The organism is Pseudomonas sp. 7P_10.2_Bac1, assembly GCF_025465935.1.
GTDB lineage: Bacteria > Pseudomonadota > Gammaproteobacteria > Pseudomonadales > Pseudomonadaceae > Aquipseudomonas.
Genome location: NZ_JANLNV010000088.1, coordinates 56,802 through 172,144, shown reverse-complemented (window position 1 = coordinate 172,144; position 115,343 = coordinate 56,802). Strand labels below are relative to the sequence as shown.

At 56.5% G+C, this 115,343-nt stretch carries 88 protein-coding genes and 2 pseudogenes (1 of these 90 only partly in view); 39 read left to right on the top strand and 51 right to left on the bottom strand.

The genetic code is table 11. The features are described 5' to 3' along the window. Positions 1-99: 99 nt before the first annotated feature. From NTD86_RS21145 to NTD86_RS21125, 5 genes are all read right to left on the bottom strand, one after another. The gene (locus tag NTD86_RS21145; protein ID WP_262205203.1) at positions 100-1,935 is read right to left on the bottom strand and encodes an ABC transporter ATP-binding protein; all 1,836 of its coding nucleotides are present in this window, start codon (positions 1,933-1,935) and stop codon (positions 100-102) included. After that, positions 1,928-3,451, bottom strand: a complete 1,524-nt coding sequence (argH, locus tag NTD86_RS21140; protein WP_262205202.1) for an argininosuccinate lyase — start codon at positions 3,449-3,451, stop codon at positions 1,928-1,930. Before argH ends, NTD86_RS21145 begins: the two co-directional genes overlap by 8 nt. Positions 3,452-3,456: 5 nt before the next feature. After that, a complete protein-coding gene (locus NTD86_RS21135) occupies positions 3,457-4,956 on the bottom strand; it encodes an ABC transporter substrate-binding protein (RefSeq protein WP_262205201.1) in 1,500 nt (499 codons plus the stop codon). Positions 4,957-5,099: 143 nt separating this feature from the next. Next, entirely contained in the window at positions 5,100-6,005 is a 906-nt protein-coding gene (locus tag NTD86_RS21130; protein WP_262205200.1) for an ABC transporter permease, read from the bottom strand. Next, a complete protein-coding gene (locus NTD86_RS21125) occupies positions 5,971-6,963 on the bottom strand; it encodes an ABC transporter permease (RefSeq protein ID WP_262205199.1) in 993 nt (330 codons plus the stop codon). Before NTD86_RS21125 ends, NTD86_RS21130 begins: the two co-directional genes overlap by 35 nt. A 125-nt stretch (positions 6,964-7,088) precedes the next feature. Between NTD86_RS21125 and NTD86_RS21120 the strand changes: the two genes are divergently transcribed. Then, positions 7,089-8,012 carry a LysR substrate-binding domain-containing protein gene (locus NTD86_RS21120; RefSeq protein WP_262205198.1) on the top strand — a complete coding sequence of 308 codons (924 nt, stop codon included), beginning with the start codon at positions 7,089-7,091 and terminating at the stop codon, positions 8,010-8,012. A gap of 52 nt (positions 8,013-8,064) precedes the next feature. Here the strand turns inward: NTD86_RS21120 and NTD86_RS21115 are convergent, their stop codons facing one another. From NTD86_RS21115 to NTD86_RS21005, 23 genes are all read right to left on the bottom strand, one after another. Beyond that, positions 8,065-9,492, bottom strand: a complete 1,428-nt coding sequence (locus tag NTD86_RS21115; protein WP_262205197.1) for an aldehyde dehydrogenase family protein — start codon at positions 9,490-9,492, stop codon at positions 8,065-8,067. Positions 9,493-9,574: 82 nt separating this feature from the next. Then, positions 9,575-11,074 (bottom strand): CoA-acylating methylmalonate-semialdehyde dehydrogenase, encoded by a 1,500-nt coding sequence (locus NTD86_RS21110; RefSeq protein WP_262205196.1) that lies wholly within the window; start codon positions 11,072-11,074, stop codon positions 9,575-9,577. Between the two features lie 81 nt (positions 11,075-11,155). After that, a complete protein-coding gene (locus NTD86_RS21105; RefSeq protein WP_048371995.1) occupies positions 11,156-11,515 on the bottom strand; it encodes a RidA family protein in 360 nt (119 codons plus the stop codon). 34 nt (positions 11,516-11,549) lie between these two features. Then, positions 11,550-12,584 carry a zinc-dependent alcohol dehydrogenase gene (locus NTD86_RS21100; RefSeq protein WP_262205195.1) on the bottom strand — a complete coding sequence of 345 codons (1,035 nt, stop codon included), beginning with the start codon at positions 12,582-12,584 and terminating at the stop codon, positions 11,550-11,552. 105 nt (positions 12,585-12,689) lie between these two features. After that, on the bottom strand, positions 12,690-13,481 hold the full coding sequence (locus NTD86_RS21095; RefSeq protein ID WP_262205194.1) for an IclR family transcriptional regulator: 792 nt from the start codon (positions 13,479-13,481) through the stop codon (positions 12,690-12,692). A gap of 92 nt (positions 13,482-13,573) precedes the next feature. Further along, positions 13,574-14,743, bottom strand: a complete 1,170-nt coding sequence (locus tag NTD86_RS21090) for an NAD(P)/FAD-dependent oxidoreductase (protein WP_262205192.1) — start codon at positions 14,741-14,743, stop codon at positions 13,574-13,576. Continuing rightward, complete coding sequence (locus tag NTD86_RS21085) at positions 14,740-16,221, bottom strand: 2Fe-2S iron-sulfur cluster-binding protein (RefSeq protein WP_262205190.1); 1,482 nt, start codon at positions 16,219-16,221, stop codon at positions 14,740-14,742. Before NTD86_RS21085 ends, NTD86_RS21090 begins: the two co-directional genes overlap by 4 nt. Next, a complete protein-coding gene (locus NTD86_RS21080; protein WP_262205188.1) occupies positions 16,218-17,033 on the bottom strand; it encodes an ABC transporter permease in 816 nt (271 codons plus the stop codon). Before NTD86_RS21080 ends, NTD86_RS21085 begins: the two co-directional genes overlap by 4 nt. Positions 17,034-17,037: 4 nt before the next feature. Beyond that, complete coding sequence (locus NTD86_RS21075) at positions 17,038-17,919, bottom strand: ABC transporter permease (RefSeq protein WP_262205186.1); 882 nt, start codon at positions 17,917-17,919, stop codon at positions 17,038-17,040. After that, positions 17,916-18,998, bottom strand: a complete 1,083-nt coding sequence (locus NTD86_RS21070; RefSeq protein ID WP_262205184.1) for an ABC transporter ATP-binding protein — start codon at positions 18,996-18,998, stop codon at positions 17,916-17,918. The genes NTD86_RS21075 and NTD86_RS21070 overlap by 4 nt, the downstream gene beginning before the upstream one ends. A 74-nt stretch (positions 18,999-19,072) precedes the next feature. Then, entirely contained in the window at positions 19,073-20,107 is a 1,035-nt protein-coding gene (locus NTD86_RS21065) for an ABC transporter substrate-binding protein (protein ID WP_262205182.1), read from the bottom strand. Positions 20,108-20,120: 13 nt separating this feature from the next. Then, the gene (locus NTD86_RS21060; protein ID WP_262205181.1) at positions 20,121-21,152 is read right to left on the bottom strand and encodes an ABC transporter substrate-binding protein; all 1,032 of its coding nucleotides are present in this window, start codon (positions 21,150-21,152) and stop codon (positions 20,121-20,123) included. Between the two features lie 186 nt (positions 21,153-21,338). Further along, on the bottom strand, positions 21,339-22,673 hold the full coding sequence (locus tag NTD86_RS21055) for an NAD(P)/FAD-dependent oxidoreductase (RefSeq protein WP_262205179.1): 1,335 nt from the start codon (positions 22,671-22,673) through the stop codon (positions 21,339-21,341). Positions 22,674-22,975: 302 nt separating this feature from the next. Continuing rightward, positions 22,976-25,618 carry a TonB-dependent receptor gene (locus tag NTD86_RS21050; RefSeq protein ID WP_262205178.1) on the bottom strand — a complete coding sequence of 881 codons (2,643 nt, stop codon included), beginning with the start codon at positions 25,616-25,618 and terminating at the stop codon, positions 22,976-22,978. Between the two features lie 114 nt (positions 25,619-25,732). After that, entirely contained in the window at positions 25,733-26,692 is a 960-nt protein-coding gene (locus NTD86_RS21045; protein ID WP_262205176.1) for a FecR domain-containing protein, read from the bottom strand. Between the two features lies 1 nt (position 26,693). Further along, positions 26,694-27,203 (bottom strand): sigma-70 family RNA polymerase sigma factor, encoded by a 510-nt coding sequence (locus NTD86_RS21040; RefSeq protein WP_262205174.1) that lies wholly within the window; start codon positions 27,201-27,203, stop codon positions 26,694-26,696. A 233-nt stretch (positions 27,204-27,436) separates the two neighbouring features. Then, a complete protein-coding gene (locus NTD86_RS21035; RefSeq protein ID WP_262205173.1) occupies positions 27,437-28,447 on the bottom strand; it encodes an NAD(P)/FAD-dependent oxidoreductase in 1,011 nt (336 codons plus the stop codon). Beyond that, positions 28,434-30,638 carry a hypothetical protein gene (locus NTD86_RS21030; protein WP_262205171.1) on the bottom strand — a complete coding sequence of 735 codons (2,205 nt, stop codon included), beginning with the start codon at positions 30,636-30,638 and terminating at the stop codon, positions 28,434-28,436. The genes NTD86_RS21035 and NTD86_RS21030 overlap by 14 nt, the downstream gene beginning before the upstream one ends. 596 nt (positions 30,639-31,234) lie before the next feature. After that, on the bottom strand, positions 31,235-32,011 hold the full coding sequence (locus tag NTD86_RS21025) for an ABC transporter ATP-binding protein (protein WP_262205169.1): 777 nt from the start codon (positions 32,009-32,011) through the stop codon (positions 31,235-31,237). Further along, positions 32,008-33,069, bottom strand: a complete 1,062-nt coding sequence (locus NTD86_RS21020) for a FecCD family ABC transporter permease (protein WP_262205167.1) — start codon at positions 33,067-33,069, stop codon at positions 32,008-32,010. Before NTD86_RS21020 ends, NTD86_RS21025 begins: the two co-directional genes overlap by 4 nt. Continuing rightward, positions 33,066-34,136 (bottom strand): ABC transporter substrate-binding protein, encoded by a 1,071-nt coding sequence (locus NTD86_RS21015; RefSeq protein WP_262205220.1) that lies wholly within the window; start codon positions 34,134-34,136, stop codon positions 33,066-33,068. Before NTD86_RS21015 ends, NTD86_RS21020 begins: the two co-directional genes overlap by 4 nt. A 71-nt stretch (positions 34,137-34,207) precedes the next feature. After that, positions 34,208-34,888 (bottom strand): Fe2+-dependent dioxygenase, encoded by a 681-nt coding sequence (locus NTD86_RS21010; protein ID WP_262205165.1) that lies wholly within the window; start codon positions 34,886-34,888, stop codon positions 34,208-34,210. Positions 34,889-34,912: 24 nt separating this feature from the next. After that, on the bottom strand, positions 34,913-37,291 hold the full coding sequence (locus NTD86_RS21005; protein ID WP_262205163.1) for a TonB-dependent receptor: 2,379 nt from the start codon (positions 37,289-37,291) through the stop codon (positions 34,913-34,915). Positions 37,292-37,481: 190 nt separating this feature from the next. Between NTD86_RS21005 and NTD86_RS21000 the strand changes: the two genes are divergently transcribed. Both NTD86_RS21000 and NTD86_RS20995 read left to right on the top strand, forming a co-directional pair. Next, positions 37,482-38,192, top strand: coding sequence for a response regulator (locus tag NTD86_RS21000; protein WP_262205161.1), 711 nt, complete (start codon positions 37,482-37,484; stop codon positions 38,190-38,192). Further along, a complete protein-coding gene (locus tag NTD86_RS20995; protein ID WP_262205159.1) occupies positions 38,189-39,571 on the top strand; it encodes an ATP-binding protein in 1,383 nt (460 codons plus the stop codon). Before NTD86_RS21000 ends, NTD86_RS20995 begins: the two co-directional genes overlap by 4 nt. Before the next feature lie 45 nt (positions 39,572-39,616). Here NTD86_RS20995 and mtlD read toward each other — a convergent pair whose 3' ends face one another. Together mtlD and NTD86_RS20985 are read right to left on the bottom strand one after the other, a co-directional pair. Continuing rightward, on the bottom strand, positions 39,617-41,734 hold the full coding sequence (mtlD, locus tag NTD86_RS20990) for a bifunctional mannitol-1-phosphate dehydrogenase/phosphatase (protein WP_262205157.1): 2,118 nt from the start codon (positions 41,732-41,734) through the stop codon (positions 39,617-39,619). A gap of 588 nt (positions 41,735-42,322) precedes the next feature. Next, positions 42,323-43,288 carry an alpha/beta fold hydrolase gene (locus NTD86_RS20985; RefSeq protein ID WP_262205219.1) on the bottom strand — a complete coding sequence of 322 codons (966 nt, stop codon included), beginning with the start codon at positions 43,286-43,288 and terminating at the stop codon, positions 42,323-42,325. 348 nt (positions 43,289-43,636) lie between these two features. Between NTD86_RS20985 and NTD86_RS20980 the strand changes: the two genes are divergently transcribed. The 7 genes from NTD86_RS20980 to NTD86_RS20950 all read left to right on the top strand — a co-directional run bounded on the left by NTD86_RS20980 (position 43,637) and on the right by NTD86_RS20950 (position 63,255). Further along, positions 43,637-46,552: a Tc toxin subunit A gene (locus tag NTD86_RS20980; protein WP_262205156.1), complete on the top strand. Its 2,916-nt coding sequence runs from the start codon at positions 43,637-43,639 to the stop codon at positions 46,550-46,552. A 33-nt stretch (positions 46,553-46,585) separates the two neighbouring features. Beyond that, the gene (locus NTD86_RS20975; RefSeq protein ID WP_262205154.1) at positions 46,586-51,388 is read left to right on the top strand and encodes a neuraminidase-like domain-containing protein; all 4,803 of its coding nucleotides are present in this window, start codon (positions 46,586-46,588) and stop codon (positions 51,386-51,388) included. Continuing rightward, positions 51,385-55,755, top strand: a complete 4,371-nt coding sequence (locus tag NTD86_RS20970) for a SpvB/TcaC N-terminal domain-containing protein (protein ID WP_262205153.1) — start codon at positions 51,385-51,387, stop codon at positions 55,753-55,755. Before NTD86_RS20975 ends, NTD86_RS20970 begins: the two co-directional genes overlap by 4 nt. 360 nt (positions 55,756-56,115) lie before the next feature. Further along, a complete protein-coding gene (gene mexE / locus NTD86_RS20965) occupies positions 56,116-57,360 on the top strand; it encodes a multidrug efflux RND transporter periplasmic adaptor subunit MexE (RefSeq protein ID WP_262205152.1) in 1,245 nt (414 codons plus the stop codon). A 15-nt stretch (positions 57,361-57,375) separates the two neighbouring features. Further along, positions 57,376-60,555: an efflux RND transporter permease subunit gene (locus NTD86_RS20960; RefSeq protein ID WP_262205151.1), complete on the top strand. Its 3,180-nt coding sequence runs from the start codon at positions 57,376-57,378 to the stop codon at positions 60,553-60,555. Beyond that, complete coding sequence (locus NTD86_RS20955) at positions 60,552-61,961, top strand: efflux transporter outer membrane subunit (RefSeq protein ID WP_262205149.1); 1,410 nt, start codon at positions 60,552-60,554, stop codon at positions 61,959-61,961. The genes NTD86_RS20960 and NTD86_RS20955 overlap by 4 nt, the downstream gene beginning before the upstream one ends. A gap of 235 nt (positions 61,962-62,196) precedes the next feature. Beyond that, positions 62,197-63,255, top strand: coding sequence for a tetratricopeptide repeat protein (locus tag NTD86_RS20950; protein WP_262205147.1), 1,059 nt, complete (start codon positions 62,197-62,199; stop codon positions 63,253-63,255). A 54-nt stretch (positions 63,256-63,309) separates the two neighbouring features. On the opposite strand, the gene NTD86_RS20945 is transcribed toward NTD86_RS20950, so the two are convergent. From NTD86_RS20945 to NTD86_RS20925, 5 genes are all read right to left on the bottom strand, one after another. After that, entirely contained in the window at positions 63,310-63,687 is a 378-nt protein-coding gene (locus NTD86_RS20945; protein WP_262205218.1) for a response regulator, read from the bottom strand. A gap of 65 nt (positions 63,688-63,752) precedes the next feature. Beyond that, positions 63,753-64,949 carry a hybrid sensor histidine kinase/response regulator gene (locus NTD86_RS20940; protein WP_262205145.1) on the bottom strand — a complete coding sequence of 399 codons (1,197 nt, stop codon included), beginning with the start codon at positions 64,947-64,949 and terminating at the stop codon, positions 63,753-63,755. Next, the gene (locus NTD86_RS20935; RefSeq protein WP_262205143.1) at positions 64,940-65,548 is read right to left on the bottom strand and encodes a chemotaxis protein CheB; all 609 of its coding nucleotides are present in this window, start codon (positions 65,546-65,548) and stop codon (positions 64,940-64,942) included. Before NTD86_RS20935 ends, NTD86_RS20940 begins: the two co-directional genes overlap by 10 nt. After that, complete coding sequence (locus NTD86_RS20930) at positions 65,545-66,360, bottom strand: CheR family methyltransferase (RefSeq protein ID WP_262205142.1); 816 nt, start codon at positions 66,358-66,360, stop codon at positions 65,545-65,547. Before NTD86_RS20930 ends, NTD86_RS20935 begins: the two co-directional genes overlap by 4 nt. Next, on the bottom strand, positions 66,361-69,840 hold the full coding sequence (locus NTD86_RS20925) for a response regulator (RefSeq protein WP_262205140.1): 3,480 nt from the start codon (positions 69,838-69,840) through the stop codon (positions 66,361-66,363). Between the two features lie 222 nt (positions 69,841-70,062). Between NTD86_RS20925 and NTD86_RS20920 the strand changes: the two genes are divergently transcribed. The 3 genes from NTD86_RS20920 to cobM all read left to right on the top strand — a co-directional run bounded on the left by NTD86_RS20920 (position 70,063) and on the right by cobM (position 71,797). Beyond that, positions 70,063-70,434 carry a response regulator gene (locus tag NTD86_RS20920; RefSeq protein WP_262205138.1) on the top strand — a complete coding sequence of 124 codons (372 nt, stop codon included), beginning with the start codon at positions 70,063-70,065 and terminating at the stop codon, positions 70,432-70,434. A gap of 106 nt (positions 70,435-70,540) precedes the next feature. Next, the gene (locus NTD86_RS20915; protein WP_262205137.1) at positions 70,541-70,966 is read left to right on the top strand and encodes a cobalamin biosynthesis protein; all 426 of its coding nucleotides are present in this window, start codon (positions 70,541-70,543) and stop codon (positions 70,964-70,966) included. Positions 70,967-71,029: 63 nt separating this feature from the next. Further along, positions 71,030-71,797, top strand: coding sequence for a precorrin-4 C(11)-methyltransferase (gene cobM, locus NTD86_RS20910; protein WP_262205136.1), 768 nt, complete (start codon positions 71,030-71,032; stop codon positions 71,795-71,797). A 75-nt stretch (positions 71,798-71,872) separates the two neighbouring features. Here cobM and nfuA read toward each other — a convergent pair whose 3' ends face one another. Together nfuA and NTD86_RS20900 are read right to left on the bottom strand one after the other, a co-directional pair. After that, positions 71,873-72,457: a Fe-S biogenesis protein NfuA gene (gene nfuA, locus NTD86_RS20905; protein ID WP_262205134.1), complete on the bottom strand. Its 585-nt coding sequence runs from the start codon at positions 72,455-72,457 to the stop codon at positions 71,873-71,875. 112 nt (positions 72,458-72,569) lie between these two features. Then, a complete protein-coding gene (locus NTD86_RS20900; RefSeq protein ID WP_262205132.1) occupies positions 72,570-74,867 on the bottom strand; it encodes a fatty acid cis/trans isomerase in 2,298 nt (765 codons plus the stop codon). A 151-nt stretch (positions 74,868-75,018) separates the two neighbouring features. Between NTD86_RS20900 and metH the strand changes: the two genes are divergently transcribed. Further along, positions 75,019-78,729: a methionine synthase gene (gene metH, locus NTD86_RS20895; protein ID WP_262205130.1), complete on the top strand. Its 3,711-nt coding sequence runs from the start codon at positions 75,019-75,021 to the stop codon at positions 78,727-78,729. Between the two features lie 85 nt (positions 78,730-78,814). Here the strand turns inward: metH and gorA are convergent, their stop codons facing one another. After that, the gene (gene gorA / locus NTD86_RS20890) at positions 78,815-80,173 is read right to left on the bottom strand and encodes a glutathione-disulfide reductase (RefSeq protein WP_262205128.1); all 1,359 of its coding nucleotides are present in this window, start codon (positions 80,171-80,173) and stop codon (positions 78,815-78,817) included. 133 nt (positions 80,174-80,306) lie between these two features. Next, positions 80,307-81,146, bottom strand: a complete 840-nt coding sequence (gene galU / locus NTD86_RS20885; protein WP_048373375.1) for a UTP--glucose-1-phosphate uridylyltransferase GalU — start codon at positions 81,144-81,146, stop codon at positions 80,307-80,309. Positions 81,147-81,640: 494 nt separating this feature from the next. On the opposite strand from galU, the gene NTD86_RS20875 reads away from it, so the two are divergent. Next, positions 81,641-81,922: a hypothetical protein gene (locus NTD86_RS20875; RefSeq protein ID WP_262205125.1), complete on the top strand. Its 282-nt coding sequence runs from the start codon at positions 81,641-81,643 to the stop codon at positions 81,920-81,922. Positions 81,923-81,965: 43 nt separating this feature from the next. Here the strand turns inward: NTD86_RS20875 and NTD86_RS20870 are convergent. Further along, positions 81,966-82,188 (bottom strand): annotated as a pseudogene (locus NTD86_RS20870) (c-type cytochrome); the annotation flags it as partial. A 206-nt stretch (positions 82,189-82,394) separates the two neighbouring features. Then, positions 82,395-82,748 (bottom strand): hypothetical protein, encoded by a 354-nt coding sequence (locus tag NTD86_RS20865; RefSeq protein WP_262205123.1) that lies wholly within the window; start codon positions 82,746-82,748, stop codon positions 82,395-82,397. A gap of 208 nt (positions 82,749-82,956) precedes the next feature. On the opposite strand from NTD86_RS20865, the gene NTD86_RS20860 reads away from it, so the two are divergent. From NTD86_RS20860 to modC, 6 genes are all read left to right on the top strand, one after another. Continuing rightward, positions 82,957-83,259: a DUF1883 domain-containing protein gene (locus NTD86_RS20860; protein WP_262205121.1), complete on the top strand. Its 303-nt coding sequence runs from the start codon at positions 82,957-82,959 to the stop codon at positions 83,257-83,259. Positions 83,260-83,290: 31 nt separating this feature from the next. After that, positions 83,291-83,455: a hypothetical protein gene (locus NTD86_RS20855; protein WP_262205119.1), complete on the top strand. Its 165-nt coding sequence runs from the start codon at positions 83,291-83,293 to the stop codon at positions 83,453-83,455. A gap of 5 nt (positions 83,456-83,460) precedes the next feature. Beyond that, positions 83,461-84,117 carry a DNA oxidative demethylase AlkB gene (gene alkB, locus NTD86_RS20850; RefSeq protein ID WP_262205117.1) on the top strand — a complete coding sequence of 219 codons (657 nt, stop codon included), beginning with the start codon at positions 83,461-83,463 and terminating at the stop codon, positions 84,115-84,117. 114 nt (positions 84,118-84,231) lie between these two features. After that, the gene (gene modA, locus NTD86_RS20845) at positions 84,232-84,999 is read left to right on the top strand and encodes a molybdate ABC transporter substrate-binding protein (RefSeq protein WP_262205115.1); all 768 of its coding nucleotides are present in this window, start codon (positions 84,232-84,234) and stop codon (positions 84,997-84,999) included. Then, positions 85,000-85,680: a molybdate ABC transporter permease subunit gene (gene modB / locus NTD86_RS20840; RefSeq protein WP_262205113.1), complete on the top strand. Its 681-nt coding sequence runs from the start codon at positions 85,000-85,002 to the stop codon at positions 85,678-85,680. A 2-nt stretch (positions 85,681-85,682) separates the two neighbouring features. Continuing rightward, positions 85,683-86,771 carry a molybdenum ABC transporter ATP-binding protein gene (gene modC, locus NTD86_RS20835; RefSeq protein WP_262205111.1) on the top strand — a complete coding sequence of 363 codons (1,089 nt, stop codon included), beginning with the start codon at positions 85,683-85,685 and terminating at the stop codon, positions 86,769-86,771. Here modC and NTD86_RS20830 read toward each other — a convergent pair. After that, a complete protein-coding gene (locus tag NTD86_RS20830; RefSeq protein WP_262205110.1) occupies positions 86,763-88,049 on the bottom strand; it encodes a Wzz/FepE/Etk N-terminal domain-containing protein in 1,287 nt (428 codons plus the stop codon). The two genes, modC and NTD86_RS20830, sit on opposite strands and share 9 nt — an antisense overlap. A 60-nt stretch (positions 88,050-88,109) precedes the next feature. On the opposite strand from NTD86_RS20830, the gene NTD86_RS20825 reads away from it, so the two are divergent. Both NTD86_RS20825 and NTD86_RS20820 read left to right on the top strand, forming a co-directional pair. Next, on the top strand, positions 88,110-88,313 hold the full coding sequence (locus NTD86_RS20825) for a hypothetical protein (protein ID WP_262205108.1): 204 nt from the start codon (positions 88,110-88,112) through the stop codon (positions 88,311-88,313). A gap of 96 nt (positions 88,314-88,409) precedes the next feature. Further along, positions 88,410-89,345, top strand: coding sequence for a LysR family transcriptional regulator (locus NTD86_RS20820; protein WP_262205106.1), 936 nt, complete (start codon positions 88,410-88,412; stop codon positions 89,343-89,345). A gap of 73 nt (positions 89,346-89,418) precedes the next feature. On the opposite strand, the gene hemB is transcribed toward NTD86_RS20820, so the two are convergent. Further along, complete coding sequence (gene hemB, locus NTD86_RS20815; protein ID WP_153372681.1) at positions 89,419-90,393, bottom strand: porphobilinogen synthase; 975 nt, start codon at positions 90,391-90,393, stop codon at positions 89,419-89,421. A 183-nt stretch (positions 90,394-90,576) separates the two neighbouring features. On the opposite strand from hemB, the gene NTD86_RS20810 reads away from it, so the two are divergent. From NTD86_RS20810 to NTD86_RS20800, 3 genes are all read left to right on the top strand, one after another. Further along, positions 90,577-90,873, top strand: coding sequence for an ArsR/SmtB family transcription factor (locus NTD86_RS20810; RefSeq protein ID WP_262205217.1), 297 nt, complete (start codon positions 90,577-90,579; stop codon positions 90,871-90,873). Between the two features lie 54 nt (positions 90,874-90,927). Next, positions 90,928-91,938, top strand: coding sequence for a zinc-dependent alcohol dehydrogenase family protein (locus NTD86_RS20805; RefSeq protein ID WP_262205103.1), 1,011 nt, complete (start codon positions 90,928-90,930; stop codon positions 91,936-91,938). Positions 91,939-92,018: 80 nt separating this feature from the next. After that, positions 92,019-92,501, top strand: coding sequence for a YbaK/EbsC family protein (locus tag NTD86_RS20800; protein ID WP_262205101.1), 483 nt, complete (start codon positions 92,019-92,021; stop codon positions 92,499-92,501). Positions 92,502-92,565: 64 nt separating this feature from the next. Here NTD86_RS20800 and pgm read toward each other — a convergent pair whose 3' ends face one another. Further along, positions 92,566-94,206 carry a phosphoglucomutase (alpha-D-glucose-1,6-bisphosphate-dependent) gene (gene pgm / locus NTD86_RS20795; RefSeq protein ID WP_262205100.1) on the bottom strand — a complete coding sequence of 547 codons (1,641 nt, stop codon included), beginning with the start codon at positions 94,204-94,206 and terminating at the stop codon, positions 92,566-92,568. Between the two features lie 233 nt (positions 94,207-94,439). Here pgm and eco point away from each other — a divergent pair, with 233 nt between their 5' ends. Next, a complete protein-coding gene (eco, locus tag NTD86_RS20790; RefSeq protein WP_262205099.1) occupies positions 94,440-94,922 on the top strand; it encodes a serine protease inhibitor ecotin in 483 nt (160 codons plus the stop codon). A 56-nt stretch (positions 94,923-94,978) separates the two neighbouring features. On the opposite strand, the gene NTD86_RS20785 is transcribed toward eco, so the two are convergent. The 5 genes from NTD86_RS20785 to NTD86_RS20765 form a co-directional block, all read right to left on the bottom strand. Continuing rightward, on the bottom strand, positions 94,979-96,127 hold the full coding sequence (locus tag NTD86_RS20785; protein WP_262205098.1) for a PQQ-dependent sugar dehydrogenase: 1,149 nt from the start codon (positions 96,125-96,127) through the stop codon (positions 94,979-94,981). 524 nt (positions 96,128-96,651) lie between these two features. Continuing rightward, positions 96,652-97,167 (bottom strand): hypothetical protein, encoded by a 516-nt coding sequence (locus NTD86_RS20780; protein ID WP_262205097.1) that lies wholly within the window; start codon positions 97,165-97,167, stop codon positions 96,652-96,654. Positions 97,168-97,360: 193 nt separating this feature from the next. Then, entirely contained in the window at positions 97,361-97,675 is a 315-nt protein-coding gene (hdeA, locus tag NTD86_RS20775) for an acid-activated periplasmic chaperone HdeA (RefSeq protein ID WP_262205096.1), read from the bottom strand. A 476-nt stretch (positions 97,676-98,151) separates the two neighbouring features. Further along, positions 98,152-98,505: a hypothetical protein gene (locus NTD86_RS20770; RefSeq protein ID WP_262205094.1), complete on the bottom strand. Its 354-nt coding sequence runs from the start codon at positions 98,503-98,505 to the stop codon at positions 98,152-98,154. A gap of 53 nt (positions 98,506-98,558) precedes the next feature. Then, the gene (locus NTD86_RS20765; RefSeq protein WP_262205092.1) at positions 98,559-99,200 is read right to left on the bottom strand and encodes a TetR/AcrR family transcriptional regulator; all 642 of its coding nucleotides are present in this window, start codon (positions 99,198-99,200) and stop codon (positions 98,559-98,561) included. Between the two features lie 21 nt (positions 99,201-99,221). Between NTD86_RS20765 and NTD86_RS20760 the strand changes: the two genes are divergently transcribed. Continuing rightward, positions 99,222-99,722, top strand: coding sequence for an HPP family protein (locus NTD86_RS20760; RefSeq protein ID WP_262205090.1), 501 nt, complete (start codon positions 99,222-99,224; stop codon positions 99,720-99,722). An 11-nt stretch (positions 99,723-99,733) separates the two neighbouring features. Here the strand turns inward: NTD86_RS20760 and NTD86_RS20755 are convergent, their stop codons facing one another. Continuing rightward, positions 99,734-100,009: a DUF2798 domain-containing protein gene (locus NTD86_RS20755; RefSeq protein WP_262205088.1), complete on the bottom strand. Its 276-nt coding sequence runs from the start codon at positions 100,007-100,009 to the stop codon at positions 99,734-99,736. Between the two features lie 129 nt (positions 100,010-100,138). Here NTD86_RS20755 and NTD86_RS20750 point away from each other — a divergent pair, with 129 nt between their 5' ends. The 8 genes and pseudogenes from NTD86_RS20750 to NTD86_RS20715 all read left to right on the top strand — a co-directional run bounded on the left by NTD86_RS20750 (position 100,139) and on the right by NTD86_RS20715 (position 110,220). After that, positions 100,139-101,083 (top strand): LysR family transcriptional regulator, encoded by a 945-nt coding sequence (locus NTD86_RS20750; RefSeq protein ID WP_262205216.1) that lies wholly within the window; start codon positions 100,139-100,141, stop codon positions 101,081-101,083. A gap of 1,296 nt (positions 101,084-102,379) precedes the next feature. Then, a complete protein-coding gene (locus NTD86_RS20745; protein ID WP_262205086.1) occupies positions 102,380-102,916 on the top strand; it encodes a fimbrial protein in 537 nt (178 codons plus the stop codon). Positions 102,917-103,031: 115 nt separating this feature from the next. Beyond that, positions 103,032-103,733 carry a molecular chaperone gene (locus tag NTD86_RS20740; protein ID WP_262205084.1) on the top strand — a complete coding sequence of 234 codons (702 nt, stop codon included), beginning with the start codon at positions 103,032-103,034 and terminating at the stop codon, positions 103,731-103,733. 22 nt (positions 103,734-103,755) lie between these two features. Beyond that, positions 103,756-106,302, top strand: a complete 2,547-nt coding sequence (locus NTD86_RS20735; protein ID WP_262205083.1) for a fimbria/pilus outer membrane usher protein — start codon at positions 103,756-103,758, stop codon at positions 106,300-106,302. Positions 106,303-106,311: 9 nt separating this feature from the next. Continuing rightward, positions 106,312-107,328, top strand: a complete 1,017-nt coding sequence (locus NTD86_RS20730) for a fimbrial protein (protein WP_262205081.1) — start codon at positions 106,312-106,314, stop codon at positions 107,326-107,328. Positions 107,329-107,553: 225 nt separating this feature from the next. Further along, positions 107,554-108,300, top strand: a complete 747-nt coding sequence (locus NTD86_RS20725; RefSeq protein ID WP_262205079.1) for a porin family protein — start codon at positions 107,554-107,556, stop codon at positions 108,298-108,300. A gap of 94 nt (positions 108,301-108,394) precedes the next feature. Further along, positions 108,395-108,628, top strand: a pseudogene (locus NTD86_RS20720) (integrase); the annotation flags it as partial. Between the two features lie 5 nt (positions 108,629-108,633). Further along, on the top strand, positions 108,634-110,220 hold the full coding sequence (locus tag NTD86_RS20715; RefSeq protein WP_262205077.1) for an ABC-F family ATPase: 1,587 nt from the start codon (positions 108,634-108,636) through the stop codon (positions 110,218-110,220). Positions 110,221-110,300: 80 nt separating this feature from the next. Here the strand turns inward: NTD86_RS20715 and NTD86_RS20710 are convergent, their stop codons facing one another. Beyond that, positions 110,301-111,248: a LysR substrate-binding domain-containing protein gene (locus tag NTD86_RS20710; protein WP_262205075.1), complete on the bottom strand. Its 948-nt coding sequence runs from the start codon at positions 111,246-111,248 to the stop codon at positions 110,301-110,303. Positions 111,249-111,414: 166 nt separating this feature from the next. Between NTD86_RS20710 and hutH the strand changes: the two genes are divergently transcribed. The 3 genes from hutH to NTD86_RS20695 form a co-directional block, all read left to right on the top strand. Then, on the top strand, positions 111,415-112,956 hold the full coding sequence (gene hutH / locus NTD86_RS20705) for a histidine ammonia-lyase (protein WP_262205073.1): 1,542 nt from the start codon (positions 111,415-111,417) through the stop codon (positions 112,954-112,956). 421 nt (positions 112,957-113,377) lie between these two features. Next, on the top strand, positions 113,378-115,063 hold the full coding sequence (gene hutU / locus NTD86_RS20700; RefSeq protein ID WP_262205072.1) for a urocanate hydratase: 1,686 nt from the start codon (positions 113,378-113,380) through the stop codon (positions 115,061-115,063). Positions 115,064-115,179: 116 nt separating this feature from the next. After that, positions 115,180-115,343, top strand: the 5' end (the start) of a protein-coding gene (locus NTD86_RS20695; RefSeq protein ID WP_262205070.1) for a transporter substrate-binding domain-containing protein. The gene runs 694 nt beyond the window's last position; only the first 164 of its 858 coding nucleotides appear in the window; its start codon is at positions 115,180-115,182; its stop codon lies beyond the right edge, outside the window.

Sequence of the window (115,343 nt, the reverse complement as noted above, 5' to 3'; positions counted from 1 at the left end):
CGCACGTTATTGTTGTTATTAGCCACACTTGTAAAACTTCAACACTCAAACAGACTGCGCATTGAATAACGGGCGTTATCTTCGCGTTGCGCGAAGCGCTTACATAATGTTCGAGCTGGCCACAAAGTGCCCAGGAGTCACTTCGAGATAACTCATATCAGGGGCCTGATAGTTGATGTCATAGATTCGGCTCGGCGCCACCTCCTCAATCAGCTCAAAGCGTTTTCTGGCCACGGTGATATCCGCTGACGGCACCGCGCTTAATAATTTCTGGGTGTAGGGATGCTGAGGATTCTCGAACACCGAATGACGCGGGCCAATTTCTACAATACGCCCGTGATACATCACCCCGACGCGGTGGCTGACCCGCTCAACCACGGCCAGGTCATGGGAGATAAACAGGAACGAAATACCCATGTCCCGCTGTAAGTCCTGCAAGAGGTTAATCACCTGGGCCTGAATGGACACGTCCAGCGCCGACACGGCTTCATCGGCAATGATCAACTTGGGCGATAGCGTCAGAGCGCGGGCAATGCAGATCCGCTGCCGTTGACCGCCAGAAAACTCGTGCGGGTAGCGTTGCGCATGTTCGGCAGACAGCCCCACCCGCTCCAGCAGGCTTCGCACTTGTCTGCGTGCCTCGGCGCCATGGGCGATGTTATGCACCTTCAGCGGTTCCAGCAGGCTGTCTTCAATGGTCAACCGTGGATTGAGCGAGGCATAAGGGTCCTGAAAAACCATTTGAATGTCCCGGCGCAACGCCTGCATGTCTGGCTTGTTCAACGCCCCGAGGTGTTTGCCGTTGAACACGATATCGCCGCCCTGTATGGGCATCAGCCCGGCGATTGCCCGCGCGCTGGTGGATTTGCCACACCCGGACTCCCCCACCAGCGCCAGGGTTTCGCCCGAATAGATGTCAAAGTCGATGGCTTCAACCGCATGCACACGGCGCTGCACCCTGCCCAGCAAGCCACCCTTGAGGTCATAACGAATGGACAACGACTTGACGCTGAGAATCGGCGGCTGCCGATAATCAGGTGCGACAGCCGGCTGTGCCGCAGGCCCGGATGAATGTTGATCCTCGATCAGCGCAAATTTCGCCGGCAGCAACGTACCGTGCATCGAACCGATTTTCGGCACCGCCGCCAGCAACGCGCGGGTATAAGGCTGTTGCGGCGACTGCAATACGGCGTTGACCGATCCCTGCTCCACGGTCTCGCCTTTCTTCATCACCATGACCTGATCTGCGACCTCAGCCACAACCCCCATGTCATGGGTGATAAAGATCACGCCCATGGCCAGGCTGTCTTGCAGCTCCTTGATGATGCGCAAAATCTGCGCCTGTACGGTAACGTCCAGGGCGGTGGTCGGTTCGTCTGCGATCAGCAACGTCGGCTCGCAGACCAGCGACATGGCAATCATGATGCGCTGGCGCATCCCGCCGGAAAGCTCATGGGGGAAGCGGTTCATCACTTGCCGGGCATCCGGGATACGCACCCGGTCGAGCATGCGCAGTGCCTGGGCTTGAGCCTCGGCACGGCTGCAATGCTTATGCAGGATGATCGCTTCGGTCAATTGAGCACTGACCTTGAACACCGGGTTCAGCGAGGTCATGGGCTCCTGAAAAATCATCGACATCGACGCGCCCCGCAAATGGCGCATCACCGACTCTGGCGCCGAGACCAGGTCTATGACTTGGTTGTCCCGGGTGTGCAGCTCCATCGAACCCGACAGCACCCGCCCGCCAGCGCGCTTGGTCAGGCCCATCATGGCCATTGAGGTCACCGACTTGCCGGAACCGGACTCGCCGACAATGGCCAAGGTCTGCCCGCGCTTCACATCGAACGACACGTCGCGCACAACGGGGACTTCGCGCCCGACAGGGCCGAACCCTACGCTCAGGTTTCGTACCCGAGCGACCAGATTCTCATTCATGTGCGACTCCTTGATCGACGATCTTCGACACAGCCGCATCAAGATCGGCACGGCAACGGGCAAGCTTCACGCGGTGCTGGTCAACCCACTCGCTGTCCTCGGCCAGCTCTTGGCGGGCAATCGCCAGCAAGCGCTTGATCTCGTCCGGGCTGACACCGCCCGCAGAAATCCGCGTCTCGACAAAGCGCCGTGGGTTCAACGCCTCACGTACCTGTTCATCGGTGTACTGAAGCGGCGAACCGATAGTCTCGATGGCGGCCTCGTCCAGTTCAGCACCGGTCACCTGTGCCGGGGTCACACCCGCACGCAAGCTGTTGCGCACCAGACGCGCCACCACGTGATGCACCTGACGGAACGAAACACCCCGCTCACGCACGATCACGTCCGCCAGATTGCTCGCGGTACACCAACTGCCTGCGAGCAAATCGGCCATGCGGTCTTCATGCACGATCAGTGTCTCGATAATGCCGGTGAACAAGTCGAGCATGCCGTCAGTGATGGCCAGCGCATCATGGATCAACGGCAAATCGCGCATCGCCTGATCACCCGTGCCTTCTGCACGGAAGGTCGCCAGCGCAGTGCTCAGCCAGGTCACCGAACCTCCGGCGGCCTTCTTGATGGTTTCCAGGCCGCTGGGGTTCTTCTTCTGCGGGAAGATGCTGCTGGTGCCGCAGTAACCGTCATGGCTTTCGACCGTGGCAAACTCCACGCTCGACCAGATATGCAGGTCAGTGGCGAGGTCGTTCAGGTCGGCCATGATAAAGGACAAGGCGCTGATGGTTTCTGCCGCGTACCAGGCTTCACGGCCCAGTTTGGAGTTTTCGACCAGGCTGTCAAAACCCAGCAAATGTGTGGTGCGCTGGCGATCCAATGGCCAGGAAGTGCCTGCCAGCCCCACCGCGCCGAGCGGGTTACGGTTGACCCGGCTGTAGGCATGCATCAGGCGGCTGAAGCTGTCGTGCAGGCGCGTGGTGAAACTCAGCAGATAGTGGCCGAAGACCCAGGGCTGGGCGTGCTGCATATGGGTATAGCCCGGCATGATGGTGTTCGCGTGCTGAGCAGCCTTGTTAATCAGCGCCTGCTGGAAATCATTGAGCCGATCCAGCACACCCAGAATCCGTGTGCGGTCGTACAGCCGGCGTACCGTTGCGCCCTGGTCGATACGGCTGCGCCCAGTGTGCATCTGCCCGGCCGAATCCTCGCCGATTTTCGAGAACAGATAGGACTCAACTTGCAGCAAGAAGCTGCCTTTTTTCACATCGAACGGGAAGTCTGCCGGGGTCATTTCCCGGATTTTGCGCAGTTCGACCAGAATGGACTGGCCCACTTCCTCAGTCAGGATCTTCTGTTCAACCAGCATCACGGTATGGGCCAGATCCACTTCAACAAACTCATGAAATTGCCGCTTCTCGGTTTCAAGCGCAGGGATATCGTGATGTTTAACCATGCGTTCAGCAGGCGGAGCACTCAAACGGGCATCCGTTAACAGGGCTTCGTTGGCATGTAAATTGGACATCTAAATCACCGTTTAATGAGTTCTACATTCTTGAAATCGAAGGTCCCTTCGTAATTCACATCGAGACCGGTTAAATCTTTACGCACGCCGATAATTTGTTCCTGATCAAACAGCGGCAAGTTGTCCGGGTCTTGCTCCCATAAAATCTTTTGTATGTCCCGGTAATAAGAAAGGCGTTTATCAAGGTCCATTTCATGGGCCGCCTGTTTGAGCAACTGGTCAACTTCAGGGTTGCTATACCCCGTAAGGTTTTGCGGATCACCGGTCGACAACTTGCGCCTCAAGCGAATATCTGCGTCCGATAAACCAGTGCCCAACAACCACATATTGGCGTCGTTGGTGCCTTTACCCGTGCCCTTGCCAGGGTCCGCGCGGTACAGGCTTTTTTGATAGGTTGCCCACTCCCAGACTTTGAAATCCGTTTTAAGCCCCACGGCATTGAGATAGCCCTGAACCACTTCGGCCACCTGGCGGTCCTTGGTATAACGGCCTGCGGGCGTCCACATCACGACGGTGCCTGGATACCCCCCGGGATACACCTCGTTGATGAGCTTTCTCGCCGCCTCGGGGTCGTACTTGACGGGCTCAAACACTTGGCGCGCCTGAGTGCCTTCCGGGAATGGGCTGGTCGGCACGTGTCCATAACCCAGCAGCACCTTGTCAACCAGGGCCTGCCGATCAATCGCCATGCTCACCGCACGCCGAATGCGCGGGTCATCGAACGGCGGCTTGGTCAGGTTCATCTCGAAGAACACCTGAAACGTGCTGGGCACTCGCAACAAGTCAGACTTGTTGAGTGACTTCAATTCAATAGCCGCTTCGGGTGATAAATTGCCGGCCACGTCGGCATTGTGGGTGCGCAGTTCAATAACCCGCGAGGAATCTTCCCTGACCGGGCGGAAGACTATTTTTGACGGCTTTGCAGGCGGCCCATCGAAAGCCGTGTTCTTTTCGATGATCGCCTGGTCATTAGGTATCCAACTATCGAAGGTATAAGGCCCCGTACCAACAGGATGATGACCATAGGCGCGCCCGTATTTAGCTACCGCCGCCGGGCTGCTGATCGACGAAGACTCTTTGGCCAGCAACTCCAACAGGGTCGGTGAAGCTTCTTGGGTCGTAATCCGCAGTTCGTAGGGCGACAGTGCCTCGACCGCCGTAATGTCCCCATAGTAAGAGCGATGCGGGGACCCCAACTTGGGATCGCGAATCCGGTCCAGGTTGAACTTCACCGCCTCGGCATTGAAGTCCGTGCCGTCGTGAAACTTAACGCCCTGTTTTAATACAAACGTCCATTGTTTACCGTCTTCAGTTCTTGACCAGGACGTAGCCAGGTCAGGAATAACGGCAGAGCGATCGCGGCCTTTCCAGGCAACCAGGCGATTAAATAAGTGATTGATCACATTATAAGAAGGCACACTGCGCGAGATGGCCGGGTCCAACGTATCAATATCCGAGCCTTGCACGAATGTGATTTTCTGCGCCTCTGTGGCGTGAGCAACCATCGGCAAACTGAGTGACAGCCCTATCATGCCCACCACAGAAACACGGCGTATGAGTGCTGCCAGTAACGTTAAGCATCCCATTCTCTTTACTCGCTTTATTATTTTTGTAGCGTTTATCGGCGACTTCGCGACCTGCCGCAGGATCAGGCGTTTCGCGATTTCGGATCGATAAAGTCCCGTAGTGCATCGCCGACAATGTTGAAACTCAAAATGGTCAGCACCAGTGCGCAACCTGGCGCGAACAGCACGTAAGGGTGTGTGGTCAACAGCGGCCGTGACTCAGCGATCATCGAGCCCCACTCCGGGGTTGGCGGCGGTGGCCCCAGGCCCAGGAAGCTGAGCCCGGAACCGATCAGAATGGCCTCAGCCAGCGATACGGTGATTTGAATAATCACCAGCGAACCGATGTTGGGCAGAATGTGCACCAGCAACAATCGCAGGTCACTGACACCAATGGATTTTGAGGCCAGTACGAACTCACGGTTTCTCAAGGCCATGACCGGCCCGGCAAAGAAACGCACGTAGATCGGAATACTCGAGATAGCAATCGCCAGGGTCAGGCTCAGGATGCTGTTCCCGGCCACGGTGATCACCAGAATGGCGACCAGGGTTCTGGGGAACGCAATCATGGAGTCCATGATCCGCATGACCACGCTGGACATCGCGCCGTTGTAGTAGCCACAGGCGGCGCCAACCGAAACCCCCACCAGCATCGCAATGGCCACGCTGGAAACCGCCACGGTGAGTGTGATGCGCGCGCCCCATAACACGCGGCCCAACAAGTCCCGGCCCATTTGATCGGTGCCGAGCCAATATTGGCTGCCCGGCGCAATCAGCGACTGCGACAAGTTGATCTTGGTGACAGAGTCCCAATCGAACAACAACGGTGCGCACAGTGCAGCCACAATCATGGCGACAATGACAAACAGCGCGCACAGTGCAAACCAACGTTGATGGGAAATCAGAAAACCTACAAACCCCAATCGACGTTTTTTAGCCGGCTGTGTATCAGCCTTAGTTGTAGGTGATGCGAGGGTCGAGGATGCCATAGACCAGGTCCACCATTAAATTAATGATTACTACGAGGGCCGCAAATACAAGGATGGTTCCCTGAACTACGTAGAGATCTCGCGCCATGATTGCATCAATCAAATATCGCCCCATGCCGGGCCAGGCAAATACGGTTTCAACAATTACCGCACCGCCCAACAAACGACCGAAGTCCATGCCAAATACAGTGACCAAAGGAATCGCTGCATTGGAAAGAGCATGTTTAAGTACCACTTTGTAACTCGGTACACCCTTGGCATAGGCAGTACGGATGTAGTCTTCCTTGAGCACATCCATCATCGTGGAACGCGCCAGGCGGGAAAACGTAGCCACATACGGGAAGCCCAGCGTAATGGCCGGCAATAACAGATGCTGCCACCCGCCCCGGCCCGTGGGAGGAAGCCATCCCAGATAAGCCGAAAAGATCGACATCAGGATGAGCCCTAAAAAGAAGCCCGGCATCGAAATGCCCAGAACCGCAAAAGTGGTTAAGGCACTGTCAAGAAAACCTCGCGGGCGCAGCGCCGCAATAATGCCCAGTGGTACACCGATAATGATCGCCAGAAGCATGGCGGCCAAGGTCAGTTCAAGGGTCGCCGGTAAGGTTCGGGCGATACCTTGCAATACCGGTGTATAGGTTTGGAATGATTCCCCAAAGTCGCCGGTGACTATCTTTTTTACATATATGAAGTATTGCGTGGCGAGCGGTTTATCCAACCCGTAGTTATGGCGTATTTGCGCAATATCTTCTTCAGTTGCATCGGGTCCGGCTGCCAGTTGTGCCGGATCTCCCGGAATAAAATGCATCACCAGGAATACCACAATGGATACCCCTGCCAGCATTGGAAGCAGGAGTAATAACCTGCGCAAGGTGTAGTTCAGCACGAGTTGTCCTCTTCTTATTTTCTTCAGCACCGTCCGGCTTTGAATAGCGGCAAGTGCTGTGTTGCGAAACATCGCGGACAAATCATCGCTCTGTCACGTGACTATCGCAAACCGACAACATGTTGGACGCACATAACAAAATGTTATACGTTGCCCGGCGCTTGCGACCGATAACACCCATAAGAACGAGCACTACGATGAAGTTGAACCCGCGCCAACTCGAAGCCTTCCGGGCCGTCATGCTCACGGGCAGCATGACCATCGCCGCCGAAACCCTGCACATCAGCCAACCCGCCGTCAGCCGGCTGGTACGTGATCTGGAGGCAATACTGTCGCTCAGGCTGTTCCGCCGCGAAGGCAACCGCCTGATACCGGGCGCAGAAGCACAGCGTCTATACGCCGAAGTGGACAAGTTCTATCAAGGGATTGAGCGCATCGAGCGCATCGCAGAAGACTTGGTGACGCTGCGCACAGGCACGTTGCGCATCGCATCGATGAGCACCCTGGGGCTCAGTGTCGTGGCTGAAGGTGTTTGCCGTTTTGCCCGCAAACATCCTGAAGTCAGAACATCGCTGGATGTTCGCAACTCGTTGGGGATTCTGGAGCTGACATCGGCCAATCAGATAGACATCGGGTTTGTGCAGCTACCGTCTGGCGAGTATCCAGGGATTCACGCTATCGCCCTGCCCCCCATCAGCGCCGTGTGCGTGATGCCCGTCGACGACGCATTGGCCGTCAAAAGTGTCATTTCGCTTGAAGACCTGGATGGCCGTCGCCTGGTCACGCTAAACACCAATAACCCGCTGCAACGCCGGATCCACTCGGCGATGGAAGCACGCGGGGTCAGCGGTTTTTCGTGCGTAGAAACCACCTCGGCCCATTCCGCCTGCGGCATGGTCTCGGGCGGGCTGGGCATCACCCTTTGCGATCCGTTTACCGCCGCCTATACCCAGTATCCGGGCATTACGTACCGCAAGATTGATCAGCACCTGCCTTTCGAAGTGTCCATGATCTTTCCCGGCCACCAACAACGTTCGCAGCTGACACTGGACTTTATGCGCGTCATGGAAAATATCTTCGCTTCGCAGTTTGTTTCGATGATTCCCAGTGAAGCGTATTAAGCCAGGCATGGCCTGAGCGCTGGCGCACTCAAGCCATGCCCCTCAATGGGGCTCAGTTGCCCCAGCCAACCACGCCCTTGATTTCCAGGAAGTCGTGGATACCCCAGCCCGCATACTCGCGGCCGTTACCCGACTGTTTGTAGCCGCCAAACGGTGCAAAGGTGTCCCAGCTTGGATAGTTGAGATACACCGAGCCTGCACGCATGCGCCCGGCCACTTTTCGGGCATGTTCGATGTCCGTGGACTGGACATACGCCGCCAGGCCGTAAACGGTGTCATTGGCGATCTCGATGGCCTGCTCTTCGGTGTCGTAAGGCAGGATCGACAGCACCGGCCCGAAAATCTCTTCGCGGGCAATGGTCATCTGCGGCTGAACGTTGCCGAACACGGTGGGACGCACATAAAAGCCCGTTTCCAGGCCCTCAGGACGGCCAAGACCGCCAGTCACCAGGGTGGCGCCCTCCTCGATCCCGGCTTTGATCAAGCCCTGAATCTTGTCGAACTGCGCCGCGCTGATAACCGGGCCCAGGTTGGTTTTATCATCACGCGGACTGCCGGTGACCAGTTGCTCAGCCGCCTGCCGGGCGATTTCCAGGGCCCGGGCATGCTGCGCCGCCGGCACCAGCATGCGTGTCGGCGCATCGCAAGACTGCCCCGAGTTGGAGAAACAACCCTGCACCCCCTTGGCCACAGCGACGTCGAAATCCGCATCTGCCAGCAAGATATTCGCAGACTTGCCACCCAGTTCCTGAGCCACGCGTTTGACGGTATCCGCAGCGGACTTGGCGACCTGAATACCAGCGCGGGTGGAGCCGGTGAACGAAACCATATCGACCTGCGGATGGCTGCTCATCGGCTGCCCCACTGCAGGCCCCGTACCGTTGACCAGGTTGAACACCCCGGCAGGGACACCCGCCTCATGCAGGATCTCGGCAAAAATGATGCCGGTCAGCGGCGCAATTTCGCTGGGTTTGAGTACGACTGTGCAGCCCGCTGCAATGGCGGGGGCCACTTTGCACACGATCTGGTTCAGCGGCCAGTTCCACGGGGTGATCAGCGCACACACGCCTATCGCCTCGCGCACGACCCTGGTGGTGCCGTGCTGCTCGCTGAACGAGAACGACTTGAGCGCACTGATGGTCGACTCCAGATGCGCACGACCGCTCCACACCTGGGCGTCGCGAGCAAAATGCAGCGGCGCGCCCATTTCCTGGCTGACCGCCTTGACCAGATCTTCGTAACGCAGGTTGTAAACCCGCAAGATCTCCTCGAGCAGCGCCAGACGCTCAGCCACGCCGGTCTGCGAAAACGTTGGAAAAGCTTTGTAGGCCGCTTTCACCGCCTTGTCCACATCCTCGGCATTGCCCACGGCTATCTTGATAAAGGCCTGCTCGCTGGAAGGGTCGATCACCTCAAGCGTCTCGCCAGACGCAGCGTCTAGCCATTGACCGTCGATATAGAATTTCAGCGCATTGTTCATGTTTTTGTCTCGCTTGGACGCATATGCCGTTTTCAGGCTTCAGCCTGCGAACGGATGGACTGTTGGGTTTAGCACAACACCATCATTGATGACTGGGGAAAGCAAATTGCGCTGCTTCATGGCTCGCACGGCGTGGCCAGCGTTGCGTGATCGCCTTTTTGCGGGTGTAGAAGCGCACACCGTCCGGGCCATACGCATGCAAATCGCCAAAAAGCGATCGCTTCCAGCCACCGAAGCTGTGATAGCTGACCGGTACCGGCAGCGGGACGTTGACACCGACCATGCCCACTTCAATTTCATCGCAGAACAACCGGGCGGCTTCACCGTCACGGGTGAAAATGCAGGTGCCGTTGCCATATTCATGGGCATTGATCAATTGCATGGCTTCTTCCAGGCTACCCACCCGGACGATGCATAACACTGGGCCGAAGATTTCATCGGTGTAGATGCTCATCTGTGGCGTCACTCGATCGAACAACGTGCCGCCGACAAAAAAACCTTGCTCATGACCGGCAACCACCAGGTCACGACCGTCCACCAACAATTGCGCCCCCTGAGCAACACCCGCGTCGATGTAGCCCTTGACCTTGTCACGCGCCGCACCGGTAACCAACGGGCCCATGTCCAGGCCACAGGACGTGCCTGCGCCAATTTTCAGTGCGCGGATTTGTGGCACCAGCTTTTGCACCAGCGCATCCGCTATCGGGTCACCCACACACACCGCCACTGAGAGCGCCATGCAACGCTCGCCGCAAGAGCCGTAGGCCGCCCCCATTAAAGCGCCGACCGCATTGTCCAGTTCCGCGTCTGGCATCAGGACGCAATGGTTTTTCGCCCCGCCCAGCGCCTGGACACGTTTGCCGCGCTTGGTACCTTCGCTGTAGATGTACTCGGCAATCGGCGTCGATCCGACAAAACTCAGGGCTTTGACATGCTCGGACTGAATGAGCCCATCCACCGCTTCCTTGTCGCCGTGCACCACGCTCAGCACGCCTTTGGGCAACCCCGCCTGGATCAACAACTCAGCGATGTAGAGAGTAGAACTCGGGTCACGCTCGGAAGGTTTGAGGATGAAACAGTTACCGCACACAATCGCCAGCGGATACATCCACAGCGGCACCATGGCCGGGAAGTTGAACGGCGTGATACCCGCCACGACTCCCAGCGGCTGCAGATCGCTCCAGGCGTCGATGCCGGGGCCAACGTTGCGGCTGTATTCGCCCTTGAGCAGTTGCGGCGCGCCGCAGGCGAACTCAACGTTTTCAATGCCGCGCTTGAGTTCCCCCACGGCGTCTTCCAGCGTCTTGCCATGCTCTTCGCTGATCAGGCGGGCAATTTCGTCTTCCTGCTCTTCGAGCAGTTGCTTGAAGCGATACATCACTTGCGCGCGCTTGGCCGGAGGGGTATTGCGCCATGCTGGAAACGCCGCCCTGGCGGCTTCGATGGCCTGCTGCAGGGTGGCCGCGTCAGCCAGCGCCACATGCTTGCTGACACTACCCGTGGACGGATTGAACACCTCGGCGGTGCGACCTGTGCCCTGGACGCGAACGCCGTTAATCAGATGAGGAACGATACTGCCCATTACGACTCTCCCATGCCGGGCAAACAGTGTTTGCCCGGCCATTATTAAAAAGCGCTGTCTGCACCTGTAGCGTCAAAAGGCTCAGGCCTTGACGGCTGCCTGCAAGGCGATTTCAACCAGAATGTTGTCGGCGGCCATATTGGCCTCGACGGTGGCGCGTGCTGGCAATGCATCCTGGGGGATCCACTCGCGCCACACCGCGTTCATGGCGGCGAAATCCTGGACCGCATGCTTGAGCCAGATCTGGGCAAACAGAATGTGCGATTTGTCCGAGCCAGCTTCAGCCAGCAAGGCGTCGATCCGCGCCAGGACCTGGGCGGTTTGACCGGCGACGTCCTGGGTCCGGTCGGCGGGCACCTGGCCGGTGATATAGACGATGCCGTTGTGGACCAGGGCGTGGCTGAGCAAGCCCGGATTGGGTTGCAGGCGAGTAATGGTCATGGTGCTAACTCCTGTTGAGATTTGAAGGATGAGGTCAGGCGATTTTCAGGACCGTGCGCCCGACCAGTTGGCCTTGGCGCATGCGGGCAAAGATGTCGTTGATGTCTTCCAGGCGCTCAAGGCTGACCTGTGCCTTGACCTGCCCGCGCGCGGCAAACGCCACAGCTTCGTTAAGGTCCTGGCGGGTGCCGATGTTGGAGCCGGTGATCGAGAGCTCCCAGCCGCTGATGCTGGAAATGGAAGCGCGAACGGTATCGGCATCACCGCCCGGCAAACCGATGAATACCGCCGTGCCACCGGGGCGTAGCATCTTGATCGACTGCTCGAAAGCCGCATTGGCGGTAGCGGTGACCAACACTGCATGTACACCGCCAGGGATCTGCTGCTTGAGGGTGGCGACCGGGTTGTCGAGGGCATTGATCAGGCACTCGGCGCCATAACTGCGGGCCAGCTCAAGTTTGTCTGCCGACACATCGATGGCCGCCACGCGCAGGCCCATGGCAATGGCGTACTGCACGGCAACATGGCCCAGACCGCCGATACCCATGACCGCCACCCATTGCCCGGGCCGCGCACGTGAACGCATCAGGCCGCGATAGGTGGTGACGCCGGCACACAGGATCGGCGCCAGTGCATACAGGTCGGTATCAGGAGGGATGCTGGCCACAAAGGCGGCAGGGGCAATCATGTATTCGGCATAGCCGCCCTGCTTGCTGTAGCCAGTGGATTCGCGACGCTCGCAGATCGTTTCCATGCCCCCCAGGCAGAATTCGCAGGTGCCGCACGCGCTGTACATCCACGGCATACCGACCGCCGTACCGATGGCCGGCTCGGTCACGCCAGCTCCGTGAGCCGCCACATACCCTGTGATTTCGTGGCCCGGTATCAGCGGCAGCGTGGGTAAGTCGGACCAGTCACCGTCCATGGCATGCAAGTCACTGTGGCAAACGCCGCAGGCGACGATACGAATCAGAATTTCACCCGGCCCCGGGGTCGGGATGGAAACCTGTTCAATCCGCAGCGGCTCACCCACGGCATGCAGGACGGCAGCCTTCATGGTTTGACTCATCGCTCTCTCCTTAAAAATGCACCCGAACACCGGGCAAAGCAGCACCTATACCGCGGGCCAGGCCCGCAGCAGGGTGTGACAAGTAAAAGGAATACCCTGTGGCGGTTAGCCCACGGGGCGCAAACTGCGTGTCGCGCTCGCGATGGTGCGGGCGGTGTTGATCACTTTAGGTGCCAGGTGCTTGCGCGCATCTTCCAGGTTCCAGCGGCTGAACGGCACCGAAATGTTCACCGCACCTAGCGGATAACCATCGGCATTGACCACCGCGGCTGCAACGCTGATATCGCCCGCGAAGTACTCTTCCTGGGCGTAGGCATAACCCTCTTTGCGCGCTTCAGCGATGAAGGCGCGAAGTTGATCGAGTTCGGTCACCGTACTGGGCGTGTAACCCCGTCGCTCGGAGGCCAGCAGAATCGCGTCAGACTCGCTTTCCGGCAGCGCGGCCAGGTAAGCCCGGCCCGCCGAGGTGCAGTACATGGGCAGGTGACGCCCCAGCGGCATGTGAATGGCAATTTGCTTGTGGCTGGGGAAGCGAGCCACGTAAAGCATGTCCAGGCCGCAAGGCTCCAGCAGGTTGCAGCTCTCCTCGACGCTGCGGTTAAGCTCATGCAGGTACGGGTTGGCGCGTTCGATCAACTCACTGGTTTGCAGGTAACCGGTGCCCAGATCAAGGGATTTTGGCGCCAGGCGAAAGCGCTTGGTGACCGGGTCCTTATACAGATAGCCCAGCGCTTCAAGGGTGAACGCCGAACGCTGGACAGCGCTTTTGTTCAGCCCTGTCGCTTCAGCCAATTCAATCAGGCTCATGCTCGGGCGCCCGGCGCGAAAGGCTGTCAGCAGCGACAGCCCCTTGGACAAAGCGGTGATGAACAGTGGCGAGTCTTCTAGGGAACTCATGGTTGTTTCCTTTTTCTGCCGCGAGGCATGTCAATCACGGTACTGATTAGGGGTGAATACTCAAAAGCCTGCATGGGCTCAAGTGCTGTTCGTTACTCAAAATGGCTCAATACAATACCGGGCTCCACAACGGGCCGGTTACGTTCAAATCTGTCAACGGCAAACGGCCGCATACGTTCATCCACCTCTCCCTTGACGATGGCCCGGGCCAGAAATTCACCGGCAGCCGGTGCTCCCGCGTGGCCATAGCACCAGCCTGCACTCATAAACAGACCGGGCAAGTCGTGGTGGGCGCCTAATAACGGGCCGAAATCCCTGGAGATATGCACCAGCCCCGCCCATTGCCGCAAGATACGTGCATGCCCCAGTTGAGGGAACATCTCCAGATACGCGCGGGCTGTCGCTCCCATGACCGGGACATCGGCATTCAGGGTGTTTTGCGCACGCTCGGCCACTTCAGCGCCGCCCACTACCTCGCCGCGCGCAGTCTGATGCATGTAGCAGAGGCGATCGAGCAGCGCAACCGCAGGACCAATCAAGAGCCTCATCGGCTCCAGCGCCATGGCTTCTAGGCGCATGGGGTAGCCGTCCAGCGGAACACCGGCCAATTGCGCCAGGCGGTTGCTTTCTGCACCGCCTGCCAACACCAGGGTGTCCGTTGCGATACGCCGTTCACCCACACGCACACCCGAAACCCTACCGGCGCTGCGGTCAATGGCCGTGACTTCGGTCCGATAATGGATACTCACCCCGCGCGCAACGCAGGCCTGGCGATAGGCGTACATGGCGGCATGGTGCGGCGCCACCCCGCTGTCCGGCAGGTGCAGCGCAGCGCTGACGCGATGGTGGGCCAGGGCCGGCAGCACTTCACGCAACCGCTCAGCAGTGAGCAGGCTGGAATGGATACCGCACGCCCGGTGAACGTCCAGTGTCCGGTCGAGCATGGCGGCCGTGCTGCTGCGCTCCCCGATCATGGTGTAGCCTCGGCGCGAGTACATGACGTTCTCGCCCAGGCGCCTGGACAAGCCTTGCCACAAGTGACACGAATGCGCAAAAAAGCGGGTCCATTCCGGCGAGCTGAACGCCCCGCGAATCAACGTGCCGTTACGCCCCGAGGCGCCGCCCTGCCAGTAACCGGCATCGAGTACGAGAATGTCGCGCACGCCAAGTTCAGCCAGGTTGAAGGCCAGCGACAGGCCCTGGATCCCGGCGCCGACGATAACGATCGACGCGTGTGCCGGTAAAGGTTTCAGTTCAGTCATTGCAAAGGCTCCACGACATCGGCCAGACCGGCTGCCTGCGCGACACTCAAGGCGCGCCGTGGCGGGCGCAGTGTCGGCCTGGGCAAGGCGTGTAAAGGGATACCGCTGCGCGCGCTGACCAATGCCCGCAGAGAGTCCCAGCACGGCTGGCCCTGACAAGGCCCCATGCCGCACGAGGTCAGTCGTTTGATCACCTCGAGGTCGGTAATACCCTGCTCAATCAAGGCTTCGACCTCATGACAAGACACATCGAAACATGGGCACAGCAGTGCCGCGTCGCCGGTATGGCCGGCCACGGGCAGCCATTGATCAGGCTCAGCCGCCGCGCCGGTAGTGCGCAAACGACTTGGCCGCCGTTCGCGCAATTGCAGCAGCCCCTCGGCGCGGCTCTGGAACGTCAAACTGGCGTCCACCAGCCATGGCCCGGCGTGAACCAGCGCATCGCAGGCAATTGGTTGATCGAACACCGCTCCGGTCACCGCATTGCGCCCCATGACGCGGCGCAGCTCGCCGATCGGCTTGTGCGCCACCACATTCACACCCAGTTCGCGCAAACGATCGGCCACCGCCGCCTGCTCGCCATTGCCGACCACCACCACACGAGTGCCGGGCGCCACCGCCTGTTCATGCGCCATGATCAGCGCGGTTCGTACCTCCATGACACCGGGCAGCCAGATGTTGGGGATCACCGGCGGGCAAGCACGACGCCCGGTGGCCAGCACCACCTCATCGGCTTCCAGTGCCAGCGCTCCCAGAGTCGGGTCATGGGGCGCGCCGAGCAGCAACTCCCCTTCGCGGTAGGCGCCAAACACCTCGACACCGGGCACCAGTTGTACCCGTTCATCCAGCAGTGGTGTCGGCTGGCCAGCACTTTGCGCGAAGCGGGCCACACGATTGCCGCGCGTCACCAGCACTACGCTGCGTCCGGCGCGTGCGGCGTCATTGGCCGCCGCACACCCTGCAGGCCCGGCGCCGATGACCAGCACCTCGGCACTCAGGTAACGGCCTTGCGGGACGGCGACTTCAGCCGTGCCTTCTGCGGGTTTGGCGACGCCTGCCAGAAAAGCCAGCACAGCCTCCCAGCGCTGAAACAACGCCGTGCCACTGGGCACCAGATTGCTGTGCTCAAACCCGCCCTGGATCCAGCGCGCAGGAATCAGCCGGCACAGGCGCAGCACATCAAATGCCGGGGCGGGCCAGCAATTTTGCATCTCGACCCGCACCCCGGTCGTGACAGGCAACAGATCAAGACGCACATTCGGCACGCCATTCACCCGAGCCAGCACCCCGGCCACGTAAGTCCCCGAGTAGCCCAGCGGGCGATGGGACTTACGCGTCCAGGCCAACGTTTTCACGCCGTTGGCCAATAACGCCGTCGCCAGGCTTTCACCTTTGCGACCCTGCAACAAGCGTCCATTCCAGAAGAACTCGACACGCTCGCTGCTGGCATGTTTGAGGCGCAGGTTTTCCTTGCTCATTCAACGGCCCTCCCGGCCTTGCGCTTGGCCATGATGCTGATGCACAGCATGATGATCGACAACAGCGTCATCAAGGTGGCAACCACGGCGATCAAGGGGTCGATCTCGGAGCGCAACGAACTGAACATCCGCTTGGTCAGTGTCGCTGAATCGCCGCCACTGATAAACAGCGACACCACGGCCTCATCCAGCGAAATGGCAAAGGCGAACATCGCGGCGGCAATCACTGAAAAACGGATTTGCGGCAGGGTCACGTCAAAGAACGCCCGCAGCCGACTGGCGCCGAGGATACAGGCGGCCTGCTCCTGGGTCATGTCGAAGCTGCGCAACCCGGCGCTGACGTTGATCACCACATACGGTAACGCCAGCAGCGTGTGCCCCAGCACCAGGCCCGGGATGGTGTTGTTCAGATCGAAACGGGCGTAGACAAAGAACAGACCAATGGCGATAAAAATCGTCGGCACAATCATCGGCGCCATCAACAAGCCGCGCAGTACCCCCGACAGTTTGGACTGGGTCACGTGCAGCGAGTACGCGGCGGCAGTGCCCAGAGTGGTCGCCAGCACCATCACCAGTGACGCCGTAATCAGCGACACCTGTGTTGCGCTGCGCCATTCCAGCGATGCGAAGTACTTGAAGAACGGTTCGATACTGAACGACTTGGGCGGAAAGCTCAGGTATCGCGCATCCGAAAACGACATCGGAATCACGATCAGCGTGGGCAATATCAGGAAGATCATGGTGGCCAACACCAGCACGTACAGCCAGGAGCCGCGCACCACCGCCATCAGATTTTGTTTTAGTCGGACCATGATTTCACTCGCTGCGCCGGCCGAGGCCCGCGCTCTTTTTGACAATGAACAGCATCAACAAGGTGGCCAACAACAGCACCACACCCAGCGACGAAGCCGCACCCCAGTTGGCGTACATGGACACATCACTTTCAATGCGCATCGAAATCATCTGTACCCGGCCGCCGCCCAGCAATGCAGGCGTCACGTAGAACCCCAGCGTGATGACAAATACCAGCGTGGCGCCAGCGGCCAGACCAGGGCCCGACAACGGCAGAAAAACATCACGAAAAGCCCGCGACGGGGAGGCGCCAAAGGCCGCCGCTGCCTGGGTGTAGATCGGATCGATGCTTTTCATCGCCGCAAACAACGGCAGAATCATGAACGGCAGCATGATGTGCACCATGCCGATTACCGTACCGGTGAGGTTGTACACCAGTGCCAGCGGCGCATCCGTGATGCCCAGGCTCATCAGCAGTTGGTTGGCGATGCCGCGCCGCTGCAAGATGATCAGCCAGGCATAGGTGCGCACCAGCAACGAGGTCCACAGCGACACCATCAGGAACGCCATGGCCAGATTGGCCATCCAGCGCGGCCCCTTGATCATGAAATACGCATAGGGGTAGCCGATCAGCACGCAGGCCACCGTCACGATGATGGCGGTCTTGAAGGTCTGAATGAAGGTCAGCACATAGATCGGTTCAAGCAGCCGGGTGTAGTTCTCCACCGACAAGTGCCCATCGGCATTGAACAGCGACAGCCAGAACAACCAGCCGATCGGCAGCACAAACGTCAGCAACACCAGCAGCAACGCCGGCACTCCGGAGCCGAACAAATACCAGCGTTCACGACGCTGGGCCTTGAGCAGGTCACGCGCGTTGAGCGCATCTGAAATGGCGCTGCTCATTGATCGTCTCCGACCAGCAGCGTGTCCTGAACGTGCAGGCCCAGGACCACGGCATCACCGCGCACGGGCAAGTGGTTATTTGCCGAGCTGTTGGTCGGCCGACGAATCGCAACCGCCATGCCCTCCCCCAGATCGATCTGCACCAACTGGCTCTCGCCCTGGAAAATCACGTCAGCCACGCGACCATGCAGCACGTTGTAGTCACTGGCTTCAGGGCTCACAAATTGCAGCTTTTCGGGCCGTACCACCAGGCTCGGATTCTTCAGCCCAACTGCCGTGTTGGCGCCGCGTAACGGCCGGCCCTGAAACAGCGCCTGCCCAGCGTTGAGGGTCACCGGCAAGCAGGATGACTCCCCGACAAACTCGGCAATGAAACGGTTGGCCGGACGCTCGTACAGGTTGACCGGGGTGTCGATCTGCCGAATCCGCCCTTTGCTCATGACCGCGATCCGGTCCGACATGGTCAACGCTTCGCGCTGGTCATGGGTCACGTACACCACGGTCATGCCCAGCCGCTCGTGCAGGCGGCGCAACTCCAGTTGCATGGTTTCACGCAGGCGTTTGTCGAGGGCCGAAAGCGGCTCGTCCATCAACAGAATCTTCGGTTCAAAGACGATGGCCCGGGCCAGGGCAATGCGCTGGCGCTGACCGCCCGACATTTCTGTGATGCCCCGCTCGATCAGATGATCCAGCTCTACAGTGGCCAGGGCCTGCTGCACCCGCTGGCGAATGTCATCGCGTTTGTACCCGCGCAGCTTTAATGGGTAGGCAACGTTTTGGAAGACGTTCATGTGCGGGAACAGCGCATAGCTTTGAAACATCATCCCCACATCGCGTTTGTGCGGCGGCTCGAAGATCATCTCGCGGCCGCCAAAGCGAATGCTGCCGGCGTCGGGGCGAACGAACCCGGCCAACGCCATCAGCAGCGTGGTTTTGCCCGAGCCGGAAGACCCCAGCAGCGACAGGAACTCACCGCTTTTGATCGAAAGCGACACATCATCCAGCGCAGCAAAGCTGTCGTAGGTCTTGGTCAGTTTTTCAATGTCGATCGACATCGAAAGTTTATGTTCTTCGGACATATTCACACTCGGCACATTAGGACGTTACGCGCCCTTTTCGAAGACGGGACACCGCGGGTGCCCCGTCCCGCTTCTTAGTTAGCGAGAAACAGGGCGAACCGCTGGCGAACCGCCTCCTGGTTCTTGACCCACCACTCAGGTGAAACCGTGACCACCTTGTCGATGTTCTGTGGCGATGTGGGCAACCGCGCCGCCAGTTCCGGGGTGATGATCGGCAAGTCATACGCCTTGGCATTGACCGGGGAATAAGGAATCAGCGTGGCAAGCATGGCTTGACTCTCCGGCTTCATGATCTGCGCAATAAGCTTCATGGCCAGGTCCTTGTTCGCCGCGCCCTTGGGCACGATCAGGCAGTCATGGCTTAACAGCGCGCCATCAAAGCTGTAATTGACCTTGTCACCACTGGCTTTAACCTCGTTGACCCGACCATTCCAGATCGCCAGGAAATCCACCTCGCGGGTGCGTAACAACTGCGCCGAATCCGCGCCAGCGCTCCACCAGTTGACGACCTGCGGCTTGATCCGGCTCAGCACCTTGATCGCGCGTTCGACATCCAGCGGATACAGGTCCTTGGGGGCAACCCCATCGCCCAACAGCGCGGCTTCCATGGTCAGCCACGGCTGACGGTACAAAGCGCGCGCGCCCTTGACGTTGGGGTCGAAGAACTGCTTCCAGTTTTTCGCCACCGGCGTTCCCGTGTCTTCAGCCCAGGCCACAACGGTGGCGTAGGCATGGCTGGCAATCCAATGACTGCTGACCACGGATTTGTCGACATTGGAAGCGTCGATCACGCTGTAATCCAGCGGTTCTGCCAGCCCTTCCATCTGCGCCTGAGCGCACTCGGTACTGCCCAGTTCCACCACGTCCCACTTGGGTTTGCCAGACATCACCTGGGCGCGCACAGCGGCCAGACCGTCCATGTTGTCTTCCTTGATGGTCACACCCAGCACCTTGGCGGCGGGTTCCAGATAGGCCTTGCGTTCCGCATCCTGCAAGGCACCGCCCCAACCGGAAAATGTCAGGCTGGCGGCCAGCACCGGGAAACTGGCTCCCCACGCCAAAGAGGCCAACACCGCACCGTGCAACAGGCATTTCTTGAAACTGCTCATGGTCGCCGCCTTATCAGTTCTGGATGAATACGTCGAAACGACGCTGAACCTCAGCCTGATGGCCTTGCCACCACACAGGATCGAAGAACACCACTTTGTCGATATTGGCCGGTGCCGTCGGCAGCGTGGCCGCCATATCCGCCGGAATGATCCCGGTGTCATAGGCCTTGACGTTGATCGGCGGGTTGGGAATCAACGTCACCAGCGTCGCCTGGCTATGGGGTTTCATGATTTCTGCGATCAGCTTCATGGCCAGGGCTTTGTTCGGCGCACCTTTAGGTACCACAACGCAGTCGTAATCGAGCAACGCGTGGTCATAGGTGTAGTCGACGTTCTCGCCGGATTTTTTCAGTTCTTCTACCCGAGACGCCCAGATGGCCAGAGCATCCACTTCACGACTGCGTAGCAGTTGCGCAGAGTCGGTGCCACTGCGCCACCAGTTGACTATCTGCGGCTTGATACGGTCCAGCACCTTGAACGCCCGGTCGATGTCCAGCGGGTACAACGCTTTGGGCGATACCCCATCGGCAATCAATGCCAGTTCCAGGGTGGTATACGGCTGGCGGTACATGGAGCGCGAAGCTTTTATCGAAGGATCAAAGAATTCCTGCCAGTTTTTCGGGGTCGGCCCTGTCGCATCCTTGGCCCAGGCCAATACGGTGGAGTAGGCATTGCTGGCGATCCAGTTCTTGCCATAGAAGTTGGATGCCACGCCGTCGGTGCTGATGACCGAGTAATCCAGAGGTTCAGTCAGCCCTTGCTCTTGTGCCAGCACGCAATCGTTGGATGCCAACTCGACCACATCCCACTTGGGCTTGCCGGACATCACTTGGGCGCGCACGGCGGCCAGGCCGTCCATGTTGTCTTCCTTGATGGTGATTCCCAGAGCTTTTTCTGCAGGCTTCAAATAAGCCGTGCGTTCGGCATCCTGCAACGCTCCGCCCCAACCGGAGAACGTCACACTGTCTGCCGCCTGGGCGTACACGCTGGAACAGAGGGAGATGGCGAGACCCAGAGTGGCCATCCGCTTGTTGATTAATCGCATTTTCAACTCCTGAGTTTGTTGTAATTAGACAGTTGAATAAAACGCCGGGCCGCGAAGCCCGAATCACTCTTTTTATAGTGAGCGCGGGCACTTCGACCCGCTGCTTGAACCTCTTTTACTGATCAACCAGCCACCGCTTGGGTGAACCATTACTGACACGTAACGTTTGATAAATCCTTTATCCGCTCAAGCGTCCTTGAAGCGATACCAGGCGTAGGCCAGGCGTTGGCCTACGCGTAGAAAAGGTTGAAACGGGAAACGTTTTGGGCACTGGTGAAGAAAGTCCACTTCGGTCGGATGCGGATCACCGGCAACCATCTGGGCCAGACGCTTGCCCACCTGGGTCGAGAACGACACACCGCTACCGGCATACCCGCCGCCCGAAAATACGTTGTCCAGTTCAGGCACCCGGCACACAAATGGCAGCGAAGTTTCACTGACCGCCACCCAGCCCCCCCAGTTGTAATCCACTTCAATGCCCTCAAGCATCGGGAACTTGCGGCACAGCGCGTCATGCAGGTTTTGTCGGTGTTTGGGGCTTTCGGCTTCACGCCCGGTGATCGCGCTGCGGCCGCCGAACAAGATGCGGTCATCCGGCAAACGACGGTAGTAAGACAGTAAATGCCGGGTATCGAACATGCATTCACTGCCGGGTAAGGTCTCGCGTTTTTCTTCGGCCGTGAGCGGGCGAGTCACGATAATTTGCGAGTGCACCGGCAACACCCGCCCGGCCGTGGCACGGTTCAGGGCCGTTGACGTGTAGCCATTGGTGGCGACCACCACCTTGCGGGCCGTCACCACGCCGCCCGGCGTCACCAGCCGATGGCAGCCGTTCGGGCTGGTCCATTCGGTCACAGGTGACCCCACATGCACCGTGGCACCTGCGGCACGGGCCATGCGATGAATGCCCCAGGCCAGTTTAAGCGGATGCATTGAAAAGCCATCGGGCATGTACAACGCGCCGAATGACTCCGCGCCGCGATGCACCGCTTGTACCTGATCACCACTGACCAACTGCGCGCCATAGCCCAGTACATCGTGGTACAGCCCCACTTCACGCTTCAGCGATTCGACATGGCGGGCATTGCTGGCAACCTTGTACACGCCATCGGGCTGCACATCGCAGTCAATCCGGCCTTCGCGGATCAGTCCGCGCACGGTGTTCAGCGCGGCCGTCATCTCTGCAAAATAGTTTTTGGCGGTTCTCTCGCCATAGCGCTCGATCAACTGGGCCAGCGGCACCCGCCCGCCCGAGATCCGCGCAAAGCTGCCATTACGACCGCTGCAACCCCAGGCGACCTGATTGGCCTCCAGCACCACCGCACGAATGCCGTGTTCACGCGCCAGATGCAACGCACAACTCAGGCCGGTGTAACCGGCACCGATGATCGCAACTTCAACATCAATGTCACCCTTGAGCGGGCCGTCATCTTGCGGTGCAGAACCCGCCGTATCCACCCAGTAAGACGAGGAATGGGGCACTCCGATGCCTGGATGAGCATTGACCAGTGGATCGTACAATTTAATCTCCGTATCGCTGTGCGATATATTGGAATCATTTAAATGCAATGCTCGATCAAATAAATACGACTGTCAATCGCATAAATAACTTAAAAAATCATTAAATTATCTTGGAGACACCACATAGCATCCAGACAAAGCGCTAAGCCATTGAAAGATATGGGGAATCAGGCGTTTGCCAGGGCGTGGCGCGCCGATGAGCGGTTCGTCACGAATGCAGGAAGGGAGCACACAAAGGTGTGTGACGGGGTTGAAGCAGGTATGTAAAAAAAGGGCGGTGAGTCTCCCCACCGCCCCTTCTATCAGAACTCGTAGCTCAAGCGAGTGTAGTAAAACGTACCTTCGGGGGCGGCCGGTGACAGGTAGCTGTACTTCTGGCTCGGGGTTTGACGCAGGTGGCTGTCAAAGTCATCCGGCTTGCTGTTGAACAGGTTGTTGGCACCTACCGACACGCGCAACTGCTTGGTGAAGGCGTAGTTGACGTCCAGGTCTGTGGTCCATTGGGCGCCGAAGGTCTGGTCGTATTGCGAATCGCTGGCCTGGGAGGCGAACTTGCGGTATTCGCCATAACGGGTTTCGTTCAAGGCCACGGTCCACGGGCCGTAACGGTGAATAGCGCCCAAGACGAACTTGTCTTTCGGGTAGCCATACTCCAGGTAACCACGGCTTTCGCGGGTCACGGTTTCGAAGCCGTTAGGGTTTTCATGGACCTTTTCAATGGTGGTTTTGGCACGGGTGTAACCGGCGGTCAGCGCCAGTGCTCCGTACTGTTGCAGATCAAAGTTGTACTTGCCGACGATGTCGACGCCGCGGGTGCGGGTATCGACCGCGTTGGTCATGAACTGCGCCCAACTGTACTGCCCGTAGCCGGCTTCGGTCAGGATGCGCTCGGCATCGGGGCCGGAAATACCGCCGCTGAACAGCAGCCGATCACGAATCGAGATCTGGTAAGCATCGATGGTGACAGAGGCCTGATCGACCGGACGCAGCACCAGACCCAACGAGTAGTTGGTGGATTTTTCAGGCTTGAGTTGCTCGGCGCCCAGGGCGCGTGCCGCCGGGTTATCGGACGGCAAGATACGGGTCAGGACCGGGTTGCCATTGGCATCGACGTTGGTGGTGGTGGTCCAGGAGGTGCCGATTTGACCCAGAGTCGGAGCGCGGTAAGCGTTGTTGACGGTGGCGCGCAAACCAACCTTGGGGGTGAAGTCATAACGGGCGGACAGTTTGCCCGTGGTGGCCGAACCGAAATCCGAATAGTGCTCGGTACGTGCCGCCAGGCCCAATTGCAGTTTTTCAGTGACCTGGTTTTCCAGGCCGAAGTAAATACCGGTCACATCCCGCGAATAAGTACCCGCGTCATCCGGGGTCAGGCCCGATGCCTGGACGCCACCGACCTGGACGCCATCGATACCGCCAAACGAGTAAGACTGCGCATCACCGGACTCCAGGCGATAACGCTCATTGCGATAGGCGATCCCGGCCGAGATGTTCAACGGGTTGGTCAGCCAGTCAACCGGCAGGTCTTTGACGTAATCCAGACCCACGTTGGTTTGTTCGTTGATCAGCGTCGCAATCTGGAATTTGGTTGGGCTGGCGATACCAAAACTGGGGTTGAGAGTGTTGTAAGCCAGTTCATCATGTTCGTCACGACCATAAGTGGCGCTCAGGTCAAAGCGGCCCAGGCTGTCGTCTTCATAACGGGTGCCGACCGTCAATGCACCGTCTTCATAGCGGTAACGGTATTTCGGGATGGTGCCATTGGGGTAGATTTCAGTGACGTTGTTCGGGCTGCTGGCCAACAGCTGCGGCGTGTTGTTGACCGACTTGTCCTGGCCGAACGTGGCGAAGCTGTAGAGGCGCCATTGATCGTTGAGGCCGATTTCGGCATTCGCTGCCAAGTTGTATTTGTCACGTCCGGCACCGCCCCAACGCGGGTCTTGCAATTGCCCATCGGCGAAGTACTTGTCACCGATATCGTCGGGTTTGTTGTTCAGCGCGTTAAAACTGACGGTCAGAAAGCCATCACCCGGCAACCCTAGGCCGTACCAGCCGTCAGCGGTTTTGCTGAAGCCATCACCTTGGGAAAACTTGCCCAATTGCGTGTTGATTTGCCCGCCGCTGTCGCGCTCCTTGAGCACGATGTTGATCACCCCGGCAATCGCATCCGAACCGTATTGTGCTGAAGCACCGTCACGCAGCACTTCGACGTGGTCGATGGCGCTGATCGGGATCATGTCCAGATCGACCGACTGGGCACCAATAAATGGCACCCCTCCCGACAGGTTGACCACTGCCGAGGCATGGCGGCGCTTGCCATTGATCAGTACCAGGGTTTCATCCGGAGACAGACCGCGCAAAGAAGCGCCTTTAGGGTCCTGGCCACGGGTTGCGCTCTGGTTTTGCGGAAAGTTGAACGAGGGCAACAATTGGAACAGCGCCTGGTTGAGCGTCACGGCACCGGTCTGCACCAATTCTTCGCTGTTGATCACATCCACCGGCGCGCTGCTGCTCAGGGCCGTCGCGTTGGCGCGGCGGGTGCCGATGGCGACCACCCGGTCGAGCGCTGTGGTGGGTGCTGCGTCCTGGGCCTGGGTGCCAGCCTTGTTGGCGTTCGCAGCACCTTCCTTGATGATGAAGGCACCGTCCGGGCTGACTTGCAGCCGCAGGCCGGTGCCGCGCAACGCTTCGCCAACGGCCTGTTCAGCCGACAACGAACCGTTGACCGCCGCCGACGAATAGCGGCTCAATTGCGGGGTAAACGAAATCACCTGCCCGCTCTGGCGGCTGATGTTGAGCAGCACTTCATCCAGCGGCCCGGAGGCAATGTGGTAGACCTGGCGGGCTTCTTCGGCCGCATAGGCACAGGTCAGAAACAGGCTGGCCAGAGGCCCGATGGCGAAAGCCCGCAACTGGCGACGTGAAAAGGTAGTGGACGCGCTCAAAGTGTATCTCCCTAAATCTCTGAACAACGCTGCTCCCCGCAGCGCTTACGGGAGAGGTGTGGAGCGACGCCCGGAAAACTTGCAGATCGTTTGGTTATGTCCTTAGAACTGCGCTCAAGCGGGCACGACGGTGACCCAATAATCGGTGCGACGCACCACTTGAACAGGCAAGGTCCGCGCCAACGTATCCAGCACTTGCTCGGTTTTATCCAGCCGGAACATCCCGCTGACGCGCAACTCGGCAACCGACGGATCAATGCGCAGCACGCCACTGCGATAAGGCCGCAACGCCTCGACAATTTGCCCCAGCGGCACATCACGCACTTCGAGCAAGCCATCGACCCACGCAGCGGCACCCATGCTCATGACACGTGCTGTGCTGAACCCGTAGCGGTCATAAGACACTTCATGCCCCGCTTGCAGTTGTAGGGTTTCCAGCCCCTGGCGGGCAATCTGCAACGCGCCCTTGAGCGCCATCACCAGCCCCTGCCCTTCACGCTCACGTACGGCCACATCACTGCCGAACACCTGGATCAAGGTTTGCGGTGTGACTAACTGAAAGGGCGTCGCGGGATTGGGCGCGACTTTGACCCGCAGTTCTCCATCGAGCAACCGGACCACCCGACGCGGGCCCTCGAAGTCCAGATCGACCGAGCTTTTGGCGTTCATAAACAACTCGCTGCCATCGGGCAAACTCACGGTGCGACGCTCAGCCGTACCTGTCGATACGTCCGCAGTCAGCTCCCCCAGCGCGGTGCGCTGGCTGACCAACAGACTGGCGCCAATGGCCACACCGGTACAGGCCAGCGCGCCCTGCAATAGTTTGCGACGGCTGGTGCCAGGAGTATTCAGGACCTGTTGCAGCACCTTGCCGCTGACCCCTTGGGCAATCGGCACCTGGAAAACCCCAAGGCGGTTTTCCAGTTGGGCGCAGAGTTGTTCGTGCTGCGGGTCTTGCGCGCGCCATTGCCGGTAAGCCTGCCAGTCAGCTTCGCTGGCATGGCCTGAACGCAGTAGCACAATCCATCGAGTGGCGGTGTCGATCACGTCGTCGTGTTGGTTATCGATGTTCATTTCATTCCAGGCAAGCTCGCAGGCAGCGATTGACCGCCTTGGTCATGTAGTCACTGACCGAGCGTTGGGAAATGCCCAATTCAGCGGCAATTTCAGGATAAGTCAGGCCATTGACCTGAGACAGCAGAAAGGTGGCCTTGACCTTGGCCGGCAAGCCATCAAGCAACTGATCAATGCATTGCAGTGCCTCGATCATCTGCGCCAGATCTTCGGGCGAAGGCGCCTCGTAGGCGTCATCCATCTGCAAAGCATCCAGATAAGCCCGCTCCAGATCACGTCGACGCCACAACTGATACATCAGGCGCTGGGCAATCGTCGTCAACAGCGCCCGGGGCTGGCGGATGGGCACCACACCGGGCGAACTCAGGAGCTGGACGAAAGTATCGGCCGCAATGTCTTCAGCATGGGCGCTGGAGTCGAGATGGCGGCGCAGTCGTGCACACAGCCACTGGTAATGACTGCGGAACAATCCGCCCACGTATTCACTGTGAGAAGTGTCGGCGCCGGACATGGAGACTCCAATGAGGGTGAGATGCGCTGTGTGTCCGGTGTACCGGCGGTGCAATGCTATCAAAAGGCATTATTCGCTAATAATACTTAAAACATATTTTTATATAACTTTTAGCAATACTCGGTGTGAGGTGCGCCCTACATCTCGGGCATGCGTGTTCCACCCTCAAAACAGAGGCAGACACGCTCTACTGGCATGTGGCGCGAGACCGGATTTTCTTGCAGATTATTTTTTCAGGCCCAGCTGGGTGGCCAAGGATGGGCACGATAGAACTGGCGCAAGGCATCGACATCAGCCTGGAACTGATTGTGCAGCCAGGTGTTGAAATGCTGGTGCACGACGTGCTCGCCCCCAGGCCAGACGTGGCAGTCGGCAATCGCCTGGGCCGCTTGCATCCCGGACATCAGCGCTTTGAGCACGCCGTGGGACGATGCAGGGTCCAGGATCGCCGCGGCATCCCCGACTTGAATGTAACCGGGCCCCATTGGCGCATCGGACAGGCGCCAGGATACGTCTGCGCCACGTATCGGGCCGACAGGCGTCAAATGCTTGAGCGTATCGGGCGCGCCGGTTGGCGCGCTGCTTGAGTCAAAATTAAGGGTTGTCCAGTGCAGCAGATGAGTGTCGACGCGGGCGATCCATTGCCAACCGTCCTTGACCGCGTTGAGCCGTGGCGTGTCATAGCCGGGCTCGAACTCGCCCTGGCAGTAGCCATAACGGGCAATCAGCCGCGGTGAAAAGGCCTGCCACTGGATCGGTAATTGTCGCCTGAGCCATCCGTGCCCTCCAGAAGCATCGACCACACAGGCAGCCAAACATCGCTCTGCCCCCAAGGTGACCCCAGCGACCCGGTTGCCCGCTTGAATAATTGTCGGACTGGCGCACGGCTGAATGATCTGCACACCCAACGCTCCGGCCCTGTCCAGGAGTTGCGCATCCAGGACGGCCCGCTCAATCTGAAAGCCTCGCCAGGGGCCAGCCCCATCACCACCAAACTCGACAAAGCGCGCCGCGCCGTCCCACTGCACCCAATGCCCAAGATGGCGCAGACAAACGAATTCGCTGTGTATCCCCAATTGGCCGAGTAGCGGTTCAATGGCCGGGTGCAAGGTTTCGCCGGGCCGGTGGCGCGCAAATGTTTCGCGCTCCAGCAGTGCCACCTGCATGCCCCGTTTTGCGCATGCGATAGCTGTGGCACAACCCGCAGGCCCTGCCCCGACCACAATCACGTCATAGTGATTCATCTTGTAAACACCACGGCGTATCGTCTTGCTTCACTAGCAAGGCGCCCTGGCTGACATACATGTGCACGCGTGACTCAATGTCCACATGACGACGCTTGAACTCGCCCGCTGGCGTTCTGATTGCACCGTGCTGGTAAAGGCATAAGTACATCACTTGGCCCTCCAGGCTGTGCCCTGCTTCGAGCTGGGCAGCGTCCAGAGCCTCGTCCGGCTGCTGCACGAATGTAAAAGACAATACTGACCACAGCCTTTTACCCGGTTTTTCGACGGCTCCAACCGCTCTATAGGCGCGGTGCATGGCCAGGACACGCTCGTGGTACTGCTCAGTCGTGATGTGCCCCGTGACAGCCAATGACAGCTTCCCATCCAAAGCTGCCAATGTGTAGTCGCTGTATTCGTAAGCCTGGTACTGAACCACCTGACGCCCCTCCAGATCGACCAAGACCGGGCCTTTAAGGCCGTCCCATGAAGGGGCGTCGGTTAAACCAATCTCGGCATCTGTCAAAGGAATAACCGAAGACGCTAAGCCGCGGGGTTCAAATGTTCGAGTTGAGTCCGGGGCCACGCCAGGCCAAAAGGAACCCAACGCCGCGCAAATGCGCGCATCTTCAGTAAACGGGCTGGCCAGCATGTAACCATTGAGCACGTTGGCAAAAGGTTTATCGACCGTGCCCCTACCCACTTCCCAGCCCGGGCCGAAGACGCCACTGGCGAAGTCGGGCAAACAGGACTGGCGTTGCGCCAAGGCTATTTCAGAGTCGTTCCACACCGGATCAGGCGCTGATGGTTCAAACGCCATGGAGACAATCGCCGTAGCGGTAATATCGTCATCAGCGAAATAATTGCCTTCCAGCGTCGGGTTGATCTGGAAGCGAACGTCCGACAATGGATTGACACGTGTATGCCAAACCTCGGGGCACGGCGGCGTCGAACAAGGGAAAACATCCGGATCACTTGACCACGCTTTCAGTTCGCGCTGCCCACACAGCGGGAAGAAGTCGGGAGCACCAATAATTGAATAGGCCGCGATGCTGTCCTTGTCCAGACCGCAAGCCGCCAACTCAGGGCAACTCGCCAGCACCCAACCGTCAGCCATTGCATCCTGATAGTGCAACGCGCGATAACCGCCCGCCTTGACGAGCGCATCCACACCTTCGACGTTATTCAGGTCTTCGATCTCGCCGTCGTCACGGACACTACTTCGGCCATGCACGAGCCCACCGGTGCCTGGTGGCATGATGAATGACAAGAGCTGCCCCTGATAATAGGCCTTCTCAACCAACCGCTCCTTGGCCTCCGGGACCAGCAGCCCCATACCAAAGCCTTCGGGGTCAGCCCAATCACAAAGGCCCTCGGTGATGACAAATGGATAATTCAGAATGTCGGGTTCTTGCCATCCTGTGTTCTTGTGCATCCTGTGCACTTGGCCGATCTTCTCGTTGATCTGGTAGTTCTGCAGTTGCACGGACAAGTCCAGGCCCTGCAGGCATTCGCCCCCCCCGAATAACTTGTGTATCGGCACCCAAAAATTCAAACCGGCATCAGTGGGCGATTGAAAACTCATGGGGCCAAAGCTGTCGCTATCACCGGCTTTTTGCATGGCGATGTACGCGCCATAACGGGCCGGAATAACCCGCATCTGCTGCGCATCGGCCTCGACAAACGGCAGGAACCCGCGCCGTGCGGGGTCATACAAGGCCGGCGCGGTACCTACCCGGGCTACGCCGGTCCGCGAGAAACACAAGTCGGCCTGGGCTTTATGCACGGTTTCGGGGCGCGGCCGGTACTCATAAGCAAACACCACTATCGCCAAGGGCGCTGCCCCCGCGTACGCCCGCAGCGTCTCCAGGCTGGGCGGGTTGATACCGTAAACAAAATTCAGCACCTGCTCGATTTCCAGCGCAGACGGGAAAGCAGTGAGCGGGCTTGCATCGGCAGCGCTCAGGACATTAGGCGAAGCAAACGCGTGATATAGCAGGCTTTGTGCAGGCCTGCCGGCTTCAATACCACGCCAGCCTGCGGGCGAGAAGTCTTCAAAGCCCTTGAGTGAGCGATCAACAGACAATGGCTTGGTCAGCTCTTGCTGCAAATCGGCCGCTGTAATGTCCAGGCCATGCTGCAACAGCAGTGAAGCCCAGCCGTGCGGCGCCAAGCGTGCGCAGGCCAGTTGTACGTCACGGATCAAAGCCATCGTGCGATCCTCAGGTATGAGCCTGGCTCGTGATAATCGGTTATCGGCTCATAGCATCTGCCCGTTCTACTGACGTGTATAGCTGATAGATTTATCAGGTACTGTCGTCGTGTTCAAAGGGGCTCGCCATGCTGGATAGCAAGGCTCTAGCCCCTAAGACAAGGACGGTGTGAATTGCGGTTGTGATGGGCATCCTCCCCATTGCAGCCCGCATAAGTGAAACGCTCCACACACAGTGGCGGCTCATGCTCGAAAACACTCTCGAGGCGCATGAGTTGATCGTAGCTATAGCGCCGATGGGTATCGCACCCGTCCCAGCTCCCGCGGGTCAATGACCGTTAGCGAAGGCGTGTGCTGATGCAGGGAGGTGGGCATAAAGGCACCTGGAGTATCAAACAGGATTTGGATAAATGAAGCTGTCTAATACTAAAGGTAGCAGGCGGTTGTGTTGCCGCATCAGCAAGGTTGTTGCACCTGCAGATGGCCGCCGGCATTACCACGCACAACCAGATCGCGAGGCCTGAGTTTAAAATAGCCTCGCTTTCCTTCTGAGAAACCAGCCTCGAGGATCAAAAGATCGCGAGACACGCTCGCGCCTACGCCCCCAGCGCGCAATCCACCAGCACCTGCAAGGTCTGTTGCGAACAGCGCTCAACCCGCGCCTTGACACCGTAGACGTCGGCAAACAGTTGCGGCGTCAGCACGTCTTGTGCGGCACCAAAGCCCATGACCTGGCCCTCACGCAGCACCGCAATATGGTCGGCATAACGCGCTGCCAGGCTGATGTCATGCATGACGATGACAGCGATCAACTGATGCTGGCGCACCATGTCACGCACACACTCCATGACCCGTAATTGGTAGCTCAGGTCCAATGCGCTGGTGGGCTCATCCAGCAGCATGACGCTGGGCCGACGGGCGATCAGTTGCGCCAGGCTGACCAGTTGCCGCTGCCCGCCCGACAGTGCGTTGAGCATGCGGTCGGCCAGGTGCTGGATGCCGATGCGCTCCAGGGCCGCATATGCCTGCTCAAGGTAATCGCCACCGCTACCGCCTACGCGCAAGGCCGCCATGACGCTTTCAATCACGCTAAGGCCCAGCCCCGGCGGCAAGTGTTGTGGCATGTAAGTGATGAGACGAGCCCGCTCGGAGACGGTCATGGTTGCCAGTTGCCGGGCCTGCAGGCTGACCGAACCCTTGAGGCGCTCAAGCCCCGCCAAGCCCCGCAGCAGTGTGGATTTGCCGGCACCGTTAGGTCCGATCAAGGCCGTCAAGGTGCCGGGTTGCAACTCGGGCAACGATGCATCACTGATCACTACGCGACGGCCGTAGGTAACTTGGGCGTGGTTGACCACCAATCCTTGTGCACTCATAGCTGCCTGCCTCGCTTGAACACCAGCATCACAAAAATCGGCACCCCCACCAATGCCGTGACGATACCGACCGGCACAATCACCCCGGGCATGATGATTTTGCTGACCACCGAGGACAGTGACAGCAATAACGCGCCCACCAGTGCGCTGGCCGGGAACAGAAAACGCTGGTCCTCACCGATCAGGATGCGCGCAATGTGCGGGCCCACCAGACCGATAAAGCCAATGGTGCCGACAAAGGCCACCGCGGTCGCCGATAGCAAACTGATGCGCAGCAGCGAGAAAAACCGCAGCCGCCGTACGTCGACGCCAAAGCTTTGTGCGCGATCCTCGCCCATGCGCAGCAATGTCATGCGCGAAGATGCTTGCAATGAAAACGGCACGATCACCGCCAGCACCACAGCCAGAATGCTCAGTTTGTCCCAGTTGGCCCGCGCCACACTGCCCAGGCTCCAGAACACCAGTTGTTGCAGCACGTCTTCGGTGGCCATCAACTGCAACAGCGCCACTAGTGCGTTGCAACTGAATACCAGCGCAATGCCGAACAGCACCAGGGTTTCGACCCCTGCCCCACGTAATCGCGACATGCCATGCAACAAGAACATCGACCCACAGGCAAACACGAACGCGGACAGCGCCACGATCGAGTCGCGGCTCAACAATGCGCTACTGACCGGGAACACAATAATCAGCGAGGCGCCCAGTGCAGCCGCCGAGGACACGCCAAGGGTAAACGGACTGGCCAGCGGGTTGTTGAGGATGGCCTGCATTTCGGCGCCGGCCAGTGACAGCGCCGCACCGACCAGAACCGCCATCAGCGCGTAGGGCAAGCGCACGTTCCAGATGATGACTCGGTCAGTCACGGACAAGGTCTGCGGGTGCAGCAAGCCATCGATCAAGGCACCAAGACTCATCCCTGAAGAGCCGGTAGACAGATCAAGCAAGACGGCTGCGACCAGCGCAATGCCGATCCCCACCAACAAACCGGCACGCCGCGCCAGCAGGCGTCGGTAACCTTGACTGGCGGCAACCACGGCGGGATTCAGAGGCGTTGTCATTTCTGCTCACTGATCCAGTAGCTGCCTTGTAACGGCATGCCAAGGAATTGCTGGTTGATTTCCTGCAGCGTGTGCTGCGGATCAAGGGCCGCAAGCTTCTGCGGGTTAATCCACTTGGCCATGGCCTCTATCGCCAGAATGTTATACGGCGAGTTGTAGAAGTCATGCCACAAACCGTGCACGTTGCCTTCATGAATCGCCCGCAATTGGGCAAATTCCGGGCGGGCCAGTACTTGCTTGAGCGACGCCTGAGCGCTCGCCTGATCAATCCCTGCGCCCATCAGCACGCCGGGCTTGTGGTTGCCGGTCAGGATGTAAATATCCGGGTCAGCCTTGAGCGCATATTCAACACTGATGTCGCCCAATGCACCGGGTACCACGCCTTCGGCAATGTTGCGCCCGCCCACCATTTTGATCAGTCCACCCATGCCGCCTTTACCGGTGGTATGACCCGGGTTGGCCCAGACACCGGCCAGCAATTCCAGAAACACACTCGGGCGTTTGCTGTCGTCGATCTTGCCCAGGGTATCGGTGATGTGGTCAATGTGCTGCTGGTAGAAATCGAGGTAGGCACGGGCTTGCTCTTCGCGCCCCAGTGCCTTGCCCAGCGCGATCATGCTGTCATGGGTGCCCTGTACCGGGTTGACCCGAAAGTCGACGAACAACACCGGGATCCCGGCTTTTTCCAGGATATCGGCCACCGGGCTGTGCTCGGTCGGGCCATGCCCGGAAATACTGAACACCGCCAGGTCCGGCTTGAGTGACAGGATTTCCTCAGCGCTGACGCTCTGCTCCGAGGCCTGACCGATCAGCGGGATGTTCTTGACCTCAGGAAACTTCGCCACGTAAGCGGCATAGGTGTTGGGGTCGAGTTTGCGCAGGTCGTTTTGCCAGCCAACGATGCGTTTGAACGGTTGGTCACGGTCGAGAATGGCAAACGTCGAGATCAACCGCCCCTCGCCCAGCACCACCCGCTGCACGTTGTCCGGTACATCGACCACGCGCCCGAGCACGTCGGTGACGTCTTTGGCCCAGACCGGCGAGGCCATGCCGAAACTGCCAACCATTAAAACAACCAGCAATGACCACACACGTGAAAACGATTTGGACACGATTAATCTCCCAATAGATGAAGGGCTCATACGTCGCTCCAGCGGCGCAAGAGGTTGTGGTACACGCCGCTGAGTTGCAGCAGCGACTCGTCATCGGCCTGTTGCGCGTTCAAGCGCTGAATGGCCACGTCCATATCCAGTAACAGGCTGCGCTGGCTGTCTTCGCGGACCAGACTTTCGATCCAGAAAAAAGCCGCCACACGTTCGCCACGCGTCACCGGGTTGACCTTGTGCACGCTGGTGCCGGGGTACAGCACCAGATGGCCGGCCGGTAACTTGACGCTGCGCTCGCCGAAGGTGTCGCGAATCACCAGCTCACCGCCGTCGTAGGTGTCGGGGTCGGCCAGGAACAAGGTGGCGGACAGGTCGGTACGCACCCGCTCGCGAATACCCTTGATGCCGCGAATGGCGTTGTCGATGTGAAAGCCGAACGCTTCGCCGCCGCTGTAACGATTGAACAACGGCGGATAGATTCGCTTGGGCAGCGCCGCCGACATAAACAGTGCGTTGTCGGACAGCCGCGTGAGAATGCGCTGGCCCAGTTCAAGCCCCAGGCCCGAGTCCTCATCCAACTGCCGATTGAATTTGTCACGGGCCGAGCGCTGCCCGGCCGTGACTTTGCCATCCACCCACGGCTCGGCCAGCAGCCGTGTGCGCATCTCATTGACTTCGGCGGGGCTGAAGACGCTGGCAATCTCGATCAGCATGCGCGGCCCCCGAGCCAGTCCGGCTTAAAAGTCATAGTCGATGCTGGCCGTCAGCGTGCGCCCGGCACCCGGCACGCCGTACAACTGGAACCCATCCAGCGAGGCGCCGATGCGGCTGAAGTAGAACGTATTGAACAGGTTGTCGACGTTGAGGTTAACCGTAGTCTGGCGGTTGACCTTGTATTGTGCGGCCACGTAATGCACCCAGTAACCCGGCGCTTTTTCGTTGTCGCGGGTGTAGATCGGCAGCACGCCAGACGGGCCATCGGCGTTGCTGCTGTTGTTGTTCAGGCCGCCCACGTATTTGTTGTCCGTGTAACGCCGACGCCCAACGTAGTTGGCACCGTAGCTCAAGCTCAGGTCGTCGGTGAACGCGTAGGTGGTCCAAAGGTTGGCGGTCAGGTCAGGAACGTTCTTGGCTTCCTCGCCTTTATTGATGCCCTTGGTTTGATCGCTTTTAAGGGCCGAAAAACCACTGTAGGCAGTCCAGCGATCGGTGATGTTGCCTTGCAGGCCCAGCTCAACACCATCCACCCGCTTGGCCGGCAGCGCACGCACCGGCGTGTCTTCGCCTTCGGTGTATTCCCAGGAGTTTTCCAGTTCAGTGCGGAAGATCGCCGCGGTCACGCTGATGCCTTTGTCCAGCAGATCCCACTTGGTGCCGATTTCGTAGGTTTTGGAGGTGGCCGGTTTGTAATTGCTGGTACTGGCCCCGCCATAGATCTGGTTATTGGTCGAGGCGCCAATCGCCGATGGTTGCGCCGACTCACTGTAGGACGCGTAGATCGTGCCATTTGGCTGCGGTTTGAACACCACGCCGGCACGACCACTCCAGGCGCCGGATGTGTCATTGACATCTGACTGGCCGCTCTGTGTTGTCTTGGCGGTCCAGTGGTCATATCGCAGCGAGCCCATGACTTGCCACCACTGATTGAGAGTCAGCGTGTCACCGGCGTACAGCCCGGCGTTGTTGATGCTTGAGCTCGGTTCGCCATAACCTTTGGTGGTGTAGACCGCGTCAAAGTCGTGCTGGGGGTCGCCCATATCAAAGGTCATGTTGGGTGCCGGAACCTCAGCGTTGCGGTGCAAGCCGCCGTAGGTTTCACGATAGATATCCAGCCCGGCAACCGCTTTATGACTGATAGAGCCGGTATCAAAGGCAAAGCTGAGGTCGGTCTGGTTGTCGATGATGCTGTAGCGCTTGGACAAGCCGAAGTCACTGCCGCGCAACACGCCGTTGGCCGTGCTGCCGTCGTTGTTGTAACCGGTATATACGTTGACCCCGTTGACCGTCGACACGGGGCCTACACCGACATAGCCCAGCGTGGCGCAGCGGTTGCCGGTGCAGGTTTTTGAACCGTCCGGGTTGGCGGAGAAAAACCGCGCGGGCGACAAGACCGCGAAGTTATCGGTGCGCTGCCAGCGCAGTTGGTTGGTCAGCAAAGCCCCGTTGTCAAAATCATGCTCCAGGCGCCCGGTCAGGGAGGTCGTCTCGGTCTGCTGGGTGTACAGGCTGGAGTCCCCATACCAATTATTGCGTTTCACGCCCGGCATGCGCTTGCCATCGGTGCCGCGCAGAATCGGCAGGCCACCGTCAGGGGTGTTGTCGTCCTTCTGATAGAAGAAGTCCAGGTAGGCACGGGTGGGCGTCGACAAGCCCGCAGCCAACGAGGTGGCAATGCCCCAGCGGTCGTAATCCACGTCGTCGCGGTCTGCCACCTGGTTTTCATGCTTCATCAGGTTGATGCGCACGGCGCTGGTGTCGGTCAGCTCCTGGTTGATATCGGCGGTCACGCGGCGGTAACCATCGGTACCGACTCCGGCAGAAACCCGGTTGGCATCGCCCAGATGGGCTTCTTTACTCACCAGGTTGACGCTGCCGCCGACGGCTGAAATGCCCGACTCAATTGCCCCGGTGCCTTTGAATACTTCTGCCTGTTGCAGGTTGAAGGTGTCATTGCGGCTCGACATGCCCGCATCGCGAACGCCATCGACGGTCAGGCTTTGTTCAGAGGAGAACCCGCGAATCGAAAACAGGTCGCCCCAGCCCAGATTGCCCTCCCCTGACATAAAGGTAATGCCGGGCACGTTGCGCAGAATGTCTTGCAGGCTCTGCGCATTCTGCTCCTTGAGCACTTGCTGGGGCACGATGGTGATGCTTTGCGGGGCATCCAGCAGCGGCGTCATGACTTTGCGCGATGACACTTCGTCCACCTTGAACGGCGAATCATAGCTACCCTGAACACTCAAGGCCGGCAAGGTCAATGCTGCGTCGGCTTGCTCCGCGGCACGGGCACCCGCGCTGAAGACACCGAGCGCTATCACGCCGATAACGGGGGCCAGTGTTCCGTTCAAGGCATACGGGGTATTGCGAACAACTGCCGCATCGGGTGACGATGGCATCGGACCTTCCTTAATTACAATGACTCGCATTTAGATTCGCCATTCTAAAGAGCGCCTTTGCCGGCAATTGTCCGACTTTGTATTGGTGATGCATGAAGATTCGCAGCCACAACATTTCATTACATTTCGCCGGCCTTGCCCGTGCAAAATCCGCTATTGCACACCCTTTCCCAGGCCCATTCGAGTTCACATGTCCAAGCAAGATCACATATTAATCGTCGATGACGACCCCGAAATCCGTCAGTTGCTGGCGCAGTACCTGCGCGATGCCGGTTACCAGACCTCGACCGCCTCTGACGGCAAAGAGATGCACCGGCGCCTGGAAATGAACGTCATTGACCTGATCGTCCTTGATGTCATGTTGCCGGGCGAAGACGGTTTGAGCCTGTGCCGCACGCTGCGGGTGACTTCCAATATCCCGGTGATCATGCTCACGGCACGTGGCGGTTTGATCGACCGCATCGTCGGCCTTGAGATTGGCGCGGACGATTACCTGCCCAAGCCTTTCGATCCGCGCGAACTGCTGGTGCGGATCAAGGTGGTGTTGCGCCGGGCGCAGAGCTTTCCCGAGCGTGCACGGGTCGACGAAGTGCCTTATGTGAACTTCGACGGCTGGCGCCTCGATACCCGCGCCCGCCAGGTGCTGTCCCCCGAGGGTGTGGTGATCAGCCTGGGCAACTCCGACTATCGCGTGCTGCGCCTGTTGTTGCAGCACCCCAATCGCCCGCTGAGCCGGGACTTCCTGCTTAACCACGTGTTTGACAAAGACAGCACGCCGTTCGACCGTTCGATTGATGTGTGCGTCAGCCGCTTGCGCCAGCAATTGACGCCCGAGCTGATCAAGACCGTGCGTAACGAAGGCTATATGCTGACCTCGATCAAGGTGACCCACGCATCATGAAGCTGATACCGCGCACGCTCTTCGGACGGCTGGTGATCATTCTGGTGATCGGCATGCTCGGCGCCCAGGTGGCGACCAGCAGCATCTGGTACGACGTGCGTCACAGCCAGGTACTGGAGATCCCCACCCGACTGATTGCCAGCCGCCTGGCGGACATCGTGCGGGTATCCAAGTCCAGCCCGGACAATGCCGCCCTGCTGCTCCAGAGCTTGAATACTGACACCTTCCAACTGACCGAACTCGACGCCCCCCTCTCGGCGCCCGCCCGGCTCTCGGCGCAGGATCAGGCCACAGAAGACCTGCTGAAACACTTGATCGATGAAAAAACCGGGACTCAAACGCCCTTGCGCCTGCTCAACCTCACCCTGCTCGACCAGAAAGGCGAAAAAGCCGGTATCGACACCTTGTTTGGCTCCAGCCCGGTGACCGGCCAATACACTCTTGAACTGCGCTTGGCCGATGGCCGCTGGTTGCAGGTACAAGCCCGCGAAGACCAGGGCTGGACCAGCCTGTCTCCGGCCGATGTGATGCTTGACTACTTTTGGCGGATCTATCTGGTGCGCATCATTGTGCTGGTGATCATTGCCTTGTTCGCCGTGCGCCTGGCCATTCGGCCGTTAAATGAACTGGCTCAGGCCGCCCAGGCGTTGGGCAACGATATTCGTCGCCAGCCGCTGGAGGTCAAGGGGCCAGTGGAGGTTCGCCGTGCCGCCGAGGCCTTCAACTTGATGCAACAACGCCTGCTGCATAGTCTGGCCGAACGCACGCGGTTTCTGGCGGCGGTGTCCCATGACCTGCGCTCGCCCATCACCCGTCTGCGCCTGCGCACAGAAATGCTTGATGACGAGGAACAGAAGCAGCGCTTTCGCAAGGACCTGACCGACATGGAGGGGTTGGTGTCGACCACCCTGGAATTTGTCAGCAGTGGTGAGATCAACGAGGCACGACAGAACATCGATATCAACGCGCTGCTGCAAAGCTTGCAGGCCGACCTGCAGGACATGGGTGAACACATCACCCTGGCAGGTCGCGCCAAACACCCCGTGTCAGGCTATGCACGCAGCCTCAAGCGGTGCGTGCAAAACCTGGTGGAAAATGCCGTGCGTTACGCCCGTGATGTACAGGTCATCGTTGATGAACAGCCTGAACACCTGGTGATCACTGTCAGAGACAGCGGCCCCGGTATTGCACCCGAGCAACTGACCCAGGTGCTGGAGCCGTTTTACCGACTGGAAACCTCGCGCAACACCGGCACCGGCGGTTACGGCCTGGGCTTGAGCATCGCCCAGACCGTGGCAACGGCCCATGGCGGTACCCTGGTGCTGCACAACCGGCCGCAGGGCGGGCTGGATGCCGTGCTGACGTTAAGGAGCGCGTAATACGTCAGGTAGCCGCTGAGGAGCGAATTGACGACAGTTTAGCTCTCAAGCTGCGGGCAATTGCTCGTGCAGCCGCGCAAACTGCTCGCTGATGGCCTTGATCAGCGCGGCGTCAGCCATCGGGTCCAGACCCGGATAAGCTCGCCCGTTGTATGGGCCGGTGTACGACAGCACGGCCTCAATACTTCCCGATGCTTGATATAAGCTGCGAATCAACTGGCTTTCCTGGTCTTTGCTGTCGGTGCACTGCAACGCGCAATGCAGCGCCAACGCACTGCCAAACTCGAGGGCGCTGCTATCAATGCCATGTTTTTTGGCCAAGTCTATGCTGCGCAAGATCCGTTCGTTGCGCTGCAGTTTACGCAGCGGGTCGCGTCCAACGCGAGCGCACGGGTCCTTGAACGAGGTCTTGCAGCGCTCCAGAAATGTCTTCGAAAAATCAGCCACTGGATCGGCCATCTTTGGGTATTCAGCCACCAACGCCGGACCCACCTCCTGGTAAATCAAGCGCTCTGCCAGGGCGCTGACTCGCGCATCGCCCATGCCCTGCCCGATCCATGAATACCCCAACACGCTGGCGTACCAGGCGATGATTGCGTGCGGACCATTCCACAGCAAGTTCTTCATGACCTGGGTCTGAGTGATGTCATCCACCGTTTTGACTTGGCGCAGGCGCTCCAGCAGATTGCTGCAACGCTCGGCATACAGCGGCATGTCTGACTCGCTGTTGAACAGGATCAAGTGCAGTTGGCTCAGCGCATTGCTGGGCTGAGTGAATGGACGAAAGCGCGCGATCAGACGCTCATATTCCGGCGCTGGCGACTTCGATGCAGCTTTGCGTACTGGCGGCTGCTCATCCAGGCTGTTCTGGAAAATCTTCGACTTGATGCGCAACTGCCGCACCAAAGCCTCGTTGGAGATTTTCGAGACAATGCGGCTGACTACGGTTTCGGCAAAGTGTGTGTTATCGAGAATTTTTTCTGCAACCGGCGCCGCAACCAGCATGGCCAATTGCGCTTGCACATGACGGCGGACAAACTCGGCCCCGCCGACTTTATTCAGCACCGTCAGGATTGTCAGTTCGCGCCCACGCCGCTCATAGCGACGGACCAGCCCCTGGGCAATCACCTGGGCCTGGTTGCGTATGGCCGTTTCGGGCAGGCTCAGCCCGATGATTTCCGCCTTGTCGTACATGCGGATCACCGCCTCGGCGTCATCCATGTCGATCATGGTGAGGTTGTCGATGGTCTGATCGAACGAGGTAGCACCATAGCGCACGCTGAAACGGCCAAACGCCTGAATGGTTTCGCGCAACATCCGCGAGCGGGTCGCGGCAATGATTTCACACGGGCGGGTGTAACCATCCCAATGGGAGAAAATCTGTGTCAGGTAACCGCCGCCCATGGCACCAAAACCATGGATACCCACACTGAACTGATTGAGGGCTTGCGGGAAACCCTCGGTCAGTTCCGGGGTCCCGAGGTCGGGCATGCAGTCATTCAAGTCACCGAGAAACCCATGCATGCTCTGGTAAGCCATCAAGGCACCCGCCTTGACTTCGGGTGCAGGTGGCTTGATGTCTTCGATAAGAATCGGCTGGCCCTCGGCACGGATGGCCGAAAGCAAACCGTTTTCCGAGTCTTCGAGCATCAGGCAATGTTGCGGCAGGCAGTTCAACGCACTGGCCGCCGCCAGGAAAATTTCGGGATGGGGCTTGCCTTGGCTCACCTCATCGCCGCACACGGTCACATCGAAGTACTTCAGCACGTTGGCGTTGATCAGGTACTCCTCGGCAATCGCGCGGCGGCTGGAGGTCGCAACGGCCATGGTCAAGCCGTACTTGCGCAAACGTTCGAGGACTTCAAGCAGGCCGTCCTTGATCGGCACGCCATGGTCACGCACGTAAGCCAGCTCCAGCTCATCTGCGCGTTGACGGACTTGGGCATAAGGGAAATCTTCGCCATGATTGGCCTTGGCCAGCGCTTCGGCTTTTTTCGCGCTCAAGCCTAAAGAGCCAATCAGCGTTGCTTCACTCAACGGCGTGCCGAAAATCTCACTGGCCGCTTGCTTGAGGGTTTTGAAACGCAGACGTTCGGTGTCGAACATCGTGCCGTCCATGTCGAAGATAGCGCTGAAGATTCTTTTGCCCTGGAAATAGATCATGGGAGTGTTGCTCCTTGTACTGCGAGCGCCCCGCCGTCCATCAAGGATCAGCAAAGCACGTGTTATGGCCTGAAACTGACGACTGACAGACGCAGCAAGCCAACATTGAAAGGTTCAGATAAAAAGCCGGACAGCAGCACACGCCGTTGAAAACATACGGCGCAAGCCCCGGTTGGGCGAACGATCAGAAAAAATCAGGCGGAGGGATGTAACAGTGGCGCCAGTTGGCGCTGCTACCTGAAAAACAGGGTTTGAGGTGGGGTAATGCGAGGTTTGCCAGGAGGCGAGACATACACGCTTTGAGGTGAGGCCCACATTGCGCTATCAGGGAGGCGAAATGTGAGCCGAACTGGCGATGGATACGTGTGCTTCCGTCCATATGGGTTTGTCATTTCCTGTAAAACTAATGAATGCCTTTTTAGCTATAACGTAGATAGGCGCTCTAAATCAAGGATTGACTGTAGCCCAACAGTCGCAAAACCCCAGGATCTGCCGAAGCATCGTGGCTGCGATCTGTCGATCTTATAAGCGCACAACGCCCGCCCTTAAAAGATTTCAACCTCACCAGATCGCAGCCCGTGATGGCGTCTACAGACTACCCAGCCGCTCGATCAACACCCGGTTGAACCCTGCCGGGTCTTCCATTTGCGGTGCATGCCCCATGCCCGGGAACTCCACCAGTTGCGCACCCGGGATCAGTTTGGCCGCCTGTTTGCCCAACACGCTGTAATGGCCGATCCTGGCCTTGACCTCGGGCGGGGCAATATCGCTGCCAATGGCGGTGGTGTCGGCATCACCGATCATCAACATGGTCGGGACTTTGAGGTTGGGCAATTCGTAGAACACCGGCTGGGTGAAAATCATGTCGTAGATCAAGGCCGAGTTCCATGCGACCCGCTGGTGCCCCGGCCCTTTGTTAAGACCGGCGAGCATGTCGACCCAACGGTCGTATTCAGGCTTCCATTGACCCGAGTAGTAGGTGCTTTGTTCGTAGTTGCGGATGCCTTTGGCGTCCAGTTTCAACTCGCGCTCATACCATTCGTCAACACTGCGCCACGGCACCCCCAAAGCCTTCCAGTCCTCCAGGCCGATCGGGTTGACCAGCACCAGCTTCTCGGTCTGCGGCGCATACATCAGCGCATAACGCGTGGCGAGCATCCCGCCCGTTGAGTGGCCGATGATGTCGGCTTTATCAATGCCAAGGCTGGTCAGTAAGGCATGGGTGTTGGCGGATAACTGTTGAAAGCTGTACTGATAATTCGCCGGTTTGCTGGAGGTGCAAAAGCCGATCTGGTCTGGCGCCACCACTCGATAACCCGCATCGCTCAGCGCCTTGATGCTGTCACCCCAGGTTGCTGCGCAGAAGTTCTTGCCATGCAGCAGTACGGCTGTTTGACCATTGGCAGTGCCGGTCGGCGCTACGTCCATATACCCCATCTGCAAGGCCTGGCCCTGGGACTGGAAGCGGAAATGATGCAGCGGATACGGGTACTCAAACCCTTGCAGCTCTTCGCCGTAGCTGGGCGTGGACGGTTCGGCCGCTGCGTTGGCCATTAACGGCAACGCGCAGGCCACGAACAGGCACGCGGACGAGCGTTTGATAAATGACATGAACAGTTCCTCGAAGGGTTGGATCTATACGCTGGCCTAGCGACCGAATGAGGCACCGAGCCATCTTCAACGGTTGCGCAGCGTCACATCATTCGATTAACCCATGGTTAATGGCGTGAACATCAGTCGATTCGGGGCTGTGTGTCGGGCGCCGTAAACGCTTTTGTCTGTCACAAGTAACGATATCTCCTAGAACGCAAACGGCCCGGTCCGGCTTTTTACACCGGCGCGCCTTGTTAGCTTCAAAGCGTCCATAAGGATTGTCCATTTGGCACTAGGAGACGCCCCGCTATGCCCGATCTACCCCCGCTGTTGCATTCATTGATCGACTCACCGAAGCCCCCCGCCGAAAACCGGCACGACTTCAAGAAGACCCTGGCACTGCTCAACCTTCACTCGGTTTTCGACATCATTCGCTTATCCAGAACCGATTTTATCGAGCAGGTCGCTCGGCACTGCGATGACGATGCCGGACAGGCCTACGACAACGCCTGCGGCTACGCAGCCCAACTGGAATTTCAGCACAGACACGAGGTCTCCCCCAGTGCTGAGATGAGCCGGAGCAAACGCAACCTGAGCCGAGAAACGCCGGCAGGTCCGACGTATTCGGCCTTGTTCGGCGAAGACTGGAGTGCGTACTGCGATGCGTCTTCAATCGCCGCCCTCGACTCTCCGGCTGCGTACTTGCGGGCTTTGTACTTGTTTGCACAACAGGTCGAAACCACAGGCAAAGGCACCGGCAAGCGCATCACCCTCGCGACACGCCGTCCCACACTCAAAGACATGCAAATAGACGATCAGAGCCTCAACAGGAAACTGCCGCTGTTGACCATCGTCAATGAAGTCCTGTCAGGGCACCTGGGCATCCACCTGAACAGACACCCCGATAAGTACAAGTTCAAATCGGTGAATGATGCCCTGGAGAAAACTCGTTACCCCTTCGAGTTACCCTTTGACCTCGCCCACCAGCAGGCTCTGCTGGGCTTGACTGGAAACAAACCCGCGCTGGGCGAGCTCAATTATCGCTTGAGCCTGACGTTACCGCTCGGTCACACAGCGACCAACAATTATGGTGTGATCGATCAACAGGCCTCCGTCGCTCAACAGTTGCTTTCAGGCTTGAGTCCGGAACAGCAAGTTCTGTTAACCGAGCCGCTATGGACTGACAGTAAATCGCCTTTCACGGAGCACTATGGCAGCAATGAAACGGCCCTCAAAAAGCTTGATCATTTCATGCGGCAAACCGGGCTGACTTCAACACAGGTGGATGAACTGCTGGCACGGGGCACATATCAGGCCCGCCCCTCAAAAAATGTACAACCTGCTCTTATCGACGCTCACCAGACCCACCTCAGTGGCGTGTGTTACATCAATGGCCTTGAAGGCGGCTCCACTCAGCGACTGGACCTCAAAGCCCATGGCAGCGGTCAGGTTGAGTTGCTGAATACCTCAGCAGAGCGATTTGATCGTCTGCAACGCATGATTCGGTTGCAGCGCTGGGTGAACGTGCCTTTTGCACAACTGGATACCTTGATGTTCAGTGCCAGGCAGTGCGAAGCGAATACTGAAACCCCCTTTGAAATTAATGACAACACCCTGCGCGTGCTCGGCGTTTACCGCTATTTGAACCGTCGCTATGGGCTTCAAGCAGATGAGTTGTCGGCCTTGTTGTACCAAATACCGGTCCATGCAGTGGGCAACAGCGACTCACTGTTTGACCGCATCTTCAACAGCGGCCACTTGAACGGGCAATCTCTGCAACTGGATGACACCCCCCTGAATCCGTACGCGACTGACATCGCGACGCAGAGCGCCCTGTATCAGATTTGTGCTGCCCTCGGGCTTGGCAATACTGCCGAGTCGCTCGGGTATGTGGCTGAACGTACACGTGATATCAACAAGTACCTGAACAAAGACCTGCGGACACTTTCCGCCTTTTATCGACAAGCGCGAATTGCCAGCCTGTTCGGGCTTACGATCACGGAATGCGCGCAACTGGCCGACTTGTTGAGTGCCGCGAATACCTCAGAGCAATGGGTCAAGCCCTGCTTGCGTTCTTCATCCAATCAGAACTCACCGGCAGACTTTCTAGATGCCCTCATGCAAATGGAATGGGCGGTCAATTGGCTCAAGAGCAACAACTGCAGTGTGCAGCAACTGCGCCATCAATTGATGATAGGCAATAGCCCTCAGAGTGCGGTTGTCACTGAACAATTGAAACAGCTCAAAGCGTTATATGACGACTTTCACAATCGATTTATTCCCCAGTCAAGCATTGATGAATTGAGCCTGCCCGAGCTAGCGTCCAATGAGGCATCCGGGTCAACCCCTTGGCGCCGTTGGATTGCGATTGCATTGATGAAGGCCCTGTCGAAGCCCAAGCAGCAACTGGGCCTTGATGCTCTTAGAAAGATCCTCTCAGAAGTCATTTCTGAACAAGTCCCGCAACAGGATGCTTCCAGCAACGACCGACGACTAAAGAGAGAAGCCCTTGATAAAGTCAGATCCATTCTTCATGGGGCATACGAAGATTTAAAGCCTGTCAGAGAGCATATAAAACGCTTGTTCTGCGATAGCTCTCACGTTTGGGACATGGATCATTTGCAAAAACACCGGTTCATGCACGTCGCCAACCAACTCGCCCAGTCTGTAGATCACACAACAGCATTTGAAGAGCTCAAATACATGCTGCTCATGCTCCCCGATGCCGATAAATCCTTGCAGTTGCCGCTGACTAGAGAGGTATTGCACAAGTTTCTGCTGCATCCGCACTGGCTGGACAGCCGGGCCCTCCCAGACTCTCAACTCAAACTAACGCTAAATACCCTGTATCTGTTCCAGCAATTCAACCACTGCATCAGCACCTACGGTGTGAGCCAAGACGTGTTGTTGAATTACTTCGAGATCTCAAACCCATCTGCTGTGGAAGTTGGCGATGAACGTAATCTGGCTTTGCGTTGCAACACATTACTGGGCGCCATCCTCAATTGGGACGTTTCTGAAGTTGAGGGCCTGGTCGATCGTTTGCAGACCAAACGAGTGCGTTCGATGCAAGAACTGGAGTGGCTGATGCGCGGCCATGACACCGCCAAGGTCACCGGGCTCTCTAGCAGAGTGCTGATAAAGGCTACCCATTTAACTTCAAAGATTGCCGGTCCTGATTGGGAACTGGTTGGCAAGGCTGTTATCGCGGCGCAAAGACCCTAACGTTTTTCTTACCAGACCGCTCAAGGAATGATCATGTCTCACACTCTCGACCAGCAACTCAACGAAAAACTGCGCGATGCTCAACTTGCACTTTACCTGGCCCACGCCGTCCCCAATGACCCCACGCTTGAAGAATACGGACTGACCCACACGCTCAAGACCGCAGATGATCTCTACACCCACTGGTTATTGGATGTATTAGTGAGCCAGGCGGTACCGACCAGTCGGGTAGCAAGTGCCATCGCCAGCCTGCAGCAATATATCAATGGCATCTCGATGGGTCTGGAACCAGGCTACGAAATCCAAGGCATGACCAAGACTCAACTTTCCACGTGGCATGACACACTGCATACCTACTCGCTCTGGCATGCCAACCAGCAACTTCGGTATTTTCCCTCAGCCTATTTAAATCCAGAGTTACGCAGCCACAAGACCAGTAGCTTTCAGCAACTTGAAAACGACATCAATCAATGCCGGATTCAATCCAGTAGTATTTTGCCTGCCGTGCAAAGTTATCTGGGCCGATTCGAAGACATTGCCAACCTGACCACGCTTAACGGCTACATTGATGGCAACATCGACTCGCTGGCCGAGAGCACCTATTACTTTGTGGGCAAGTCCAGAGCCGAAAATACCTACTATTGGCGCTCACTGGACATGGCCAAGCGGCTCAAGTACCCCTCGACAGAGGGTATGAGTCATTCAAAACAGGATAGACCCGAAGCCTCTGCCTGGTCTGACTGGCAGAAAGTTCCGTTGCCGGCCTCGGAAAATATCCCGGATCGCAGCGTACGCCCGGTTTTTTTCAATAACCGACTATTTATTATCTGGGCTCAAGTCATAAGACCCACCCCCTCGCTCAGTGAGACAAAACTCTTCTCCGAGTTCAGGTATGACGAAAGTGAACAACAGTACAAAGAACGCCTGGACCCGTTCCTCAAAAGCCGCTTCTCGAAAATCAGCCTGAATTTCATCTATCAAAAATACGATGGCAGTTGGAGCATGCCGCAAGTCTGCTTTGATGAGTACTGTACGCTCAAAGTCAATGCAGCCGGAATCAATGCCGCCACCACCACCATTGCCACGTTGGACTCTTCAACCCGTCCCCCTTCTTTGTTCCTGGGGCTGCACATTGAGAACGGCGAAGGTTCCTGGGATAAAACGTCTACCGAGTTGAACCGCGGTTTTTACCAGGCTGCTCGGCTCGACGTGCAGTTCGGCATTCAGCAACTTTACTCCCATGGAACCCCGCAAGATTTTATTCCCTATCCAGAAAACAAGAGACTGGCCCAACGCTACGGAGCAATTTTTGCAATACATAACAAGCTGAATTTTAATTTTCACGCTCCAGAAAGCCAACTCTCAGCCATTGAAAATTTCGTAAACACCCCCCTTGAAACTCTGCCGAGTCTATGGGACTACGACAATAAGCAAAGCCATATAAAAAACTTCACAGAAACCAGTGAATTACGATTCAATAAAACCACCAGCTCACTTGAAATCAAGTCCACCATAGAAAAAGCCTTCCCGAAACATCAAACCCTTCATTTCAACTCAAACAACGGCACTGATAAGCTCGGCATTACACTGATAGTCTCTTTCGGCTCCACCAACCAAAATGCCATCCAGTTGTACAAAGGCTCTTCGTTAACACTGACGCAACAGGAGCCCGTCGCTGCGAAAGTTAAAAAAATCACGCTTACAAACACGAGAACCAAGCAGACATTTGAGATTTCCTTAATTGATGCTAACGACATCCACCTAGAAGGCAAACCCATCACACTCAATTTAGAAAAAATAGCAATAAACCAAGACTCATTTATAAATTTATTCAACTCTTACACCGACCCGCACGCCATCAGCGTTGAAATGACTTCTACTGAGTCAGATACCCCCACACTCTATTTATATTTTGAAAATTTAAATGCCTCCGCTTATAACCGCACCTACAAACACATCATTCTTATCCCACGAGATAAACAGGCTAGCCCACCGCTCAGCATTGATCGTAAAACCACGGTAATTATTGGAGAGTCCGGTGCGTCACGCCGATACTTGGAAAACACCTCACTGGAACTCAGACCTGAACATTCCATTACGGCTCACGTACAAATTGATCCCGTATCAATGCGACCAAGTGATGAAACCCGTCAGCCAGCGCCCACTTCGTTCGAGCAAAATAAAATCACCCTGCTGCATGGTGTTGTGACACTTGAAGTCGAGATAGAGAGTTCCAAGACCTTCCTGCTGGGATATGCACTCAAGGCACTCGACTTCACGCTGGACAATAACACTAAAACCATTATTCCTCTGGCACCTAAACTCACTCGTGTTGCGTCAAATTTCAGCAGTGCTGCGGAATGTATCGACTTCAGCGGTTCAATGATTGACTACAGTGATGGCTCACCTTCAAAAGTACCCCGCCAACCTGTTCGCATGAACACCGGCTTTGCCGAAACGCTCACTAAAGCAGCCAGCGTCAGCCTCGAGACGCTATTTACCTTGCCCCAAAAAGAATGGTCTGAACCCCCGCTAAAAAAAGACGATAACCAGACTTACCCCTTGGACTTTCATGGTGCGCACGGAAAGTATTACTGGGAACTATTTCTGTACCTGCCTTGGCTGATCGCCTATCGCTTGAACATGGAACAGCGCTATGCAGAGGCGCAAAAGTGGATGCATTACCTGTTCAACCCGGGTCACAAAGCTGGCATTAACGCTGAAACTTCCGAGTTCTGGCTACTTAAAGCCCTGACAGTCCCGATCAGTGAACCCAGTTATGCCCGCGACAACCCTAATGATCCCGATCAGATTGCCTTGAGTTCGCCCGTTCATTTTCGCCAGGCCCTCTACCAGCTGTATCTGGATATTCTGATCAATCGGGGCGATGCGGCTTACCGGCAGATGACCGCCGACAGTCTGGCAGAAGCCAAGCTCTGGTATATCCGCGCCAAACGTCTGCTCGGCCCACGACCGGTACTCACCTCAATTGCCCCCTGGACCCGTATCACCCTTGAAAAACTCAGCGCAGAAGTCTCCAGTGAGCTGCGGCGAATGGATACACATACCAGCCAACAGGAAGGGGCACGGCGTGCGCCCAGCGTAAGCCCGACACGCGATAATCAATCACCACTCACCGCTGACACCCCTTACCTGCGCCGCCCTCTTAATCCGGGCCTGACGGCACGCTGGGACAAAATCGACAGTCGATTGCACAACCTGCGCCATCATCTGGACCTCGCGGGTAAACCCTTGCAACTCGCTTTGTTTGCCACTGCGCTGCCCCCTCTGGCGCTGCTATCCAGAGCCGCTCAAGGGGGCAACTATGGTCAGGTGAGGCCCTTGCCCGCGCAATCGGTTCTGGCCGGTCATTATCGTTTTCAGGTGATGCAGGCCCAGGCCATGCTGGCTGTCGAAAACTTGATTCAATTCGGTAGCACCCTGCTGTCACTGTTTGAACGCAAAGAGCAGACAGAACAGATGGCACAGCAATATGCGCACGCCTGGGACCTGAGCACCATGACCGTGGAGCATCAGGCGCAAATACTGCTTGTCGATGACAAAAACCTTTCTGCCTTGCAAGCAGGCCGCAGGGTTGTCGAAGCCCGCGTCAACTACTTCGAGAAACAATTACTGGAAGGCATCAACCCGGGGGAAGCCCGGGCCAGCCGAGAGTATCAGGACAGCGCCCGATTGGAAGTCGGGGCCTATGCCGCCCAGGCCGCTGCCGGTGTGGTCATGATGCTGCCGAACATTTTCGGTACATCCAATGGCGGCATGCGCCTCGAAGGGGCTTTGCATGCCGTGCAGGCGACCATCCAGAGTGCCTCCCACGAAAAGCGCTCCAGCGCCTTGCACCTTGACCGTACCGAGCAATTCAACCGTCGCAACCAGGAATGGGGGCACGCACTAGAGCAAGCGCGGCTGGAGCTCAACCAGATCGATGCGCAACTGGAAATCTATGCCGAGCAAAGCAGAGTCTCGCGCTTGCAACTAAGGCAAACTGAAACCGCTTTGGCGCAGGCCAAAACGAGTTACGAGATTCTCAGCAAACGCTTTTGCAACGCTCAGCTCTACCAATGGCTCAACAGCCAACTGTCGACGTTTTACTTTCAGGCCTTTGATATCACCCACTCATTGTGCATGAGTGCTCAAGCATGCTGGCAGTATGAACAGGCTAACTGGGACCGCAGCTTTATTCAAAACACCCAATGGAACAACCAATATCGGGGCCTGGTAGCGGGCGAAGCGTTAAAGCTAAATCTGCTGAACATGAGCACGGCTTACTTGCAACACAACAAACGAGGGCTGGAAATCAGTAAAACCGTGTCGTTGCGTCAACTGTTCGAAAAAGACCCCAAATCCACGGTGAACAAAGAGTGGGCAACCATGAAAGAGAGTCTGCTTAGAGACGGCCGGGTAGACTTTGAACTGACTCAGGATATGTTTGAGGCCGATTATCCGGGGCACTATCTGCGGCGGATCAAAAGCATCAGTGTGTCGCTACCTGCAACGCTGGGGCCTTATGAGGACATCAGGGCGACACTGACACAGAATGCCAACACCATCCAGTATTCCAAACCAACGGACCCACCCATCAAGGACCAACGCGTCAAAGAAGAAATCGCCCTCTCGACCGGTTTGAATGACAGCGGGCTCTTTACCCTCAATTTCGATCACGACGACCGCTACTTGCCCTTCGAGTACACCGGTGCCGTGTCCCAGTGGCGACTGACCTTTCCGAACCATGTCAATCAGGCTGCCCTGCTCCAGTCATTGACCGACGTTATCGTGCATGTGCGCTACACCGCGAAAAGCCTGGGAGGTCAAGCATGACCAGCCAACCCGGTCATCACGAAGTGATCACCCCCGCCCTGCCCAAGGGCGGCGGAGCCATCCAGAGTATCGGCACGGGTTGGGGCGCCGTAGGCATGACGGGGCAGGCATCGTTCGACATCCCTCTGCCGTTGTCCCCGGGTCGCGCCTATACACCGTCATTGAGCCTCAGTTACCGCAGCACGCTGGGCAATGGCCCCTTTGGCATGGGCTGGGGTTTGTCCGTCGCAGCCATTGTTCGCAATACCCTAAAGGGCGTCCCGTCTTATACCGAACAGGATGGTTTCATCAGCGCATCCGGGGAAGAAATTCACCCCCAGCGCAACGCGCAAGGGGCGCTGATCTCCAGCAGCGTCACCGAGTACAACGGCGTCAAACTCAGCGTGCCGCATACGGTAGTGCGTTATTTTCCGCGGGTCGAAAGCACTTTTGATCGTATCGAGCACTGGTCGTCGCACACCGACGCAGCAGGTTTCTGGCTGGTCCAGGGCGCGGACGGCACAGTTCACTTCTATGGCAAAACCCATGAAGCCCGCTGTACCGATCCCAATGCGCGGGAACATGTCGCGCAATGGCTGCTTCAGGAAAGCCTTAGCCCCCACGGCGAACACATTTACTACCAGTACAAAAGTGAGCCTGACACCCCGCATAACAGCCAACCCCGCGACTTCCGGGCCCAGCGTTATCTGGCACGGGTCTGCTACGCCAATCTCAAGGCGCTCGGCAATTTGATGCTCTGGACCCGCGATGCTGCGCCTGACAGACAATGGCACTTCGAACTGCTGCTGGACTATGGCGAACGCGCAACCGAACTGACAGCACAGCCCACCTACGCTGAGCACAAACCATGGTTATCGCGCCAAGACCCGTTCTTCAGTTATGCGTACGGTTTTGAACTCGGCAGCCAACGACTCTGTCAGCAAATACTCATGTTCCATTACTTTGCCGACGAACCGGAAATGGGCCCGGCCCCGGTGCTGGTCCGACGCCTTGTGCTGCAATACCAGCTCACCGAAACCGGCTGCAACCTGCTGCAAACCGTGCACAGCCAAGCCTATGACGCCTCTGGCAAGGCAGCGGATTGGCCGCCGCTGGAACTGAGATACAGCCCTTTTGTGCTGACAGCCAAACCGGAAAAATTCCGGCCTTTCGACGCATTGCAGGTATCTGCCAGCGAACAAGGCTATCAATTGGTGGACTTGTACAACGACGGCCTGCCGGGCGTATTGAGCCGCAGCGAGAAAAATTGGACGTACTGTGAGCCACTCAGGGCATCACCCTCCATGGGGCGGGACGCGGTGATTTACGGCCCGCAGCAACCATTGCCACGCGTCCCGCTTGCCAACACCAGGCAACCCACCCTGCAAGCACTGAGCGATCTGAATGGCGACGACCGACTGGACTGGGTGCTCGCCCAGCCGGGCATGAGTGGTTTCTTCACCCTAAACAGCGACCGAAGCTGGTCCGGCTTTGCGCCGTTTGCAGCGTTGCCCCAGGAGTTTTTTCATCCCGCAGGCCAACTGGCTGATTTGATGGGTAACGGTATTGAAGACCTTGCCCTGATCGGCAGCCAGAGCGTTCGGCTGTATATCAATCAAGGTACCGCCGGCTTCACAGCGGGCCAGCAGGTCGAGCGCGAACCAGGTTATGACGCACTGCCGCAGCCGGGTCGCTCGAGTACCGAGCTGGTTGCGTTCAGTGATGTGCTGGGCAGCGGGCAACAGCATCTGATCCGTATCCGCCATGACCAGATCACCTGCTGGCCAAACCTGGGACGCGGGCGTTTCGGCCAGGGCTTTGTGTTCGCCAGCCTGCCGTTCACCTATTCCTCGTTCGATCCGTCGCGAGTATTACTGGCAGACCTGGATGGCTCGGGGGCCGTCGACCTGTTGTACCTCGAAGCCGACCATGTGCTGATTTTCATGAGCCGTTTTGGCAATGGCCTGGTATCGCCTCCCGTGCGCTTGCAATGGCCCGAAGGCGTGCGCCATGACCGTTTCTGTCAGGTCAGCACGGCCGACCTGCAAGGCCTTGGCTGCTCCAGCCTGGTGTTGACTACGACGCATCCAACACTGCGCCATTGGCGGTACGACTTTGTCAGTCAAAAACCCTACTTGCTCACCGGAACCCGCAACAACATGGGCGCAACGGCAACCCTCAAGTACCGCAGCAGCGCTCAGGAATGGCTGGATGAAAAGCGTGAACGCCGACTGGCGAATAAGCCCGTGGTCAGCGGTCTGCCATTTGCCCTGCATGTGGTCAGCCAGCAACAGCAGCATGACTTGATCAGCAATAACCGGATGACTCAGCGATTCCAGTACCGCGAAGGTTTTTATGACAGCCGAGAACGCTCATTTCAGGGCTTCGGTCTGTTGCTTCAGACGGACACGCACACCCTGCCCGGTAAACCTGTAGAGGCCGGACACAGCGACGCGTTGCTGCACAAGTCATGGTTTCACACCGGCAAACACATCGACATGCCGTGCACGGATTACAACGAGCAGGACAAAAACGCCAAAGCGCCCGGCCTGACGCTACTCAGCCGTCTGGACGCCAATGGCCCGCAAGACACACTGATCAGTACCCCTCCTTCGGACGCGGTGGCGAGGGAAATGAAAAAGGCCCTCAGCGGTGCGTTGCTCCGTGAAGAGATCTACGCGGCCGATGATCCAGCGGCTTCAGCCGTGCCCTACAAGGTCAATCAGCAACGCTATATGGTGCGCCTGCTGGAGCCTGCGGGTTGCCTGTTGCTGCCCATCGAGTCGATGGCTTGGCGCTACGAGCGCGAAGCGCATGATCCGGCCTGCAGCCATACCCTCAACCTGCGCGTAGACGCCTATGGCAGCCTGGAGCAGGCTGTTGCGGTCAATTATGCGCGCCGTAAACTTGTCACCGATCCCCCGCCGTTCAGCGACCCGCATCAGCAAACCTGGTGGCGCGATACCCACGATTCAGCGCAACAGGCCTACTACCTCACAGAAACCCGCGCCCAGGCCATCCACCTGACCAACTCTCAGCGTTGGCGCCTGGGCCTGCCCTATCGACAGCGCAGCAACGCCCTGGTGCTGCCCAAAGGTAAAGGCGCACACACACTGGACCCTGAACGCATCAGTTATGAGCACTTCATTGCAAGTACCGCAGACAGCCCGTTAGGTAGCAGTGCCCCACGCGTGCTGGCGGGTATGTCCGTGCAGTATTACTGCCTGGAACAAAGCACCCGCCCCTTGCCCGCTGGCCAGGCCAGTTTTCAGGCCCTGGGCCATCACAGCGAGCATGCGGAACTGGATGATCAGGCGCTGGCCGTCTATGACGATGTGCCGACAATGCCTGGGGCAGAACCCTTTGATCTGGCTGCCACATTGACCAAGGCACACTACTACCCCATGACCACGTTCCTGCCAGACCCTGAACCTGACGTTCCCGGGCAACCGGCCAAAACCCGCTTGTGGGCACTCAAGCAAGGCTTTGCGACTTACGCCAACCTCGACAACTTTTTCCGGGCCAACCATTTTCGCGCCACAGAAGACCATGGTGTCACCCTGGTGGAGCATGACCGCTATCACTGTCTGATCACTTCAGTGAAGACCGCAGACGGCTGCACGACTCTGGCCAAACATGACTATCGCTGTCTCTTGCCGATTCAAATCACTGACCCGCAGGGCAACATCCAGCAGGCCCTCTATAACGCTTTTGGCCAATTGCTGGCGACCAGCGTGCACGGCCATGAAGACGGCAAGCCGGTGGGATTTGACCCATTGGCTAACTATGTCCGCCCCCAAGATGACAGTCCGCAGGCAGCCATTGCGGACCCCGCCAAGGCCCTGCAGAAAGCCGCCAGTGCGTGCTTCTATCAGCCATTCAACTGGATGAAAAACGGCAAGCCTGTGCATGTGGCGGTGCTGCAGGCCGATCGTTACCCTACAAGCCCCGACAGCGCCGACTTGATCATTCGTATCAGTGTGGCGTGCAGTGACGGGTTCGGACGGGTCTTGCAAAACAAGCAACTGAGCACGCCAGGGGTGGCTTATCAGGTAGACGATACCGGCGCCCTGACTCTGGGCAGCGACGCTAAACCGCTAAGCCTGCACAGTGACAAGCGTTGGCGAGTCAGCGGCCGGGTCGAGTACAACAACAAAGGGCTGGCCGTTCGTCAGTACCAGCCGTACTTTGCCAATCAACACTGCTACGTGAATGACGTGTCGCTGCGCGCCAGCGGATACAGCGATCAACTGTTCTACGATCCATTGGGTCGGGTGACTAAAACGCTGCATGCCAACGGTGATTTCAGCCGCCAGACCTATTGCACCTGGTACACCATCAGCGAAGACGAAAACGATACCTACGTGCCTGATGCCACGCAGTCCTGACGCTTACCCGGCTGGGATCAATCGCCTTCAATGACTGTGTTGATGCAACGAAGACATAACGTCATCCGGTACTGGCCGGGTCTATCCGCTCAGCTTGAGTGCCTCGCGATGCGGTATCAATCGCGAGGCTCTCAGCCTTCAGCGCCCGTTAACGTCGATCAGAATTGCGGATGCAACGGGATTTCACCCGAGCTAAACGCGAATTTAATTGATAGCGTCCTTATAAAACGCGCACGCTAGAGGGCTTGGTAACTCTTTGTATCATTCTGAATGATATTAACCTTCGCTGGGTTCGATTCGTGCCCCGGCGCGAGCGACAGCATTATCCGCCCATCTCAATAGATTGGCGGACTCCCCCTCATGGAACAGTCACTGAAACATTTGCGCTTCCCACTCGCAGCTTTGGCGATCGTGGTGATGAGCGCATGCGGTAAAACTCCACAAGCGACTGCTCCAGCACCTGCTGCAAAAGTCAGTGTGGCTAAAGTGCTTGAGCAACCGGTTAACGAGTGGGACGAGTTCACCGGTCGCCTTGAAGCACCCGAAACCGTCGAAATCCGGCCTCGTGTGTCGGGCCAGATCGATCAAGTGGCCTTTACGGAAGGTGCCTTGGTCAAGAAAGGCGATCTGTTGTTCCAGATTGACCCGCGCCCATTCCAGGCGGCCGTCCGCCAGCTTGAAGCCGAACTCCAGCAAGCCCGCGCCAACGCCACCCGCAGTGAGAACGAAGCCCAGCGCGGCGAGCGTCTGCGCCAGAGCAATGCGATCTCCGCTGAATTGGCCGATTCGCGCACCACGGCGTCCCAGGCCGCACGCGCTGCGGTCGCGGCCATTCAGGCCCAACTCGACCTGGCCAAGCTCAACCTGAGTTTTACCCGCGTGACCTCGCCCATCACGGGCCGCGTCAGCCGCGCCGAAATCACCGCAGGCAACATCGTGACGGCTGATGTCACACCGCTGACCAGCGTGGTATCTACCGACAAGGTGTACGCCTACTTCGACGCCGACGAGCGCGTATTCCTCAAGTACAACCAGTTGGCCCGTGATGGCAAGCGTGGTCAGACCACACCGGTTTACCTCGGTTTGTCCAACGAGGAAGGTAATCCGCACTTGGGCCAGATGAACTTCGTCGACAACCAGGTCAACCCTAAAACCGGCACCATTCGCGGTCGTGCGGTGTTTGACAACAGCGACGGCAGCTTCACGCCGGGCCTGTATGCACGCCTCAAACTGGTCGGTAGCGGCACCTACGAAGCCGTGCTGATCAATGACGAAGCCGTGGGCACTGACCTGGGCAAGAAATTCGTCCTGGTGATGGATGGCAATAACAACACCACCTACCGAGCCATTGACCTGGGGCCAAAAATCGAAGGCTTGCGCATTGTGCGCAGCGGTCTGAACAAAGACGACACCATCATCGTCAAGGGCCTGCAACGGGTGCGTCCTGGTTCGCCTGTGACCCCTGAAGTGATCCCGATGGCCAGCGAACAAACCCTCGCCGCACTGGCGCAACAACGACACGCCCTGGAAGCCAGCAACCTGCCACCTGCAACGCCCGCAGCCTCTGCGGCGAAGCTGGCCAGTGTCGCGACTCCTCGTGGTTAAGGGACGACAACTCCGATGAATTTTTCCCAGTTCTTCATTCAACGGCCGATTTTCGCGGCCGTACTTTCGCTGTTGATTCTAATTGCGGGCGGCATTTCGCTGTTCCAGTTACCCATCAGCGAATACCCGGAAGTGGTGCCGCCCACGGTGGTGGTGCGCGCCAACTTCCCGGGTGCCAACCCTAAAGTAATCGGTGAAACCGTCGCCGCGCCGCTGGAGCAAGCCATCACGGGTGTCGAAAACATGTTGTACATGTCTTCGCAATCCACCGCCGACGGCAAACTCACACTGACCATCACCTTCGCCCTGGGCACTGACCTGGACAACGCGCAGGTGCAGGTGCAAAACCGCGTGACAAGGACCGAGCCCAAGTTGCCCGAGGAAGTGACGCGGATCGGTATCACCGTGGACAAGGCCTCGCCTGACCTGACCATGGTGGTGCACTTGACCTCCCCGGATCAGCGCTACGACATGCTCTACCTGTCCAACTACGCGATCCTCAATATCAAGGATGAGCTGGCCCGCCTGGGCGGTGTAGGTGACGTGCAGTTGTTCGGCATGGGCGACTATTCGCTACGCGTGTGGCTTGATCCGAACAAAACCGCTTCGCGCAACCTGACCGCCACTGACGTGGTCAACGCCATCCGCGAGCAGAACCGTCAGGTCGCTGCCGGTGCCTTGGGTGCGCCGCCTGCCCCGAACGCCACCAGCTTCCAGCTGTCAGTGAACACTCAGGGCCGCCTGGTCACCGAGGAAGAGTTCGAGAACATCATCATTCGCGCAGGTGACGACGGTGAAATCACCCGTTTGAAAGACATCGCCCGGGTTGAGCTGGGATCGAGCCAGTACGCCTTGCGTTCCTTGCTCAACAACCAGCCAGCGGTCGCGATCCCGATCTTCCAGCGTCCAGGCTCCAACGCCATCGACATCTCGAACGAAGTTCGGGCGAAGATGGACGAGTTGAAGAAGAGCTTTCCGCAGGGCATGGACTACAGCATCGTGTATGACCCGACGATCTTCGTCCGTGGCTCTATCGAGGCGGTGATTCACACCCTGTTTGAAGCCTTGGTGCTTGTGGTACTGGTGGTGATCCTGTTCCTGCAGACCTGGCGTGCCTCGATCATTCCGCTGGCAGCCGTGCCGGTGTCGTTGATCGGCACCTTCGCCGTGATGCACATGTTCGGCTTCTCGCTCAACGCCCTGTCGCTGTTCGGTCTGGTGTTGGCCATCGGTATCGTGGTCGACGACGCGATCGTGGTGGTGGAAAACGTCGAGCGAAACATTGAGTTGGGTCTAAAACCGGTCGAAGCGACCAAGCGCGCCATGCGCGAAGTGACTGGCCCGATCATCGCGACGGCGCTGGTACTGTGCGCGGTGTTCGTGCCAGCCGCGTTCATCTCCGGGCTGACCGGGCAGTTCTATAAACAGTTCGCGTTGACCATTGCGATATCGACGGTGATTTCGGCCTTCAACTCGCTGACCTTGTCGCCAGCGTTGGCTGCGGTGTTGCTCAGAGGTCACGACGCGCCCAAGGACCGCTTCTCCAAAGTACTGGACAAGCTGTTGGGTGGCTGGTTGTTCCGTCCGTTCAACCGCTTCTTCGAGCGCGCCAGCCATGGCTATGTAGGCACTGTGGCGCGGGTCATCCGCAGCAGCAGTATTGCGTTGCTGGTGTACGCAGGCCTGATGGTGCTGACCTTTTTCGGTTTCGCCCACACGCCAACCGGTTTTGTACCGGGCCAGGACAAGCAATACCTGGTGGCCTTTGCACAACTGCCGGATGCCGCAAGCCTTGACCGCACCGAAGACGTGATCAAGCGCATGTCTGATTTCGCCCTCAAGCAACCGGGCGTTGCCAACTCGATCGCCTTCCCTGGCCTGTCGATCAACGGCTTCACCAACAGCCCCAACAGCGGCATCGTGTTTGTGGCCTTGAAAGACTTTGACCAGCGTAAAGACCCGAGCCAGTCAGCCGCGGCCATTGCTGCCACGCTCAATGCCAAGTTTGCCGGTATCGAAGAAGCCTACATTGCGATCTTCCCGCCACCGCCGGTACAAGGTTTGGGCACCATTGGTGGCTTCCGCCTGCAAGTCGAGGACCGCGGTGGCCTGGGGTATGACGCGCTCTATAAAGAAGTGCAGAACGTCATCGCCAAAAGCCGCAACGTGCCAGAATTGACCGGCCTGTTCACCAGTTACACCGTGAACGTGCCACAGGTGGATGCAGCGATCGACCGCGACAAAGCCAAGACTCACGGCGTAGCCGTCAGCGATATCTTCGACACCCTGCAGGTGTACCTGGGTTCGTTGTATGCCAACGACTTCAACCGCTTCGGTCGCACCTATCAAGTCAACGTTCAGGCCGAGCAGCAGTTCCGCCTGGAGCCGGACCAGATCGGCCAGTTGAAAGTACGTAACAACAAAGGCGAGATGATCCCGCTGGCGACCTTCATCAAGGTCAGCGATACCTCCGGGCCTGATCGCGTAATGCACTACAACGGCTTCATCACTGCTGAAATCAACGGTGCCGCTGCACCTGGCTACAGCTCCGGCCAGGCCGAAGCCGCCATCGACAAGTTGCTCAAGGAAGAACTGCCCAACGGCATGACCTACGAATGGACCGACCTGACCTACCAGCAGATTCTGTCTGGCAACACTGCGCTGTTCGTGTTCCCGTTGTGCGTGTTGCTGGCCTTCCTGGTACTGGCAGCTCAATACGAAAGCTGGAGCCTGCCACTGGCGGTGATCCTGATCGTACCGATGACCTTGTTGTCGGCCATTACCGGGGTGATTGCGACGGGGGGTGACAACAACATCTTCACCCAGATCGGCTTGATCGTACTGGTAGGACTGGCGTGCAAAAACGCGATTCTGATCGTCGAATTTGCCAAGGACAAACAAGCCGAGGGCCTGAGCCCGCTGGCTGCGGTTCTGGAAGCCTGCCGCCTGCGTCTGCGGCCGATCCTGATGACCTCCATCGCCTTCATCATGGGCGTGGTGCCGCTGGTGCTGTCCACTGGCGCGGGTGCTGAAATGCGCCATGCGATGGGTGTAGCGGTGTTCTCCGGGATGCTCGGGGTGACCTTCTTCGGCCTGCTTTTGACGCCTGTGTTTTATGTGCTGATCCGTAACTTTGTTGAGCGCAGCGAAGCGCGCAAAGCGGCGCGGCACCTCAAGTTGGAGTCGCAACAATGAGCCTGAAAGTTTTCCTCCCCAGCCTTCTGGTGCTGGCCCTGAGTGCTTGCGCGGTTGGCCCGGACTATAAAACCCCGGCTACCGAGCCTGCCCACATCAGCGCCGAGAACCTCAAGGGCTTTGACCGGGCGCACTTTGAAGGGATCTGGTGGCAGCAGTTTGACGACCCGACCCTGAACAAACTGGTTACCCAGTCGTTGGCAGGCAACCGTGAATTGCGCGTGGCCTTCGCCCGTCTGCGGGCTGCCCGTGCGATTCGCGATGATGTCAGCACCGAAACCATGCCGACCATCACCAGCCGTGCCAGCAGTGACATCGGCAAGGGCCAGGTCCCGGGCACCACTGAAAAGCGTGTCAACAGTGAGCGCTACGATTTGGGGCTGGACATGGCTTGGGAAGTCGACCTGTTCGGGCGCATTCAGCGCGAGCTGGAAGCCAGCAATGCCGACGAACAAGCCGCTGCTGCTGACCTGTATCAGTTGCAAGTGACCATGATTGCCGAGTTGGTGGATGCTTACGGCGAACTGCGCGGCGCGCAATTACGTGAAGCGATCGCCCTGGAGAACCTCAAGAACCAGCAGGACTCCAAGGCCATCACTGTCAGCCTGCGGGATGCCGGCGTCGGTGACGAACTGGACGTAGTGCGCGCTGATGCCCGGCTTGCGGCAGTTGAGGCCAGCGTGCCGCAACTGCAGGCCGAGCAAGTGCGCGAGCGCAATCGCATCGCAACCTTGCTGGGCGAGCGCCCGGAAAGCCTGAGCGTCGACCTGAGCCCGGCCAAGTTGCCAGCCATCGCCAAGGCCTTGAACATCGGCAACCCTGGCGACCTGCTGCAGCGTCGCCCGGATATTTTGAGTGCCGAGCGCAAGCTGGCCGCTGCTACGGCCCGTATCGGTGTAGCCAAGGCGGACCTGTTCCCGCGGGTCAGCCTCAGCGGTTTCCTGGGCTTTACCGCCGGGCGTGGCTCACAGATTGGCTCGTCCGCCGCCAATGCCTGGGCCCTTGGCCCGAGCATTACCTGGCCTGCGTTCAACCTAGGCAGCGTGCGGGCCCGCTTGCGCGGTGCAGACGCCGAGGCCGATGGCGCACTGGCTAACTACGAGCAGCAAGTCTTGCTGGCGCTGGAAGAGTCAGAAAACGCCTTCAGTGATTACGGTAAACGCCAGCAACGTTTGGTCTCGTTGATTCGTCAAAGTGAGGCCAGCCGCACGGCTGCTGATCTAGCGGCGATTCGCTACCGCGAGGGCACAGTTGATTTTCTGGTGTTACTCGACGCTCAACGTGAGCGCCTGGCGGCAGAAGACAGCCAGGCCCAGGCCGAAGTGGACCAGTTCCGCGGCATAGTCGCGATCTACAAAGCCTTGGGTGGTGGCTGGCAAGCCGACACCGTCGCCAGTACGCAGTGATTTAAAGCGCTCCTTTGGTTGGTCGCATCCAACCAATTTTTGCCCCGTGTTCATTCGGTCACGGGGCTTTTTTTTGCCTCGGCATGTGCGCCTGGATCAAAAGCCAGATCAAAAGATCGCCATACAAGCTCGATGCTGCAGTGGGCTGGTGGTGTGTTTATGGATCGCGGTTTGACTCAGGCCGTCTACTGTCCCACTCTTGCACTTCATACGCACGACTGTTACTGGATTTCGCATGTCTCAGCCTCGCCGTTACCTTGCTGTCAGCCTTCTGTCTGCTTTTATCGCAGTCGGCTTGTGGTACTGGATGCGCTCTACCCCCAGCACCCCGCCGTCAACCAACACCAACCACAATTACTCCGCCGCCCTGGAGCAAGCCCACAACGGCCAGCCAGGGGCTGCTCGCGTGCTGTATCAGCAACTGGCGCGCACTGATCTTTCAGACATCCGTCGCGCCAGCCTGCATGCCGAACTGCCCAACTACCCAAGCCCGCAAGCTCTGAAGCTGGCCGATGCCGACTTGCAGAACCCTTCTGCGCTGGTGCGCAAGGCCGCCATCGAGAGTATTGCCGGGCTGGTGCCCAATGCTCAGCGCACGCTCTTGCTCGGCCCACTGCTCGATGACCCCGAACAAAGCGTGCGCTTCGCGGCGGCCAGTGCGTTGCTGGGTCTGTCGCCTGATGAGCAAGGTTTGTATTTCGGCCCGCTGCAACAAGTCATCGATGAATACGAACGCAATCTCAAGACACAGCCCGACGACCCGCAAGCTCAAGGCCAGCTAGCACGCTTGTACCTGCATGAAGGGCAATTGGATGAAGCGCAGGCGGCGCTGGAGAGATTCTCCGCGCTGGACCCGGAGAACCTCAAGGCGGTTGTGGCGCAGATTGACCTGCTGGATAAGCGCGGCAAAGTTGATCAAGCCCGTGAGCTGTTGGCCCGTCAGCTCAAAGCTCACCCTGACTCTGCCTACCTGCAACACGCGCTTGGCATTTGGTTGCTCAACCACGGGCAAACCGAATATGCATTGCTGGGCCTGGCCAAGGCGGTTGAACTGGAGCCGGACAACAGTGAGTACCGTTACAAACTCGCGATTGCCTTGCATGAACTGGAGCAACTGGAGCCGGCGCAACGTCAGCTGGAAGAGTTGCTGCAACGCCAGCCCGCTAATCGCAAGGCACGTCTGTTATTGATTCGCTACTGGAAAGAGACCGGCCAACTACAGAATGTACAAGTGTTGTTGGCGCAACTGGAGCAACAGAACCCGGATGATCCGGCGTTGCAGCAGGGGTTGTAAGGCTAAGCTTCAAGCGGCTTCAAGCTTGGAGCTTGCAACTTGCCGCTGCTTTATTCACGCCAACAGTTTTTGGATCTGGCCTTGCAAGGTGTCCAGGTCAAAAGGCTTGGCCAGGATCGGGGCTGTCAGGGTGATCGGGCTGCCGGTGTCGCGGATCTCTGCAGGATAACCGCTGATAAAAATCACCTTCAGATCCGGACGTAACTTCACCGCCGGCTCAGCAATTTGTACCCCTGAAATCCCACCCGGCAAACGGAAGTCCGTCACCATGAGGTCCAAGTGCGGCTTGGTCGCCAAAATCGAAAACGCCTGCTCTCCATTTTCGGCCTGCAACACCCTGTAGCCTTCCCCTGACAGGTAAGCACTGAGGATCATCAGGATCGAAGGATCGTCTTCGACAATCAAAACAACATCTTGCGCATCTTCACTCATGGGAAACCTTAATCCGAACATTGCTGCCATTACGACCGCAGTCATGGCCATAGGTTGCGACCAATTTATGTCTTTTGTACCAGCGGCAGGCTGACCTTGAACAAAGCCCCCTCGCCTAACTGGCTATGTACCTCTATTTTGCCACTATGGGCGGCGACAATCTGTTCCGAAATAAACAGACCTAACCCCAGCCCCGAAACCACATGGCTTCCAGACACGCGCTCAAACTGCTGAAAAATCCGCTGCTGGTTTTCCTGGCTGATCCCGATGCCCTGATCACGCACTTGCACCACCGCATATCCGCCCTCGATGTACACCGCCACATCAATCGGCTTCTGTGCCCCGTAACGCAGGGCATTGGTCAGCAGGTTGGAAATCACCTGCTCGATCCGGAACTCATCCCACTGCCCCACCACAGGCTGCTCCGCCGTGAAGCTGACGCTCGCTTGTGCCGCACTGATCTGGGGCGAGAAAACCTCCAGCAAATTGGCAACGAGTTGTGACAAATCAAACTCTGAGGGCCGGATCGACAACTTGCCCGTTCGAATCCGCGACACATCCAGCATGTCTTCAATCAGTCGAATCAAGCTTTGAATCTGTCGCTCATCGCGCTCAACCATGGCCTGCAACTTGTCCATGCTGAACGCTGCCGTGTTCTCCCGCGCCAAGTGCATCTTGCGCAACTGGGTTTCCAGAATCAGCCCATTGAGCGGCGTGCGCACTTCATGGGAAACAATCGACATGAAGTCATCACGCATGCGCACGGCATGCTCGAGTTCTACCTGAGTCTGCTGTAACTGCGCGAGCAGGATCTCCTGCTCGCGGCGGCTTCGCTCCAGTGCTTCTACCTGGCGCTGCACCGCTTTGCTTTGCCGATACAGATCAACAAAGACATTGACCTTGCTTTTGACTGCATGAATGTCCAGAGGCTTATGCAAAAAGTCGACCGCACCGCTCTCATAGCCCTTGAACGCGTAGTTCATCTCCCGACCAGCGGCACTGACAAACACAATGGGGATGTTTTTGGTGCGATCGGTACCGCGCATGAGTTCAGCCAATTCAAAACCATTCATCCCCGGCATCTGCACGTCCAGAATGGCCATCGCAAACTCATGTTGCAGCAACAGTGAAAGCGCTTCGTCCGCAGACAAGGCTTTGTAGACCGTTCGACCATCGCTTTTGATCAACGCTTCCAATGCCAGAAGGTTCTCTGGCAAATCGTCAACAATCAGCAGCTTGGCTTGAATATCACTCAGTGGCATTCGATTCGTTCCAGCTCAACAAGCAAACGGGCAATCCCTTCCAGAGGCAGGATGGCGTCCGGTTGGCAACGCTCTAACGCCGCAAGCGGCATGGTAGGTACCCAGGCTTGGGCAGGGTCCTGGACAACCGTCAAGCCACCCAGCTGTTTGACCGTGTCCAACCCCTGCGCACCGTCCTGATTGGCGCCCGTGAGTAATATCGCAGCCAGCGCGTCTTGATACACATCGGCTGCGGATTCAAAAAGGTAATCAATTGAGGGACGCGAATAATGCACCCGCTCCTCTCGACTCAAGGAAAAACTGTAATCGTGCTCTACCGACACGTGATAACCCGGGGCAGCGAAATACAGCGTTCCCGGCACAATCGGCTCTTTGTCGTCCACTTCCTTGACCGGCATTGACAGACGCCGGGCAAAGACCGAAGCCAACAGGCTACGACGATCATCAGGCAAGTGCAGGACAACGATGATCGGCAGCCGATAACCGGGCTGCAGATCAGCGAAGATCGCCAACAAGGCTTCGACGCCCCCTGCGGAGGCTCCGATAACGATGGCTTTGACAGGCCGCAAGCCGACGCTTGCCAGATCTTGGACTGTCATAGCTTTCTATAAATCCGTTCTTGCTTGAGCAAAGGCGAAAATTGATTGCTGTATTCCGAAAAATCCAGGGTTTCTTTACTGCCCAGCATTAAGAAACCACGATGACAAAGCGACTCGCTGAACAGGCCAAACGCTCTGTTTTGAAGCTTCTTATTGAAATAAATCAATACGTTACGACATGAAATTAAATTAGTTTCTGAAAATACACTGTCAGTCGCCAGGCTGTGATCGGCAAAGGTCACGTTTTCACGCAGGCTTTTGTCAAAGATCGCGAAGTCATACGCCGCCGTGTAGTAATCGGCAAACGAACGTTGCCCACCTGACTTCTGATAGTTGTGGGTGTAGGCGCGAATGTTTTCCAGCGAGAAAATCCCTTGCTTGGCCTTTTCCAGGGAGCGCGGGTTGATGTCAGTGGCATAAATAATGGTGCGATCGAGCAGACCTTCCTCACGCAACAAGATAGCCATTGAATAGACTTCCTCGCCGGTGCTGCACCCCGCGATCCAGATTTTCAGTGACGGATAGGTCTTGAGGATCGGCACGACTTCCTGGCGGATTGCCAGAAAGTGCTCGGGGTCGCGAAACATTTCACTCACCGGAATCGTCAGCAATTGCAGCAACTGCATAAAGGCCGCGGGGTCATGCAGCACGCGCTCTTGCAGGGCCGAAATGGTCTTGCAGTCGAATTGACGCAGCGCATGCTGCACCCGGCGCTTGATGGACGCGCCGGAGTAATCGCGAAAGTCATAGCTGTACTTGAGGTAGATCGCCTCAATCAGCAGCCGCAGTTCGATGTCGGTGTTTCTTAGCACTTAAAGTCGTTCCATCTTCGGAAGCCAGACCCGAATCAACGAAAACAGTCGATCCAGATCAATCGGTTTAGCCAGGTAGTCGTTAGAACCCGCCTGCAGGCAGCGCTCTTGATCGTCCTTCATCGCCTTGGCCGTGACCGCAATGATCGGTAGCTTGCGCCAGCGCGGATTCTTGCGAATTTCAATGGTCGCTTCATAACCGTCCATCTCGGGCATCATCACGTCCATCAGGACCAGGTCGATGTCTTCAATGTCATTCAAGCGCTCAATGGCCTCCCGACCATTGCGCCCGATGACCACAATCGCACCCTTGTGCTCGAGCGCACTGGTGAGGGCGAAAATATTTCGGACATCATCATCGACCAGCAGAATCTTGCGCCCTTCGAACACTTTGTCGCGGCTGCGTGCGGTCTTGAGCATCGTTTGACGCTCATGGGACAACTGAGATTCCACTTTGTGCAGAAATAATGTCACCTCGTCGAGCAAGCGCTCTGGCGAGCGCGCGCCCTTGATGATGATCGAGCGGGAATACTTGCGTAGTTCGGCTTCTTCATCACGGGTCAGGTTACGACCGGTATAGACGATGACCGGAGGGAAAGAGCATATGTCTTCGGTAGACATGCGCTTGAGCAGGTCATTGCCCAGCATGTCCGGCAGTTTGAGGTCGATGATCATGCAGTCATAAATATTGCTGCGCAGCAGGTCTAGCGCCTCCTGGGCGAGGCCAACGGCGGTGATTTCAATGTCATCGTCGCCAATCAGGCGGGAAATACTGTCTCGCTGCAAATCATCGTCTTCTACCAACAGCACTCGTTTGACTTTCTGCGTGAGCTTGGCTTCGAGGCGGGCGAACACATCCTTGAGTTCTTCACGCGTTGTCGGCTTGACCGCATAGCCAACGGCGCCCATGTGCATGGCCGCTTCGACACGGTCCTCCACGGAAATCACGTGCACCGGGATATGCCGGGTAGAGGCCAGGGCTTTCAAGCGTTGCAACACCGTCAACCCGGAGTGATCGGGCAAGCGCATGTCGAGCAGAATGGCATCGGGAATAAATTGCGCGGCCAGGCTGAAGCCTTCGTCCGCGCCGTGCGCCACGAGGCAGCGATAGCCCAGTTCGTGGGCCAGGTCGTAGAGAATGTGCGCAAAGTTGGGTTCATCTTCGATAACCAGGATGCAGCGCGTGGTGAATGGCGCCTGCTCTCGATCATCCATGAAACGCGGAATATCCAGCGGCAGGTCAAGCGCTTGCGTAGGCAAGGTTTTACCCGGTAACAACTGAGGTATCGGCTGCGTGCTGACAGGCGCCTGTGCTGGAGGCTCGGCGTCTTCGACAAACTGTTCAGGCATGATCAGGGTAAAAATGCTGCCCTGCCCCGGTGCGCTGCTGACGCTGATGGAGCCGCCTAACAACGTTGCCAGATCACGGGATATCGACAGGCCCAGGCCGGTACCACCGTATCGGCGGTTGGTGGTGCCATCAGCCTGTCGAAACGCTTCGAAGATGCTTTCTTGCTGTTCGGCGGCGATGCCGATACCCGAGTCTGTAACCGTGAAGGCGATGGCATTGCCTGGATGTCGCGAAACCGTCAGGCTGACTTCACCTTTTTCGGTAAATTTGATGGCGTTGGACAGTAGGTTCTTGAGAATTTGCTCCAGACGCTGGCTGTCGGTGTAAATCAGCGCCGGAGTGCCTGGCTGTACGTCAACCCGGAAATTCAGCGACTTTTCACTGGCCAGCGGCAAGAACAGCCCACGAATGGCGTCCGTCATGCGCGCCACGCTGGTATTTTCAGGGCGGACCTCAAGCTTGCCGGCTTCGACCTTGGAAATATCCAGAATATCGTTGATCAGGTTGAGCAAGTCATTACCTGCCGAGTAGATCGACTCTGCGAACTTGACCTGTTCATCCGAAAGGTTCTGCTGCGGGTTTTCGGCCAGCAGCTTGGCCAGAATCAGCGAGCTGTTGAGCGGTGTACGCAACTCATGGGACATGTTGGCCAGAAATTCCGACTTGTACTTGCTGGAGCGCTGCAACTCATCGGCACGTTCTTCGAGCTGCTCCTGAACCCGATTGAGTTCAGTGTTCTTGCGGTCCATGGCATCACGCTGCTCTGCCAGCGCTTCGTTGGTCTGCTCCAGCTCCGCCTGCTGCGCCTCAAGACTGGTCTGCGATTCCTTGAGGATGCGCGACTGCTCCTCCAGTTCTTCATTGGCGGTCTTGAGTTCTTCTTGCTGCACTTGCAGTTCTTCATTGAGCTGCTGGGTTTCAGCCAGCACCTCTTGTAGACGCTGGCGATAACGTGCGGCCTCGATCGAGGTACCGATATTGCTGGCTATCAACTCCAAAAGCTCGACATCCCGGTCTTCCAGGGGCCGCAGGAAACCCAGCTCAAGGACCCCGTTAACCCTATCGTCATCATCACTGGTCGGCACCACCAGGACGCTGCGAGGCGAGCCCTCACCCAGCCCGGAGCTGACTTTGATGCAGTAGTCAGACGGCACGTCGTCCAAGCGAATCAGCTTATCCTGCTGCGCCGACTGCCCCACAATCCCTTCATCGTTGTGAATCACTTCGTTACGCGCTTCTTGCTCACGCGAGAAGCCATAACTGGCGATACGTCGCAGCCCTCCGTGGTCTTCCCGGACATAGACGGCGGCCACTACAGAGCCCAGGTATTGAGCGCAAAACTGCAGAATGTTGCGGCCCAGCATGTTCAGAGTCAGGCGGCCCAGCACCTGCTCTGCCAGCTCCGTTTGCCCGTTGCGCAGCCAGGCTTGTCGCTCAAGGCGCTCGGCAGCTTTGATCTGCAGCTCGAAATTTCTTTTGTAATCATTTGAAAGATTGATTAAATCGCGACGCCCGACGTAAGCCAAAAACCCGCTCAACCCCAGTACGAACAGCAAATAAAGTGCGACGCAAACGATGGTGGTGGTGCTGGCTTCGTTATTGCGTGCCACTCGCAGCTGTTGTTCCAGCTGAATAAAGTCATCGTATTCCTGACGGATCTGGTCAGTCAGGCTCTTGCCACGACCGGACTGCACCGCGGCACGGTAATCACCGCTCTCACGGCGCAAGTCCACCATCGACTGGGCATAAGAAGCCCACTCATTTTGTAAGGCTTCGATGCGTTTGAGGCGATCAACCTGCTGCGGGTTATCGCTCACCAGCCCTTGCAAGCTCTGAATTTGCGCAAGAATTTGCGGTTTGGCCACCGCATAAGGGTCCAGAAAATGTTCATCCCCGGTAATCAGAAAACCGCGCATTCCGGTTTCCAGGTCGACAGTGAGCCTGACCGCTTCATTGGTGTTGCTGATCACGCGATCGCTGTGTTCAACCCACTTAATGACAGAGAGCAAGTAGCTGATCATCACCACAAACAGTACCGCGCTCAGCACGCCAACTGCCAAAGGCAAACCAACGTTGCGACTCAGCAGTTTGCGAAAGCTTCGCTCATCAATGGATGAAGGTGAGTTCATTATTCTGGCCTGTGGACGTCATAAATTAAGTAGAGTTTGAAGGATTACGGCGCAATAGTTCATTTTTCTTACGCCTGCGAGAGATTTTTCTTACAAAAAACCGCACTTTAATGATGCTCAACGCTATCCTTGTCGACTAGGAACCGGTGCCTGGGTCTGTTCCCGCAAGATAACAAGCCGCGTCGCTGGGTCCTGGATTTACTTTTTATCGAGATCATCATTATGCCTGCAACACCCTCCACCATCCTTGTGGTCGAAGACGACGCCATTGTCCGCATGCTGATCGTTGATGTGCTGCAAGAGCTGGAGTTCAACGTGCTGGAAGCCGAAGGTGGCGAACGCGCGATGGAGCTGCTTGAGGACAAGGCGCAGCGTATTGACCTGCTGATGACCGATGTAGGGCTGCCGGGCATGAACGGCCATGAATTGGCCAGCAAAGCCCGCGCAATGCACCACAAACTGCCCGTTCTGTTTGCCAGCGGCTACGCCGAAACCCTGGAGGTTCCAGACGGTATGGCAGTGATTGGCAAACCTTTCTCTATTGATCAATTGCGCATCAAAGTTAAAGACATGCTCGGCTCCCAGCAAAGTTGACAGGCAAAACCTGACTCGACAACACTGCGCACTCAGCCTTTTGAGCCCTCTTTCTATTGAATGACTGCACGCTTGGCTCAGCCATTTTTCTGGAGCTCAAGCATTGATGCAGCCAGCCACAGCCCCACCGCTGCTGATCGTTGGCCTTGGTTGCCGCCAGGGCTGCAGCTGTGATGAGCTGCTGGCATTGATCGAGCGTTCATTGAGTCAGACCGCATTCACCTTGAGCGCAGTCCAGGGACTGGCCAGTATTGACCTCAAGCGTGACGAGCCAGGCCTCATTGAATTGTCCAAACGACTGAGCCTGCCATTTGCCGTTTTTAGCGCCGAGCAACTGGCGCCCTATGCGGCTCGACTCAGCCTGCGTTCAACCGTGTCTTTCACGCAAACCGGCTGCTGGGGCGTCGCCGAAAGCGCCGCGTTGGCGCTGGCTGAACAACTGGCCGGTACAACTGCCGCACTGGCAGTTACCCGCCAAACCTCATCGGCGGCAACCTTTGCATTGGCCTGCACGGGTCAAATAACGCGATAATCCTCAGCCTCACTATGAGCGCTCTTCACGAACAGCTCTATTTCAACCCTTTCAGAGACTGCCATGACTGTTTACTTCATCGGTGCCGGGCCCGGCGACCCAGAGCTGATTACCGTCAAAGGCCAGCGCTTGATCCATTCATGCCCGGTGATCATTTACGCCGGCTCACTGGTACCCACCGCCGTGTTGGCGGGCAATCAGGCCGAGCAGGTCGTCAACAGTGCCGAACTGCACCTTGAGCAAATTATCGAACTGATCAAAGTCGCTGACAGCAAAGGCCTGGATGTGGCGCGGGTCCATTCGGGTGACCCGAGCCTGTATGGAGCGATAGGTGAGCAGATCCGCTGCCTGCGCGAGTTGGGCATTGCCTTCGAAATCATTCCGGGAGTGACTGCGACAGCCGCTTGCGCAGCCATTTTGGGCGCCGAGCTGACGCTACCGGACATCTCGCAAACGGTAATTTTGACCCGGTACGCAGAAAAAACCGTGATGCCTGCCGGCGAAGAACTGTCCAGCCTGGCGCAGCACAAGGCAACCATGGCGATTCATCTGGGGGTCAAAAACCTCGAGAGCATCGTTCGCGAGCTGTTGCCGCATTACGGCAAGGACTGCCCGATTGCAGTGATCCATCGGGCCAGTTGGCCTGACCAGGATTGGGTGCAAGGCACGCTGGATGATATTCAAGACAAGGTGCGAGCCAAAGGATTCAGGCGCACAGCATTGATTTTGGTCGGCCGGGTGCTGGCCAGCGACAGCTTTGCCGAGTCGTCGCTGTATCGAGCCGGGCACGCGCATTTGTACCGCCCCCAAGAAGCGAAACCCTACAAATAAAAGGCATAAAAAAACGGTGCTCACGGGGCACCGTTTTTTTATTCACTTCACAGCGAACGCCCTGTTACTGATCACTCAGTAGTAGGCGTTTTCTTTCTGTGAGTGGTCGGTTACGTCGCGTACACCCTTGAGCTCAGGCACGCGCTCGAGCAAGGTGCGCTCGATGCCTTCACGCAGTGTCACGTCAGCCTGGCCGCAGCCTTGGCAACCACCACCGAACTTGAGCACGGCAATTCCATCTTCAACCACTTCAATCAGGCTGACCTGACCACCGTGGCTGGCCAAACCGGGGTTGATCTCGGTTTGCAGGTAGTAGTTGATACGCTCGTTGATCGGGCTATCAGCGTTAACCATCGGCACCTTGGCGTTGGGTGCCTTGATGGTGAGCTGGCCACCCATACGGTCAGTGGCGTAATCCACTACCGCATCTTCAAGGAACGCTTCGCTGAATGAATCGATCCAGGCCGTGAAGCTCTTCAGGCCCAGGGCCGTATCTTCGGGTTTCACTTCATTGGGCTTGCAGTAGGCTATGCAGGTTTCAGCGTACTGGGTGCCCGGTTGGGTGATAAAGACGCGGATGCCGATGCCCGGGGTGTTCTGCTTGGACAGCAGATCAGCCAGGTAATCGTGGGCGGCGTCGGTAATCGTTATGGCGCTCATGGAATCTCCTCGCAGACATGGGGGGCAGTTTACGCCAATCGGCGCGCCTGACAAAGTCCTAGTGTTTTTGTCAGGAAACCCACCCCCTCTCTATTCATTATTACCGGGCCGGCTACAGGTTTTCGTAGCGGTTCATGTCCATGACACCCGCTTCAACCGGATCGGTCTCATTGACGTACTCACCGATATCGTGGAAGTACTGCCAGAACTGCGGGTTGCTGCGACGAACACCCCAGCGCTCGACAATGGCGTCAAAGCTTGCCTGATCCTTGGATTGCTCCATCGCTTCGACAAAGGCCTCAACCTCACCCGCCGGGATGTTGAACATGAAGTTGGGGTAACTGCTGAGCACTCCCGGGAAGATCGTCAACGTATCCAGCCCAGGTTGCAGACGGTAGGCTTCGCCGAGCATAAAGGCCACGTTACTGTGGGCACGGTTGCGCAGCATGCTGTACATCTCGCGCTTGCCGTCACTTCCCTGGATACGCAGCATGCTGGCCTCGGGCAATTGATTGATCACCGCTAACCCGGCTGCCGGACGCGAGGTCAGGCGGCTCAGCGATTGCTCGGCGAACTGGAATTGCTGGGCGATATTGGGCCGCGAGCAATAGGCGCCGGTGCAACGGTTTATCGGGTCCGGGTTGGCGTTTAGGGTGCCGGCACGCTCGATCAACTTAAGGGCAAAGTCGCGTTTTGGATCGGCTGGGTCCAGGATCATCCCGCTCGGCGTACTGGTGTCGATTTTCTCGTAATCCAGCCACATTTTTATCTTGCCGCTGTTCTGATACCAGTCACTGAGGATGCTCGCACGCGAGTCAGCCGGCATCAGGCGCAGAAAGTTGACCTCTGCCCCGTTACGAATCAAGTCGAAGTACAAACGAGTTTGAGCTTGATGTGAAACGTTGCCGAACACATCAAAGTTGACCGCCAATTGATAGTAGGTGCGCTCCAGTAGCGGGAAGTCGAACAGCCACATCGTCTGTGGCACTTCACCGATCAGGCCCTTGGTGACACTGGCGCTGTCAAAGTGACGGAAAATCGTCAGCAATGCATTGTCATTGCCCGCCCACAGGGTTGCCCAGCTCGGAGGCGGCATGTCGGCGTAAGCCTCCTGACGCAATTTGACGTACTCATTGCGCTTGTCACGGAAGCTGTGCCACAGCGAGAGAATGCTGCCCACGTCATCTATCTGCCCAGGCATGGCCAGTAATGGGGTGGCCTCGCCTCGATAGGCGGCATCGGTGATGTAGCGGTCATGCGCCGGTTCCTGGAACAAGGCCCAGAAGTTGTCGCGAATCACGTCCGTGGCTATTTGCCCACGGCAGACCGGCCCACGAATAAAGGTGCGAACAAAATACTCGGCGTTGTCGAGCATGAACTGGTAGCGCGCCACCGCCGGGATGGCTTCAAAGGTTTCAAATGGGTTGGCACGGCTGCGCGGCCCATACCCCGGCAACGACGTGGCGTGCCAATCACCGCTGTAGAACAGCTGCTTGACGCGTTCAAGCTTTTGCTTGCCCATGGGGTAAGTGATGTGGGTTTTATGCACGATCACGCCCTGTACTGGCATGAGCCGGTAATAGAACGTGGTACCTGGATCATCGTTCGGGCGACGGGTTGCGATCAGGTCAATGGGCTGGCCGCTCGGGGTGCGCGAGCGAACCCACTGGAAGAAATGCCCAGGCACACCGTTGTCGAAATAAGCATGGGCCAGGAACAAGTGTTCGAATAGCCAGCGCCCCACCAAGGCCTCGGTTGAGCCTGGACGGTTGAGCAGCTCTTCCCACTGCGCAATCTGCGCCGCTTCGCCAGCACTGGGTTTGATCGCGTTCTGGTCGACAGGGGCGCCCTGCGCGAGCCAATCCTGCACGGTCTGGTATTGCTTGTCTGTGAGGCCGGTCACGGCCAACGGCATGCCTTCCTTGGGGTGTTTCTGTGCATAGGCATCGAATTCACCCGGCGCCGGGCAGAAGTTATCCCGGTTCAGGCCCAGCACGATGTCCTCAGGCAACTTGGCATTGGGTGTGAGCGGCGTCTTGTGGCCTAACTCCAGCATCCGTGCCATCAAGCCCGCCTGTGCAGCCTGGGCGTCCAGTACCGAGTAGAAACCTTTGCGACGCCATTCATCCGGGCCGCTGGCATCGTAGAAAATCCGCGTCGGGTCGACCGCTGTGGTTCTGTCACCTTTATAAACCGGTACTTTGCTGGCGCCGCGGGTGGCGCCCTCTGCGCTTCCCAGGTTTAGCTGGCAGGCGGCGTCGTTGCAGGCATGACAGGCAACGCATTTTTCGGTAAGGATCGGCTGTATGTCCCGTGTGTAGGAAATAGCCGGACTCGCCAGCGGAGCTTGTCCCAGCGCTGTACTACACACCACCAGCGTCACGGCGCCGGTGAGTAGGCGAAAAAACATGTGCCATTGTCCTGATAATAAAATGTCGCGATTCTACCTGTGCATCACGCCTTTCAACATGAGCTGAATTCATGCAAATCTTCCAGCGCTCAAATCCGGCGCAGGTTTGTTATGATTTGCCATCTTTTGCATGGCTCTAACAGGTAGTCCTATGTCTGACCGCAGCGCTCGTATCCAAGCACTTCAGCAAGCCCTCAAAGAGCGCATTCTGATTCTCGATGGCGGCATGGGTACTATGATCCAAAGCTACCGCCTTGAGGAACACGACTATCGTGGCACGCGCTTTGCCGACTGGCCGAGCGACGTCAAGGGCAACAACGACCTTTTGGTCATCACCCGTCCGGATGTCATTGGCTCTATTGAAAAAGCCTACCTGGACGCCGGTGCCGATATTCTCGAAACCAACACCTTCAACGCCACTCAGGTTTCACAAGCCGACTATGGCATGCAGGCACTCGCCTACGAGCTAAACGTAGAAGGTGCTCGTCTGGCACGCAAGGTGGCCGATGCCAAGACCCTCGAAACCCCGGACAAACCGCGTTTTGTTGCCGGCGTACTCGGCCCGACCAGCCGCACCTGTTCGTTGTCGCCGGACGTCAACAACCCCGGCTATCGCAACGTCACCTTCGATGAACTGGTGGAAAACTACACCGAGGCCACCAAGGGCCTGATCGAAGGCGGTGCCGACCTGATCCTGATCGAAACCATTTTCGACACCTTGAACGCCAAGGCCGCGATCTTCGCTGTACAGGGCGTGTTCGAAGAGTTGGGCTTCGAGCTGCCGATCATGATCTCCGGGACCATCACCGATGCTTCCGGCCGCACGCTGTCGGGCCAGACCACTGAAGCATTCTGGAACTCCGTGAGCCATGCCAAGCCGATTTCGGTAGGCCTGAACTGCGCACTGGGTGCCAGCGAATTGCGCCCCTACCTTGAAGAGCTCTCCAACAAGGCCGACACCCATGTCTCGGCTCACCCTAACGCGGGCTTGCCAAACGAATTCGGCGAATACGATGAACTGCCGGCGCAAACAGCCAAGGTCATTGAAGAGTTTGCCCAAAGCGGTTTCCTCAATATTGTCGGCGGTTGCTGCGGTACTACGCCGGGCCATATCCAGGCTATCGCCAATGCCGTGGCCGGTTACGCACCGCGCCAGATTCCGGACATCCCGAAAGCCTGTCGCCTGTCGGGTCTTGAGCCGTTCACTATTGATCGCCAGTCGCTGTTCGTGAACGTCGGGGAACGGACGAACATTACCGGTTCTGCGCGCTTTGCCCGCCTGATCCGTGAAGAGAACTACACCGAGGCGCTGGAAGTCGCGCTGCAACAGGTTGAGGCCGGTGCGCAAATCATCGACATCAACATGGACGAAGGCATGCTGGATTCGAAGAAGGCGATGATCACCTTCCTCAATCTGATTGCCGGCGAGCCAGATATCTCGCGCGTACCGATCATGATCGACTCCTCCAAGTGGGAAGTGATTGAAGCGGGCCTCAAGTGCATCCAGGGCAAAGGCATCGTCAACTCGATCAGCATGAAAGAAGGCGTCGAGCAGTTCATCCACCACGCCAAACTGTGCAAGCGCTATGGCGCCGCAGTGGTAGTGATGGCCTTCGACGAAGCGGGTCAGGCAGACACGGAAGAGCGCAAGAAAGAAATCTGCAAACGCTCCTACGACATTCTGGTCAATGAAGTCGGCTTCCCGCCGCAAGACATCATCTTTGACCCGAACATCTTTGCCGTGGCCACCGGCATTGAAGAACACAACAACTACGCTGTGGACTTCATCAACGCCTGCGCCTACATCCGCGACGAACTGCCGTATGCCCTGACCTCGGGTGGCGTGTCCAACGTGTCGTTCTCGTTCCGGGGTAACAACCCGGTGCGTGAGGCGATCCACTCGGTGTTCCTGCTGTACGCCATTCGCAGCGGCCTGACCATGGGTATCGTTAACGCCGGGCAACTGGAAATCTACGACCAGATCCCGGTTGAACTGCGCAATGCCGTCGAAGATGTGGTGCTCAACCGAACCCCGGATGCCACGGACAACCTGCTGGCGATTGCCGACAAGTACAAGGGCGATGGCAGCGTCAAAGAAGCCGAGACCGAGGAGTGGCGCAACTGGGACGTCAACAAGCGTCTGGAGCACGCACTGGTCAAGGGCATCACCACCCATATCGTGGAAGATACCGAAGAATCACGCCTGTCCTTCAGCCGCCCGATCGAGGTGATCGAAGGGCCGCTGATGTCGGGCATGAATATCGTCGGCGACCTGTTTGGTGCGGGCAAAATGTTCCTCCCGCAAGTGGTGAAGTCAGCCCGTGTGATGAAACAGGCTGTGGCGCACTTGATTCCGTTCATTGAACTGGAAAAAGGCGATCAACCGGAGGCCAAAGGCAAGATCCTGATGGCGACCGTTAAAGGCGACGTGCACGACATCGGCAAGAACATCGTCGGCGTGGTGCTGGGCTGCAACGGTTACGACATCGTGGACCTCGGGGTCATGGTGCCTGCCGAGAAGATCCTGCAAGTGGCCAAGGATGAGAAATGCGACATCATCGGCCTCTCCGGCCTGATTACGCCGTCGCTGGATGAAATGGTGCACGTTGCCCGTGAAATGCAGCGTCAGGACTTCCACCTGCCGCTGATGATCGGCGGCGCCACCACTTCCAAGGCCCACACCGCGGTCAAGATCGAGCCCAAGTATCAAAACGACGCGGTGGTCTATGTCACCGACGCCTCACGTGCGGTGGGTGTGGCAACGCAACTGCTGTCCAAGGAACTCAAGGCCGGTTTTGTTGACAGGACACGCCAGGAATACGTTGATGTGCGCGAACGCACTGCCAACCGTAGCGCCCGTACCGAACGCCTGAGCTATGCCGCCTCCATTGCCAAGAAGCCTCAATTCGATTGGGCCAACTACCAGCCGGTCAAGCCGACGTTTACCGGCGCCAAGGTACTGGACAATATCGACCTCAAGGTACTGGCCGAATACATCGACTGGACACCGTTCTTTATTTCCTGGGACCTGGCCGGCAAGTTCCCGCGCATTCTGGATGATGAAGTGGTCGGCGAAGCCGCTACTGCGCTGTACGCGGACGCGCAGGAAATGCTGAACAAGCTCATTGATGAAAAGCTCATCAGTGCCCGCGCGGTGTTCGGTTTCTGGCCTGCCAACCAGGTGAACGATGACGATCTGGAACTCTACGGTGAGGACGGTCAGCCGCTGGCCAAACTGCATCACTTGCGCCAGCAGATCATCAAGACCGATGGCAAACCCAACTTCTCGCTGGCCGACTTTGTCGCGCCTAAAGACACCGGCGTGACCGACTATGTGGGTGGTTTTATCACCACCGCAGGGATCGGTGCCGAAGAAGTAGCCAAGGCTTATCAGGATGCGGGCGACGATTACAACTCGATCATGGTCAAGGCCCTGGCCGACCGTCTGGCCGAGGCATGCGCCGAGTGGCTGCACCAACAGGTGCGCACGCACTACTGGGGCTACGCCACAGATGAGCAACTGGATAACGAGGCGCTGATCAAGGAGCAATACAGCGGTATCCGCCCTGCCCCGGGCTATCCGGCCTGCCCGGACCACACCGAAAAGGCAACGCTGTTCGCCTTGCTGGACCCAGAAGCCCAGGAAATGCGTGCCGGCAAAAGCGGTGTGTTCCTCACCGAGCACTACGCGATGTTCCCGGCAGCGGCAGTGAGCGGTTGGTATTTCGCCCACCCGCAAGCGCAGTACTTCGCGGTAGGCAAAGTCGACAAGGATCAGATCGACAGCTACACCGCACGCAAAGGCCAGGACCTGAGCGTGACTGAGCGTTGGCTGGCGCCTAACCTCGGCTACGAAAACTGAGTTAAAACCCTGTAGGAGCAAGCTTGTCTCGCGATCTTTTGAATGTTTGAAAGATCGCGAAGCAAACTCGCTCCTACAAAGGGATTTACCGTTTAACCGGCGTGCGCATGGTGACGAACTCTTCAGCGGCAGTCGGATGAACGCCGATGGTTTCGTCGAAATGCTGTTTGGTTGCACCGGCTTTCAAGGCAATCGCCAGGCCCTGCACGATCTCTCCCGCATCCGGGCCAACCATGTGGCAACCCAGCACTTTGTCGGTATCGGCATCGACCACCAACTTCATCAGCGTGCGCTCCTGGCACTCGGTCAGGGTGAGTTTCATCGGGCGGAAGCTGCTTTCGAAAATCTGCACCTTGTGCCCGTCTTCAATGGCTTGCTCTTCGCTCAGCCCCACGGTGCCGATGTTCGGCAAACTGAAAACCGCCGTCGGGATCATGCGGTAGTCCACCGGGCGATACTGCTCAGGCTTGAACAGACGCCGCGCAACAGCCATACCTTCAGCCAGAGCTACTGGCGTCAGTTGCACACGCCCAATCACGTCACCAATCGCCAGAATCGAGGGCTCGGTACTCTGATACTGGTCATCCACTTCAACGAAACCGCGCTTGTCGAGTTCGACGCCGGTATTTTCCAGACCGAGGTTATCGAGCATCGGACGACGACCCGTGGCATAGAACACGCAATCGGCTTCCAGCTCACGCCCATCTTTGAGGGTGGCCTTTAGACTGCCATCTGCCTGTTTGTCGATTCGCGCGATGTCTGCATTGAATTGCACGTCCATACCGCGCTTGATCAACTCTTCATGCAGGTGTTTGCGTACCGCGCCATCAAAGCCACGCAAGAACAGGTCACCGCGATACAGCAGTGAGGTTTGCGCGCCTAGACCGTGGAATATTCCGGCGAACTCTACGGCAATGTAGCCGCCGCCAACCACCAGAACGCGCTTGGGCAGGTCTTTAAGAAAGAACGCCTCGTTGGAGCTGATGGCATGCTCATGGCCTGGTATGTCAGGGATCTGTGGCCAGCCACCGGTCGCAATCAGAATATGTTTGGCCGTATGACGCTGGCCGTTGACTTCCACTTCGTTAGGGCCGGTCAACTTGGCGTGACCTTCGATCAGCGTGACGCCGCTGTTGACCAGCAGGTTGCGGTAGATGCCGTTCAGACGGTGGATTTCACGGTCTTTGTTGGCGATCAGGGTCGCCCAGTCAAAGTTCGCTTCACCCAGGTTCCAGCCAAAACCGGACGCTTGCTCAAAGTCTTCGGCGAAGTGCGCTCCGTAGACCAGCAGCTTTTTGGGCACGCAACCGACGTTGACGCAGGTGCCACCCAAATAACGACTTTCAGCCACAGCAACCTTGGCCCCAAAGCCCGCAGCGAAACGCGCAGCTCGCACGCCACCAGAACCCGCACCAATTACAAACAAATCAAATTCGTAGGCCATTTCTCTCTCCTAGGCAGTCCCCCAGCATAATCACTCCAGCGCGAATGACCAATGCCGAGGGATTGTTCCAGGCAAAAAAACGAAAAAGCCACCCGAAGGTGGCTTTACTTTTAACGTCTACGCCGCGGCTCTGTTAGTAAGCCTTACCGGTTTTGTAGAAGTTTTCGAAGCAGAAGTTGGTTGCTTCGATGTAGCCTTCTGCGCCGCCGCAGTCGAAACGCTTACCTTTGAATTTGTAGGCAATCACACAACCGTTCTGCGCCTGCTTCATCAGGGCGTCAGTGATCTGGATCTCGCCACCTTTACCCGGCTCGGTCTGTTTGATCAGGTCGAAGATGTCCGGAGTCAGGATGTAACGGCCAATGATCGCCAAGTTCGAAGGGGCGTCTTCCGGTGCTGGCTTCTCAACCATGTTGCGCACGCGGTACAGGTCATCGCCAATCAGGTCACCGGCGATCACGCCGTACTTGTTGGTTTCTTGCGGATCGACTTCCTGAATCGCGATGATGGTGCAACGGTACTGGTTGTACAGTTTGACCATTTGCGTCAGTACGCCGTCACCTTCCAGGTTCACGCACAGGTCATCTGCCAGTACCACGGCAAACGGCTCGTCACCGATCAGCGGGCGGCCAGTCAAGATGGCGTGGCCCAGGCCCTTCATTTCGGTTTGACGGGTGTAAGAGAACGAGCATTGATCCAGCAGGCGACGAATACCTACCAGGTATTTTTCTTTATCAGTGCCCTTGATCTGGTTTTCCAGCTCATAGCTGATATCGAAGTGGTCTTCCAGTGCGCGTTTGCCACGTCCTGTCACGATGGAAATTTCGTTCAAGCCAGCATCCAGTGCTTCTTCAACCCCGTACTGGATCAGTGGCTTGTTTACCACCGGCAGCATTTCTTTTGGCATGGCCTTGGTCGCTGGCAAAAAGCGAGTGCCGTAACCGGCTGCTGGGAACAAGCATTTCTTGATCATATGAGTCCTTAAAAGGGCTGTACGTTCGAATTTTGGCGCAGTCTAATCAGGCGGCATCGACGTTACAATGCCCCGATCAGCAAACTGATGCCTACCTAGATGAATTTTTAGTCAACAAGTTCATTATTTACTTATATTTCAAATAGTCATCGACTGAGTGAACCTGTTGACCCGCCGGCCTGTCTGCTCAGAAGATTGAGGCAACTAGCCATATCACGAGGTCAAATGCTCTGATTGAGGCTATTATTGCCGCCGTTTTCGATTCTTAAAGGTTCTAGCTTCGATGTCAGCCGCAAAAAATGTCAACGGTTACCTGATAAAAAATGTCAGTCCAAACGAATGGTGGATGATCACGCCCGCAGGCGAAAAAGTCGCCGGGCCATTCCCTACGGAAAAAATGACCGTCGAGGTCGCAGAGGTTTTTGAAGACCTGGCACCCCCGGCTCGCAGCCGTAACAGTCAATCCTGATTCCTCCCTGGCGAAGACCCTACCCATGAACAAAACCCTGGCTTTGCTTGCACTTCTTGCCCTCGGCGGCTGCGCGACGGCCACCGAAACCTATCTGGTCGATGGCCAACAAGCGCTGAGCATAGACTGTTCTGGCGAAGCGCTGTCATGGGACAAGTGCTACGAGAAAGCCGAGGCCTCTTGCCCGAGCAAGGGCTACACCATCGTTGGCACCAAAGGCACACCGGCTGTGGGCGAAAAGGACAGGACGCTGGGGCTCAATGTGGGCAACTACAGCTCCCGGACTCTTACTGTGTCCTGCAAGTAATCATCCGCCTTGGCTCTGTACGGAGGCGGTTTTTCTCGATCTATCCTTTAACCAGGCGTGGGCTCTGTGGTCGCTCGTGGGTGTTGATATAGTCCGCGACATCCCGGGCCTGCTGATCGGTCAACGTGTTCGCCTTGCCTAGCGGCTTATTGCGTTTCATGAAAGAGGTCGCCGTATTGATTTGGTGCTTGCCCGCCCCCCCAGTTATTGGACTCCTTGCCCCACAGCGGCGGCATCACATAATCGGCGCTGACCTTTTGCCCTTGCCTACACTAATCGCTTTCCAGCGGAGGTTGAAAGCAGGTGATGCCTTGTTCGATGGCCGGAGGGGGTCTTTGATCTGACTTTGATCATCCATGGCGATAGTCGTGCCCTGGACGATGTGCCCATCAGCATCGCAGGCATAAAAAACCTGACGCTGGCTTGCAGACATCAGGTTTTACGGGGGACACACAAGGATCAAGCCAGTGCGCTATTCACCTGAAATACAGTGGGTAGCTGAGTTGCGAATGTCCCCTGGGCGAACAGGCACGTTGGACATGCTTTCATAAACTTTGATGCTACTTCCGCCAGAGCGTTCTTCGATCACAATAACCGCCGTTGGATTGGAGGTCAGCTTTTGCGGCACGATAATCCGGAACCCATCTTTGTGCGGTTCGATTTGTGGCGCATTTCGGGTTTTAGACAGTTGCTGCACTACGCACTGAGCGTAGGCATCAGGCTTCTTGCCCGAAATCACACTCAGGGTCGGGATCGTGTGCTCAATATCGGTCACTGAAGCACAGCCGCCCAACGCCAGCATCGCCACCAAAACGCCCCACTTCATATAATTCCTCCGTTAAAGACCCTACGACAGTAGATCTCAAACTTTTCTCCCTGATTGCAGGGAATAATTTCAATAGTGGCCAATTATCTGCCTTTTACGTCAGACTCACCTGAACCGCGGCATAATAAACGCCTTTAGACCAAAGCTTGGACTAAAGCACATGCTATCTTGCTGATTTTTCAGCAAATGCCCCCTTTTTGGAGCCCACATGAAGTTCATTCACCAGCGCGAGCACCTCAACGAAGATGACATTGTCGTGATCGAGTGCTCCCAGCCTTGCAACATCCGCCTGATGAGCGATGCGCACTTTCGCAGTTTCAAAAATGGCGGGCGCCATTCCTACCACGGCGGCGCTTTCAAAGACTTCCCGGCCCGTATCACCGCGCCAAGCACCGGTTTCTGGAATATCACCATTGATACCGTGACCAGCCGTGCGATCAGCGTCACCCGCAAGCCATCGTTCAAACCTACGATCAAGATCGTGCGCCGTTCCCTCTCCAAGCTGCGCTAAACCTGACGCTTCTTTATAGACAGGAAATATTGTGGAAACCGTTAAATACGTCATCAAGTACAAGCTCAGCGATGAGCGTCGTTTTGACTTTGCCCAGCTCGAGAACGGAACTGAAGAAGAAGCGCGTCAAGCGCTGAAAAAGATCCACGGGGATAGCGAAGTATTTACCGATATCAAGGTCAGCAAGGCCCTCTAACCCCAATGACGCTCGACCTGTTTGGCGAAGAAGACCTGCAACAGCCCACCCGGATCGATCGCATCGGCCAGCAGGCGTGGGTGCTGCGCGGGTTCGCCCTGCCATGGGTCGAGGCATTGCTGGCAGCCCTTGATAGCGTTCTGCTGCAAGCCCCCTTCCGACAGATGCAAACCCCCGGCGGCTATATCATGTCGGCTCGCCTGAGCAGTTGCGGTGATCTGGGCTGGACTTCGGACGGCCTGGGCTACCGTTACAGCCCGATTGACCCGGCCAGCGCTGCACCTTGGCCAAAGATGCCGACGACCTTCTATGAGATCGCCGAAGCGGCAGCCAGCGCAGCCGGCTTTGCCGATTTCTTACCCGATGCCGGCCTGATCAACTCCTATGCTCCCGGTGCAAAAATGTCACTGCATCAGGACAAGAACGAACGCTCATACGAAGCGCCCATCGTCTCGATTTCACTGGGGCTGCCGGCCATTTTCCAATTCGGTGGGTTTCAGCGCAGTGATCCGACCCAGCGTATCTCGCTGTTTCATGGTGATGTGGTGGTGTGGGGGGGGGTCGACCGCCTGCGCTTCCATGGCGTACTCCCGATAAAACCGGGCCATCACCCGGTGCTGGGTGAGCAACGAATCAATATCACCCTGCGCAAGGCTGGTTGAGACATAGCAAAGGGCTATATATTTTTATAGAGACCGTCTATCTTCCTAGCGCCCGATCAAAAATGAACCCATAAACACGGGCAGTCCTCGCTTCTAATGCAATGGAGTTATGCCATGAACCTTCGCGCTCGACACTTTGCTCCCTCCGCGCTCGCGGCACTGATTGGATGCTTCGCCTTCACCTCTGCCCAGGCTGATGACGTTCAAGTAGCCGTCGCAGCCAACTTCACTGCGCCGATCCAGGCTATTGCCAAGGACTTTGAAAAGGACACCGGGCATAAACTAATCGCCGCGTACGGCGCCACAGGTCAGTTTTACACCCAGATCAAAAATGGTGCCCCGTTTGAAGTGTTCCTGGCGGCCGATGACACCACGCCGGAAAAGCTCGAAAAAGAAGGTGATATCGTTCCTGGCTCTCGCTTCACCTACGCCATTGGCACACTGGCGTTGTGGTCCGCTAAAGACGACTACATCCAGGGCAATGACGCCGTGTTGAAAGAAAACACGTTTAAACACTTGTCGATTGCCAACCCCAAGGCTGCACCTTACGGCTTGGCCGCCACTCAAGTACTGGCAAAACTGGGCCTGACCGACCAGGTTAAAAACAAGATTGTCGAAGGTCAGAACATCACCCAGGCCTATCAGTTTGTATCCACCGGGAATGCCGAGTTAGGCTTTGTTGCCCTGTCGCAAATCTATAAGGATGGCAAAGTCACCGAGGGTTCCGCTTGGCTGGTGCCCGAAGACATGCACGATCCTATCAAGCAGGACGCAGTGATCCTGAAAAAAGGTGAAAACAACCCGGCTGCCAAAGCGCTGGCTGAGTACCTGAAAGGCCCCAAGGCGGCTGCGATCATCAAATCCTATGGTTATCAGCTGTAAATGCCGCTCTCGAGTGCTGACTTTGCGGCCATCTGGCTGACTCTGAAGCTGGCGTCTTTGACCACGGTCATTTTGCTTTTGATCGGCACTCCGATCGCTCTGTGGCTCGCGCATACCCGTTCACGGCTGCGCGGCCCGGTTGGCGCTATCGTGGCCTTACCGCTGGTACTCCCGCCGACAGTCATCGGTTTCTATCTGCTGCTGGCCATGGGCCCACACGGCTATGTCGGGCAGTTCACCCAGGCAATGGGCCTGGGCACGCTGACCTTCAGCTTCGCCGGGCTGGTGATTGGTTCTGTAATTTACTCCATGCCCTTTGTCGTACAGCCGCTACAGAACGCATTTACCGCCATTGGCCCCAGGCCGCTGGAAGTAGCCGCCACCCTGCGTGCCAACCCCTGGGATTGTTTTTTCACCGTGGTTCTACCACTGGCCCGCCCGGGTTTCATCACCGCAGCCATTCTGGGTTTTGCCCATACGGTCGGTGAATTTGGCGTGGTGCTGATGATCGGCGGCAATATCCCGGAAAAAACCCGTGTGGTTTCCGTGCAAATCTACGACCACGTTGAGGCACTGGAATACGCACAGGCGCACTGGTTGGCAGGCGCTATGGTGGTGTTTTCATTTCTGGTGTTGCTGGCGCTGTATTCAAGTCGTAAATCTCAAAGTACCTGGAGTTGAACATGAGCTCGCATATTAATGTTCGACTACAACTCAACTACTCCGGCTTTTCGCTGGACCTAGACGTGCAACTGCCCGGCAAGGGCGTGACTGCGCTGTTTGGTCACTCAGGTTCTGGCAAAACGACTTGTCTGCGCTGTATCGCGGGCCTGGAGCGTGCTGACCACGCATTCGTACAGATCAATGATGAAATCTGGCAGGACAGCCAGAACAAAGTCTTTGTCCCGGTTCACAAGCGTTCTTTGGGCTACATCTTCCAAGAGGCCAGCCTGTTCCCCCACCTTTCAGTGCGCGCAAACCTTGAGTTCGGCTTGCGCCGCATCCCACGTCAGGAACGCCGGGTCGATCTGGCCCACGCAGCCGAGCTGCTGGGCATCAACCACCTGCTCGAACGCGCGCCCAATCATTTGTCGGGCGGCGAACGTCAACGGGTCGGCATCGCCCGTGCCTTGTTGACCAGCCCTAAACTGTTGCTGATGGACGAACCCCTCGCTGCGCTGGACAGCCAGCGCAAGGCCGAAATCCTGCCCTACCTTGAGCGCCTGCATGCCGAGCTGGATATACCGGTGCTGTATGTCAGCCACTCGCAAGACGAAGTAGCACGCCTTGCCGATCACATTGTGCTGCTCAGTGACGGCAAGGCATTGGCCAGCGGACCCATCGGTGAAATCCTGGCCAGACTCGACCTGCCGCTGTCCCAGGGGGATGACGCAGGCGTGGTGATCGAGGGGACGGTGTGTGACTACGATGCACAGTATCAATTGCTGACACTGCAACTGCCAGGCAGCCATGAACGCCTGCGGGTTGCCCATGCACCGCTGGCCATGGGCCAGACCTTGCGGATTAAAGTCCAGGCCCGCGATATCAGCCTGAGCCTCAATCGCAACGAGAACAGCAGCATCCTCAACAGCCTGCAAGCCACCGTCGTCAGCGAAACTGCTGCTAACAACCAAGCCCATGTCCTGGTTCGCCTGGACATTGCTGGCACCGCTTTGCTGGCCCGGATCACGCGCTACTCCCGTGACCAGCTTGACCTGCAGCCTGGACAAGCCATCTGGCTGCAGATCAAGTCAGTTGCCGTTCTAGCTTGACTGACCGGCTTCTTCGCGGCGACGGATATTGAAGTAACGCACCACGCTGATTCCCAAGCCCAACAAACCACCCAGGAACAAGCCCATCAAAACGGTCAGGGTTTTTTTGGGTTTAAGCGGGCTGATAGGCGGTTGGGCCTTACGGTCGATACTGACCAGGACCAGGTTCTGCATGTCAGTATTCAAATTGCCAAGACGAACGATTTCTGCACGTAAAGGCTCAATATTTTTCAGGAACACGTCTTCATTTGAACGCTTGCCGAGCAGCTCGACCTGGCGGTTGACCTCCAGCAATTTCAACTGCTTGTCGATCTCCTGGACTCTTTTGTCAGTAAAGTCGTCAGAACTGCGCTTAAGCAGCACGGCACGTTCAGCTTGGAGGGCTTGAGTCCCCAAAAAGTAAAGTGGCGTATCCTGGGTGGTCACTTCGGTACGAATCACTCGAGTGCCCGCCCCCCCGTTCTCCCCCATGGCGTAGGGGGTTGTCGGGCGTGTGATGCCCAAGTTGCTGGCAATGCTGATGGCTTCATCGAGCGCTTGAATGCGTGCATCCCGAACAGCCTTGAGCTGCAGGCGAAGGGCCTCTAGCTCATCTTTCAAGTTGGCACGCGCTAATTCATCAGACTCCTCCAATGTGGCGATCTTGGCCTCTTTGTCTGACTGATACCCCAAGCGCGCAGCTTCGATTTTTTCCCTCAGCTCCTTCTGACGGTTATTAATAATGGTCTTGAGATCAGCGCTGATTTGCGCGCGCTGATTATTGATTGCGTAGTCAATAAACTGATTGATGATCTCGACGCCCTTGACTGACTTGGGATACGTCAGTTCCAACTTCACCGAAGGGCTAAGGGCATCCGGGTTCTTGACACCGATTTGGGTCAGATTGATGGAGTCCCGGTTGAACAGCTCGAAGCTTTGTTCAAGGGTCATGCCATCCTTTTCCAGCGGCTTGAACAGATCCTGATGGCTCAGGAAGAAGTTAAGACGCATTTCATAGGAGTCCAGCGCAGCGCCGACTTTCAACAGCGCTTCCTGCGGCGGCAGCTTGTAAACCTCGGAACGGTTCAACGCATCGAGCTCGTAGTTCTCTGCAGGGCGCAGCACTGAACTTGCCTGATAAATCGACGGAACAATCAACACATACCCGAGAGCAATAGCACCAGCGATCGCCGAGGTTGTGGCGATAAACTTCTTTTGCTGCCAAAAAAAGGCGAACAGGTCGACCAGATCGATTTCAGAACTGGAGGCTTTGGGCCGCGGATGTTCGGTATTTTTCAAAAATAGGCGCCTTGTGAGTAGATCATCTTGACCAGCCGCCTCTATGAATGAGGTATATCCATGCCGACCAATACGAGAGAACGTTTTAAAGACTCTTTACAAAATATTCCTAACCATAAGAATCAAGCAGATACGACGACAAAATCAAGCCATGCGCGATCATCGACGGCTTGTATTTGCGCGCAGCCTATCGCTTTTCATATTGATGCACGGTTTCAGGCACAAAAAATGGACATTCCAGCAACCGACGACGCTGTCGCCTAAAAAATCCTGCACAGATGTCAAGACGGCATCTTTCAGCGGTCTGTGTAATTATTGCCAACACCAAAAAGCACGCTCACGTGTGGGGTAACAATAAGTATGGACATTTTTCAGGCGATGCGAGTTTTCGTTCGCGTAGTCGAAACAGGCAGTTTTACCGCAGCAGCCCAGGCGCTGGGCTATTCAACCGCGCAAACCTCACGTTTACTCTCTGAGCTGGAATCGTCCTTACAGGCCCGTTTGCTGCAACGCAGCACACGCAGGCTGGCATTGACTGAAGTGGGCATGCGTTACCTGGAACGTTGTCGCCTGATTCTTGGAGAAGTCGAAGACGCCAATGCCGAAGCCGGTGGGGCTCATCTGGTTCCGCGTGGCCATTTGCGGGTGCAGTCCACGACCGGTATCGGGATTCAGCTACTCGCCCCCCTGCTCGCCAAGTACGCCGAACTCTACCCACAAGTTAACGTCGACTTGACCTTGTCACAGCGTCAGCCTGATCTGCTTGAAGAAGGCCATGACGTGGTGATTACCTTGTCCGCTCATCTGCCCGACTCGGAGTTGGTGGGCCAGGAATTGGGCAGCATTTACAGCGTGCTCAGCGCTGCACCTTCTTACTTGGAAAAATATGGTATCCCTCAAACACCGGAGGCGTTGAGCGAACACCGCTGCCTGCACCTGGTCGACCCTTTGTTCACTGACAGCTGGACGTTTCGCGATGAACAGGGCGAGCGCTCGATTCGTCCGGGCGAAGTGTTTCGCGTCAATGTGGCTGAGGCTATGGCCAAGGCTGCCGAGGCGGGGCTGGGGGTTTGCCTGATGCCGGACTATGTGAGCATGGCGTCTTACCGCAGCGGATCACTGGTTCGCCTGCTGCCGCAATACCGCCTGCATGAGAAAAGTATTTATGCGCTCTACCCTTCACGCCGTTTTCTGGATGCGAAAGTTAAAACGTGGGTCGAGTTCCTGAAAAACGAAATCCCTAAAGTCCTGCAAGAGCACCACGCTATCGTTAACAACCCGGCGCATTGGGCTTGAATCCAGGTCGCGATCCTGAGCTACAAAAGATCGCAACCTGTGGCTGCTCCGAAAAGCGGGGCTCCCGCCGTTATCAAATACCTTGCAAGGCAAGGTCCATGGCGAAGTAGGTCAGGATCATGTCGGCGCCAGCACGTTTGATAGAGCCCAGGGTTTCACGTACGACGCGCGCTTCATCAATGGCACCGGCTTGGGCACCGAATTTGATCATCGCGTACTCACCGCTGACCTGATAGGCCGCTAGCGGCAGACGCGAGGCTTCGCGTACATCGCGGATGATGTCCAGGTAGGCGCCAGCCGGTTTCACCATCAGCACATCAGCACCTTCCTGCTCGTCGAGCAACGACTCACGGATGGCCTCACGGCGGTTCATCGGGTTCATCTGATAAGACTTACGGTCACCTTTCAAGGCACTGCCGCCTGCTTCACGAAACGGGCCGTACAGGGCCGACGCAAATTTGGTGGAATAGGCCATGATCGATGTATCGATAAATCCAGCAGCGTCCAGCGCACTGCGGATCGCTTGCACCTGGCCGTCCATGGCGGCCGAAGGTGAAATGAAGTCCGCACCGGCAGCCGCCGCAGCCACTGCTTGTTTGCCCAGGTTGATCAGGGTCGCATCGTTGTCGACGCCGTGGTCGTGCATCACTCCGCAGTGGCCGTGAGAGGTGTACTCGCAAAAGCAGGTATCGCTCATCACGATCATTTCCGGGGCGGCGTCCTTACAGATACGCGCCATACGCGAAACCAGGCCATCTTCGCGCCAGGAGTCGCTGCCCGTCGCGTCCAGATGGTGCGACACACCAAACGCCATCACCGACTTGATACCTGCACGCGCATAACGCTCGATCTCGCCCGCCAGCTTCGACTCTGGGATACGCATGACGCCCGGCATGCTGGTGATAGGCACAAAGTCGTCGATTTCTTCTTCGACGAAAATCGGCAGCACCAGGTCGTTCAAGCTGAATTCGGTTTCCTGGAACAGGTCGCGCAGGGTTTGGTTGCGACGCAGACGGCGGGGACGAACGGAGGGGAACTGGTTAGGCATCATGGTTCCTGATGGGCAGGTTCATAAAGAAATAAGCCTCTGGCAAAGCTCAATGGCGCAACAAATACAGGATTGAACCCTCAATTGCAAAACTTGCAGGCCGCCTGCGTCGTGTTGTCGCGGCAGGGACCTGAGAGGCATCACGCGTTGAACATTTCGGATAAAAGCGTAACATTGTCGCCCATGATCCTTGAACAGCTTAAAGCCCTGGGCAATGACACTCGCATGCACATGATGCAGTGGCTAAAAGACCCGGTCAGCCATTTCCCGCCACAGGACCACGGTGATCCTGCTATTGGCGTGTGCGTCACGCATTTGCAGCACAAGGCCGGGTTATCCCCTTCTACCGCCTCGGCCCACCTGGCGATCTTGCAGCGTGCCGGTTTTGTGCTCACCACGCGTATTGGCAAGTGGACCTACTATCGACGTAACGAACAGGCGATTGCTGACTTTGCGGCTAGGCTGAAAATCGAGTTGTAATTTTTAACCTTTCATTTCGTTATTTCGCGGAATGTAAAAACATGAGGAACCCCCATGAGTAACAAAACCATCATCGTCCAGCCTGGCGGCGGTTATCAGAATGTTGTGGTCGGCAACAGCGCTGTTCGCGCCCCCGAGAGTGACGAGATCACTGTCCGCCTGCACGCCAACTCCCTGAACTACCATGATTTTGCGGTCGTCAGCGGCATGTGGGGGCCTGCCGAACAGCGCATCCCCATGGCAGATGGCGCAGGCGAAGTCATCGCCGTCGGCTCGGCGGTCAGCGAGTTCAAGGTTGGTGATGCCGTGGTCAGCACGTTTTTCCCGGAGTGGATTGATGGCACGCCGCTGGTTGAAGGTTTTATCACTGTGCCCGGCGACGGCATCGACGGCTACGCCCGTGAGCAAGTGACCGCCAAGGCTACTGCCTTCACCCTCGCGCCAATCGGTTATAGCCACGCCGAAGCGTCGACCCTGACCACCGCCGGCCTGACCGCCTGGCGGGCACTGATGGCCGATGACTCACTCAAGCCTGGCGACACGGTGTTGGTTCAAGGAACCGGCGGCGTTTCGATTTTTGCCCTGCAGTTCGCCAAAATGGCAGGGGCGACCGTCATCGCCACATCGTCCAGCGACGAGAAGCTGGAGCGCCTCAAGGCACTGGGGGCTGATCACGTCATCAACTACCGCAAAGATGCCAATTGGGGCGAAACGGCTCGCGCCCTCACTGGCGGTCGTGGTGTGGACCACGTAATCGAAGTCGGCGGCCCATCAACCCTCGAGCAGTCGATGATTGCCGTTCGGGTGGCCGGGCATATCTCGGTCATTGGCATTTTGAGTGGTGTGTCAGGCGCATTGAACTTCGTACCGGCCCTGATCAAGCAAGTACGCTTGCAGGGCGTGCTGGTCGGCAGCCGCGCGCAGCAACAAGCCATGGTGCGTGCGATCAATGCCAGCGGCATGCGCCCTATCATTGATCGCCACTTCCCGCTGAGCGAGATTGTTGACGCGTTCAAATACCAGGAAACCAATCAGCATTTCGGCAAGATCGTCCTGGATATCTAACCCTTGCCTGCGCGATGGCGCATTGACAGCGCGCCATCGCCATCATTAGATTCAAGATTTTGCCCAGCGAGCAGCCTTTTATGAGCCTTGAATCCGTACGCGCGTTCTTCGACGCCAACGCCCCTGACTTGCAGATCATCGAACTGGCCACCAGCACCGCGACCGTCGCACTGGCAGCTGAGGCGCATGGCGTGGAGCCTGGGCAGATTGCCAAGACACTGGCCTTCCGAGTCGGTGAGCAAAACGTGCTGCTGGTGGCTCGTGGCGATGCGCGGATTGATAACAAGAAGATCAAGAATGCGTTGGGCAGCAAGGCCAAGATGCTTGATGCTCAGACCGTTGTGGCGCTGACGAGCCATCCGGTGGGTGGCGTTTGCCCATTCGGGCTGGCCACCGATCTGCCGGTCTACTGCGATGTTTCCCTGCAGGCGTTTACCGAAGTAATGCCCGCCGCAGGCACGACCAATTCGGCAGTGCGCATTAGTCCGGACCGCATGGCGCAGTTGGTGAAAGCACAGTGGGTGGATGTCTGCCAGGAAATCGAGACGCCATGCGCGATGTAGCACACGCCTCGGATGCATCAAGACAATCTGGCCCCATTGCGGGGCCAGATTTGTTTAACGCGGTTTACGCGATGGCGTTATCAACCAGGACTTGAGCTTCTTCAACCAGACGGCCGAGGTGCTCATCGCTGATAAAGCTTTCAGCGTAGATCTTGTAAATGTCTTCGGTGCCCGAAGGACGTGCAGCAAACCAACCGTTTTCAGTCATGACCTTGAGCCCGCCAATTGGCTGGTTATTACCGGGTGCATGGCTGAGGATCTGGGTGATCGCTTCACCGGCCAATGTGGTCGACTTGACTTGCTCCGGCGAGAGTTTGCCGAGCAAGGCTTTCTGTTGCGGGGTGGCCTTGGCGTCAACGCGGGTCGAGAACGGCAAGCCCAGGTCTTCGGTCATTTTCTGATAAAGCTGTGATGGATCACGACCTGTACGTGCAGTCATCTCCCCTGCCAGCAACGATGGGATCAAACCATCCTTGTCGGTCGACCAGACTGTGCCATCCAGACGCAAGAACGAAGCACCTGCGCTCTCTTCGCCACCAAAGCCCAACGAGCCGTCAAACAGACCATCGGCAAACCATTTGAAGCCGACCGGTACTTCGTACAGGCGACGCCCCAGGCGTGCCGCCACACGGTCAATCAAACCGCTGCTGACCACGGTTTTACCCACCGCCGCATCGGCTCGCCAGTGCGGACGGTTCTGGAATAGATAGTCAATCGCCACCGCCAGGTAGTTGTTAGGGGCCAACAAGCCGCCGGACGGCGTCACGATGCCATGGCGATCGTGGTCCGGGTCACAGGCGAATGCCACGTCGAAACGCTCTTTGAGGCCGATCAGCCCCTGCATGGCGTGGCTGGACGATGGGTCCATGCGGATACGGCCGTCCCAGTCCACACACATAAAGCGGAACGTGGGATCGACCGAGGTGTTGACCACTTCGAGGTTCAACCCGTAATGCTCGCCGATTGCCGACCAGTAACGCACACCGGCGCCGCCAAGCGGGTCTACACCCAAACGCAGGTTGGTTCCACGCAGGGTGTCCATGTCGATGACGTTTTTGAGGTCTGCGACGTAGCTGTTCAGGTAGTCGTGACGGTGAGTATTGCTGGCTTTAAGCGCCTGCTCGTAGCTGATGCGCTTGACACCGGCAAGCTTGGCCGCCAGAAGTTCGTTGGCCTTGGCTTCGATCCACTTGGTGACATCGGTATCGGCCGGGCCTCCGTTGGGCGGGTTGTATTTGAAACCACCGCTTTCAGGGGGGTTGTGCGAAGGGGTAATCACCACGCCATCAGCCAGACCCGAAGTGCGGCCACGGTTGAAACACAGGATGGCGTGTGAAACCGCGGGTGTCGGGGTGTATTCGTCGTTCGCAGCGATCATGGTCTCGACACCATTGGCGGCAAATACCTCCAGCGCACTGGCGCCCGCCGGGGTCGACAAGGCATGGGTATCTATACCGACAAACAATGGCCCATTGATACCCTTGAACTGACGGTACAGGCAAATGGCCTGGCTGATTGCCAGAACATGCCACTCATTGAAGCTCAGATCGAACGAGCTGCCGCGGTGCCCGGATGTACCAAAAGCGACTCGCTGGGTAGCGATCGCGGCATCGGGTTGACCGGTGTAGTAAGCGGTCACCAGTCGCGGAATATCGACCAGCAGTTGAGCTGGAGCCGGTTTGCCCGCAAGAGGACTGAGTGTCATGCAAAACCTCAAAAAGAAATGATTCGGAGGAAAAACGGCAGTTTACTGTCACTTCGGGATTGGCGCGAAGCAATTGTCCTGACACAACGTATCAATTATGTCTTGTCAGTAATTTCTGCTTTATATGACGGCGCAATTTGCATCCTGTTCCCGCCTATGGCAAAAATCGACTCAACTCAATGCGTTTGCAATGATCAAGGATACGTATTTTTAAGTTCAAAAAAGGAAGCAGCATGAAACCACTCGTTATCAGCGCAGCCCTGACGCTCTCATTGAGTATGCTGTGCAGCGCGGCCAATGCCGCAAAACTGGAAGATGTGGCGCCCTACCCTAAAGCCGATGCAGGATTCACGCGCCAGGTGATTCGACTGCCTTCGCAAAAGAATGAAGAGGATTACAAAGTTCAAATAATTGCCGGGAAAACGCTTCAAGTTGACTGCAACCAACAGCGCCTCACCGGCAAACTGCAGGAAAAGACTCTCAAGGGCTGGGGTTACCCTATGTATCGCCTGGACAAGGTCAACGGCCCAATAAGCACAATGATGGCCTGCCCGGAAGGCAAGCCACACCCTGACTTTGTGCCAGTGGTGGGCGATGGCTTTATGTTGCGCTACAACAGCAAGTTACCAATTGTGTTGTATGTGCCCAAAGGCATTGAAGTGCGCTACCGCATCTGGTCCGCCTCCAAGCTGATCAAGCAAGCCACCACCGAATAAGTCTTTATAGATAGCACCGGGCGAACAGACACCACGCTGATCGCCCAATCAGTCAGTTACTGCAGACCGACGCGATACAGTCCGCCATCCGCCTCATCCGTCAGCACATACAAATACCCGTCCGGGCCTTGGCGGACATCGCGAATACGCGCTTTCAAGCCACCCAGTAAACGCTCTTCGTGCACGACCTTGTCGCCATCCAGTTGCAGGCGGATCAAGTCCTTGTCAGCCAGAGCACCGATAAACATGTTGTGCTGCCAAGGCTTGAAACGCTCGCCATCATAAAAAGTCATCCCGCTGATGCCGGGCGACTTTTCCCATACATGGTGGGGAGCGACTGTTCCCTCAACGATTTTGCCCTTGGCCTCGGGAATCGGCTTTGATGAGTAATCTATGCCATGAGTCGCGATGGGCCAGCCGTAGTTTTTGCCGCGCTCGATCAGGTTTATTTCGTCACCGCCCTTGGGCCCGTGCTCATGAGTCCAGAGCGTGCCGGTCCAGGGATTCAAGGCTGCCCCCTGTTGATTGCGATGGCCGTAGGACCAGATCTCTGGCCTGGCGCCTTGCTGACCGACAAACGGGTTGTCATCCGGGATGCGTCCATCCGGATAGATGCGCACCACTTTGCCTTGCAGTTTGTCGAGGTCCTGAGCCGTCGAACGCTGGTTGTTTTCGCCCAGCGCGATAAACAGATAGCCGTCGCGATCAAACACCAGCCGTGAACCAAAATGGTTACCGGTCGACAGCTTCGGCTCTTGACGGAAAATCACTTTAAAGTCGGTCAGTTTGCTCAAGTCATCCGATAAACGCCCGCGTCCCACGGCCGTGCCGGCCTTACCGTCCTTGCCTGCTTCTGCAAATGACAGGTACACCATTCGGTCGTTGGCAAAATCCGGGGACAAGACCACATCCAACAAGCCGCCTTGGCCTTTGGCCCAAACCTGCGGCACGCCCGATATAGGTGCCGACACCTTGCCCTCGGGGCTCACCCAGCGCAAGTTGCCCGCAAGCTCAGTGATCAACATGCCTTGACGGCCGGGCAAAAACGCCAACGCCCATGGATGATCCAGCCCTTGAGCCACGGTAGTGGCCGTGACAGGGCCCAGCTCAGACTTGAAAGTCTGCTCCTGCCCAACCTGGGCATGCGCCGTCAGACTCAACAATGAAGCGGCCAGACAAGTGGCCAAAAGCGTTTTTTTCAACATCCGATAGTCCTTATTCGATTAACGCTGATCTCTGGGCTGAAGCGAGGGAGCCGTTGGCTGCAGTGTTTGAGGCACGGGAGGGTTGCGCGGATAACCATTGCCGATCTGGCCATTTTCAAGCGATGGTCTTGGCCCACTGGGCACGGTAGCACCCGGGCGCACCAGCCCCGGCGCAGGGCCTGTGCCCTGGCGGCTATTGGGGTTTATACGCCGAATGGCATTGTTGTTATTTGGCGCCACTGCGGGAGTGAATGTGTTCTGCGCAAACAACAGGCTGGCCGGCCTCTGTGCCTGGCCAATACCATGGTTTTCAGATTGAGTGTGTATTGAGGCCTGGGCAGCCATTGCCGCCAGCATTAAAAGCCCAAAAGCACTGAGTCGCGCGCTGATCATCTTTTGCTCCATTTCAGGAATGCCTGAGCCTTGGAGTGCAGTGTGCCGATCAGGTTCGTTACTAATCCAGTGAACACTCGCGACTCATAAAGATAAATGTCACATCTTGTTGCTGTAAGACAAAATGCCGGTCATCCGTTGTCGTTTTCCGGACCAATGACAATCACTGTCGATTGCCTGGCCTCTTCCAGCAATGCCTGGCGGCAGACCTCATAACAATCATCAATATGCCCGTTGCCGACCATTTTCATCACGCCAAAACTGATGGTCGCAGCGACGGCCTGCCCCACAAATGGAACGAAGCGAACCACAGATTTGGTCGCCACTTTTGTGCTCATTTTTTTCAACATGGACATGACCAGCGTACGGCTGATGAATTTGCCGATCGCTTCACTGCCAATACTGCTGACCGCCACAATCACCAGACGTTTGGACCGTGAGTCCATCTGCGCGATCTGTTGCGGGGTCAGCCCGAATTTACTGTTGATTGCCGGCAGCATCTCTACCAGCAGTGCCACGTCGGTCCCCAGATCCAACCCCGGAACGGGGATGGCTGCGGCGCCTGCTGAAACAGCAGAACGCTTGGTGACCATGGACTTACATTCGTCACGAATGCGATCAAGCTCGGCTAATGACTTGATTAACATATGATTCCCCAACAAAAAGAGATAACACGAAGGCAGTCTACTACGTCATCCCTGCGTACCAGACAGCAGGTCTTTATATAGAGGGCATTGAGCTCAGGAAATTCAGGAAGGAGGTTGCAGTTTTTGGCGCAGAGGGTTCAGGCCGACAGAAGGGTGCAGCCTGTACTTGGGGAAAGTACAGGCTGAAAAGACGTTATACGTCTTTTTTAACCTTGCCCCATGCGTCTTTGATCTTGTGCACGAAGCTGGCTTTTGGATCTTGCTTGCAAGCAGTGATGACCTCTGGGGTCACTTTTGCTACGCCATCAACATCAAGCACGGCATCTTCTACCTTGCCACTTTTGTTAACGGCTTCACCCAGGCCGACGGCAACAGGTTGGAAGCTTTCATTGACGGCCAGAAAATCTTCGCAAGTCCACTGCGTCAATGGCTTCTTGGCGTCTGCCTGAGCCAGTGTCGACAACGCCAGCAGGCTTGCTGCGCCAATCATCAGAATGTGCTTCTTCATATGAATATTTCCCTATTATCAATGAGACAGTGACGGTTGTTCTGCCGCAAAAGACATTAGTAGCGGATATGGGTTCTGTCAAACCAACCGCCCGCCTTTTCTCTTTACAAAAAAAAGACAACTTTGCCAGGGCCTATCACCTACCTAAACACTAGGGATAACAGTGAGATAGACAATTAACGAGCTTAGAACAAGCGACTTCATGCCGCGCGAAAAGTTATAAATTCGGCAAACAGTTGTTTGCCGAATTCAGGGATTTAAAGTTGACTCAAGTCAACACTGCCAATAATTAAACACACGCTGAATGGAGGGCATGGCGCCTGGTCCTACTGGGTCAAAATGACCTTCATGGCCTTTTCATGCGCGGCATTACCAAACACCTCATAAGCCTTCAGAATATCGTTCAGCTCAAAACGATGCGTAAGTAGAAAACACCCGGCTCCACATCGGTAACAGAGCGCTTGGATAGAAGATGTTCAGCCTTGCGGCGACACCGAGAAATTGGTCTCGCCCCTGTCATCTGCCGTCATCACGACCTTAAAGGTTTTGGACGTACCGCAACCAGAAACCTGCCAGCTCTCCACCGCTTTCTGAATCGTACCCGTCGCCGACGGTTCGACACTCGCAACGCTGGCATCAACACTTTGGATAGAACGACACTGGGTAACTGCCGAAAACAAACGTTCAACAGTGGTAAATACGTCTTTACGCAACAGCGGATCCGTCACGGACTGCCCCGTAAACTGAGGCTGACTCGCACAGCCTGCCAACACTGCACCCGCTAAAGCGAGGGTACTCAGGATGCCCTGGTGTTTCGCCTTGAACCGCATATTCACTCCTTGAAACGGCCTATGCCTATGACTGCCAACTGATTCCCGAGTGGCTATTTACCTGAAGCCGAGCCGCACAGCAGGGCCACCAAATCTCGGGTCGCCGAGATCACTTCAGTCGTGACGCCACACACTTGAGAGCTGACGATAAGACCCTCACCGATGACAAAGAGTTGCATGGCAACTGAAGCAGGCTGGTAGAAATCCGCCTCGGAACAAAGCCCTTGCAAATAAGCCTGCACCTGGCTTTTGTGCTCGCGGGCCAACAAATGCGCAGGGTCGCTGGGTGCACTGTATTCCGCCGCCGCATTGATAAACGCACAACCATGAAAATCAGCAGACTGCGTCCAGGCAATGATGAATTCGATATAAGCCTGCGGTTTTTTTTGCGTCGGAGCCGCCTCCACCGCCTCTTGCATTTGCAGCAGGAAATCGTTGTGCCGCCGTTGCAGAGCAGCCTCGACCAAATGCTCCTTGCTCGAAAAATGACGGTATAGGGTTTTCTTGGTCACGCCAGCGTGCTGACTGAGTTGCTCAACTCCCGAAGCATGAAATCCCTGCCGATAGAACAACTCGAGCGCCGCCTTGGTGATCACATCTGAAGTGCTCATCACGATTCCCTTTTGAGTCAGTGCCGCCAGTGTATACCGAATGGTTGACTTCGAAGTATACCGATCGGTATCCTTTTGAAACACCCCACTGATCGAGTCATTGCTATGCCTATTCTGCGCCTGCCTAAATCCAGCGCTCCGCCCGCACCCGACCTGCGCTTCAGTCTGATGTCCTTTATCGGCGTGGTCATTGCCATTGGCGCAACGGGCTGGCTCAGCCTGATATCCGGAACACCTTGGTTGATGGCCTCATTCGGCGCCAGTTGCGTACTGGCCTTCGGCGTGCCTGATTCACCGTTGGCTCAACCCCGCAGCATCATTGGCGGACACATGATCTCGACGCTGGTCGGCCTGCTGGTGTTACACACGTTGGGCAATGAATGGTGGGCTTGCGCGCTGGCCGTTGGTTTGGCGCTGGTTGCCATGCAACAGACACGCACGGTGCATGCACCCGCTGGCGCCAATCCATTGGTGGTCATCACGGCCGGGGCGCCGTGGGGTTTTTTACTGACGCCTGTACTGGCAGGCTCGCTGGTCATCGTGATCACTGCCCTGTGCCTGAACAATGCACGCAGCAAAGGCAGTTATCCCAAATACTGGTTGTGACTTTATGGCGTTTATCGATGCGGATGAACCGTTATCGCGACCAGCTTGAGCACGATTGGCCGGACAACAAGGATGCACAGGAAGGCTGCTGGCATGGCCAGTTTGTAAGCCTCTAAAGCATTGCTCAAATAATGCGCATCTACGCCGGTATTGGCCGCCGTAATCACCAACGACATCAAGAACGCCATGATTGCCGACATGTAGAAGGCAAATACATAGGGCGTGGTTCGAACCGAGAGCTTCGGACGGCTGGAAGACAAAGGATTAGACGTGTGTTTTGAGTCCATGCTTGACCTATCGGGTACTGAATTGGATTGATAAGCACCTTAACAAGATCAAAAACACGTCACTAGACGGCTATTTCTAGTTTGTTTATAAAGCAGATCTTACGAATCGTGTCATTTTCGGGTCAAAACATGGATCTGTTTGCTGCAATCAATAGTTTTATCAAAGTAGTAGAAGCGGGTTCCATTGCCGGAGCGGCTAAAAACCTTGGCCTGAGCGCCGCCGCGGTGAGCCAGACAATCAATCGCCTGGAAACGCACCTGGGTACACGTCTGTTGCAACGCACGACCCGAAGCATGGCACTCACCGAAGATGGAAACATTTACTACGCCAAAGTGCAGCGCATCGTTACAGATCTGGAGTTGGCGCATCGTGCCATCAGCCACAGTGACACAGAACTCCAGGGGCGGTTCAGCATCGCTTCGACGGCTGCATTTGGACGACACGTATTGGCACCTCTCGTCGCAGGTTTCGCTAGCCGTCATCCCCGCCTGACCCTCGAATTGAGCATCACAGACAGCAAGATCAATCACATACAAAACAGCATTGATCTGAGCCTGAGAATCAGGCCTCAACTGGAAGACGGCATCATCGCCCGTAAAATCGTGTCCGTTCCTTTTATCATCTGCGCTTCACCTGCCTACCTTGAACGAGCGGGTTGGCCCAACTCACCAGAAGACTTGCAACAACATGCTTGCCTGGGCTTTCGCTATCCGCTGGATGGACGGTTTCTGCGCTGGGGCTTCATCAACAATGGGCAGCACGCTTATGCCACCCTCAATGTCACGGCCACCAGCGATGACATTGACGCGCTGGCACAAATGGCAGCACATGGTGCAGGCGTTGCCCGACTTGCAGAATTTATCGCCGCGCCTTACCTCGAATCAGGCCAGCTTATTCCTCTACTTCAGCGCAGCCATTCAACCACCGAGTCATATACCGAACCACTCGATATATACGCCTGTGTCCAGGATCGCGCGGCCATGACACCCAAAGTAAAAGCTTTCATCCGTTATCTGACTGAACACCTTGAGACGCGCTGGCCAAAAGCCAACATCTTTACCAGCGACCAGTAGCCATATACGGCGAAAAAAGCTCCGACAAAATCTAACGTCGGTTAATCCCCTCGAGTCCAACTACTCTTGCGCGCACCCTCTGGCACTGGCACTAAAATCGCCCGCAAACCCGCAGATTATCGTGACAGGCAATGAACCCAAACCTATCGCGATTGCACCAATCGGTATCCCTAAGATTCAAAGCACTCGGCGACCAGCGCCCTCCCCTCTGAAGATGCAAGCCAGGTTGTATTGACTATCTTTAGCAGAGTTGAGTACAACGACATAAGCGTTATCAGTCGTTAGCCTTGATAGAGTCAAAGCCTTGATAACACCGTTCATACCTACCATTTTGAAATAACTTCAATCGATTTATTCGTGCGCCAGCAAGTGTAATTTTTTAACGCTAGCCTCTAAAAAAAGAGGCTCCTTGTGCGAGGCTGAAGGTATGGAGACTAAAAGCAAACGGGGTTGGTTGTGGGCCTATCGCAAGATCCGCGGTCTGCAATGTTCCAGATTCACGGCTGCTTACCGGGCCACGCGGTACGCCTTGCGAAACGACACAGGCACCTTTCACAGCAAGATTACCTGGCAGAAAATTCGTATCTATCGATAACTGCTGATGGCCAATTCGTCATACTCCCTCGCAATTAGAGCGTGTCGGGGGGGCTGACAGCTGTCTGATGGGGCGGAGTCCCCACCTCTCCAAATCTGTCAGAAGCTTAAAGCACCTTAAGCCCTACAGGTCATGTGTATTCATTGCCATACCCTGATCCGGGCTTGAGGGGTTTGGTGATCGCCTGCCACCGCCAGAATGATAGCTATTTAACATCAATTAGCCGATTTTTTTTTGCAGCACGCCAACTCGATTTTTTGGCTATTTACGTTACATCAAAAACAACGTCCTCTAATCCCAACTTTTTTAAGTTTTTACTGGATTTTTTCGAAAGCTAATCTAGTGTTGCACGTGCACTGTCTTTACGACCATGCACAGCCTTAAAGATCTGGCAGAACATTGGAAGGTCTTTTAATAATTACAGTAATTCTTTCATAAAACTGCTGGTATCTGCGCATTAAAAAGGCTTGAAAAAAACTCACTAACGTTATCGTCCTGATCATGAAAAGGGTCTGACAGGTTTGCGCTCGGCTTTTTAAAATAAGCTGAACCAGTGAGCATCTAACAGTAAGTGCACTAACAGGGAGTTGTGCGCTTAACTGAACGTGTTGGTGATTATTATTCATACCATGCATTCCACATCAGCTAAGCCTACCCACAACGCCCACACGGTTATTATCCTTTTATTACCGAGGCATTGTATGTTCAAAAGAAAAGCTTTGGCGTGCCTGATCCTTTCATCTTCTGCTGTCAGCCTGAACAGCTACGCCGCAGATGGAATAATCAATTTCACAGGAAACATAACGGCCACCGCGTGCACCGTTAATAAAGACTCAAACAATCAGACTGTTACATTGGGCACAGTCAACCAAAGTGCATTAGCAGCCGAGGGTGTGACCGCGGCAGCAAAACTATTCACAATTGATCTAGAAGATTGTCCAGCCGGACTCACCGGTCATATTCGCTTCGATGGAAATGTCAACGAAGCCGATCCAAGGATTCTGGCTGTTAATCCTGGTCAGACAGCAACCAATGTAGGCGTTGCTATTTTTGACCGCGACAATCTTACTTTGGTCCCTATTGGAGAAGCCTCAAAAGACTATGTAATTTCAGATGCAGCGGCGACCACCAACACTGAGTACACATTTACCTACTACGCCAAATATATGGCAGTCGGCGGAGCTGCAGGACCGGGCTCAGCCAATGCAACAGCCACGTTTACGGTTGTCTACAACTAACACACCTGTTTAGCCTATCGATAATCGGCATTTTGCCGAGCAGGCAAAGTGTCGATTATCAGCACACAGCTATCGAACTTTAATCTGCAAAAACACTAATAACCAAGGAGCACGTGTGAAAGGCGCGCAAGGGATCAAATTATTAGCTGGGCTAATCGCCGCGGTTAGTTTCTTTACATCAGGGCAAGTCTATTCAGGTGTTGAAATCCAGGGAACCAGGGTTATCTACCCGCAAGCATCAAATCAGGTAGCACTGGATATAAAAAACCCAGACAATCGGGCTTATCTCATTCAGGCGTGGGCGGCAAAGAAACCTGACATCAACGATCATGATGACCAGGTATTTGTCATGACCCCGCCGCTCTTTCGGCTCGAGCCAACATCAACAAACTCAGTGCGCATTGTATACACTGGAAAACCATTGCCAGACGACAAGGAGTCTCTGTATTGGCTAAGTATTAAATCCATTCCATCGACTAATCCTGACGAGATAAACACGCTGACCATTAATGTCAAAAGTGTCATGAAATTGTTTTTCCGTCCAACGTCCATCAAAGGTGATCCTGCGACTGCTTATCAGGGCTTGAAATTTAAATTTGATGCAGGGCGTCTACACATCATCAATCCCTCGCCGTATTACATCACCTTGGCCACACTCTTGCTGGACAACAAAAAAGTTCCTGAACCACCGATGATCCCTCCCCATGCAGAAGTCATCCTGCCGGGTGAATATAAAGAAACCCAAAATATCTCTTGGCAGTCCATCAATGATTTTGGTGGCGTTTCCAATGAGATGAAGCTAGCAAATTTTAAATAACTCCATTTAGCTTGGGTTCTTCATGATTGACAATTCCTTTACTCGTGGAACAGCGCGTTCCTATGACGTGCTGATTTTACTGATTCTGTCAGGCTATTCAGCCTCAGTAATCTCTGAAGATTACTTTGAACCGAATGCAATTGATCGTATACCCGGCCAACACAACAGCATAGACCTGAGCTCACTGACACGCACAGGCGCTCAACCACCAGGCACTTATCACACGTATATTTATTTAAACGGCTCGTTAGTGGAGACTCGAAATATTGTTTTCACCGCGAAAGATGACACATTGCATCCTCAAATCAGCAAAGAAGATCTGGTCAACTGGGGCGTCTTTCCTGAAGCGACAACAGCGTTCATGCAGATGCACAATGGGGTCATGAAAGAATCCATAAGTGCTTATCTGCCTGACAGCTCCTTTGTTTATGATTTTGCCCAGCAAAAACTGAACTTGAGCATCCCGCAAATCTATATCAAGAAAGCTCCTCGCGGTGAAGTGCCCTCAAGTGAATGGAACCATGGGATTAACTCGGCCATCATCAACTACAACTATTCAGGCTCAAACAGCTGGATAAAGCACGGCTCCGGTGACAACCAGAACCACTACTTGAATGTACGCAGCGGGGTCAATTTTAACGAATGGCGCCTCAGAAATTACTCAGCATGGTCATCCACAGAAGATCACAACAGTTGGCGGAGCCTGACGACTTATGTTCAGCGTGATGTGACCTCATTGAAGTCTCAACTCACACTGGGAGAAAGCTATACACCCTCTGAAGTGTTTGACAGCTTTGCCTTCAGGGGGGCTCAACTCTACTCTTCCGACGCCATGATGCCGCAGAGCTTACGGGGCTTTGCTCCCGTGATTCGGGGCATCGCACAGACTAACGCGCAGATCACCATTCGCCAGGGCGGTAATACCATTTATCAGTCCTATGTACCTCCTGGCCCATTTTTAATTGATGACCTCTACCCCACCTCCGCCAGCGGCGAACTACACGTCTCGATAAAGGAAGCCAATGGAGAAATTCGCACCTTTACCCAAGCATTTTCTGCAGTGCCGGTTATGCAGCGTGAGGGCCGGCTAAAATATTCTCTGGCGGTTGGTCGTTATCGCTCTTCGGCGGGTAGCAACGATAAAAACCCGTCATTTTCTCAAATCACCGGGCTTTATGGCTTGCCGCATGCCACAACCCTGTATGGCGGCAATATCTATTCCGATAAATACAGTGCACTTAGTGTCGGTATAGGAAAAGGAATCGGCGATTTAGGCTCCATTTCACTCGATTCAACGTTTGCCAAGACTGAGTTGCCAGATAAAACCAAAAACGGTGGGTCCTTCCGTTTCCAATACTCCAAAGACTTCCTGGCCAGCGGAACCTCCTTGGCGCTCTCGGGGTATCGTTATTCAACGTCTGGGTATTACGACTTTAATGAAGCCAACGGCTACTACTCCAACCACCCTTCAGCGTATGGCCATGAAGCGCCTGCCGACACTGAGGAAGATCTCAGAAAGTTTTATCAATGGCGTGACCAGTTCAACAAACGCAGCAAATCACAACTTGAAATCAGTCAAACCCTGGGGGGTTATGGCAGCCTGTATGTGTCTGCCTATCAGCAGTCATATTGGGGAGTATCGGGCAATGAGAAAAACATCAACATTGGCTACAACGGCAGTTTTCGTTCGGCCAGCTATTTTTTAAACTACTCAGAATCTTCATCGCTCTACAATAACAACAAAGACAAAATTGTGTCGCTGTCCTTGCAAATCCCTTTCGATCGACTGTTATCGAACAGTTGGGTTAATTTTTCCGCCAGCAACAACAATCACGGCGATTCCATGGCCTCTGTTGGGGTTTCAGGAAATGCTTTAGCTGACAAACAGTTGAGCTATAACGTACAGCAGCGTTATGACAGCCAGGATCATGACGTAGCAGGCAGTGCATCTGTAGACTATAGAGCCAAATTTGGTCAATACCAGGCGGGCTATAACTACACCACTGACTCACAGCAACTCAATTATGGTGCTTCGGGGGGCATTGTTGTGCACCCTTACGGTTTAACGGTATCCCAACCGCTGGGAGATACTCTGGCGCTGGTAAAGGCAGACAAAGCCGAAAATATCAAGGTCTCCAATAACGTCGGCATCTACACCGACAGCGGTGGCTATGCCGTTGTTCCTTATGTCTCCCCTTATCAAAGAAACACCCTGCAACTGGATACAGCATCGCTGCCCAACAATGTCGATATCTTGAACACAACGAGCACCGTCGTACCGACAGAGGGAGCCTTGGTACTGGCCGACTTCCAGACTAAGGTGGGAGCGAAAATGCTGATCACGCTAAAAACTCAAACACTCATTCCATTTGGCGCAACAGCCCAGATCATCGAAAACGGCAATTCGATATCTTCCGGCATTGTGGATGCTCATCAACAAGTCTATTTAAGTGGTGCTCCACAGAAGGGTCAGATTAATGTCATCTGGAGCAGCGGTAAGTGTGACGCCAGTTTTGATACCCAGAACAATAAAGACCGTGTAAAACTCGTCACGGCATACTGTCAATAAGAGGTATTTATGAATTCCATAAAAACACTTAGCCCCTACTGTGTCGTTTTATTGACTTCACTGGTATGCACACAGGCCCTGGCCTATACCTGCACTACAAAAACACCGGCAACTTTATTTACGCCGCCCTCCATGACCATTGAGCGTGACTTGCCTGTGGGCGCGCCTATCGGCAACCCCATCTATATCAATAATATTCAGGCATTTACTTGCACCACCAATCCGAGCCCGAGCATCAGTTATCAGGAAGTGGCGGTAAAAGGCGTGGGTGATTACAGCCAACTTATCGATGACAGAAGTATTTTCAAGACTAATATTGCCGGCGTTGGCTATGCCATTGGGGGATACGCCTGCGGCAACTTAGGCCTGCTGTATGTTACCCGCAGAGCGACAGATATTGGTATAGAAAACGCTCGCCGTTTATGTTCAGTCAACGGCTTGTTCAATCAGCCGGTAACAGAAAACCTGGCGATTCAGTTTTACAAGACCGAACAAAACACTGGCATAGGCACAGTGACTGGTCGACAAGTTGCCTCAGTTTTACTGCGAGTCAACCAAACAGACTGGATCAACCCGGAATCCATAGTGAACATGGGACCTTTTTCGGTATATACCGTGGCTTGTACTGTCAATAGCCCGACGATCAGTGTGCCATTGGGCATCGTAAAACCCTCGGAATTCAAAGGCTACGGCTCCTCCCCCGATGACAGCCGAACCGCACAATTTTCCATTCCATTGACGTGCAACTCCGACGCCAATATCAATCTGGAAATAGGCGGCACTACGTTTGACTTTAAAAATGGCGTCTTGGCAACCGATCAGGGTGATGACGCAGCATCCGGTGTTGGCATACAAGTACTTTATAAAAACAAGCCGATTGTACTAAAGACACCCTTTGAAGTTGACTCCCCCACCAGCGAAGGACTTTTCAATATCCCGCTTCAAGCCCGCTATTTTCAAACGGCCTCCACTGTCGGCATTGGCAGCGTGAAGGCTAGCGCGACATTCACTATCACTTATAAATGACACCCCTGGAACCCTTGGTATTGATGCGCACTCTCTCGTCTCAAAGTCCTTAAATGACTGGGGCGCATCACACTCAAGTCGGAGATTTTGCTGGGCACGATGGTAGCAACCCACCCGTATATCGGGCGGGGCAGCCTTATTCTTTGTTTTTTTTTGAACTTTTCTTACAAGCTTCGTATCGTAAACCTCGTTCGATATTTTTCTAAGTCATGGAGACTCCCACCAATGTTCAAGACAAAACTGCTACGTCACTCCTGCGCGCTGGCCCTTTTCAGCGCACCGCTGGCAGTGATGGCCGCCCCCAGCACCGATCCCGTATTTAACGTCGGCCTGCTGGGCTCCTACACAGACTTCAAATTTGAAGGCGGTAGCAGGTCCGACAAGGAACACATGGGTCAAGGCGGCATATTCGCCACCTATGGCAACAAAATGACTGCCGAATCCGGTTTCGTTTACCAGATTGGCGGTGAAGCCAAATACAGCAAGAAAGATGGCAACAAACTCAAGGAAGCCCAAGCTGATCTCGACCTTGGCTGGCGTGCGGCGCTGGATGCGCGCAACTTCGTCGACGTTATCGTCGGCGGCGGTTACACCTGGACCCGTTTCGAGCCAGAGATCAACGATCTCGACACCAAGCTGACCTACAAGTCTCCGTTCGCCAAGGCCGCACTGGGCTACAACCACCAGTTCGATAGCTCTACCCTGCGCGTCGAAGTAGGTGCTCGCCAAACCCTCGACGGCCGCTCCCGCGTCAAGGTTCAACACTTTGGCAGCGAGACCGTGGACATGAAAGACCGCACCAACCCCTATGCAGAAGTTTCGCTGCTGATGAACCAGCAAGGCGACTTGCCGATCCAGGCGGGCGTTTACTACACCCGCACCGAGTACAAACTCGACGAACATACGCCGATTGCCGATAACACCAAACTCAAGCGTGACGAGTTTGGCGTCAAGGTCGGCCTGGTGTTCTGACCTGATCGACCAAGCCCCGGCAATGCCGGGGCTTGCTCCTTCGTTAACCCCCCACAACCCCGCCCCCGCCCCATTCTTTATTGTCCGATCAGCCATACGGCAGCAACCGCCATACAACTGTCGTCACACCTATGCGACAATGCGCGCCATGTCTGGCATGAACCCCGCATTTATTTCTCGGCAACTTGGTCTTAGCGCCCAACTGTTGCTGTCTACGTATGCGCGCTGGATCAACTCAAGCTCAGATTGGAGCCAGCTGGAAAAGCTCCAAATAGGTATCAAATCGATACCGGCTCAAACCAGCGAACTCCAAGCTATTGATAGGTAAAGCAATTGATCTCCACAGCTAACATCACGATGCAGTTCGGCGCAAAGCCGCTATTCGAGAACGTTTCAGTAAAATTCGGCGCAGGTAACCGCTACGGTCTGATCGGCGCCAACGGTTGCGGCAAATCTACTTTCATGAAAATCCTGGGCGGTGATCTCGAGCCGTCGGGTGGCCAGGTGATGCTGGAGCCGAACGTGCGTCTGGGTAAGTTGCGCCAGGATCAGTTCGCTTACGAAGAGTTCACAGTAATCGATACGGTGATCATGGGCCACGAAGAGCTCTGGAAGGTCAAGGCTGAACGCGACCGTATCTATTCGCTGCCAGAAATGACCGAAGAAGACGGTATGGCCGTTGCCGAACTGGAAACCGAGTTCGCAGAAATGGACGGTTATACCGCCGAGTCCCGCGCGGGCGAACTGCTGTTGGGGCTGGGGATCGGCATTGAACAGCATAACGGCCCGATGAGTGAAGTGTCGCCAGGCTGGAAGCTGCGTGTGTTGCTGGCCCAGGCCCTGTTCTCGGACCCTGAAGTACTGCTGCTCGACGAACCCACCAACCACCTGGACATCAACACGATCCGCTGGCTGGAAAACGTTCTGACTCAGCGCAACAGCTTGATGATCATCATTTCTCACGACCGGCACTTCCTGAACAGCGTCTGCACCCACATGGCTGACCTGGACTACGGTGAACTGCGCCTGTTCCCAGGCAACTATGATGAATACATGACTGCCGCGACCCAATCACGCGAGCAATTACTGTCGGACAACGCCAAGAAGAAAGCGCAGATCAGCGAGTTGCAATCGTTCGTCAGCCGTTTCTCGGCCAACGCATCGAAAGCCAAGCAAGCGACCTCGCGTGCCAAGCAGATCGATAAGATCCAGCTGGCCGAAGTCAAGCCGTCCAGCCGGGTCAGCCCGTTCATCCGCTTCGAGCAGACTAAAAAGCTGCACCGTCAGGCAGTCACCGTTGAGCATATGGCCAAAGGTTTTGACGGCAAGACGCTGTTCAAAGACTTCAGCTTTACCGTTGAAGCCGGTGAGCGCGTTGCGATCATTGGTCCAAACGGTATTGGCAAGACCACCCTGCTGCGTACGCTGGTCAATGAGTTGACCCCCGATGCCGGTTCGGTGAAGTGGACTGAAGCTGCCGAGTTGGGCTACTACGCCCAGGACCACGCGCACGACTTCGAAGATGACATGACCTTGTTCGACTGGATGGGCCAGTGGACACAAGGCGAGCAAATGGTGCGTGGCACCTTGGGCCGCATGCTGTTCTCGAACGACGAGATCCTCAAATCCGTCAAAGTGATCTCCGGTGGTGAGCAAGGTCGCATGCTATTCGGCAAGTTGATTCTGCAAAAACCGAACGTGCTGGTGATGGACGAACCGACCAACCACTTGGACATGGAATCCATTGAGGCGCTGAACCTGGCGCTGGAAAACTACCCGGGCACGCTGATCTTCGTCAGCCATGACCGTGAGTTCGTATCGTCGCTGGCCACTCGCATTATCGAGCTGAGCCCGAATGGCGTGATCGACTTCAGCGGCACTTACGATGACTACCTGCGCAGCCAGGGCGTAGTGTTCTGATGGCTGAAACTGCTTGTCGCTGAGTCAGATGCGCCAACAAAAACCCCGTCCTTGTGACGGGGTTTTTCGTTTTACCCTGCTCAATGTCCTGACTGCTGCTCAGCCAGTAGTCCGTCGGTCATTTTCTCTTGCGCTCTCCCTCGCCCTATCAGCCAGCGCTGGAAGGCTCGGCATTGCGCTTTGTGCAATGTGTTTGGGTGCCAACTCAGGTAATAAGACGAAGGAAGCGGCATGGCACGCGGCCAGGCAATGATCAGGCGGCCTTTGTCGATGTCGCGGGCAATCATTGAAAACTGCGCCAGTACGATGCCTTGGTGATCGATGGCGGCCTGAATCGCCATGCTGGATGAAGAATAACTTCGTCGTATGGCAATCGCCTGTTCAGCAGCGACGCCTTCCAGGCCAAACCATTCGGCCCATGAAGGCGGCGAGTCAAATTTCGGCCGCGAGTCAATGCGGATAAGGGGGTAGTTGAGTATGTCAGCGGGCTGCTCCACCGGGCCCGGCCGCCCCAGGAGCCTTGGCGAACAAGCCGGCACCACGCAATCGCGGAACAACATCACGCTGTGTGCACCGTATTGCCCCGGCTCGCCATAGCCTATCCGAAAGTCTGCGTTTTCTTCCTCTAACGTTTCCGCCAGCGTGCCATCCAGATAGATGTCCAGATCACTGTGGTCATGCTGCCATTCATAGATAAGCGGCCCCAGCCACTTGGTCATGAGAGAAGGCAGGCCACTGACATATAAATTGTTGGGGTTTTTCGAGCGCTCCACCTCGGACACGGCGGCCCTCAGTTCTTCAAATGCAAGAGAACACCGCGCGTGAAAACGCTGGCCGATGGCATTGAGCCGTAAGCGTTGCCCTTCTTTGACTGTCAGGTTCATGCCCAGCGCCTCATCAAGCAACTTCATCTGTTGACTCACTGCCCCGACTGAGATGTTCAAGCGTTTGGCAGCTTCGGAGATCCCGCCACAGTGACCGACGGTTTCAAATATTTGCAGGGCACGTAAGGGCGGCAAGCGGCTCATGGCGAGGTGAACATCTCATGGGATATAAAGTTTAGAAATTCTAATAAAACTCACAGAAATCACCATATTTTCTTCACACAAAAACCGCTTTAGCCTTCTTCCACGCTCAAACGAGCGCGATTTTACCGATCCAACCCCTCACTCAATTGGTTCCTGGGAGTTCGCAATGACAGCTCATCCTCAACAAATCACTCAGGTCGTCCTTGGCGATAAAGAGCCCTCCATCGAAGAGTTCGTGGCCGTCGCCCGTTATTCGGCCAAGGTGTCGTTTGCTGAGAGCTACAAGAACCGCGTCAATAAATCCCGTGGTCTGGTAGAGCGTTTCCTCGATGAAAACCGCTTGGTCTATGGGGTGACTACCGGGTTCGGCGATAACGTGCGGCATGTCATTTCTGCGCACAATGCCAAGGAGCTTCAAGTCAACATCGTGCGCTCCCATGCCGTCGCCGTGGGTGAGCCGCTCAAGCGCGAGCAAGTGCGGGCGATCCAGTTGATGATTCTGATCAGCCTTGGCAAAGGTTATTCGGGGGTACGCCTGGAGCTGCTGGAACTGATCGCCGGCTTGCTCAACAACGATGTCGTGCCTTTTGCGCCTGGCGAAGGCTCGGTCGGCTACCTGGCCGTCGAAGGTCACCTGGCCTTGGTTCTGCTGGGTGAAGGTAAAGCCCGGGTGAATGGCGGCGAGTGGGTCGACGGCGCCACTGCCCTGCAACAGGTCGGCCTGCAACCGACAGACCTGCAGTGCAAAGAAGGCCTTGCCATGCTCAATGGCACCACGTCGGTAACCGCCATCGCGATTCTGGCCCTGTACAACGCCATGCAGAGCGCTTCGCTGGCGGACGTCGGGGCGGCACTGTCCATGGAAGCCTTGAAAGGCACGATTAGGGCCTTCGACCCTCGCTATCATTCGATCAAGGCGCATAAAGAGCAGGCGCAAACTGCCAAAGATATCAAGGCAATGCTGCATGACAGCCAACTGATCGCTGAAAACATCGACTACCGGCTTCAGGACGCCTACAGCCTGCGCTCCATTCCTCAGGTGCATGGCGCTTCAAAAAGGTTTATTGATCACGCCCGCGAAAATATCGAAAACGAAATTCACTCCTCGGGCGACAACCCGATCATCTACCCGCTTGAGGATGGGGACGGGATTGCCATTTCAGGCGCCAACTTCGATGGCACTTACATCGGCATGTCAGCCGACTCCTTGTGCGTGGCACTGGCCAACCTGGCGAAAATTTCCGAGCGTCGTATCGATCGCATGGTCAACTCACACTTCAGTGAAATGCCCGCCTTTCTGGTACGCAACCCAGGCCTGAACAGTGGCTACATGATCCTTCAGTACACCGCGGCTGGCCTGTACGGGGAAATGAAGACACTGTCGTTCCCCTCTTCTGTCGACAGTTTCTCGACCTGCGCCAACCAGGAAGACCTGGTCAGCCTGGCTTATAACGCAGTCATCAAGGCCTATAAGGTGTCCGAAAAGCTTGAATCGGTACTGGCCATTGAGCTGCTGGTGGGTTGCCAGGCCCTGGATTTCCATGACGTGCACAAGGCCTCCAGCGTGACCAAAGCGGTATACGACCTGGTGCGCAGTCGCGTACCGGTGGCTGACCATGATCGCGCTTTCTACACAGACATCATCAGCGTCACCGAACAGGTACGCAGCGGCGAAGTTCTGGCCACCGTACAGAAAAACCTGAAGTAACTCGCCTGCTCTCAAATGAGGGCTGCCCAATGATGCGCAGCCCTCTTCGCCCACACTGGCCTTCCAGTCACACCCAGTAACGCACCACTTTAATCCACGCTGTCACCGCCAGTACCAACGTGGTGCACTTTCTGACCCAGGCACCCCCTACTGTGCTGCTCCAAAAACTCTCCGCAACAAACAAAAGACACTAGCTCATTGTTTTTAAACAGCTTTTCAAATTTATCAGCGTGATTGACTGATGAAAAAACAAGTTGGCCGATTGATTGCATATGCTTGTATGTACAAGTAAATATGTGTGCGCACGAGCCCTAATAAAGTGATCTTCATCACCTTGTTCAACGTGTACCGGGCGCTCCCTGCACAAGCACCCTTGCCCACTGCCTGGGCTGATTTGGATTGATCGCAAAGGAGTATTTTCGTGACTGACAAAAGCCAGAAAGCTACAAAGTACCGCGACGTAGTCATCCGCGCGGCCCGCGGCAATGCGTTGACCGCCAAGAGCTGGCTGACCGAAGCGCCCCTGCGCATGTTGATGAACAACCTCGACCCGCAGGTCGCCGAAAACCCGAAAGAACTGGTGGTTTACGGGGGCATCGGGCGGGCGGCGCGCAACTGGGAGTGCTACGACAAAATCGTCGAAAGCCTCACCCACCTCAATGACGACGAAACCCTGCTGGTGCAATCCGGCAAACCGGTCGGCGTTTTCAAGACCCACACCGATGCTCCTCGCGTGCTCATCGCCAACTCCAACCTGGTCCCGCACTGGGCAAGCTGGGAGCACTTCAACGAACTCGACGCCAAAGGCCTGGCCATGTACGGCCAGATGACCGCTGGCAGCTGGATCTACATCGGCAGCCAGGGCATCGTCCAGGGCACCTACGAAACCTTCGTCGAAGCCGGTCGCCAACACTACAACGATAACTTGAAAGGTCGTTGGGTCCTGACCGCCGGCCTCGGCGGCATGGGCGGCGCACAACCGCTGGCCGCGACCCTGGCGGGCGCTTGCTCGCTGAACATCGAATGCCAACAAGTCAGCATTGATTTTCGCCTGAACAGCCGTTACGTCGACGAGCAAGCCACTGACCTCGATGACGCGCTGGCCCGTATCGAGAAATACACCAAAGAAGGCAAGGCAATTTCCATCGCGCTGTTGGGGAACGCGGCTGAAATCCTCCCGGAACTGGTCAAGCGCGGCGTTCGCCCGGACATGGTCACCGACCAGACCAGCGCCCACGATCCGCTCAACGGTTACCTGCCCGCTGGCTGGACCTGGGATGAGTACCGTGCACGCGCCAAGACTGAACCCGCCGCCGTGGTCAACGCGGCCAAACAGTCAATGGCCGTCCACGTTAAAGCGATGCTCGATTTCCAGAAAATGGGCATTCCAACTTTCGACTACGGCAACAACATCCGCCAGATGGCCCAGGAAGTCGGCGTGGAAAATGCATTCGACTTCCCAGGCTTCGTACCGGCTTACATCCGCCCATTGTTCTGCCGTGGCATAGGCCCGTTCCGTTGGGCGGCGCTGTCGGGCGAGGCACAAGACATCTACAAGACCGACGCCAAGGTCAAAGAATTGATCCCGGACGACGCGCATCTGCATAACTGGCTGGACATGGCGCGCGAACGTATCAGCTTCCAGGGCTTGCCGGCCCGGATCTGCTGGGTGGGTCTGGGGCTGCGCGCCAAGCTGGGCCTGGCGTTCAACGAGATGGTACGCAGCGGGGAATTGTCAGCGCCCATCGTAATTGGCCGCGATCACCTGGACTCCGGCTCCGTGTCCAGCCCGAACCGCGAAACCGAGTCTATGCAGGATGGTTCCGATGCTGTGTCCGACTGGCCTCTGCTCAACGCGCTGCTCAACACCGCAAGCGGCGCAACCTGGGTTTCCCTGCACCACGGTGGCGGTGTCGGCATGGGCTTCTCTCAGCACTCGGGCATGGTGATTGTTTGCGACGGCACGGACGAAGCCGCCGAGCGCATCGCTCGCGTACTGCACAACGACCCGGCCACCGGCGTGATGCGCCATGCCGACGCGGGCTACCAGATCGCTATCGACTGCGCCAAGGAGCAGGGCCTGAACCTGCCCATGATCACCGGCTGACCGTATTTTGAAGTTTTGTCGTGTGTACCCACACAAAGCGGCGGGTACCGACAATGGAGATCCGGCCTGAGCCGGATCAGATCGCAACACTCATTGATTAGTCAGGGAGTATCAAGATGTCCAAGAAATCAAGCTGGTTGGGTTCTGTAGCGCTCAGTGCAATGGTTCTAGCCTGTGCTCCGGCACTGCAAGCCAAAGAGTGGACCTCGGTCAATATTGCAACAGAAGGCTCCTATGAGCCCTGGAACCTGACGCTCCCGGGTGGAAAAATCAGCGGCTT

Coding starts and splice junctions, on each gene's coding strand:
- NTD86_RS21145 (WP_262205203.1), bottom strand. CDS start 1,935: ATGAATGAGAATCTGGTCGCTCGGGTACGAAACCTGAGCGTAGGGTTC.
- argH (WP_262205202.1), bottom strand. CDS start 3,451: ATGTCCAATTTACATGCCAACGAAGCCCTGTTAACGGATGCCCGTTTG.
- NTD86_RS21135 (WP_262205201.1), bottom strand. CDS start 4,956: ATGGTTGCTCACGCCACAGAGGCGCAGAAAATCACATTCGTGCAAGGC.
- NTD86_RS21130 (WP_262205200.1), bottom strand. CDS start 6,005: ATGGCATCCTCGACCCTCGCATCACCTACAACTAAGGCTGATACACAG.
- NTD86_RS21125 (WP_262205199.1), bottom strand. CDS start 6,963: ATGTTTCGCAACACAGCACTTGCCGCTATTCAAAGCCGGACGGTGCTG.
- NTD86_RS21120 (WP_262205198.1), top strand. CDS start 7,089: ATGAAGTTGAACCCGCGCCAACTCGAAGCCTTCCGGGCCGTCATGCTC.
- NTD86_RS21115 (WP_262205197.1), bottom strand. CDS start 9,492: ATGAACAATGCGCTGAAATTCTATATCGACGGTCAATGGCTAGACGCT.
- NTD86_RS21110 (WP_262205196.1), bottom strand. CDS start 11,074: ATGGGCAGTATCGTTCCTCATCTGATTAACGGCGTTCGCGTCCAGGGC.
- NTD86_RS21105 (WP_048371995.1), bottom strand. CDS start 11,515: ATGACCATTACTCGCCTGCAACCCAATCCGGGCTTGCTCAGCCACGCC.
- NTD86_RS21100 (WP_262205195.1), bottom strand. CDS start 12,584: ATGAGTCAAACCATGAAGGCTGCCGTCCTGCATGCCGTGGGTGAGCCG.
- NTD86_RS21095 (WP_262205194.1), bottom strand. CDS start 13,481: ATGAGTTCCCTAGAAGACTCGCCACTGTTCATCACCGCTTTGTCCAAG.
- NTD86_RS21090 (WP_262205192.1), bottom strand. CDS start 14,743: ATGACTGAACTGAAACCTTTACCGGCACACGCGTCGATCGTTATCGTC.
- NTD86_RS21085 (WP_262205190.1), bottom strand. CDS start 16,221: ATGAGCAAGGAAAACCTGCGCCTCAAACATGCCAGCAGCGAGCGTGTC.
- NTD86_RS21080 (WP_262205188.1), bottom strand. CDS start 17,033: ATGGTCCGACTAAAACAAAATCTGATGGCGGTGGTGCGCGGCTCCTGG.
- NTD86_RS21075 (WP_262205186.1), bottom strand. CDS start 17,919: ATGAGCAGCGCCATTTCAGATGCGCTCAACGCGCGTGACCTGCTCAAG.
- NTD86_RS21070 (WP_262205184.1), bottom strand. CDS start 18,998: ATGTCCGAAGAACATAAACTTTCGATGTCGATCGACATTGAAAAACTG.
- NTD86_RS21065 (WP_262205182.1), bottom strand. CDS start 20,107: ATGAGCAGTTTCAAGAAATGCCTGTTGCACGGTGCGGTGTTGGCCTCT.
- NTD86_RS21060 (WP_262205181.1), bottom strand. CDS start 21,152: ATGCGATTAATCAACAAGCGGATGGCCACTCTGGGTCTCGCCATCTCC.
- NTD86_RS21045 (WP_262205176.1), bottom strand. CDS start 26,692: ATGAACATCGATAACCAACACGACGACGTGATCGACACCGCCACTCGA.
- NTD86_RS21040 (WP_262205174.1), bottom strand. CDS start 27,203: ATGTCCGGCGCCGACACTTCTCACAGTGAATACGTGGGCGGATTGTTC.
- NTD86_RS21035 (WP_262205173.1), bottom strand. CDS start 28,447: ATGAATCACTATGACGTGATTGTGGTCGGGGCAGGGCCTGCGGGTTGT.
- NTD86_RS21030 (WP_262205171.1), bottom strand. CDS start 30,638: ATGGCTTTGATCCGTGACGTACAACTGGCCTGCGCACGCTTGGCGCCG.
- NTD86_RS21025 (WP_262205169.1), bottom strand. CDS start 32,011: ATGAGTGCACAAGGATTGGTGGTCAACCACGCCCAAGTTACCTACGGC.
- NTD86_RS21020 (WP_262205167.1), bottom strand. CDS start 33,069: ATGACAACGCCTCTGAATCCCGCCGTGGTTGCCGCCAGTCAAGGTTAC.
- NTD86_RS21015 (WP_262205220.1), bottom strand. CDS start 34,136: ATGGTTGGCAGTTTCGGCATGGCCTCGCCGGTCTGGGCCAAAGACGTC.
- NTD86_RS21010 (WP_262205165.1), bottom strand. CDS start 34,888: ATGCTGATCGAGATTGCCAGCGTCTTCAGCCCCGCCGAAGTCAATGAG.
- NTD86_RS21005 (WP_262205163.1), bottom strand. CDS start 37,291: ATGCCATCGTCACCCGATGCGGCAGTTGTTCGCAATACCCCGTATGCC.
- NTD86_RS21000 (WP_262205161.1), top strand. CDS start 37,482: ATGTCCAAGCAAGATCACATATTAATCGTCGATGACGACCCCGAAATC.
- NTD86_RS20995 (WP_262205159.1), top strand. CDS start 38,189: ATGAAGCTGATACCGCGCACGCTCTTCGGACGGCTGGTGATCATTCTG.
- mtlD (WP_262205157.1), bottom strand. CDS start 41,734: ATGATCTATTTCCAGGGCAAAAGAATCTTCAGCGCTATCTTCGACATG.
- NTD86_RS20985 (WP_262205219.1), bottom strand. CDS start 43,288: ATGGCCAACGCAGCGGCCGAACCGTCCACGCCCAGCTACGGCGAAGAG.
- NTD86_RS20980 (WP_262205156.1), top strand. CDS start 43,637: ATGCCCGATCTACCCCCGCTGTTGCATTCATTGATCGACTCACCGAAG.
- NTD86_RS20975 (WP_262205154.1), top strand. CDS start 46,586: ATGTCTCACACTCTCGACCAGCAACTCAACGAAAAACTGCGCGATGCT.
- NTD86_RS20970 (WP_262205153.1), top strand. CDS start 51,385: ATGACCAGCCAACCCGGTCATCACGAAGTGATCACCCCCGCCCTGCCC.
- mexE (WP_262205152.1), top strand. CDS start 56,116: ATGGAACAGTCACTGAAACATTTGCGCTTCCCACTCGCAGCTTTGGCG.
- NTD86_RS20960 (WP_262205151.1), top strand. CDS start 57,376: ATGAATTTTTCCCAGTTCTTCATTCAACGGCCGATTTTCGCGGCCGTA.
- NTD86_RS20955 (WP_262205149.1), top strand. CDS start 60,552: ATGAGCCTGAAAGTTTTCCTCCCCAGCCTTCTGGTGCTGGCCCTGAGT.
- NTD86_RS20950 (WP_262205147.1), top strand. CDS start 62,197: ATGTCTCAGCCTCGCCGTTACCTTGCTGTCAGCCTTCTGTCTGCTTTT.
- NTD86_RS20945 (WP_262205218.1), bottom strand. CDS start 63,687: ATGAGTGAAGATGCGCAAGATGTTGTTTTGATTGTCGAAGACGATCCT.
- NTD86_RS20940 (WP_262205145.1), bottom strand. CDS start 64,949: ATGCCACTGAGTGATATTCAAGCCAAGCTGCTGATTGTTGACGATTTG.
- NTD86_RS20935 (WP_262205143.1), bottom strand. CDS start 65,548: ATGACAGTCCAAGATCTGGCAAGCGTCGGCTTGCGGCCTGTCAAAGCC.
- NTD86_RS20925 (WP_262205140.1), bottom strand. CDS start 69,840: ATGAACTCACCTTCATCCATTGATGAGCGAAGCTTTCGCAAACTGCTG.
- NTD86_RS20920 (WP_262205138.1), top strand. CDS start 70,063: ATGCCTGCAACACCCTCCACCATCCTTGTGGTCGAAGACGACGCCATT.
- NTD86_RS20915 (WP_262205137.1), top strand. CDS start 70,541: ATGCAGCCAGCCACAGCCCCACCGCTGCTGATCGTTGGCCTTGGTTGC.
- cobM (WP_262205136.1), top strand. CDS start 71,030: ATGACTGTTTACTTCATCGGTGCCGGGCCCGGCGACCCAGAGCTGATT.
- nfuA (WP_262205134.1), bottom strand. CDS start 72,457: ATGAGCGCCATAACGATTACCGACGCCGCCCACGATTACCTGGCTGAT.
- NTD86_RS20900 (WP_262205132.1), bottom strand. CDS start 74,867: ATGTTTTTTCGCCTACTCACCGGCGCCGTGACGCTGGTGGTGTGTAGT.
- metH (WP_262205130.1), top strand. CDS start 75,019: ATGTCTGACCGCAGCGCTCGTATCCAAGCACTTCAGCAAGCCCTCAAA.
- gorA (WP_262205128.1), bottom strand. CDS start 80,173: ATGGCCTACGAATTTGATTTGTTTGTAATTGGTGCGGGTTCTGGTGGC.
- galU (WP_048373375.1), bottom strand. CDS start 81,146: ATGATCAAGAAATGCTTGTTCCCAGCAGCCGGTTACGGCACTCGCTTT.
- NTD86_RS20875 (WP_262205125.1), top strand. CDS start 81,641: ATGAACAAAACCCTGGCTTTGCTTGCACTTCTTGCCCTCGGCGGCTGC.
- NTD86_RS20865 (WP_262205123.1), bottom strand. CDS start 82,748: ATGAAGTGGGGCGTTTTGGTGGCGATGCTGGCGTTGGGCGGCTGTGCT.
- NTD86_RS20860 (WP_262205121.1), top strand. CDS start 82,957: ATGAAGTTCATTCACCAGCGCGAGCACCTCAACGAAGATGACATTGTC.
- alkB (WP_262205117.1), top strand. CDS start 83,461: ATGACGCTCGACCTGTTTGGCGAAGAAGACCTGCAACAGCCCACCCGG.
- modA (WP_262205115.1), top strand. CDS start 84,232: ATGAACCTTCGCGCTCGACACTTTGCTCCCTCCGCGCTCGCGGCACTG.
- modB (WP_262205113.1), top strand. CDS start 85,000: ATGCCGCTCTCGAGTGCTGACTTTGCGGCCATCTGGCTGACTCTGAAG.
- modC (WP_262205111.1), top strand. CDS start 85,683: ATGAGCTCGCATATTAATGTTCGACTACAACTCAACTACTCCGGCTTT.
- NTD86_RS20825 (WP_262205108.1), top strand. CDS start 88,110: ATGCCGACCAATACGAGAGAACGTTTTAAAGACTCTTTACAAAATATT.
- NTD86_RS20820 (WP_262205106.1), top strand. CDS start 88,410: ATGGACATTTTTCAGGCGATGCGAGTTTTCGTTCGCGTAGTCGAAACA.
- hemB (WP_153372681.1), bottom strand. CDS start 90,393: ATGCCTAACCAGTTCCCCTCCGTTCGTCCCCGCCGTCTGCGTCGCAAC.
- NTD86_RS20810 (WP_262205217.1), top strand. CDS start 90,577: ATGATCCTTGAACAGCTTAAAGCCCTGGGCAATGACACTCGCATGCAC.
- NTD86_RS20805 (WP_262205103.1), top strand. CDS start 90,928: ATGAGTAACAAAACCATCATCGTCCAGCCTGGCGGCGGTTATCAGAAT.
- NTD86_RS20800 (WP_262205101.1), top strand. CDS start 92,019: ATGAGCCTTGAATCCGTACGCGCGTTCTTCGACGCCAACGCCCCTGAC.
- pgm (WP_262205100.1), bottom strand. CDS start 94,206: ATGACACTCAGTCCTCTTGCGGGCAAACCGGCTCCAGCTCAACTGCTG.
- eco (WP_262205099.1), top strand. CDS start 94,440: ATGAAACCACTCGTTATCAGCGCAGCCCTGACGCTCTCATTGAGTATG.
- NTD86_RS20785 (WP_262205098.1), bottom strand. CDS start 96,127: ATGTTGAAAAAAACGCTTTTGGCCACTTGTCTGGCCGCTTCATTGTTG.
- NTD86_RS20780 (WP_262205097.1), bottom strand. CDS start 97,167: ATGTTAATCAAGTCATTAGCCGAGCTTGATCGCATTCGTGACGAATGT.
- hdeA (WP_262205096.1), bottom strand. CDS start 97,675: ATGAAGAAGCACATTCTGATGATTGGCGCAGCAAGCCTGCTGGCGTTG.
- NTD86_RS20770 (WP_262205094.1), bottom strand. CDS start 98,505: ATGCGGTTCAAGGCGAAACACCAGGGCATCCTGAGTACCCTCGCTTTA.
- NTD86_RS20760 (WP_262205090.1), top strand. CDS start 99,222: ATGCCTATTCTGCGCCTGCCTAAATCCAGCGCTCCGCCCGCACCCGAC.
- NTD86_RS20755 (WP_262205088.1), bottom strand. CDS start 100,009: ATGGACTCAAAACACACGTCTAATCCTTTGTCTTCCAGCCGTCCGAAG.
- NTD86_RS20750 (WP_262205216.1), top strand. CDS start 100,139: ATGGATCTGTTTGCTGCAATCAATAGTTTTATCAAAGTAGTAGAAGCG.
- NTD86_RS20745 (WP_262205086.1), top strand. CDS start 102,380: ATGTTCAAAAGAAAAGCTTTGGCGTGCCTGATCCTTTCATCTTCTGCT.
- NTD86_RS20735 (WP_262205083.1), top strand. CDS start 103,756: ATGATTGACAATTCCTTTACTCGTGGAACAGCGCGTTCCTATGACGTG.
- NTD86_RS20730 (WP_262205081.1), top strand. CDS start 106,312: ATGAATTCCATAAAAACACTTAGCCCCTACTGTGTCGTTTTATTGACT.
- NTD86_RS20725 (WP_262205079.1), top strand. CDS start 107,554: ATGTTCAAGACAAAACTGCTACGTCACTCCTGCGCGCTGGCCCTTTTC.
- NTD86_RS20710 (WP_262205075.1), bottom strand. CDS start 111,248: ATGAGCCGCTTGCCGCCCTTACGTGCCCTGCAAATATTTGAAACCGTC.
- hutH (WP_262205073.1), top strand. CDS start 111,415: ATGACAGCTCATCCTCAACAAATCACTCAGGTCGTCCTTGGCGATAAA.